Origin of the sequence: Crossiella sp. S99.2 (genome assembly GCF_023094165.1) — a bacterium.
In the GTDB taxonomy this organism is placed as follows: domain Bacteria; phylum Actinomycetota; class Actinomycetes; order Mycobacteriales; family Pseudonocardiaceae; genus Crossiella.
In genome coordinates this window covers 396,874-508,078 of sequence record NZ_JALMDK010000001.1, presented here as the reverse complement: position 1 = coordinate 508,078, position 111,205 = coordinate 396,874, and the positions used below count along the sequence as shown (strand labels likewise).

General features: G+C 71.1%; 119 protein-coding genes and 3 tRNA genes (2 of these 122 running past the window's edge). 39 read left to right on the top strand and 83 right to left on the bottom strand.

Annotated features, from left to right (window positions below):
- From MZC64_RS02480 to MZC64_RS02470, 3 genes are all read left to right on the top strand, one after another.
- On the top strand, positions 1–8 hold the 3' portion of the coding sequence (locus MZC64_RS02480; RefSeq protein ID WP_374205602.1) for a sigma-70 family RNA polymerase sigma factor. The gene continues 613 nt to the left of window position 1, outside the view; the window shows 8 of its 621 coding nt (coding positions 614–621); its start codon lies beyond the left edge, outside the window; the stop codon is at positions 6–8.
- Positions 9–110: 102 nt separating this feature from the next.
- Positions 111–1,148 (top strand): DUF5667 domain-containing protein, encoded by a 1,038-nt coding sequence (locus tag MZC64_RS02475; protein WP_247755450.1) that lies wholly within the window; start codon positions 111–113, stop codon positions 1,146–1,148.
- A gap of 66 nt (positions 1,149–1,214) precedes the next feature.
- Positions 1,215–2,111, top strand: coding sequence for an HAD-IB family hydrolase (locus MZC64_RS02470; RefSeq protein WP_247756218.1), 897 nt, complete (start codon positions 1,215–1,217; stop codon positions 2,109–2,111).
- On the opposite strand, the gene MZC64_RS02465 is transcribed toward MZC64_RS02470, so the two are convergent.
- The 22 genes from MZC64_RS02465 to MZC64_RS02360 all read right to left on the bottom strand — a co-directional run bounded on the left by MZC64_RS02465 (position 2,108) and on the right by MZC64_RS02360 (position 21,493).
- Positions 2,108–2,320, bottom strand: a complete 213-nt coding sequence (locus tag MZC64_RS02465) for a helix-turn-helix transcriptional regulator (protein WP_247755449.1) — start codon at positions 2,318–2,320, stop codon at positions 2,108–2,110. The genes MZC64_RS02470 and MZC64_RS02465 overlap by 4 nt on opposite strands.
- Positions 2,320–2,799, bottom strand: a complete 480-nt coding sequence (locus MZC64_RS02460) for a DUF2975 domain-containing protein (RefSeq protein ID WP_247755448.1) — start codon at positions 2,797–2,799, stop codon at positions 2,320–2,322. Before MZC64_RS02460 ends, MZC64_RS02465 begins: the two co-directional genes overlap by 1 nt.
- A gap of 31 nt (positions 2,800–2,830) precedes the next feature.
- Positions 2,831–3,487, bottom strand: a complete 657-nt coding sequence (locus MZC64_RS02455) for a class I SAM-dependent methyltransferase (protein WP_247755447.1) — start codon at positions 3,485–3,487, stop codon at positions 2,831–2,833.
- Positions 3,484–3,861, bottom strand: a complete 378-nt coding sequence (locus MZC64_RS02450) for a YbjQ family protein (RefSeq protein ID WP_247755446.1) — start codon at positions 3,859–3,861, stop codon at positions 3,484–3,486. The genes MZC64_RS02455 and MZC64_RS02450 overlap by 4 nt, the downstream gene beginning before the upstream one ends.
- 10 nt (positions 3,862–3,871) lie before the next feature.
- Complete coding sequence (locus MZC64_RS02445; RefSeq protein ID WP_374205634.1) at positions 3,872–4,741, bottom strand: lysophospholipid acyltransferase family protein; 870 nt, start codon at positions 4,739–4,741, stop codon at positions 3,872–3,874.
- A 103-nt stretch (positions 4,742–4,844) separates the two neighbouring features.
- Positions 4,845–5,885 (bottom strand): NAD-dependent epimerase/dehydratase family protein, encoded by a 1,041-nt coding sequence (locus MZC64_RS02440; protein WP_247755444.1) that lies wholly within the window; start codon positions 5,883–5,885, stop codon positions 4,845–4,847.
- 218 nt (positions 5,886–6,103) lie between these two features.
- Entirely contained in the window at positions 6,104–6,205 is a 102-nt protein-coding gene (locus MZC64_RS02435) for a 30S ribosomal protein bS22 (RefSeq protein ID WP_076993459.1), read from the bottom strand.
- A 131-nt stretch (positions 6,206–6,336) separates the two neighbouring features.
- Positions 6,337–6,552 carry a helix-turn-helix domain-containing protein gene (locus MZC64_RS02430; RefSeq protein WP_185000615.1) on the bottom strand — a complete coding sequence of 72 codons (216 nt, stop codon included), beginning with the start codon at positions 6,550–6,552 and terminating at the stop codon, positions 6,337–6,339.
- 142 nt (positions 6,553–6,694) lie between these two features.
- Entirely contained in the window at positions 6,695–7,504 is an 810-nt protein-coding gene (gene proC, locus MZC64_RS02425) for a pyrroline-5-carboxylate reductase (protein ID WP_247755443.1), read from the bottom strand.
- A 135-nt stretch (positions 7,505–7,639) separates the two neighbouring features.
- Positions 7,640–8,416, bottom strand: coding sequence for a thioesterase family protein (locus tag MZC64_RS02420; RefSeq protein ID WP_247756216.1), 777 nt, complete (start codon positions 8,414–8,416; stop codon positions 7,640–7,642).
- A 59-nt stretch (positions 8,417–8,475) separates the two neighbouring features.
- Complete coding sequence (locus MZC64_RS02415; protein WP_247755442.1) at positions 8,476–9,402, bottom strand: proline dehydrogenase family protein; 927 nt, start codon at positions 9,400–9,402, stop codon at positions 8,476–8,478.
- 100 nt (positions 9,403–9,502) lie between these two features.
- Entirely contained in the window at positions 9,503–10,333 is an 831-nt protein-coding gene (locus tag MZC64_RS02410) for a sugar phosphate isomerase/epimerase (protein WP_247755441.1), read from the bottom strand.
- Positions 10,330–11,418, bottom strand: coding sequence for a hypothetical protein (locus tag MZC64_RS02405; protein ID WP_247755440.1), 1,089 nt, complete (start codon positions 11,416–11,418; stop codon positions 10,330–10,332). Before MZC64_RS02405 ends, MZC64_RS02410 begins: the two co-directional genes overlap by 4 nt.
- Positions 11,415–12,467 (bottom strand): Ppx/GppA phosphatase family protein, encoded by a 1,053-nt coding sequence (locus MZC64_RS02400; protein ID WP_247755439.1) that lies wholly within the window; start codon positions 12,465–12,467, stop codon positions 11,415–11,417. Before MZC64_RS02400 ends, MZC64_RS02405 begins: the two co-directional genes overlap by 4 nt.
- A 128-nt stretch (positions 12,468–12,595) precedes the next feature.
- Positions 12,596–13,276 (bottom strand): response regulator transcription factor, encoded by a 681-nt coding sequence (locus tag MZC64_RS02395; protein ID WP_086784276.1) that lies wholly within the window; start codon positions 13,274–13,276, stop codon positions 12,596–12,598.
- On the bottom strand, positions 13,273–14,496 hold the full coding sequence (locus MZC64_RS02390) for an ATP-binding protein (protein ID WP_247755438.1): 1,224 nt from the start codon (positions 14,494–14,496) through the stop codon (positions 13,273–13,275). The genes MZC64_RS02395 and MZC64_RS02390 overlap by 4 nt, the downstream gene beginning before the upstream one ends.
- A 212-nt stretch (positions 14,497–14,708) precedes the next feature.
- Positions 14,709–15,452, bottom strand: a complete 744-nt coding sequence (locus MZC64_RS02385) for a phosphoglyceromutase (RefSeq protein WP_247755437.1) — start codon at positions 15,450–15,452, stop codon at positions 14,709–14,711.
- Positions 15,449–16,315: a helix-turn-helix transcriptional regulator gene (locus tag MZC64_RS02380; protein ID WP_247755436.1), complete on the bottom strand. Its 867-nt coding sequence runs from the start codon at positions 16,313–16,315 to the stop codon at positions 15,449–15,451. The genes MZC64_RS02385 and MZC64_RS02380 overlap by 4 nt, the downstream gene beginning before the upstream one ends.
- 122 nt (positions 16,316–16,437) lie before the next feature.
- On the bottom strand, positions 16,438–17,928 hold the full coding sequence (locus tag MZC64_RS02375) for an FGGY-family carbohydrate kinase (RefSeq protein WP_247755435.1): 1,491 nt from the start codon (positions 17,926–17,928) through the stop codon (positions 16,438–16,440).
- Positions 17,925–18,968, bottom strand: a complete 1,044-nt coding sequence (locus tag MZC64_RS02370; RefSeq protein ID WP_247755434.1) for an NAD(P)-dependent oxidoreductase — start codon at positions 18,966–18,968, stop codon at positions 17,925–17,927. Before MZC64_RS02370 ends, MZC64_RS02375 begins: the two co-directional genes overlap by 4 nt.
- A complete protein-coding gene (locus tag MZC64_RS02365; RefSeq protein ID WP_247755433.1) occupies positions 18,965–19,891 on the bottom strand; it encodes a 1-phosphofructokinase family hexose kinase in 927 nt (308 codons plus the stop codon). The genes MZC64_RS02370 and MZC64_RS02365 overlap by 4 nt, the downstream gene beginning before the upstream one ends.
- 75 nt (positions 19,892–19,966) lie before the next feature.
- Positions 19,967–21,493, bottom strand: coding sequence for an MFS transporter (locus MZC64_RS02360; RefSeq protein WP_247755432.1), 1,527 nt, complete (start codon positions 21,491–21,493; stop codon positions 19,967–19,969).
- Between the two features lie 164 nt (positions 21,494–21,657).
- Between MZC64_RS02360 and MZC64_RS02355 the strand changes: the two genes are divergently transcribed.
- The gene (locus MZC64_RS02355) at positions 21,658–22,878 is read left to right on the top strand and encodes a hypothetical protein (RefSeq protein WP_247755431.1); all 1,221 of its coding nucleotides are present in this window, start codon (positions 21,658–21,660) and stop codon (positions 22,876–22,878) included.
- Between the two features lie 36 nt (positions 22,879–22,914).
- Here MZC64_RS02355 and MZC64_RS02350 read toward each other — a convergent pair whose 3' ends face one another.
- The 8 genes from MZC64_RS02350 to MZC64_RS02315 form a co-directional block, all read right to left on the bottom strand.
- Positions 22,915–24,483, bottom strand: a complete 1,569-nt coding sequence (locus MZC64_RS02350) for an AMP-binding protein (RefSeq protein WP_247755430.1) — start codon at positions 24,481–24,483, stop codon at positions 22,915–22,917.
- A gap of 386 nt (positions 24,484–24,869) precedes the next feature.
- The gene (locus tag MZC64_RS02345; RefSeq protein ID WP_247755429.1) at positions 24,870–25,781 is read right to left on the bottom strand and encodes a DUF4349 domain-containing protein; all 912 of its coding nucleotides are present in this window, start codon (positions 25,779–25,781) and stop codon (positions 24,870–24,872) included.
- A gap of 82 nt (positions 25,782–25,863) precedes the next feature.
- Complete coding sequence (locus MZC64_RS02340; protein ID WP_247755428.1) at positions 25,864–26,373, bottom strand: YbjN domain-containing protein; 510 nt, start codon at positions 26,371–26,373, stop codon at positions 25,864–25,866.
- Positions 26,370–27,653 carry a D-inositol-3-phosphate glycosyltransferase gene (gene mshA / locus MZC64_RS02335; RefSeq protein ID WP_247755427.1) on the bottom strand — a complete coding sequence of 428 codons (1,284 nt, stop codon included), beginning with the start codon at positions 27,651–27,653 and terminating at the stop codon, positions 26,370–26,372. The genes MZC64_RS02340 and mshA overlap by 4 nt, the downstream gene beginning before the upstream one ends.
- A complete protein-coding gene (locus MZC64_RS02330) occupies positions 27,650–28,492 on the bottom strand; it encodes an alpha/beta fold hydrolase (RefSeq protein ID WP_247755426.1) in 843 nt (280 codons plus the stop codon). The genes mshA and MZC64_RS02330 overlap by 4 nt, the downstream gene beginning before the upstream one ends.
- Positions 28,489–29,619, bottom strand: coding sequence for an Ig-like domain-containing protein (locus tag MZC64_RS02325; protein ID WP_247755425.1), 1,131 nt, complete (start codon positions 29,617–29,619; stop codon positions 28,489–28,491). Before MZC64_RS02325 ends, MZC64_RS02330 begins: the two co-directional genes overlap by 4 nt.
- 187 nt (positions 29,620–29,806) lie before the next feature.
- Complete coding sequence (locus tag MZC64_RS02320; protein ID WP_247755424.1) at positions 29,807–30,802, bottom strand: S1 family peptidase; 996 nt, start codon at positions 30,800–30,802, stop codon at positions 29,807–29,809.
- Between the two features lie 116 nt (positions 30,803–30,918).
- Positions 30,919–31,992 (bottom strand): UDP-N-acetylmuramate dehydrogenase, encoded by a 1,074-nt coding sequence (locus MZC64_RS02315; RefSeq protein ID WP_247755423.1) that lies wholly within the window; start codon positions 31,990–31,992, stop codon positions 30,919–30,921.
- A 17-nt stretch (positions 31,993–32,009) separates the two neighbouring features.
- Between MZC64_RS02315 and MZC64_RS02310 the strand changes: the two genes are divergently transcribed.
- The 5 genes from MZC64_RS02310 to MZC64_RS02290 are packed head-to-tail and all read left to right on the top strand — an operon-like array spanning position 32,010 to position 36,226.
- A complete protein-coding gene (locus MZC64_RS02310) occupies positions 32,010–32,510 on the top strand; it encodes a DUF2505 domain-containing protein (protein ID WP_247755422.1) in 501 nt (166 codons plus the stop codon).
- Positions 32,507–33,337 carry a class I SAM-dependent methyltransferase gene (locus MZC64_RS02305; RefSeq protein WP_247755421.1) on the top strand — a complete coding sequence of 277 codons (831 nt, stop codon included), beginning with the start codon at positions 32,507–32,509 and terminating at the stop codon, positions 33,335–33,337. The genes MZC64_RS02310 and MZC64_RS02305 overlap by 4 nt, the downstream gene beginning before the upstream one ends.
- Positions 33,338–33,347: 10 nt before the next feature.
- Positions 33,348–34,100, top strand: coding sequence for a maleylpyruvate isomerase N-terminal domain-containing protein (locus MZC64_RS02300; protein ID WP_247755420.1), 753 nt, complete (start codon positions 33,348–33,350; stop codon positions 34,098–34,100).
- A gap of 38 nt (positions 34,101–34,138) precedes the next feature.
- Positions 34,139–35,023, top strand: a complete 885-nt coding sequence (gene purU, locus MZC64_RS02295) for a formyltetrahydrofolate deformylase (protein WP_247755419.1) — start codon at positions 34,139–34,141, stop codon at positions 35,021–35,023.
- Between the two features lie 30 nt (positions 35,024–35,053).
- Positions 35,054–36,226, top strand: coding sequence for a hypothetical protein (locus MZC64_RS02290; protein WP_247755418.1), 1,173 nt, complete (start codon positions 35,054–35,056; stop codon positions 36,224–36,226).
- 24 nt (positions 36,227–36,250) lie between these two features.
- Here MZC64_RS02290 and MZC64_RS02285 read toward each other — a convergent pair whose 3' ends face one another.
- The 7 genes from MZC64_RS02285 to MZC64_RS02255 all read right to left on the bottom strand — a co-directional run bounded on the left by MZC64_RS02285 (position 36,251) and on the right by MZC64_RS02255 (position 39,681).
- On the bottom strand, positions 36,251–36,511 hold the full coding sequence (locus MZC64_RS02285) for a Txe/YoeB family addiction module toxin (protein ID WP_247755417.1): 261 nt from the start codon (positions 36,509–36,511) through the stop codon (positions 36,251–36,253).
- Positions 36,508–36,750, bottom strand: coding sequence for a type II toxin-antitoxin system Phd/YefM family antitoxin (locus MZC64_RS02280; RefSeq protein ID WP_247756215.1), 243 nt, complete (start codon positions 36,748–36,750; stop codon positions 36,508–36,510). The genes MZC64_RS02285 and MZC64_RS02280 overlap by 4 nt, the downstream gene beginning before the upstream one ends.
- 88 nt (positions 36,751–36,838) lie before the next feature.
- Entirely contained in the window at positions 36,839–37,393 is a 555-nt protein-coding gene (locus MZC64_RS02275) for a YbaK/EbsC family protein (RefSeq protein ID WP_247755416.1), read from the bottom strand.
- A 9-nt stretch (positions 37,394–37,402) separates the two neighbouring features.
- Positions 37,403–38,209 (bottom strand): alpha/beta fold hydrolase, encoded by an 807-nt coding sequence (locus MZC64_RS02270; RefSeq protein ID WP_247755415.1) that lies wholly within the window; start codon positions 38,207–38,209, stop codon positions 37,403–37,405.
- Entirely contained in the window at positions 38,206–38,484 is a 279-nt protein-coding gene (locus tag MZC64_RS02265; RefSeq protein WP_247756213.1) for a DUF2516 family protein, read from the bottom strand. Before MZC64_RS02265 ends, MZC64_RS02270 begins: the two co-directional genes overlap by 4 nt.
- Positions 38,485–38,609: 125 nt before the next feature.
- Positions 38,610–39,266: a hypothetical protein gene (locus MZC64_RS02260; protein WP_247755414.1), complete on the bottom strand. Its 657-nt coding sequence runs from the start codon at positions 39,264–39,266 to the stop codon at positions 38,610–38,612.
- A 7-nt stretch (positions 39,267–39,273) separates the two neighbouring features.
- Entirely contained in the window at positions 39,274–39,681 is a 408-nt protein-coding gene (locus MZC64_RS02255; protein WP_247755413.1) for a helix-turn-helix domain-containing protein, read from the bottom strand.
- 124 nt (positions 39,682–39,805) lie between these two features.
- Here MZC64_RS02255 and MZC64_RS02250 point away from each other — a divergent pair, with 124 nt between their 5' ends.
- Genes MZC64_RS02250 through MZC64_RS02240 form a run of 3 tightly spaced genes read left to right on the top strand, consistent with a single transcriptional unit; the run spans position 39,806 to position 40,931 of the window.
- Complete coding sequence (locus tag MZC64_RS02250) at positions 39,806–40,156, top strand: CrcB family protein (RefSeq protein ID WP_247755412.1); 351 nt, start codon at positions 39,806–39,808, stop codon at positions 40,154–40,156.
- Positions 40,153–40,497, top strand: coding sequence for a CrcB family protein (locus tag MZC64_RS02245; protein WP_247755411.1), 345 nt, complete (start codon positions 40,153–40,155; stop codon positions 40,495–40,497). The genes MZC64_RS02250 and MZC64_RS02245 overlap by 4 nt, the downstream gene beginning before the upstream one ends.
- Positions 40,494–40,931: a zf-TFIIB domain-containing protein gene (locus MZC64_RS02240; protein WP_247755410.1), complete on the top strand. Its 438-nt coding sequence runs from the start codon at positions 40,494–40,496 to the stop codon at positions 40,929–40,931. Before MZC64_RS02245 ends, MZC64_RS02240 begins: the two co-directional genes overlap by 4 nt.
- Before the next feature lies 1 nt (position 40,932).
- Here MZC64_RS02240 and MZC64_RS02235 read toward each other — a convergent pair whose 3' ends face one another.
- From MZC64_RS02235 to MZC64_RS02210, 6 genes are all read right to left on the bottom strand, one after another.
- Positions 40,933–41,790, bottom strand: coding sequence for a helix-turn-helix transcriptional regulator (locus tag MZC64_RS02235; protein ID WP_247755409.1), 858 nt, complete (start codon positions 41,788–41,790; stop codon positions 40,933–40,935).
- Positions 41,791–41,986: 196 nt separating this feature from the next.
- Positions 41,987–42,469: a hypothetical protein gene (locus MZC64_RS02230; protein WP_247755408.1), complete on the bottom strand. Its 483-nt coding sequence runs from the start codon at positions 42,467–42,469 to the stop codon at positions 41,987–41,989.
- Positions 42,470–42,476: 7 nt separating this feature from the next.
- Positions 42,477–44,804, bottom strand: coding sequence for an ABC transporter permease (locus MZC64_RS02225; protein WP_247755407.1), 2,328 nt, complete (start codon positions 44,802–44,804; stop codon positions 42,477–42,479).
- An 8-nt stretch (positions 44,805–44,812) separates the two neighbouring features.
- Positions 44,813–47,185, bottom strand: a complete 2,373-nt coding sequence (locus tag MZC64_RS02220) for an FtsX-like permease family protein (RefSeq protein WP_247755406.1) — start codon at positions 47,183–47,185, stop codon at positions 44,813–44,815.
- 31 nt (positions 47,186–47,216) lie between these two features.
- Complete coding sequence (locus MZC64_RS02215) at positions 47,217–47,906, bottom strand: ABC transporter ATP-binding protein (protein ID WP_247755405.1); 690 nt, start codon at positions 47,904–47,906, stop codon at positions 47,217–47,219.
- The gene (locus MZC64_RS02210; protein WP_247755404.1) at positions 47,903–48,427 is read right to left on the bottom strand and encodes a PadR family transcriptional regulator; all 525 of its coding nucleotides are present in this window, start codon (positions 48,425–48,427) and stop codon (positions 47,903–47,905) included. Before MZC64_RS02210 ends, MZC64_RS02215 begins: the two co-directional genes overlap by 4 nt.
- Before the next feature lie 121 nt (positions 48,428–48,548).
- Here MZC64_RS02210 and MZC64_RS02205 point away from each other — a divergent pair, with 121 nt between their 5' ends.
- Positions 48,549–49,211, top strand: a complete 663-nt coding sequence (locus MZC64_RS02205; protein WP_247755403.1) for a D-alanyl-D-alanine carboxypeptidase family protein — start codon at positions 48,549–48,551, stop codon at positions 49,209–49,211.
- A gap of 83 nt (positions 49,212–49,294) precedes the next feature.
- On the opposite strand, the gene MZC64_RS02200 is transcribed toward MZC64_RS02205, so the two are convergent.
- Entirely contained in the window at positions 49,295–49,669 is a 375-nt protein-coding gene (locus MZC64_RS02200; protein WP_247755402.1) for a VOC family protein, read from the bottom strand.
- A 17-nt stretch (positions 49,670–49,686) separates the two neighbouring features.
- Positions 49,687–50,946 carry a DUF445 domain-containing protein gene (locus tag MZC64_RS02195; RefSeq protein WP_374205600.1) on the bottom strand — a complete coding sequence of 420 codons (1,260 nt, stop codon included), beginning with the start codon at positions 50,944–50,946 and terminating at the stop codon, positions 49,687–49,689.
- A gap of 45 nt (positions 50,947–50,991) precedes the next feature.
- Between MZC64_RS02195 and MZC64_RS02190 the strand changes: the two genes are divergently transcribed.
- A complete protein-coding gene (locus MZC64_RS02190) occupies positions 50,992–52,167 on the top strand; it encodes a pyridoxal phosphate-dependent aminotransferase (RefSeq protein ID WP_247755401.1) in 1,176 nt (391 codons plus the stop codon).
- On the opposite strand, the gene MZC64_RS47520 is transcribed toward MZC64_RS02190, so the two are convergent.
- The 3 genes from MZC64_RS47520 to MZC64_RS02175 are packed head-to-tail and all read right to left on the bottom strand — an operon-like array spanning position 52,104 to position 55,095.
- Complete coding sequence (locus MZC64_RS47520) at positions 52,104–54,182, bottom strand: CHAT domain-containing protein (RefSeq protein WP_308300947.1); 2,079 nt, start codon at positions 54,180–54,182, stop codon at positions 52,104–52,106. The two genes, MZC64_RS02190 and MZC64_RS47520, sit on opposite strands and share 64 nt — an antisense overlap.
- Positions 54,179–54,574, bottom strand: a complete 396-nt coding sequence (locus tag MZC64_RS02180; protein WP_247755400.1) for a hypothetical protein — start codon at positions 54,572–54,574, stop codon at positions 54,179–54,181. Before MZC64_RS02180 ends, MZC64_RS47520 begins: the two co-directional genes overlap by 4 nt.
- A complete protein-coding gene (locus tag MZC64_RS02175; RefSeq protein WP_247755399.1) occupies positions 54,571–55,095 on the bottom strand; it encodes an RNA polymerase sigma factor in 525 nt (174 codons plus the stop codon). The genes MZC64_RS02180 and MZC64_RS02175 overlap by 4 nt, the downstream gene beginning before the upstream one ends.
- 330 nt (positions 55,096–55,425) lie before the next feature.
- Between MZC64_RS02175 and MZC64_RS02170 the strand changes: the two genes are divergently transcribed.
- Positions 55,426–56,286 carry a hypothetical protein gene (locus MZC64_RS02170; RefSeq protein WP_247755398.1) on the top strand — a complete coding sequence of 287 codons (861 nt, stop codon included), beginning with the start codon at positions 55,426–55,428 and terminating at the stop codon, positions 56,284–56,286.
- A gap of 306 nt (positions 56,287–56,592) precedes the next feature.
- Here the strand turns inward: MZC64_RS02170 and MZC64_RS02165 are convergent, their stop codons facing one another.
- Complete coding sequence (locus MZC64_RS02165) at positions 56,593–58,038, bottom strand: PLP-dependent aminotransferase family protein (RefSeq protein ID WP_247755397.1); 1,446 nt, start codon at positions 58,036–58,038, stop codon at positions 56,593–56,595.
- Between the two features lie 62 nt (positions 58,039–58,100).
- On the opposite strand from MZC64_RS02165, the gene MZC64_RS02160 reads away from it, so the two are divergent.
- From MZC64_RS02160 to MZC64_RS02150, 3 genes are read left to right on the top strand one after another with little or no spacing between them, the layout of a single operon-like run.
- Positions 58,101–58,748 (top strand): YitT family protein, encoded by a 648-nt coding sequence (locus tag MZC64_RS02160; protein WP_247755396.1) that lies wholly within the window; start codon positions 58,101–58,103, stop codon positions 58,746–58,748.
- Positions 58,749–58,784: 36 nt separating this feature from the next.
- The gene (locus tag MZC64_RS02155; protein ID WP_247755395.1) at positions 58,785–59,633 is read left to right on the top strand and encodes a protein phosphatase 2C domain-containing protein; all 849 of its coding nucleotides are present in this window, start codon (positions 58,785–58,787) and stop codon (positions 59,631–59,633) included.
- Between the two features lie 17 nt (positions 59,634–59,650).
- Positions 59,651–60,544 (top strand): XRE family transcriptional regulator, encoded by an 894-nt coding sequence (locus tag MZC64_RS02150; RefSeq protein WP_247755394.1) that lies wholly within the window; start codon positions 59,651–59,653, stop codon positions 60,542–60,544.
- A 37-nt stretch (positions 60,545–60,581) separates the two neighbouring features.
- On the opposite strand, the gene MZC64_RS48505 is transcribed toward MZC64_RS02150, so the two are convergent.
- The 8 genes from MZC64_RS48505 to MZC64_RS02115 all read right to left on the bottom strand — a co-directional run bounded on the left by MZC64_RS48505 (position 60,582) and on the right by MZC64_RS02115 (position 64,942).
- The gene (locus tag MZC64_RS48505; protein ID WP_247756208.1) at positions 60,582–61,148 is read right to left on the bottom strand and encodes a proprotein convertase P-domain-containing protein; all 567 of its coding nucleotides are present in this window, start codon (positions 61,146–61,148) and stop codon (positions 60,582–60,584) included.
- 584 nt (positions 61,149–61,732) lie between these two features.
- Complete coding sequence (locus MZC64_RS49065; protein ID WP_374205597.1) at positions 61,733–62,227, bottom strand: alpha-lytic protease prodomain-containing protein; 495 nt, start codon at positions 62,225–62,227, stop codon at positions 61,733–61,735.
- 264 nt (positions 62,228–62,491) lie between these two features.
- Positions 62,492–62,565: transfer RNA gene (locus tag MZC64_RS02140), tRNA-Phe, on the bottom strand.
- Positions 62,566–62,600: 35 nt separating this feature from the next.
- Positions 62,601–62,674: transfer RNA gene (locus tag MZC64_RS02135), tRNA-Asp, on the bottom strand.
- Between the two features lie 20 nt (positions 62,675–62,694).
- Positions 62,695–62,767 (bottom strand) — tRNA-Glu (locus MZC64_RS02130).
- Between the two features lie 272 nt (positions 62,768–63,039).
- Positions 63,040–63,798, bottom strand: coding sequence for a hypothetical protein (locus MZC64_RS02125; RefSeq protein WP_247755393.1), 759 nt, complete (start codon positions 63,796–63,798; stop codon positions 63,040–63,042).
- 11 nt (positions 63,799–63,809) lie between these two features.
- Positions 63,810–64,439 carry a ScbR family autoregulator-binding transcription factor gene (locus tag MZC64_RS02120; protein WP_247755392.1) on the bottom strand — a complete coding sequence of 210 codons (630 nt, stop codon included), beginning with the start codon at positions 64,437–64,439 and terminating at the stop codon, positions 63,810–63,812.
- A gap of 263 nt (positions 64,440–64,702) precedes the next feature.
- On the bottom strand, positions 64,703–64,942 hold the full coding sequence (locus tag MZC64_RS02115) for a hypothetical protein (RefSeq protein WP_246492451.1): 240 nt from the start codon (positions 64,940–64,942) through the stop codon (positions 64,703–64,705).
- Positions 64,943–65,134: 192 nt separating this feature from the next.
- Here MZC64_RS02115 and MZC64_RS02110 point away from each other — a divergent pair, with 192 nt between their 5' ends.
- From MZC64_RS02110 to MZC64_RS02095, 4 genes are all read left to right on the top strand, one after another.
- Complete coding sequence (locus tag MZC64_RS02110) at positions 65,135–65,431, top strand: metal-sensitive transcriptional regulator (protein WP_185000665.1); 297 nt, start codon at positions 65,135–65,137, stop codon at positions 65,429–65,431.
- 86 nt (positions 65,432–65,517) lie between these two features.
- Complete coding sequence (locus MZC64_RS02105; RefSeq protein WP_247755391.1) at positions 65,518–65,727, top strand: heavy-metal-associated domain-containing protein; 210 nt, start codon at positions 65,518–65,520, stop codon at positions 65,725–65,727.
- A gap of 80 nt (positions 65,728–65,807) precedes the next feature.
- Complete coding sequence (locus MZC64_RS02100; RefSeq protein WP_247756206.1) at positions 65,808–68,006, top strand: heavy metal translocating P-type ATPase; 2,199 nt, start codon at positions 65,808–65,810, stop codon at positions 68,004–68,006.
- Between the two features lie 305 nt (positions 68,007–68,311).
- Entirely contained in the window at positions 68,312–68,614 is a 303-nt protein-coding gene (locus tag MZC64_RS02095; protein WP_247755390.1) for a hypothetical protein, read from the top strand.
- Positions 68,615–68,650: 36 nt separating this feature from the next.
- Here the strand turns inward: MZC64_RS02095 and MZC64_RS48500 are convergent, their stop codons facing one another.
- Positions 68,651–69,400: a response regulator transcription factor gene (locus MZC64_RS48500; RefSeq protein WP_247755389.1), complete on the bottom strand. Its 750-nt coding sequence runs from the start codon at positions 69,398–69,400 to the stop codon at positions 68,651–68,653.
- Positions 69,401–69,672: 272 nt separating this feature from the next.
- On the opposite strand from MZC64_RS48500, the gene MZC64_RS02085 reads away from it, so the two are divergent.
- On the top strand, positions 69,673–70,443 hold the full coding sequence (locus tag MZC64_RS02085; RefSeq protein ID WP_247755388.1) for a peptidoglycan recognition family protein: 771 nt from the start codon (positions 69,673–69,675) through the stop codon (positions 70,441–70,443).
- Here MZC64_RS02085 and MZC64_RS02080 read toward each other — a convergent pair.
- A complete protein-coding gene (locus tag MZC64_RS02080; RefSeq protein WP_247755387.1) occupies positions 70,440–71,096 on the bottom strand; it encodes a M15 family metallopeptidase in 657 nt (218 codons plus the stop codon). The genes MZC64_RS02085 and MZC64_RS02080 overlap by 4 nt on opposite strands.
- A 113-nt stretch (positions 71,097–71,209) precedes the next feature.
- On the opposite strand from MZC64_RS02080, the gene MZC64_RS02075 reads away from it, so the two are divergent.
- Genes MZC64_RS02075 through MZC64_RS02065 form a run of 3 tightly spaced genes read left to right on the top strand, consistent with a single transcriptional unit; the run spans position 71,210 to position 73,823 of the window.
- Positions 71,210–71,884: a response regulator transcription factor gene (locus MZC64_RS02075; protein ID WP_247755386.1), complete on the top strand. Its 675-nt coding sequence runs from the start codon at positions 71,210–71,212 to the stop codon at positions 71,882–71,884.
- Positions 71,881–73,353 (top strand): HAMP domain-containing sensor histidine kinase, encoded by a 1,473-nt coding sequence (locus MZC64_RS02070; RefSeq protein WP_247755385.1) that lies wholly within the window; start codon positions 71,881–71,883, stop codon positions 73,351–73,353. Before MZC64_RS02075 ends, MZC64_RS02070 begins: the two co-directional genes overlap by 4 nt.
- Entirely contained in the window at positions 73,347–73,823 is a 477-nt protein-coding gene (locus MZC64_RS02065) for a hypothetical protein (RefSeq protein WP_247755384.1), read from the top strand. Before MZC64_RS02070 ends, MZC64_RS02065 begins: the two co-directional genes overlap by 7 nt.
- On the opposite strand, the gene kamB is transcribed toward MZC64_RS02065, so the two are convergent.
- From kamB to MZC64_RS02035, 6 genes are read right to left on the bottom strand one after another with little or no spacing between them, the layout of a single operon-like run.
- Positions 73,820–74,467, bottom strand: a complete 648-nt coding sequence (kamB, locus tag MZC64_RS02060; RefSeq protein ID WP_247755383.1) for a 16S rRNA (adenine(1408)-N(1))-methyltransferase KamB — start codon at positions 74,465–74,467, stop codon at positions 73,820–73,822. The genes MZC64_RS02065 and kamB overlap by 4 nt on opposite strands.
- A 1-nt stretch (position 74,468) precedes the next feature.
- Positions 74,469–75,521 (bottom strand): DUF371 domain-containing protein, encoded by a 1,053-nt coding sequence (locus tag MZC64_RS02055; protein WP_247755382.1) that lies wholly within the window; start codon positions 75,519–75,521, stop codon positions 74,469–74,471.
- A 53-nt stretch (positions 75,522–75,574) separates the two neighbouring features.
- A complete protein-coding gene (locus MZC64_RS02050) occupies positions 75,575–76,423 on the bottom strand; it encodes a MaoC/PaaZ C-terminal domain-containing protein (protein WP_247755381.1) in 849 nt (282 codons plus the stop codon).
- Between the two features lie 13 nt (positions 76,424–76,436).
- Complete coding sequence (locus MZC64_RS02045) at positions 76,437–77,606, bottom strand: acyl-CoA dehydrogenase family protein (protein WP_247755380.1); 1,170 nt, start codon at positions 77,604–77,606, stop codon at positions 76,437–76,439.
- A 16-nt stretch (positions 77,607–77,622) separates the two neighbouring features.
- Positions 77,623–78,369 (bottom strand): 3-oxoacyl-ACP reductase FabG, encoded by a 747-nt coding sequence (fabG, locus tag MZC64_RS02040; protein ID WP_282104773.1) that lies wholly within the window; start codon positions 78,367–78,369, stop codon positions 77,623–77,625.
- Positions 78,370–78,392: 23 nt separating this feature from the next.
- A complete protein-coding gene (locus MZC64_RS02035) occupies positions 78,393–79,928 on the bottom strand; it encodes a long-chain fatty acid--CoA ligase (RefSeq protein WP_247755378.1) in 1,536 nt (511 codons plus the stop codon).
- A gap of 139 nt (positions 79,929–80,067) precedes the next feature.
- Here MZC64_RS02035 and MZC64_RS02030 point away from each other — a divergent pair, with 139 nt between their 5' ends.
- A complete protein-coding gene (locus MZC64_RS02030) occupies positions 80,068–80,745 on the top strand; it encodes a TetR/AcrR family transcriptional regulator (RefSeq protein WP_247755377.1) in 678 nt (225 codons plus the stop codon).
- Here MZC64_RS02030 and MZC64_RS02025 read toward each other — a convergent pair.
- The 4 genes from MZC64_RS02025 to MZC64_RS02010 all read right to left on the bottom strand — a co-directional run bounded on the left by MZC64_RS02025 (position 80,641) and on the right by MZC64_RS02010 (position 83,723).
- Positions 80,641–81,792 (bottom strand): MFS transporter, encoded by a 1,152-nt coding sequence (locus MZC64_RS02025; protein WP_247755376.1) that lies wholly within the window; start codon positions 81,790–81,792, stop codon positions 80,641–80,643. The two genes, MZC64_RS02030 and MZC64_RS02025, sit on opposite strands and share 105 nt — an antisense overlap.
- A gap of 87 nt (positions 81,793–81,879) precedes the next feature.
- On the bottom strand, positions 81,880–82,338 hold the full coding sequence (locus MZC64_RS02020) for an SRPBCC family protein (protein WP_247755375.1): 459 nt from the start codon (positions 82,336–82,338) through the stop codon (positions 81,880–81,882).
- A 66-nt stretch (positions 82,339–82,404) separates the two neighbouring features.
- Positions 82,405–82,794 carry a nuclear transport factor 2 family protein gene (locus tag MZC64_RS02015; protein WP_247755374.1) on the bottom strand — a complete coding sequence of 130 codons (390 nt, stop codon included), beginning with the start codon at positions 82,792–82,794 and terminating at the stop codon, positions 82,405–82,407.
- Positions 82,795–82,823: 29 nt separating this feature from the next.
- On the bottom strand, positions 82,824–83,723 hold the full coding sequence (locus tag MZC64_RS02010) for a ScbA/BarX family gamma-butyrolactone biosynthesis protein (RefSeq protein WP_247755373.1): 900 nt from the start codon (positions 83,721–83,723) through the stop codon (positions 82,824–82,826).
- A gap of 25 nt (positions 83,724–83,748) precedes the next feature.
- Here MZC64_RS02010 and MZC64_RS02005 point away from each other — a divergent pair, with 25 nt between their 5' ends.
- Genes MZC64_RS02005 through MZC64_RS01995 form a run of 3 tightly spaced genes read left to right on the top strand, consistent with a single transcriptional unit; the run spans position 83,749 to position 85,953 of the window.
- Entirely contained in the window at positions 83,749–84,522 is a 774-nt protein-coding gene (locus tag MZC64_RS02005) for a ScbR family autoregulator-binding transcription factor (RefSeq protein WP_247755372.1), read from the top strand.
- A gap of 44 nt (positions 84,523–84,566) precedes the next feature.
- Entirely contained in the window at positions 84,567–85,058 is a 492-nt protein-coding gene (locus MZC64_RS02000; RefSeq protein WP_247755371.1) for a sigma-70 family RNA polymerase sigma factor, read from the top strand.
- Between the two features lie 58 nt (positions 85,059–85,116).
- Entirely contained in the window at positions 85,117–85,953 is an 837-nt protein-coding gene (locus MZC64_RS01995; protein WP_247755370.1) for an MBL fold metallo-hydrolase, read from the top strand.
- Between the two features lie 47 nt (positions 85,954–86,000).
- Here the strand turns inward: MZC64_RS01995 and MZC64_RS01990 are convergent, their stop codons facing one another.
- The 3 genes from MZC64_RS01990 to MZC64_RS01980 all read right to left on the bottom strand — a co-directional run bounded on the left by MZC64_RS01990 (position 86,001) and on the right by MZC64_RS01980 (position 88,214).
- On the bottom strand, positions 86,001–86,342 hold the full coding sequence (locus MZC64_RS01990) for an Lsr2 family protein (protein WP_185000687.1): 342 nt from the start codon (positions 86,340–86,342) through the stop codon (positions 86,001–86,003).
- Positions 86,343–86,537: 195 nt separating this feature from the next.
- The gene (locus MZC64_RS01985; RefSeq protein WP_247755369.1) at positions 86,538–87,215 is read right to left on the bottom strand and encodes a CPBP family intramembrane glutamic endopeptidase; all 678 of its coding nucleotides are present in this window, start codon (positions 87,213–87,215) and stop codon (positions 86,538–86,540) included.
- A 36-nt stretch (positions 87,216–87,251) separates the two neighbouring features.
- Complete coding sequence (locus tag MZC64_RS01980; RefSeq protein WP_247797655.1) at positions 87,252–88,214, bottom strand: LysR family transcriptional regulator; 963 nt, start codon at positions 88,212–88,214, stop codon at positions 87,252–87,254.
- Positions 88,215–88,363: 149 nt separating this feature from the next.
- On the opposite strand from MZC64_RS01980, the gene MZC64_RS01975 reads away from it, so the two are divergent.
- The gene (locus tag MZC64_RS01975) at positions 88,364–90,106 is read left to right on the top strand and encodes a S8 family serine peptidase (RefSeq protein WP_247755367.1); all 1,743 of its coding nucleotides are present in this window, start codon (positions 88,364–88,366) and stop codon (positions 90,104–90,106) included.
- On the opposite strand, the gene MZC64_RS01970 is transcribed toward MZC64_RS01975, so the two are convergent.
- A complete protein-coding gene (locus MZC64_RS01970; protein WP_247755366.1) occupies positions 90,107–92,824 on the bottom strand; it encodes an NACHT domain-containing NTPase in 2,718 nt (905 codons plus the stop codon). It lies immediately after the preceding gene.
- A 92-nt stretch (positions 92,825–92,916) separates the two neighbouring features.
- Between MZC64_RS01970 and MZC64_RS01965 the strand changes: the two genes are divergently transcribed.
- On the top strand, positions 92,917–93,375 hold the full coding sequence (locus MZC64_RS01965; protein WP_247755365.1) for a hypothetical protein: 459 nt from the start codon (positions 92,917–92,919) through the stop codon (positions 93,373–93,375).
- 159 nt (positions 93,376–93,534) lie between these two features.
- Here the strand turns inward: MZC64_RS01965 and MZC64_RS01960 are convergent, their stop codons facing one another.
- From MZC64_RS01960 to MZC64_RS01950, 3 genes are all read right to left on the bottom strand, one after another.
- The gene (locus tag MZC64_RS01960) at positions 93,535–94,548 is read right to left on the bottom strand and encodes an RNA polymerase sigma factor (RefSeq protein ID WP_247755364.1); all 1,014 of its coding nucleotides are present in this window, start codon (positions 94,546–94,548) and stop codon (positions 93,535–93,537) included.
- 157 nt (positions 94,549–94,705) lie between these two features.
- Positions 94,706–95,311 (bottom strand): class F sortase, encoded by a 606-nt coding sequence (locus MZC64_RS01955; RefSeq protein ID WP_308300944.1) that lies wholly within the window; start codon positions 95,309–95,311, stop codon positions 94,706–94,708.
- A gap of 2 nt (positions 95,312–95,313) precedes the next feature.
- On the bottom strand, positions 95,314–95,964 hold the full coding sequence (locus MZC64_RS01950; RefSeq protein ID WP_247755363.1) for a hypothetical protein: 651 nt from the start codon (positions 95,962–95,964) through the stop codon (positions 95,314–95,316).
- A gap of 367 nt (positions 95,965–96,331) precedes the next feature.
- On the opposite strand from MZC64_RS01950, the gene MZC64_RS01945 reads away from it, so the two are divergent.
- Positions 96,332–96,718, top strand: a complete 387-nt coding sequence (locus MZC64_RS01945) for a hypothetical protein (protein ID WP_247755362.1) — start codon at positions 96,332–96,334, stop codon at positions 96,716–96,718.
- A 54-nt stretch (positions 96,719–96,772) separates the two neighbouring features.
- Positions 96,773–97,369 carry a phosphatase PAP2 family protein gene (locus tag MZC64_RS01940; protein ID WP_247755361.1) on the top strand — a complete coding sequence of 199 codons (597 nt, stop codon included), beginning with the start codon at positions 96,773–96,775 and terminating at the stop codon, positions 97,367–97,369.
- Here the strand turns inward: MZC64_RS01940 and MZC64_RS01935 are convergent.
- Both MZC64_RS01935 and MZC64_RS01930 read right to left on the bottom strand, forming a co-directional pair.
- Positions 97,336–97,995 (bottom strand): response regulator transcription factor, encoded by a 660-nt coding sequence (locus tag MZC64_RS01935; protein ID WP_247755360.1) that lies wholly within the window; start codon positions 97,993–97,995, stop codon positions 97,336–97,338. The two genes, MZC64_RS01940 and MZC64_RS01935, sit on opposite strands and share 34 nt — an antisense overlap.
- Entirely contained in the window at positions 97,992–99,527 is a 1,536-nt protein-coding gene (locus MZC64_RS01930; protein WP_247755359.1) for a histidine kinase, read from the bottom strand. Before MZC64_RS01930 ends, MZC64_RS01935 begins: the two co-directional genes overlap by 4 nt.
- A gap of 123 nt (positions 99,528–99,650) precedes the next feature.
- Between MZC64_RS01930 and MZC64_RS01925 the strand changes: the two genes are divergently transcribed.
- From MZC64_RS01925 to MZC64_RS01915, 3 genes are read left to right on the top strand one after another with little or no spacing between them, the layout of a single operon-like run.
- Complete coding sequence (locus MZC64_RS01925) at positions 99,651–99,998, top strand: hypothetical protein (RefSeq protein WP_247755358.1); 348 nt, start codon at positions 99,651–99,653, stop codon at positions 99,996–99,998.
- 19 nt (positions 99,999–100,017) lie between these two features.
- The gene (locus tag MZC64_RS01920; protein ID WP_247755357.1) at positions 100,018–100,470 is read left to right on the top strand and encodes a hypothetical protein; all 453 of its coding nucleotides are present in this window, start codon (positions 100,018–100,020) and stop codon (positions 100,468–100,470) included.
- A 22-nt stretch (positions 100,471–100,492) separates the two neighbouring features.
- A complete protein-coding gene (locus MZC64_RS01915) occupies positions 100,493–101,668 on the top strand; it encodes a hypothetical protein (protein WP_247755356.1) in 1,176 nt (391 codons plus the stop codon).
- Here MZC64_RS01915 and MZC64_RS01910 read toward each other — a convergent pair.
- The 3 genes from MZC64_RS01910 to MZC64_RS01900 form a co-directional block, all read right to left on the bottom strand.
- The gene (locus MZC64_RS01910) at positions 101,650–103,749 is read right to left on the bottom strand and encodes a hypothetical protein (RefSeq protein ID WP_247755355.1); all 2,100 of its coding nucleotides are present in this window, start codon (positions 103,747–103,749) and stop codon (positions 101,650–101,652) included. The genes MZC64_RS01915 and MZC64_RS01910 overlap by 19 nt on opposite strands.
- Positions 103,750–103,840: 91 nt before the next feature.
- Complete coding sequence (locus MZC64_RS01905; protein ID WP_247755354.1) at positions 103,841–104,923, bottom strand: hypothetical protein; 1,083 nt, start codon at positions 104,921–104,923, stop codon at positions 103,841–103,843.
- The gene (locus tag MZC64_RS01900; RefSeq protein WP_247756203.1) at positions 104,920–105,453 is read right to left on the bottom strand and encodes a hypothetical protein; all 534 of its coding nucleotides are present in this window, start codon (positions 105,451–105,453) and stop codon (positions 104,920–104,922) included. The genes MZC64_RS01905 and MZC64_RS01900 overlap by 4 nt, the downstream gene beginning before the upstream one ends.
- Before the next feature lie 261 nt (positions 105,454–105,714).
- Here MZC64_RS01900 and MZC64_RS01895 point away from each other — a divergent pair, with 261 nt between their 5' ends.
- The gene (locus MZC64_RS01895) at positions 105,715–107,349 is read left to right on the top strand and encodes a hypothetical protein (protein WP_247797654.1); all 1,635 of its coding nucleotides are present in this window, start codon (positions 105,715–105,717) and stop codon (positions 107,347–107,349) included.
- On the opposite strand, the gene MZC64_RS01890 is transcribed toward MZC64_RS01895, so the two are convergent.
- Together MZC64_RS01890 and MZC64_RS01885 are read right to left on the bottom strand one after the other, a co-directional pair.
- Positions 107,346–109,412, bottom strand: coding sequence for a tetratricopeptide repeat protein (locus MZC64_RS01890; RefSeq protein WP_247755351.1), 2,067 nt, complete (start codon positions 109,410–109,412; stop codon positions 107,346–107,348). The two genes, MZC64_RS01895 and MZC64_RS01890, sit on opposite strands and share 4 nt — an antisense overlap.
- Positions 109,413–109,457: 45 nt before the next feature.
- The gene (locus MZC64_RS01885) at positions 109,458–110,348 is read right to left on the bottom strand and encodes a hypothetical protein (RefSeq protein ID WP_247755350.1); all 891 of its coding nucleotides are present in this window, start codon (positions 110,346–110,348) and stop codon (positions 109,458–109,460) included.
- Between the two features lie 84 nt (positions 110,349–110,432).
- On the opposite strand from MZC64_RS01885, the gene MZC64_RS01880 reads away from it, so the two are divergent.
- Positions 110,433–111,205: the 5' end (the start) of a tetratricopeptide repeat protein gene (locus tag MZC64_RS01880; RefSeq protein WP_247797653.1), read on the top strand. Its footprint extends 1,903 nt past the window's final position; 773 of the gene's 2,676 nt are visible here — the first part of the coding sequence; the start codon lies at positions 110,433–110,435; the stop codon falls past the right edge of the window.

Genomic DNA, 111,205 nt, shown 5'->3' with positions numbered 1-111,205 from the left:
TGCGTTAACCCGTACGGACGTCCGCGTAACTCATCGGGTCACTGCTTCGTTGTTGTGCTGAGAGTGCGGGCCTGCCGGGGCCCGTGCCACCGGCCAGCCGAAGGACACACGTGAGCACGGATGAACCGCCCTCAGGGCCATCCGAAGGACCTGCGCAGTTCGCGCGCGTGCTGCCCGCGCTGGCCGCCTACGAACAACACCTCAACCCGGACGCGGCGGCCAGAGATCGGATGCGCGCCCGCCTGATGGCCGATTTCCCGGCCGCGGTGCGCGAAGCCCAGTCCCGCTCTGAACCCACGGCCAGGCGGCGGCGCTTCGCCGTCGCGCTGGCCGCCTGCGTGGCCCTGATCGCCTCGGTGACCGGGATGTCGGTGCTGCTCAGCCGGGACGCGGTGCCAGGGGACGCGCTCTACGCGGTCAAGCGCAGCGCGGAGAGCGCCGAGCTGGGCCTGATCTTCCGCGAGCATCCCAGGGCGTTCAAGCACCTGGAGTTCGCCGACTCCAGGGTGACCGAACTGGGCGCGCTGCTGGACCGGCCGGGCGCCCCGGTGGCGGATTTCGCCAGGGCGCTGGCCGATTTCGAGTCCGACGCGGCGGCCGGGTCCCGGCTGCTCACCGAACTGGGCGCGGACACCGACGACCAGCTCTTCGCCGCGCTGGCCGACTGGACCACCCGGGAGATCAGCCGGTTGCGGACCGCCTCGGTCGCGCTGCCGCCGGCCGCCCGGCAGCGGCTGGAGGTGACCATGGCGCTGCTGGAGCGGATCCGGCAGCGGGCCAGCGAGCTGCGCCAGCGCGCGGGCTGCCTGACCATCACCTCCGGCGCGGCCGACGACATCGGCGCGCTGCCGGCCACCGAACGCTGTGTGCCCGTGCCTGCCCGGGAGGTGAGCCCGCTGCCGAGCACCGGGGCGAGTGGACGGGCCGTGGTGAGTTCCCCCACGTCCACCCCCGCGGTCGCGGACACCCCGGCGCGCACGCCGTCCCGGCACACCCCGGCCCCGCCGCCGATCCCGCTGCCGCAGCCCAGCCTGCCCCAGGTCAGCACGCCGCCACCGGTGGAAGTGCCCGCGCCGCCGACCGGGTTGCTGCCCGGGCTCCTCGATCTTCTGAAACTCCCCTTCGGCCTGCTCGGTCCGAACCGGTAACGTGCGGCGATCGCTACCCTGGGGCGGGTGAACCCGCTGACGCAGGAGGACCTGGAGGGGACCGCGGTGGCCAACCGGCGGGCGAACGAGGACCGGCCCGAGCACAAGAGCAGCGCGGCCCTGGCCGGGGAGGCATCGGCCGAGGCCGCGGTGGCCGCGGCGGCGGAGTACGACGCGGCGGTGCCGCAGGACCTCACCGCGGCCGCGTTCTTCGACGTGGACAACACCATGATGATGGGCGCGTCGATCTTCCACTTCGCCCGTGGCCTGGCCGCCCGCAAGTACTTCGCCAGCTCCGACCTGCTCGGTTTCGCCTGGCAGCAGCTCAAGTTCCGGATCGGCGGCAAGGAGAGCCCGGAGGGCATCCGGTCCAGCCGGGAGCAGGCGCTCTCCTTCGTGGCCGGGCGCGAGGTCAGCGAGCTGGTCACGCTCGGCGAGGAGATCTACGACGAGCTGATGGCGGACCGGATCTGGGACGGCGCCAGGGCGCTGGCCCAGATGCACCTGGACGCCGGTCAGCGGGTCTGGCTGGTCACCGCGACCCCGGTGGAGCTGGCCACCATCATCGCCCGCAGGCTGGGCCTCACCGGCGCCCTGGGCACGGTCTCCGAGCACGTGGACGGCGTCTACACCGGCCGCCTGGTCGGCGATCTGCTGCACGGCCCGGCCAAGGCGCACGCGGTGCGCGCGCTGGCCGCCCGCGAGGGCCTGGACCTGCGCCGGTGCACCGCCTACTCGGACTCCTCCAACGACGTGCCGATGCTGTCGGTGGTGGGCACCTCGGTGGCGGTCAACCCGGACCAGCGGCTGCGCGATATCGCCAGGGCCCGTGGCTGGGAGGTGCGCGACTTCCGCACCGGCCGCAAGGCGATGAAGATCGGCATCCCGGCGCTGCTCGGCGCGGGTGCGCTGGCCGCGGCCTTCGCCGCCGGCGTGGCCTACCGGCGCAAGCGCATCGGTTAAGGCTCCTCCTCGACCCACTCCAGCAGGTCGCCGGGCTGGCATTCCAGCACCCGGCACATGGCCTCCAGGGTGCTGAACCGCACTGCCTTGGCCCGGCCGTTCTTCAGCACGGCCACGTTGGCCGGGGTGAGCCCGACCCGTTCGGCGAACTCACCGACGCTCATCTTGCGCCTGGCCAGCTCGACGTCGATGCGCACCACGATCGGCATCAGATCACCGCGTCCAGGTCCGAGCGCAGTGCGGTGGCCTGACGCAGCAGCTCGCGCAGCACGAGCACCACCAGCCCCAGCACCGCGACCCCGATGGAGAGCAGGAACAGCACCATCGGCAGCCCTGGGTCATCGGCGTTGAGCACCACCACGGCCGCGATGCTGACCAGCACCAGCCAGCCCGCGAAGATCGCCCACACAATGGCGTCCACCCACTTCAGCGACGCCGTGGTGAAGATCCGGTCGGTGCGGACCAGGGTGAGCAGCTGCCAGGTGGCCACGATCACCACCTGCACGCACAGGATCATCAGCGCCGCCACCGCGGTCAGCGGCCAGCGCAGGTACGCCTCCTCCGGCCGCACCTGCGCCATGTAGGCGAACTTGCCGGGGAAGGACAGGGTCTGGAACACCAGCAGGATCCCGAAGAACAGCACCAGGAACACCCGGAGCGGCAACACCACTCGCTGCATGGTCAACATGCGTCGAGTATCGCCAGCTACCTATCGAAAGTCAATCGGTAGCTATCGCTTCATGATCGACCTTGCGGGCCAGCAGGTATGCCTGCGGGGTCCGCTCCTCCGGATCGCGGGCCCGCCGCAGCACCGCGCGCACCTCGAACCCGGCCGCGGTCAGCAGCTCGCCGATCCGGTCCGGTTCACCACGGTGGAAGTCCAGGCCGACCTGCTTGCCCAGCGCCTCGGCCAGGTGCAGGGTGCCCTCGCCGACCTGGAAGGCCAGCTGCAGGTGCCCGCCGGGGCCCAGCACCCGGTGGAACCCGGCGAAGAGCGCGGGCAGTTCGGCAGGCGGGATGTGGATGATCGAGTACCAGGCCACGATGCCGCCGAGCGCGCCGTCGGGCAGGTCCAGCTCGGTCATGGTGCCCACCTCGAACCGCAGGCCGGGGTGCTCGCGCCGGGCGATCGCCACCATGGCCGGGGACAGGTCTATACCGAAGACGTCCACGCCGAGTCCGTGCAGGAACGCCGAGACCATGCCGGGACCGCAGCCGAGTTCGGCCACCGGGCCCTCGACCAGTTCGGCGAAGGCGGTCAGCGCGGCCCTGGCGAAGGGTTCCCTGGCCAGCGCGACCCTGGCCAGCTCGGTGTATTCGGCGGCCACCGCGTCGTAACCGGCGCGGGTGGCCGCCTGGTAGGCCGGTTCGATCACTGCTGGGGCGGCTGCTGCTGCTCGGGGACGATGAACACGGCGGTGCCGTAGGCGGCGATCTCGGTGCTGCCTGGCACCACCTCACCGCTCTCGAACCGCATCGCGATCACCGCGTTGGCGCCGCGCTGGGCGGCCTCGGCGCGCATCCGGTTGATCGCCTCCCAGCGGGAGTCGCTGAGCAGCTTGGTGTAGCCGACCTGCTCACCGCCGAACATGCCCTTGAAGCTGGCGCCGATGTCGGAGAAGGCGTTCCGGCTGCGCACGGTGAGGCCGAAGACCTCGCCGAAGACCTGGACGATCCGGTAGCCCGGGACGTCGTTCATCGTGCTGACCAGGATCGGTGGCGGCTGCTGCGGCTGCATTGGGTGTCCCACGCGGCGCAGATTAGCCGAGGAAGACGTTCCTCCGCTGGGTCAACAGGCGATACAGGGTCTGCTGGATGGTCTCCCGGACCTGGTCGGTCAGGTTGAACACCAGCATCGGGTCCTCGGCGGCCTGCTGGTCGAACCCGTCGGTGCGGATCGGCTCGCCGAACTCGATGTGCCACTTGGTCGGCAGCGGCACCAGGCCGAGCGGGCCCAGCCAGGGGAAGGTCGGGGTGAGCGGGAAGTAGGGCAGGCCGAGCAGCCGGGCCAGCGGGCGCAGATCGCCCAGCATCGGGTAGATCTCCTCGGCGCCCACGATCGAGCAAGGCACGATCGGCGCCCTGGTGCGCAGTGCGGCCGAGACGAACCCGCCGCGGCCGAAGCGCTGCAGCTTGTACCGGTCCCGGAACGGCTTGCCGATGCCCTTGAAGCCCTCCGGCCAGACGCCGACCAGCTCGCCGTTGCGCAGCAGCCGTTCCGCGTCCGGGTTGCAGGCCAGGGTGTGCCCGGCCTTGCGGGCCATGGTGCCCAGCACCGGCAGCCGGAAGACCAGGTCCGCGCCGAGCATGCGCAGGTGCCGCCGGCCGGGGTGGTGGTCGTGCACGGCCACACCGGTCATCAGCGCGTCCATCGGGAACATGGTCCCGGAGTGGTTGGCCACGATCAGCGCGCCGCCCTCGCTGGGCAGGTTGGCCAGCCCGTGGGCCTCCACCCGGAACCACTTCTCATACAGCGGGCGCAGCGGGGTCATCAGCAGGTTGTCGGTGAGGTCGGCGTCGAAGCCGAACTCGTCCACCTCGTACTCGCCGGTGAGCCTGCGGCGCAGGAAGGCCAGCGCGTCGGCCAGCCGCTGCTCGAGCACCGAGGGGTCGGCCTGGGTGACCGGGATCGGCCCCCGCGTGCTGCCGTTGTTGCCGCGCGGCTCGGCGGTCCGCTCGCGTCCGCCGCCCCTGATCGGGATCACCCGTGCCTCTGCCACCGCTTCGCTCACCTCATCCTCGCTCGCTGCGGGAGAACATCGACTTCAGTGTCCGCTCCACGCCGGTGATCATCTCTGGGTCCAGCACCGGCCGCAGACCGCGGCCGCGCACGTAATCGTCGAAGGCCTGCTGGGTGGTCCAGCGCGGCTGGAAGCCGAAGTCGGCGACCAGCCTGCCGGTGTCCACCACCCGGCCGAAGTTCAGGAAACGCATCTGCTCGGGGGAGAAGTCCACCAGCCGCGCGCCGCGCACCAGCTGACCGAAGGAGGGCACCAGCGCGCTGGGCACCGGCAGCGGCACCCGGCCCGCCCGGCGGATGGCCTGGGAGAGCATCAGCACGCCGTCCCCGCCCACGTTGTAGACCCCGGGCAGCTCGTGCATGGTGGCCCGTTCCAGCACGGCCAGCGCGTCCTCGGAGTGCAGCAGCTGCATCCTGGCGTCGTAGCCGAACACGGTCGGGATCACCGGCAGGGCGAAGTAGCGGGTCAGCACGGTGTCGATGCGCGGACCGATGAAGTTGGTGAAGCGCAGCGTGGTGACGTCCACGTCCGGGCGGCGCCTGCCGAAGCCGCGCACGTAGCCCTCGATCTCCACCGCGTCCTTGGCGTAGCCGCTGGAGGGCAGGTCCTTGGGGCCCATGTCCTCGCTGAAGACCGCGGGGTCGCGGGAGCTGGCGCCGTAGACCGCGCTGGTGGACTTGACCACCAGCTTGCGCATCGACGCCGACTTCTGGCACGCGGCCAGCAGCTGCATGGTGCCGATGACGTTCATCTCCTTCATCGCGGTGCGCCCGGTGGAGCCCGGGTTCGCGCTCACCGAGGCGTGCACCACGGTGTCCACCTTCGCGGTGGCGATGACCTTGGAGATGAGCGGGTTGCGGATGTCGGCGCGCACGAACTCGGCCCGGCCCATCCGGCGCAGCAGATCGCGCGGCGGCGGCACGGTGTCGACGCCGAGGACCCGTTCGATGGACGGATCGGCGGCGAGGCGGGCGGCGAGGTGTCCGCCGAGGAAACGGCTTACCCCGGTGACGAGGACGATGTTGGGCGCCATGCGACTCCCTGGGCACGGGCGGTGACGGAAGGCGATGCTACCCGCGCCATCGGCTCCGGCATGCCGCCTTGCGGGGCGTTCCTGGTGAAGTTCCCAGGTCAGCCCGGTAACGCGAACCGCCGCCGGTATCGAGGCTCACACCTCGGACGCGGCGGCGGTTCGTTCGGTCTCAGGCCATCATCAGCACAACGAGCGAGAAGCGACCTCAGACCCGAGGGTCACTTGCCCTGCTTGCGACGCGCGTGACGCGTCTTGCGGAGCAACTTGCGGTGCTTCTTCTTCGACATGCGCTTGCGGCGCTTCTTGATGACCGAGCCCATACGGGTTCCTCTTCACTATCGATGTTGGTGTGCTGAGCTTTCGCGTGTCGTCAGCGCGCGCTGCGGCCGCCGGCCGGGCGGCCGAATGACACGAACGGTCTACCAGGGTACCCGGGGGGTGAAACCGCCCCTCAGCCCGCGTTGTAGTACGCGTTCTCCAGGTAGGCGTGCACCTCGTTCTCGGGCACCCGGAAGGACCTCCCGACCCGGACCGCGGGCAGTTCGCCCGAGTGCACGAGCCGGTAAACCGTCATCTTGGAGACACGGATGAGCCCGGCCACTTCGGCAACCGTGAGAAACCGAACCTGACCGAGTCCAGCGTGATCCGTCTCCTTCTTCGCCGGCATGAGTCACCGTGTCTTTCGGCACGTGGCGCGCCGCCGGCTTCCCCACCGACGGAATCGACACGCACGTGCTGCCTACGAGGGTAGCCGCCCTGCCCGCACGCTGCGAGGACTCGACTTCCGATACCGTTCCGTGATAACGCGCTTACTTCTCGTGCGCCTTGCCCAGCTCGATCGAGCGGTCCCTGGCCGCCTCGATGGCCGCGATCAGGGCCGCCCGCACCCCGTGCTTCTCCAGTTCCACGATGGCCGAGATGGTGGTGCCCGCCGGCGAGGTGACGGCCTCGCGCAGGGCCACCGGGTGCTCCCCGGAGTCCCGCAGCATGGCCGCCGAGCCGACCGCGGACTGGATGATCAGATCCGCCGCCACCGCCCTGGGCAGCCCGAGCAGGATGCCCGCGTCGATCATGGCCTCGACCAGGAAGAAGAAGTAGGCCGGACCGGACCCGGACAGCGCGGTGACCGCGTCCTGCTGCGCCTCGGGCACCCGCACCACCTTGCCGACCGCGGCCAGCATGGCCTCGGCCAGCGCCAGGTGCTCCGCCTTGGCGTGCCTGCCGCCGGAGATGGCGCTCATCGCCTCGCCGACCACCATCGGGGTGTTCGGCATGACCCGGACCACCGGGACGCCCTCGGGCAGCCTGCGCTCGAACAGGGCGGTCGGCAGACCGGCGCACAGCGACACGATCAGCGTGCCCGGCCGCAGCACCGCGCCCAGCTCGTCCAGCAGCGGCTCGATGTCCTGCGGCTTGACCGCGACCACGAGCACATCGGCCAGCCCCGCCGCGGTCGGCACGTCGACGCCGCGCACGCCGTAACGCTTGGTCAGCTCGGCGCTGCGGGCCGGATAGCGCTCGGTGAACAGCAGGTCCTCCGGACTGCGGCCGGACTGGAGCAGCCCGGACAGCAGCGCCTCGCCGATCTTGCCCGCGCCAAGCACAGCGGTGGTCGTCATGCGCGAAAGCTTAGGACGGCCGCGGACAGCCCCGGAGAAGGCATGGCGCACCACCCCCGCCCACTTGGCCCAACCGGTACGCCCGGTTTGCCCAACTGGGTGTGCCAGTTGGGCCAAGTGGTGCGGGAGAGGGGGCTAGTCGAGTGGGGTCAGGGCGAGCTGGCGGGTTTGGCAGACCAGGCGGCCGGTGGAGTCGATGACGGTGGTGTCCTCGTCGAACCACTGCCCGTAGACGGCCTTGGATTCCACGGAGAGGCGCAACCAGCCCGGGGCCGGGCGGGAGCGCAGCAACGCGGTCAGTTGCACGGTGGGCGACCAGGACAGGCGGCCCAGGTTGAAGGTGACCGGCATCGAGATGTCGCCGGCGACCAGGGCGAAGAGGGGGTCCGGCTGCCCCTCGCGCGGCCGGACCCACAGGCGCAGGCGCAGTGGGCTGGTGTGGTTGTCGGTGAGGAAACCGGCGCCGTCGGGGTCCAGCATCAGTTGGCAGGCCTTGGCCACCCGGAAGACCTTGGCGGCCTGGGTGGCGCCGACCTCGATCGCCCTGGCCGGCGGTTCGGCTGGCAGTTCGGGCAGGTCGGTCCAGGCGGCGGGTTCCTCGGGCAGGCGGCCGGTGGTGACCATGGCGTGCACGCACACCCGGCCGCGCTGTTCCAGTTCGGTCTTGACCACGGTGACCGTGCGGCCGGACTTGAGCACGCTGGTGCGCAGCAGCACCGGGCCCAGTTCCGGCGGGTGCAGGAACTCAGCGCTCACGCTGAGCGGGTCGGGTGCGGCGCCGTTGCCGGTACCGCCGGTCTCCGCGGTGGTGATCGCGGCCCTGGCCAGCAGGGCCAGCAGGTAGCCGCCGTGCGGCTTGCCCGCGATGGTCCAGTCCGCGGCCAGCTCGGCGGTGAAGCTGCCATCCCCCATCGGGCGGACCGCGGTGGCCAGCCCGAACGGGGTGATGCGCAGTGGATCCGTCCGGACCCTCACCGCTTGCTTGCCAGAGCCCGCAGGAAGAACGCGGTGTTCGCCGGTCGTTCGGCCAGTCGTCGCATCAGGTATCCGTACCACTCCTGGCCGTACGGGATATAGACCCGGACGGTCTCGCCCGCCTGAGCGAGACGAAGTTGTTCTTCCGGCCGGATGCCGTAGAGCATCTGGTATTCGTACGTGCCCGGCTTGCGATCGTGCCAGCGGGCGCGCTCGTCGATGATGCCCACCAGCCGGGGGTCGTGGGTGGCGAACATCGGGTAGCCGTCGCCCTGCAGCAGCGTGTTGGCGCAGCGCACGTAGCTCAGGTCCACCTCGTGCGGGGCCTGGTAGGCCACCGACTCGGGCTCCTTGTACGCGCCCTTGCACAACCGCACCCGGGAACCGGGGCCCGCCAGTTCGCGGCAGTCGTCCAGGGTGCGGCGCAGGTATGCCTGCAGCACCGCGCCCACCCACGGCCAGCTCCGGCGCAGTTCGCCGAGCACGCGCAGGGTGGAGTCGGTGGTGGTGTGGTCCTCCATGTCCAGGGTGACCGTGGTGCCGCACTGCTCGGCGGCGGCGCAGATCCGGGAGGCGTTGTCCAGCGCGAGCCGCTCGTCCAGCGCCTGGCCGACCGCGGACAGCTTCACGCTGACCTCGGCCGAGCCGGACAGGCCCGCGGAGTGCAGCTGGTCGAGCAGCTCCAGGTAGGACTGCACGGTGACCTCGGCCAGCTCCCGGTCAGTGGTGTCCTCGCCGAGGTAGTCCAGGGTCACGGTCAGCCCGTCGTCGACCAGGGCACTGGTCGCGACGACGGCCTCCGCGGTGGACTCCCCGGCCACGAAACGGCGCACCACGTCCCTGGACACGGGAGCGGTGCCGACCAGACGCCGGATGCCGTTGTTGCCGGCGGCGGCGAGGATCAAGGCGCGCAACGGGTTCACAGGGCGGAACTGTACGTGAACCACCCGGATGGGTCAGGCCCTGAACCGGCTGTTCCCGGCTCCGATATGACCGAAGACACGTTCCGTGACATACACCGAATTACCGGCCCAGGTGCAACCGGGCGAACAGCAGTGCCTCTGCCAGGTCGGCCACCCGGTCCTCCCTGGTCCTGGCCTTGCGGGTGCTGACCTCCAGCACCACCGTGCCGGTGAACTGGTTGGCAACCAGCTCCTCGCACAACTTGGCGCAGGGCTGGTCGCCGCGGCCGGGCACCAGGTGCTCGTCCACCGGGGCGCCGGTGCCGTCGGCCAGGTGCACGTGCCGCAGGCCGGGGCCCATCCGCTTGGCCAGTTCCAGCGCGTCCATGTGCGCGGCCGAGGTGTGCGAGGTGTCCAGGGTGTAGTTGCGGTAGCCCACGTCGGTGGGGTCCGGCGACGGCCGGAAGCCGGAGACCCGGACCTGGCGTTTCCGGCCGAGCGGGCGCAGCGGGAACATGTTCTCCACCGCCACCGCGATGCCGCTGACCTCCTCCAGCTCACTCACCAGCGCGCTGAAGGTGTCGGCGTAGCGGCGTTGCCAGCGAAACGGCGGGTGCACCACCACGGTCTCCGCGCCCAGCGCGCCGGCCGCGGCCACCGAGCGGCGCAGCCGGACCTCCGGATCGGCCGACCAGACCCGCTGGGTGATCAGCAGGCAGGGCGAGTGGATGGCCAGGATGGGCACCTTGTGCGCGGCGGAGAGCTTCTCCAGCGCGCCGATGTCCTGGCTGACCGGATCGGCCCAGACCATGACCTCGACGCCGTCGTAGCCCAGTTCGGCGGCCAGCTGGAAGGCGGTGGCGGCGGGCTGCGGCCAGACCGCGGCGGTGGACAGCCCGATCGGGATCTCCGGGCGCCACTGGCCTGCCGGATGCGCGCGGGCCGGGCTCACTTGCCGACTAGCAGCAACGCGGCCGGGGACACCGTGACCACCAGGCCGACCAGCACCGCGAGCAGGATGGTCTGCAGGTCGTCCGCCTTGCGGATCTTGCGGACCAGCCAGACCATGCCGCCGATCACGGCCAGCGCGAGGAAGAGCGTGATGGACGGGATGGCCCGCCACAGCCACTGGAAGCCCAGCCACAGCCCGGCGCCGCCGATGACGCCGCCGCCCAGCTGGACGACCATCATCAGCCATTCCTTGGCCGGTGAGCGCGGTTCCTCGTCCTCGTCCTCGTCGTAGTCGTCCGGGACCTCGGCGTCCTCGTCCAGTCCGGCCGGACCGCGGGCGGGACGCGGTTGTTCGTCCTCGTCCTCGGTCTCCGGCTCCGCCTTGGGCGCGGAGGCGCGCAACGCCTGGTACTGGGTGGTGTGCTCGGCCTCGTCCTCGACGTAGGGCTCCTGGTACCCGGTGTCGGTGAACCAGTCCTCGCCCTCGCGCGGCGGCGCGTCCGGATCGGTCTGCGGCGCGTCCGCGATCACCGGGAGCACCTCGGTGACCGGGTCCGGCTGCACCCTCGGCTTGCTGCGCGGGGCCGGTTTCGGCGGCACCGGCGGCGCGTCAGGGCGCGGCAGGCGGCCGCTGGTGGCGGTGCCCGGTGCGACCGGCGGCTCGGTGATGGCCGGGTACGCGTCGGTGATCGCCGGGACCTCGGTGGTCAGCTCGGCGGCGTCCGGGGCGGCCACCGGCGGGGGTGCCGGCGGCACCGGACGGGTCGGCGTGGCGGGCCGGGCGAACCGGCCGCTGGGCGTGTCGTAACTAGGCAGGTCGCGCCGGGAGGGCGTCTCCAGATTGGCCGCGCGCGGTGGCGCGGCCGGCGGCTCCTCGACCAGCGCCTGCTCGTCCCGCAGCGCGCGCATCGTCCCCGAATCGGAGTTGATCCGGTCGATGATCTGCTGCGGTGCGGTCTCGTTCGCGTCCTCGGCACGACGACGGCGGCGCCTGGGCGCGGCGTTGCCCGACCCCTCGCCGTACTGCGCGAGGAGATCCGCAACGGTGCGCTGGCTGTCGCGCTCCGACTCGTTGTCCCGGTTCATTGATTCCACCGTGCCCCGTGCTGGCCCATCCGTCCAGTGTTGTGACCTTGCTCCTGCCCAGCGTCAGGCCCGGAGCCGTTGGTCGCAGCGGCTCCGCCAGGGTCGGACACAGTGTGGTCGTCGCCGTCCGTCTGGTCCAGCCGCCGGAGAATGACACCCTCACGGAGGGCCCACGGGCAAATCTCCAGTTGTGGGAGTGACAACGCTCGCATCGCGGCCTCGGCCACCAGCGCCCCGGCCACCAGCTGGTGCGAACGGCTGGCGCTGACGCCCTCCAGCTCGGCCAGATCGGCCGCGGACATCCGCGAGATGAACGCGGTGAGCTGGCGCAGGCCGCTGTCGGTGAGCACCCGGCTGACCCTGGGCCCGGCTGAGGAGGGCGCGGCCCCGGTGAGCCTGGCCAGGGTGCGGAAGGTCTTGGAGCTGGCCACCGCCCGGTCGGGGGCGCCGCTCTTGCGCAGCACCCTGGCCACCTCGGCCAGCTCCTCGGTCAGCCAGTCCCTGGTCGCCTTGATCTCGCGCTGGGTGGGCGGGTCGTGCCGGAACCGGGTGCGGGTGAGCCGCCCGGCGCCCAGCGGCACCGAGAAGGCCAGCTCCGGGTCCTCGTCCATGCCGGTGGCCAGCTCCAGCGAGCCGCCGCCGATGTCGACCACCAGCAGCCTGCCCGCGGACCAGCCGAACCAGCGGCGCACCGCGAGGAAGGTGTAGCGGGCCTCATCGGCGCCGGAGAGCACCTTGAGGTCGACCCCGGTCTCCTTGCGCACCCGCTGCAGCACCGCGGCGGAGTTGCCGGCCTCGCGCACCGCCGAGGTGGCGAAGGCCATCAGGTCGTCACAGCCCAGTTTGGCCGCCTCGCGCTTGGCCGCGGCCACGGTGCGGACCAGGTTGTCCGAGCCTGCCCTGGTCAGGCGGCCGTTGCGATCGAGCTGCTCGGCCAGCCGGAGCATGGTCTTGATCGAACTCATCGGGGTCGGATGGGCACCCCGATGCGCGTCCACCACAAGGAGATGGACGGTGTTCGAACCCACGTCGAGCACCCCGAGCCGCACCAGAGCACGGTACCTGGCGGGATCGGCAGGTTCACCGGCACCGGTCGGATCTGCACCGATCTCGGGAAAATGCACGGCTAGCAAGATCACTAAGCGTGCATTTTCCCATGATCATTAAGCCGAACGGCTCAGCTCTCGAACTTATAACCCAGGCCGCGCACGGTCACCAGGTGCCGAGGGGCGCCGGGGTCGGGTTCGATCTTGGAGCGCAGTCGCTTGACGTGCACGTCCAGCGTCTTGGTGTCGCCGACGTAGTCCGCACCCCAGACCCGGTCGATCAGCTGGCCGCGGGTGAGCACCCGGCCGACGTTGCGGAGCAGGTACTCCAGCAGGTCGAACTCCTTGAGCGGCAGGCTGACCTCGCCGCCGGAGACGGTCACCACGTGCCGCTCCACGTCCATCCGCACCGGGCCCGCCTCCAGCACCTGGGGCAGCAGCTCCTCGGACTCGCCGCCGCGGCGCAGCACCGCCCGGATCCGGGCGATCAGCTCGCGCGCGGAGTAGGGCTTGGTGACGTAGTCGTCGGCGCCCAGTTCCAGCCCGACCACCTTGTCGATCTCGCTGTCCCGCGCGGTCACCATGATCACCGGCACCGCGGAGCGCTGCCGCAGGGCCTTGCAGACGTCGGTGCCGCTCATGCCGGGCAGCATGAGGTCCAGCAGCACGATGTCCGCGCCGTTGCGGTCGAACTCCTCCAGCGCCTCCTGCCCGGTGGCCGCGACCGCGGTCGCGAAACCCTCCTTGCGGAGCAGGAACGCCAGCGGGTCGGCGAAGGACTCCTCGTCCTCCACGATCAGCACCCTGGTCACTGAACTCCTCCATGCTCGACGCTGCCCGCGTTGACGGGGCGCGGCTGCTCCGCGTCCCGTACGTCCACTGTGGACGGATTCGGGGTTCCGCCACCATGGTCGGCCCGGTGTGCCGGGATGCGCATGGTGAACGTGGAACCGGTGCCGGGGCGGCTCCACAGCCGCACCTCACCGGCGTGGTTGGCGGCCACGTGTTTGACGATGGCCAGCCCCAGTCCAGTGCCGCCGGTGGCCCGGGAACGCGCGGGGTCGATGCGGAAGAACCGCTCGAACACCCGGCCCTGCAACTCGGCGGGAATGCCGATCCCCCGGTCGGTGACCGAGATCTCGACGAAGTTGTCGACCAGCCGCCTGCTGATGGAGACCGGGCTGTCCGGCGGCGAGTAGGCCACCGCGTTGTCGATCAGGTTGGCCAGCGCGGTCACCAGCAGGGTCCGGTCGCCGTCCATGATCAGGCCGCTGCCCTCGTCCACCGCGATCTCGATGCCAAGGGACTCCGCGGCCAGCCGGCACCGGCCCAGCGCCTCGGTGACCACCGAGTCCAGTTCGACCGGGGTCAGCTCGGGCAGCCGTTCGGCGCCCTGCAGCCGGGACAGCGCGATCAGCTCGGTGACCAGGGTGCCCAGCCGGTTGGCCTCGTGCAGGATCTTGCTGGCGAAGCGGCGGACCTCGTCCTCGTCGTCCACCGCGTCCAGCACCGCCTCGGCCAGCAGCGCGAGCGCGCCCACCGGGGTCTTCAGCTCGTGGCTGACGTTGGCCACGAAGTCCCGCCGGATCGCTTCCAGGCGGACCGCGTCGGACTCGTCGGAGGCGTCCACCACCACGAAGCCGTCGCCGAGCAGCCTGGCCTCGCCGAGCACCGCGGCGGGCTGGCGGCTGGACAGGGTGGCGCGCTCCAGCGGGGAGAGGTCGACCTCGAGCATCTCGCCGGTCTCCAGCACCACCTCGGCGGCCTTGCGGGCGCGCGGGTCGGCCCGGCCGTCCTGCACCACGCCCAGCTCCTCCGCGCGCGGGTTGTGCAGCACCACGTCGCCGAAGCGGTTGAGCACCGCGACCGCGTTGTGCGAGGCGTGCACCACCCGTTGCATCAGCTCGGCCACGGTCAGGCCGGGCGGTTTGCGGGTGGCCCTGGCGGTGACGGAGCGGCCGAGGAAAAAGCCGAGGACCGCGGCGACGACGGCCGCGCAGATCGACAGGGCGAGCAGGCCCGTTGCGGTCACGGCCGCATGGTAAGCAGCCGAACGGCCTCCCGGCCTACTCTCGGAGGGCTATACGTGACCGTGGTGACACCAGAATGGTGTGACGTACACCGCACGTTGGGCAGGGTGTCATCCGGTGTTCATCCAAGCCACTCCAACGAGCGAAATCCGGCCCCAAATGAAGAACGCGCCCGGACCTGGTCCGAGCGCGTTCTGCCGGTTGTCGGAGGGGGTCAGCGGCCCTGGTTGGCCACGGCCTTGATGGCGTCCTCGGCCGCGGACGGGTCGAGGTACTCACCGCCGGCCTTGACCGGCTTGAGGTCCGCGTCCAGCTCGTAGCGCAGCGGGATGCCGGTGGGGATGTTCAGCCCGGCGATGTCCTCGTCGCTGATCCCGTCGAGGTGCTTGACCAGCGCGCGCAGCGAGTTGCCGTGCGCGGCGACCAGCACGGTCTGGCCCGCGCGCAGGTCGGGCACGATCTCGCCGTCCCAGTACGGGAGCACCCTGGCGAGCACGTCCTTGAGGCATTCGGTGCGCGGCAGCGCGGCGCCGATGCCCGCGTAGCGCGGGTCGCCGTCCTGGCTGTAGGTGCTGCCCAGCTCGATCTCGGGCGGCGGCGTGTCGTAGGAACGGCGCCAGAGCTTGAACTGCTCCTCGCCGTAGGTCTCCAGGGTCTGCTTCTTGTCCTTGCCCTGCAGCGCGCCGTAGTGGCGCTCGTTGAGCCGCCAGTCCCGCTTGACCGGGATCCAGTGCCGGTCGGCGGAGTCCAGCGCGAGGTTCGCGGTGGAGATCGCCCGGCGCAGCAGCGACGTGTGCAGGATGTCCGGCAGCAGTCCGGCGTCCCTGAGCAGTTCACCGCCCCGGCGCGCCTCGCCCTCCCCCTGCTCCGACAGCGGGACGTCCACCCATCCGGTGAACAGGTTCTCGGCGTTCCAGACGCTCTGGCCGTGACGGAGCAACACCAACGTGCCTGTCATGGGCCACAGCCTGCCAGATCACCGTTCGTGGTGACGTCGCCACCGACCGCCGGTTCCAGCCCGCAGGCCAGCCGCCGCAGCAGGTCACGGGACTGCTCGGCCCCCAGGCTGAGCCGCCGGAGGCTGTCCAGGACAGTCTCGTAACGATCAAGCGAACTCGGGTGTTCGAGGAACAGGCTGGCCGTCTCCAGCTCCACGTGCACCACTGGGCGGTGATCGCGGAAGGTCAGCCGGGTGAAGGCGTTCACGCTGGTCCGGGCGGCCGAGACGGCCAGCGGCAGCACCCGGATCCGGCAGCGCGCCCACTCCACCCTGCGGGCCAGCAGTTCGAGCTGGTTGCGCATCACCAGCGGGCTGCCGACCTGGGCGCGCAGCGCGGCCTCGTGGATGTAGAAGGTGGCCATGGCCAGGCTGGGCAGGATCGCCTGGCGGGCCAGCCGCGGTGTCGGGTCGGCCTCCGGGCCGAGCAGCGCCCTGGCGTAGGACTCGGTCTGCAGCAGCGGCGGCACCACCGCGAGGTCGTAGCTGGCCAGTGTGCAGGCGGTGGTCTCGTGCAGCAGCAGGGTGCGCAGGCTGTCGGCGAACCGGCCGGAATGCGGGCGGGCCCAGTAACCGGTGTCGGGTTCGCGGAGAATGCCGAGCAAGCGGTCGACCTCGTCGTTGGGCGTCCGGCAGTAACCGAGGAATCGGGTCACATCGCTTTCCGAGATTCCGCGTTTTCCGGCCTCCAGCCGGGAGAACTTACTGGCCGACCAATCGAAGTGGGCGATCAGCTCGCCCCGGGTGATCCCAGCCAGTTCCCGCTGGATCCGCAGGGCTTCCCCCAGTTCGCGCCGCTGCGCGGTGCTGTCCTCCTCCACCACGTGGGCAAGATATCCACACCGGAGCCGATTTCCGGCCAATTTCCAGAAAGAGTCACCCCATAGCGGAATTTCGATCTGTTTTATTGCCCAGCCGGTCTGAATTTTGCCATAGAAACCCCGATTTAAACGGATTTCCACCAGTCACGGAGGGATTCGACGGCCATTCGGTATTCCGCCGCGCGGGCGGTCATTCTGGCCACCCCGGCCGGGTCGGGCTGGTGTGCGCGGACCACCTCGGCGGTGGCGGCGGCCTCGGTCAGCCCGGCGAAGCGGCGCAGGCCGATACCGGCCAGCAGCGCCGCGCCGCGGGCCCCCGGTTCGGCGCCCGCGGTGACTTCCAGGGGCAGGTCGACCGCGTCGGCGAGCAGCTGGCTCCAGGCCGGGCTGCGCGCGCCGCCGCCGGCCAGCCGGGCCGCGCCGGTGATCGGGAAGGCCGAGCGCAGCGCGCTCAGGTGGGTGCGGTGGTTGAGCGCCACGCCCTCGCACAGCGCGCGCAGCAGGTCACCGCGGGTGTGCCAGCCGCGCAGGCCGAGGAATCCGGCGGAGGCGGCTGGCCCGTGCTCGACCGGCGCGCCGAACAGGAACGGCAGGTAGAGCGGCAGGTCGGGCCGGGTGCTGGCGGCGATCTCGGCCGCGACGAACTCGAACGGGTCCGCGCTGCCCGTCGCGGCCTCCGGGCAGAGGGTGCGGACGAACCACTCCAGGTTCGAGGAGGAGGCCGGGCTGGTGGACATGGCCAGCCAGTGGCCGGGTCGCAGGAAGGCGCGGGCCTGCCAGCGGTGGTCGAGCCGGATCTCGTCGGTGACCACCTGGTTGATGCTGAAGGTGCCCATCACGATCGACGCCGCGCCGGGGGTGACCGCGCCCATGCCGAGCGCGCCCGCGTCCACGTCGTGCGCGCCGGTGACCACCGGGGTGCCCGCGCGCAGCCCGGTCAGCTCGGCCGCGGTGGCGGTGACCCGGCCGGCGATCTCGGTGCTGCCCAGGATCGGCGGCTGTTTCCCGGCCAGTTCGGTCAGGCCGTACAGCTCGAAGGCCGCCGGGCTGTACCGCTGGGTGCGCACGTCGGTGAAGGAGGCGGAAGCCTCGGTGGGGTCGGTGGCCACCTCGCCGGTCAGGCCGAGCCGGAGCCAGTCCTTGCAGAAGAGCAGCCAGCGGGTCCTGGCCAGCGCCGCGGGTTCGTTGGCCAGCAGCCATGCCTGCACCGCAGCCGGGCTGGCCGCGAACGGGGACTGGCCGGTCAGCGGCAGCGCGGCGGCGGCCGCGCCGGAGTCCTGGTAGCCGCGGACCTGCTCGTGCGCGCGGGAGTCCATGGCCAGGATGGCCGGCCGGACCGGGCGCAGATCGGCGTCCACCGGGTAGCAGCCGTCGTTGTGCCCGCACAGCCCGATCGCGGCGATCCGGCCGCCGTCGACGCCGGTCAGCACCGCCCGGATGGCCCGCACGCAGCCGTCCCAGACCTGGTCCAGGTCCCGTTCCACCCAGCGCGGGTGCGGGGTGGACACCGGCACCCTGGCCTGGCCGACCGCGATCTCCCGCCCGGTGTCCGCGGCCACCAGCACCGCCTTGGTGACGGTCTGCCCGGCGTCGATACCGAGCAGCAGATCGGTCATCGCCAGCCCAGCAGATCCGCGTTGGCCGCGCTGCGCACCCGGCCGGTCTCGGCGAACTCGGCCACCGCCTCGGCGACCAGGGCGGCGGAGGTGCGGTTGGTCTGCTCGGTGTCGCCGCCGAAGTGGGTGGTCAGGGTGACGTTGTCCAGCGCTCGCCATGGCGAGTCCGCGGGCAGCGGCTCTTCGTCGAAGACGTCCAGACCGGCGCCCGCGATCCGGCCGTTGGCCAGTGCGTCGTAGAGCGCCGCGGTGTCCACCACCCGGCTGCGGGCCACGTTGACGAAGTAGGCGCCCGGCTTGAGCAGGGACAGTTCACGGGCGCCGATGAACCGGTCGGTCTCCTTGCTGTGCCTGGCCTGCACCACCACGAAGTCCGCGCCGAGCAGCAGATCGTCCAGGCTGGCGGCCCGGCGCACCCCGGATTCGGCCAGTGCCACATCCGGCGCGTAGGGATCGTAGGCGACCAGCGTGCAGCCGAACCCGCCGAGCTTGCGGGCGAAGTGGCGGCCCACGTGCCCGAAGCCGATCATGCCGACCGTGCTGCCGCCCAGTTCGACCCGGCGGCCGGGGAACTCCTTGCGCCAGCCGCCGTTCTTCACCGAGGCGTCCGCGCGGGCGATGTCCCTGGATTCGGCCAGGATCAGCCCGATCTGGAGTTCGGCCACCGCGGAGGCGTTGCGGCCGAAGACCGGCACCACGCCGATGCCGCGGGCGCCGGCGGCGTCCAGGTCCACGTTCTCCAGTCCGGTGCGGGCCACCGCGACCAGCCGCAGATCCTCGGCGGCGGCCAGCAGGTCCGGGCCGACCGGGGCGAAGTGCACGCACAGCACCTCGGCCCCCGGCACCGCGGCGAGCAGTTCGGGCGGGGCAGGCACCGCGGCCGCGCCGCGCACCTCCATCAGCTGCTGGGCCTCGTGCTGATCGGCCTTGGCCCCGGCCCAGTCCGCCACCGTGACCGGGCTGCCGGGCAGCCGGGCCTCGATCTCCTCGGCGAAGGTGCCGCCGGGAATGAAGCGATCGCCCGCGATGAGGACCTTCATCGGCGCTCCTGTAGTTCGGTGGTGGTGACCAGCTCCGGTGCGACCGGGTGGTCCGGAAGTTCGGCGGTGCCCGCGGCCAGGCAGGCGCTCGCGCCCCAGGCGACCGCGCGGGTCAGCCGGGCGGCGGCCGGGCCTTCGGCGGCCAGCCAGCCCGCCAGCAGCGCGTCCCCGGCCCCGGCGGTGTTGATCACGGTGATCGGCGGCGGCACGGCGTGCATGGCGGTGCCGTCCGGCCGGATCAGCACCGCGCCCAGTGCGCCGAGGCTGACCAGCGCGGTGCCGGGGCACAGGTCCGCGGCCACATCCGCCGCGTGATCCGGGCTGGTGACCGGTTGGCCGGCGAGTTCGGCCAGCTCCTCGGCGTTGGGTGCGACCAGGTCAGCGCCCGCGCGTACCGCCTCGGCCAGCCCGGCCCCCGAGCTGTCCACCGCGACCGCGGCCCCGGCGGCGTGCCCGGCCGCGACCAGCCGGGTGACCAGACCGGGTGGGGTGCCCGGCGGCAGCGAGCCGCAGATGGCCAGCCAGCGGGCCCGGTGCTCCCGGACGGCCTTGCCGGTGGCGGCGACGAGTTCGTCGAGTTCCCGCTCGGTCAGTTCGGGGCCGGGTTCGTTGAGCTTGGTGGTGCCCGAGCGCGAGCCGAGCACGGTGATGTTGCTGCGGATCCGCCCGGCGATGGGCACCGCGGTGAACGGCACCCGCTCGGCGGCCAGCAGCGCCCGCAACTCGGCCCCGGTCGCGCCGCCCAGCGGCAGCACCGCGGTGGAGTCGATCCCGTTGGCGCGCAGCACCCTGGTCACGTTGACGCCCTTGCCACTGGCCTCGGTGCTGCTACCGGTGGCCCGATGCACCTTGCCCGGCCGCAAGGGGCCGGGTAACCGCAGCGTGCGGTCCAGGCTGGGGTTCGGGGTGACCGTGACGATCATGGACGCACCGCCTTCCACAGGCTTGCGAATCTGCCCGCTCCGGCCCGGCTCGACAACTCGAACCCACCGGGTGGATCAACCGGGTGCGCCCGCCCTGGCCTTCGCGGGCGTCCGGCCGGGCAGCAGCAGCGCGGTGAGCACCGCGCCGAGCAGGGCGGCGGCCGCGGCCGTCCACACCGCGGCGGCCATGCCCTCGGCGAAGGCACGCACGGCGGCCTCGACCAGCTCATCACCGCGGTCCCCGGCCTGGGCGCGCACCGCCAGGGTGGCGCCGAGGGAGTCGGCCGCCTCGGCGCGCACCGCGGCGGGCAGCAGTTCGGCCGCGGGACCCAGGCCGTTGCGGTAGCCCACCGAGAGCACCGAGCCGACCAGCGCGATGCCCAGTGCCGCGCCGAGCTGCCGGACGGTGCTGTTCACCGCGGACCCGGCCGCCGCCTTGGCCGGCGGCACCACGCTCATCGCGGCCGCGGTGGCCGGGCCGAGCACACACCCGAAGGCCAGGCCGAACACACCGAAACCCAGTTCCAGCAACCAAACCGGGGTGGACGGGGTCCAGAACGCGCTACCGGCGAAGAACAGCCCGGACACGGCGAGGCCGCCGCCGACCACCACGTTCGCGCCGAAACGCTGGGCCAGCGCGGCGCTGCGGGTGGAGGCGATCACCGTGCCGACCGCGACCGGCAGGAACAGCAGACCGGTCTCCAGCGGCGAGTTGGCCCGGACCAGTTGCAGGTAGAAGACCAGTGCGAAGAAGCCGCCGGACTGCACGAAGAAGCCGATGGCCACCGCGCTGGACCCGGCGGTGAACACCGGGCTGCGGAACAGGCTCAGGTCGATGGCCGGATCCGCGATCCGCCGCTCGGCCAGCACGAACAGCACCAGCAGCAGGACCGCGCCACCCAGTGGCAGCAGCACGCCCGCGCCGAGCCAGTCCCCGGCCTCGCCGCCGTGGATGATCGCGTAGACCAGCAGGCCGATGCCGCCGATGGAGCACAGGGTGCCCAGCGGGTCGATGGCCCGGCGGCCGGGGCTGCGCGATTCCGGCACCAGCCAGGCGATCAGCGCCAGCCCGGCCAGCACCACCGGCACGTTGACCAGGAACACCGAGCCCCACCAGAAGTACTCCAGCAGCACCCCGCCGACCACCGGGCCCAGCGCCACGCCAAGCCCGGACACGCCGGACCAGATACCGATGGCCCGCGCCCGCTCCGCCGCAGGGAAGACGTGGGTGAGGATGGCCAGGCTGGTCGCGGGCATCGCGGCCGCGCCAATGCCCTTGATCGCCCGGAACAGCACCAGCTCGCCGGGGCTGCTCGCGAAGGCGCACAGCGCGGAGGCGATCCCGAAGGCGAGCAGGCCGAGCAGCAGGATCCGCTTGCGCCCGAAGGCATCGGCCAGCGCGCCGGTGGCGAACAGCAGCGCGGCGAAGACCAGCGTGTAGGCGTCCACCGCCCATTGCAGCTCGGACTGGGTGGCGCCCAGCTCGGCCTGGATCCGTTGCAGCGCGACCTGGAGGATCATGGTGTCCAGCACCGGGATGAGCAGACAGATGCTCAGCACGGCGAGAATGCCCCACCGCCGCCGGTGCGTCAGCTCGTCCATGGCTGCCAGTGGGCCAGTGCGCCCGCCGCGGCACAAGGCAGCCCTCGGACTTTTGATATGCCGCCCCAAAGGGCAGGCGGATGAGCGCCGTTCAGCCCACGCGAACCCGGCCGGCCGGGCCCTAGCGTCGAGGCAGGGGTACGTCATCGTCCACAGGGGGTTCCATGGCTGTGTCCGCGTTCACCCGCGTCTGTGCTCCGGTGCTGGCGCTGTCCCTGCTCCTACCCGCCACACCCGCCGCCGCCGCACCCGCTCCGGAGTCCATCGCCTCCTTCCAGGGCTCCGACGAGATCGGCGGCCATGAGCTGCACCGGTACGACAACGGGGCGGGCACGGTCGCGGACAGCGCCTATCCCAAGCCGCGCCAGTTCAACGGGGTGAGCACCGAGTCCCGGCTGATCGGCGCCTCGCTGGGTGGCCGCCAGTCGCTGTTCCAGGCGATGACGGCGAACCCGGACGGCACGCTCAGCCTCGCGGTCGGCGCGCCCGGCGGCACCGAGCTGCGCTCCTGGAACCAGCGCTTCGCCACCGCCGAGACCCCGTTCGACCTCACCCCGGACGCCCGCGGCGTGGTCACCACCGAGCCGGTCGGCGAGACCGAGACCGTGCTGCGCCGCTACCCGGTCGGCAGGGCGGGCGCCGGGGTCGTGCTGGCCCGGCTGCCCGAGGTGCGGCGGTACCCGGACGGGGTGGGATTCCAGTACAGCGGCAACTACAACCGGCTCACCGGCAGGCATGTCAACATCAACCTCGGTTACGGCCAGGACCGGCTCTACACCAGCCTCGGCGGCCGCCCGGCCTGGGCGCGCTACGGCGGCGCCTTCGGGCCGATCGTCACCCCGGACGGCGCCACCGCGGACCGGATCCTGTTGAGCGCCAGCGGGATCGCGGTGGTGCGCACGCCGAAGAGCTTCTGGCGGATCAGCGCGGGCCGGGTCGAGCCGCTGGCCGCCGGGATGTTCGGCGCCGACCGCGGGGAGCGAGTCCTCGGTGAGAACTTCAACGGCAACGACCACCGCTCGGCGCTCTCGATCACGGGCGACAAGATCGCCTACGCGGTGCCCCCGCCCACCCTGCCGGACTTCGAGTCCCTGGTGGTGCTGGACCTGCGCACCGGCACGCACTCCCGGTACGCCCTGCCGCCCAACGCGATGACCTTCCCGTTCATCCCCTGGATCCTGGGCTCCACCGCCTGGTCCTGGCGGGATGACTCGGTCTACCTGATGCGGCACAACCAGTGGCTGTCCCCGCACCAGCCTCGAATGCTGACCGTGCAGGCGCTGAAGATCGCCGACGGGTCGGTGCGCACGCTCTGGCCCGCCGACGGGCGCAGCGTGCCGGGCTGGCAGGGACCTCGCATCCTGGGCGCGGACGTGCACCCCTGACGGGCCGGGGCTGACCCCGGCCCGTCCAGGTCGGGATCAGCCCCGCTCGCGGGCGCGCAGGTCCTTGCGCAGGATCTTTCCGCTGGCGGACTTGGGGATCGCGGTCAGGAACTCGACCACGCGGACCTTCTTGTGCGGGGCCACCTGCCCGGCCACGAAGGTCATCACCGCGGTCTCGTCCAGCTCCTCGGCGCCCGGCTGGCGCACCACGAACGCCTTGGGCACCTCCTCGCCCTCGGCGTCCCGCACGCCGATCACCGCGGCGTCCGCGATCTGCGGGTGGGTCAGCAGCAACGCCTCCAGCTCGGCAGGGGGCACCTGGTAGCCCTTGTACTTGATCAGTTCCTTGACTCTGTCCACAATGGACACAACGCCGTTTTCGTCGATCACCGCGACATCGCCGGTGTGCAGGAAACCCTCATCGTCCACAGTGGACTTAGTGGCTTCCTCGTTGTTGAGGTAGCCCTTCATCACGTTGGGGCCCTGGCACCACAGCTCGCCGGGCTGACCGGGCAGCGACTCCTGCTCGGTGGCCGGGTCGACCAGCTTGCACACCATGTTCGGCAGGATCAGCCCGACCGTGCCCACGTTGATGTCCGGGCGGTCGCTCGGGATGGCGTGGCTGACCGGGCTCATCTCGGTCATGCCGTAGCCCTGCCGCACCGCCACACCCAGCCGCTTGGCCACCGCGTTCGCCAGTTCGGCGTCCAGTGGCGCGGCGCCGGAGAAGAGCATCTTCATCGCGGACAGGTCGTACTCGTCCACCATGGGGTGCTTGGCCAGCGCGACCGCCACCGGCGGGGCGATGTAGACGTAGCTGGTCCGGCGCTCGGCGATGATCCGCAGGAACTCGGCCAGATCGAACTTGGGCATGGTGACCACGGCCGCGCCCACCGCGAGCGCGTGGTTCATGGTCACCTGCATGCCGTAGATGTGGAAGAACGGCAGCACCGCCAGCACCCGGTCGGCCGAGTCGATGTGCACGACCTGCTTGAACTGCTCGATGTTGGCCACCAGGTTGCGGTGGGTCAGCATCACGCCCTTGGCCCGGCCGGTGGTGCCCGAGGAGTAGGGCAGCACGGCGAGATCCTCGGCCGGGTCGAACTCGATCACCGGCGGCGCGGCCTCGGTGGCCAGCAGTTCGGCCAGCGCGGGATGGCCGTCCAGACCGTCCAGGAAGATCACCTCGGCGATGCCTGCCGTCTTGGCCGCGGCCAGTGCCCGCTCGGCGAAGGCGGAGACGGTGAACAGCAGCTTCGCCCCGGCGTCGATGAGCTGGTGGGCCAGCTCTTCGGCGGTGTAGAGCGCGTTCACCGTGGTGGCCACCGCACCGGCGCGCAGCACCCCGTGGAATACCACCGCGTAGTAGGGCGTGTTCGGACTGAAGATGCCGACCACATCACCCTTGTTGATACCGCGGGCAGCCAGTCCGGCAGCGGCCTTGTCCACCAGCGCGGCCAGCTCGCCGTAGCCCAGCGTTCGTCCGCTCGGCCCATCGATCAGCGCAGGCGCGGCGGCCTGTGCCGGGCTCAGCGCCCCGAACAGCAGCTCCGGCAGCGAGACGTCCGGAACCGCGACATCGGGGTACGGACTGCGAAATGCCATGGGTGTTCCCTCCAACGGCGGACGCCAATCGGGCGATCAATCGTGACTACGCTCACAGGCCCCAGTCAAGTTGCTGTCAACAGCGGCCGACCAGACATCATCCCGTTATCCCACCGAGCTAAGTACACTCGAATGGAGCAGTGGGCCAGGCTTGTGATTGCCACATCGAATCTGCCAAGTTGACATCACTCTTTCAGATCGGCTCCCACACACTCCCCGATCCGAGAGGGTGTCCATCGCGGTTCGTATCCCCCGTCGAACCGCGTCCCGCCCGGACCCAGGGCTCCCCCCGCCCGCAGTGGTCCGACGTAGCGGGAGCTTGTGGACGCGGGGCGGCTCGAGCTCGCGACTCCCCCTCTCTCCCGGGCCGCCCCGCGCGACACCCTTCAGCCCACCGGGTTCCCGGTGGCCACCGGCTCGGCCGGGGCAGCGGCATTCCGGCGGCGGCGCAGCAGCACGATCACCAGCGCGCCCGCGATGCCCAGCACCACCAGGAACGGCAGCGAGGCGCCCAGGGCGATCAGCAGTCCGTTGACCGTGCCCAGGAAGGCCCGCCAGCCCGCGGCCAGCGCGTCCAGGAAGCCGTCCCCGCTGGGCGCGGCGGCCTGGTCCTCGCGCACCAGGGACACCGACACGGTGGCCATGGCGACCTGCTTGGACATCGACTCCAGCCTGCGCTGCAAGGACTCCAGCTCGGCCTGCCGCTTGGTCAGCTCACCCTCGACCTGCACGATCTCGCTGACCGTGTTGGCCCGTTCCAGCAGCGCGCGCACCCGGTTCACGCTGGCCCGCTGCGATTCCAGCCTGCTCTTGGTGTCCACCAGCGCGTCGGTGACGTCCTGGGAGCGCTGCTCGCGCACGATGACCTTGCCGAGGTCGTCGAGCCGGTTGAGCGCCTCGTCCAGCTTGTCCGCGGGCACCCGCACGGTCAGCGTGGCCCGCTGCTCGCGCGCGTTCTCCTCGCTGGCGAACCCGCCGAGGGCCTTGGCCTCTTCCTGGGCCTTGCGCACGGCCTCCTCGACCTTGGCCACGCTCAGCTCGATCCGCGCGGTCCTGATCAGCTGCCGGGCCTCCAGCGCGGCCGGTTCCGGGGCGCTGGCGCCCTTCTCGACCGCCGCGCCCTTCTCCATCGGCGCCTTGGCGTCGCCGGGACCGCCGCTGAAGCCCTGCTGGGCGGATCCGCCAGCCGCGGGTTCGGCGACCCCGACCGCGGTGTTGGCCCGCTCACCCGCCCCCGAGCATCCGGCCACCAGCACCAGGCTCAGCGCGCCGAGGGCGAGCAATGATCGTCCTGCCATGTCGTCCGACCCCCATCGTCGTCTGCGATACAACGATCGGACGGAGAGCGGGGTGATGGCCGTTGCCCGGCGCCGGTCACGATCAGGACTCGGCGTGCACCGGACCCTCGTGCGGGGAGGTCACCAGGTGTTTGAACGCCTGCAGGTTGGCCAGTGACTCGCCGCGGGAGACCCGCCAGTCCCACTCCCGCCGGATGGCCCCGGCGAAACCCAGTTCCAGCAACGTGTTGAAGTCCCCGTCGGCGGCTTCCAGGACCTGGCCGAGCACCCGGTCCAGCTCGTCCGCGGTGACCGCGTGCAGGCCGATCCGGCCGATCAGGTAGATGTCGCCTGCCGGGTCCACGGTGTAGTGCACGCCGTAGAGCCGGGCGTTGCGGCGCAACAGGAATCGGTAGACCTGCTCGTGGCCCTCGTCCGGGCGGCGGCACACGAACGCCTCCACCAGCAGCGACTGGCGGCCCAGGATCAGCCACAGGTTGGTCTGGAGCTTCTTCACCCCGGGCAGGCTGACGAACCACCGGCCCTGTTCGCGCTTGGTGTGCTTGAGTTCCTGACCGTCCAAAGTGGACTCGATCAGCTGGTCGAGGCTCATACCGCGATCTCCAGGGTGGTGCGCAGCGCGGCGGCCGCCTGGCCGTACACCGCGAGCAGCCGCTCGGCGGTGTGGTCCCAGGAGAACGCCGCGGCGTGCGCGGGGGCGGCGGCGGCGAACTCCCGCCACCGGGTGGGCTCCAGTGCCAGGCGCCCCAGCGCGTCCGCCCAGGAACCCGCGCGGTGGTCCGGGACGAGCAGTCCGGAGACCCCGTCGGCGACCGCGACCGGCAGCCCGCCGACCGCGGCGGCGGCCACCGGCGTGCCACAGGCCTGGGCCTCCAGCGCGACCAGGCCGAAGGACTCGGAGTGGCTGGGCACCGCGACCACGTCGGCGGCCCGGTACACCGTGGCCAGCGCGGCGCCCGGTCGCGGCGGCAGGAAGCGGACCAGTTCGGCGATGCCCAGCCGGGCGGCCAGCTCGTGCAGCACGGTTGGCCGGTCCAGTCCGGTGCCGGAGGGCCCGCCGACGATCAGCACCACCAGCCTGGCCCGCAGCCCGGGATCGCGGTTGATCATTTCGGCGGCGGCGTGCAGCAGCACGTCGGGCGCCTTGAGCGGCTGGATCCGGCCGACGAAGGCGAGCACCACGGCATCCGGGGCCAGGCCCAGCTCGGCCCGCGCGGCGGCCCGGCCGTCGGGGGTGAAGCGCTCCAGGTCGACCCCGGGCGGCACCACGGCCACCTGCTCGGGCCTGGCCTGGTACAGGTCGGTCAGCTCCTGCGCCTCGATCTCGGTGTTGACCACCAGCTTGTCCGCCTCGGCGACCACTTGCTGCTCGCCGATCACCCGGACCTGCGGTTCCGGGGCCTCCACCGCGGCCAGCGCGAGGTTCTTGACCTTGGCCAGGGTGTGCGCGGTGTGCACCAGTGGCACCCCCCAGCGGTCCCTGGCCAGCCAGCCGACCTGGCCGGAGAGCCAGTAGTGCGAGTGCACCACGTCGTAGTAGCCGGGCGCGTGGCTGGCCTCGGTGCGCAGCACGCCCGCGCTGAACGCGCAGAGCTGGGCGGGCAGGTCGTTCTTCACCAGGCCCCCGTAGGGACCGGCAGGCACATGCCGCACGGTCACCCCCGGCGCGAGTTCGACCGTGGGCGGCAGCTCGGAGGAGGTGGCCCTGGTGAAGACCTCGACGGCGGTGCCGCGCTGGGCCATCCGGACCGCGGTCTGGGCGATGTAGACGTTCATCCCACCGGCGTCGCCGGTGCCGGGCAGTTCAAGTGGGGAAGTGTGCAGGGACAGCACGGCTACTCTCCCCGCGCGACCGATGCCTCTGCGTCTCACAACCCCATTTTGCCGTGCTCCACGTGGCAGCGCGTCAGGAAGTGGGCCAGCTCAACGTCGAAGTCGGCCGGACGCTCCAGGAACGGGGCGTGCCCGCAGCCTGGGTACCAGCTGGCGGCCGCGCCGGGCACGGTGTCCGCGGCGTAGCGACCGGCCACCGGCAGCACCACCTCGTCGGAGTCCCCGTGCAGCACCAGGGTGGGCACGGTCACCGCGGTCAGCGCCTCGGCACTGCCGATGTCCCGCTTGAACACGGCCTTGCGCACCGCGGCCGGGGTGGCCAGCGCGGTGCCGAGCTGCCGGTCCTGCTCGTCCTGACTCATCGGCACGGCGGTGCCGCTCGCGATGAACTCGCGCAGCGCGGGCCGGGCCACCTCGTCGTCCGGGGAGAGCATCTCGCGCAGCCCTGCGGTCATCACCGGGCCGGTGGCGCCGCCCGGCCGGTCCGGGCCGATCTCGGTGACCGCGCCGACCAGCACGATCCCGGCCAGCCCGGCGTCACCGCACACCCGCAGGTAGTCCGCGATGACCAGTCCGCCGTAGGACCAGCCGAGCACCACCGCCGGTCCGCTGGCGTGTTCGAGCACCGCGGCCAGGTCCCCGGCCCAGGCGGCCGGGTCGTCGTAGCCGCTCTCCGGCGCTTCGGAGTCGCCGTGGCCGCGCAGGTCCGGCGCGAGCAGCCGGTACCGCTCGGTCAGGCCGGGGTCGGCCAGCAGCCGCCGCCACACCGCCGAACTCTGCGCCCAGCCGTGCAGCAGCACCAGCGCCGGCGCGCCCACCGGCCCGGCGGTGCGCAGCGCGAGCCGCGTGCCGCCGTGGCCGGTGATCGTGGTGGTCACTTCAGCGCCGACTTCGACAGCCAGGTCGGCCAGTCGATCCGCCAGTCGTAGGTGTCCGACACCGCGCCCTTGGTGCCAGCCGAGCCGGAGATGATCACCGGGTCGCCGATCAGCGCGCTGTCGAAGTACTTCTTCGCGTCCGCCTCGCTCAGGTTGATGCAGCCGTGCGAGGTGTTGCGCTTGCCCAGGTTGCCCGCGTTGTCCTGGTTCTCGTGGATGAACTCACCGCTGTTGGCGATGCGCACCGCCCACTTCTTGACGACGTCGTACTTGTACTTCTCGTTGACCATGCGCTCGGTGGCGTTGCGCTCGGAGACCATGTAGATCCCGTTCGCGGTGCGCAGGTCCGGCTTGCTCTCATCGCCGAGGCTGGCGGGCAGGTTCATCAGCTCCCGGCCGTCCCGCTTCACGATCATGCGCTTGCTGGCCACGCTGGCCTCGACGATCTGCGCCCGGCCGATGGTGAACTTGGTGCTCAGGCTGGCCCGGCCGAACACGTTCTTGCCATAGGGCACCGCGAACAGGTCCGCGGTCACCTTGACCTGGGTGTTGGCCGGCCAGAACTCCTTGGGCCGGTAGTGCACTTCCTTGGGGTTGAGCCAGGCCCAGGCCCCCTCCACCGGCACCGAGGTCTCCACCTTGAGCGCCTTCTCCACCGCGGCCCGGTCCTGCGGGGCCTCGTCGAACTCGACCTTGACCGGCATCGCGATGCCCACGGTGGCGTTGTCCACCGGGTTGATCGTGGCCCGCATCAGCTTGCCCGCGGCCTGGGTGGCGAAGCCGCCCTTGATCTCGACCTTCTTGCCGTCGGTGCCGGTGGCCGAGCCGCCGAGGGTGTAGCTCTTGCCAAACTCGAGCGCCTTGTCCGGCGCCCAGGTCTTCTTGTCCGCGGCGATCTTGCCCGCGACCGCCTTGCCGTCCGCGGTCAGCGTCACCTCGTCCAGCGAGCCCTCGGCGACCGAGACCTTGACCGGCGCGCGCGGGCTGAGGTCCTTGGCGCCGTCCCCCGGCTCCACGCTGACCTTGGCGACCGGTGGCGCATCGGCCTTGTTGGTGCCGCCGCCATCCCCGCCCTCGCCGCCGGTACAGGCGGAAAGCAGCAGCGCACCAGCGGTGAGCAACCCCATCAAGCCGAGCAGGGACCGTCCCCGTCCCCGTCGTTGAGCAACCACAGTCGACCTCCACGCATCCGGCACCCCGTCAAGGGTGCCCTCATCTCCAGGACGCCCCATGCCCGTAAGGGGGTGCCCCAAAGCGATGTGTCACTTCTCACATTGGGGTTGCGGCTGAACCGGATGATCAGGATGGGCCGTTCTAGGCCAGCACCACATCCAGCTCGTCGAGCACCCGGGTGATCGGGTTGGCGAAGCCGCTGCCGCCGCCCAGGGTGCCCGCGCAGTGCAGGCCCACCACCTGGTTGTCCGGGTCCACCAGCACCGCGCCGGAGTCGCCGCGGTCGCCGAAGATCCCCTCGGCCGCGGTGACCCGGATCTGGTCCCGCAGCCGCCGCCTGCCCAGGCTGTCGCCGTAGTCCAGGCAGAGCGTGACATCGGTGGAGACCACCACGCCCTGGGTGAGCCCGGTGGTCCGGCCGCGTTTGCGCACCAGGCTGCCCAGCAGCGCGGGCGCGCAGCCGCCCGGTCTGCCCAGCTGGGCGATCTCCCGCCGCCACGGCCGGTCCGGGGTCAGCGCGATCAGCGCCGCGTCCACACAACCGGACAGCGCCGAACTGGCCAGGCAGCCCACGATGTCGGCCGGGCAGCGGCCGCCGTCGACCCGGGACGGGTGGGTCATCGCATCGCCCACCGCCCAGGCGTCGTCCACGCAGGCGATGTGGAAGTTGGTCAGGCCGAACACCCGCCGCCGGTCCGCGCGGGCGGCCACCAGCAGGCCCAGGGTGCCCACGGTGACGTACTCGCCGGGCTCGGGGGCCTGCGGCGGGAGCATCTGGATGGACCGGCACGGGCCGACGCTGATCCCGCCGACCAGCGCGGGGTAGGACTCGCCGGAGCGTTCCGGGGCGGCGTCGGCGCGCAGCAGTGCGGGGTGCAGCAGGACGTCCTCCTCGATGACGTCCACCGGCACCCCGTCGATCTCGGCAGGCAGCAGCTGGCCGTGCGCCACCGTGACCGCGGGCCGTTTCACCCGCACCGACACCACGATGGCCGGCCGGCCGGTGCGCAGGCCACCCGTGGTCTGCGCGCCGATATCCACCGCGACGACGCCGGGCAGGTCGAGCAGGGTGTCCTCGTGTCGCCGCTTCACCGGCCGGATCGCCGCCCTGCGCCTGTTGTCCTCCGCGCTGGTCATGCGAACTCCTCGATCCGGTACTTCACCGTCCATGAAACACTCGGGGTGAGGAGCCCGTCACTTGGCGTCACTCGTTTGGCCGGTTGCCCAGCTCACACGAGTTTTGTTCCCGCAGGTCAGAGCGCGCAGCCGACGAAGACTGGTTCCGGGTGCAGATCGACCTCGAACGCGCCGCGCACGCCGTCGCGCACCTCGCGGGCCAGCGTCAGCAGGTCCTCGGTGTCGGCCTTGCCGCGGTTGGTCAGCGCCAGGGTGTGCTTGTGCGAGAGCGAGACCCGGCCGTCGGCGGCCTCGTGCCCGCGCAGGAACCCGGCCCGCTCGATCAGCCAGGCCGCGGACAGCTTCACCTTGCCCGCGCCGCCCGGGTAGCGCGGCACCTTGATCTCCTGGCCGAGCCGGGCGTGGATCAGCGAGAGCACCCTGGGCAGGTCGGCCTCGGCCACGATCGGATTGGTGAAGAAGGACCCGGCGCTCCAGGTGTCGTGATCGTCGGCGTCCAGCACCATGCCCTTGCCGGTGCGCAGCGCGAGCACCGCGTCCCGCACCTGGGCGGCGGGCACCCTGGCGCCCAGTTCCACGCCCAGGGTGTTGGCCAGTTCGGCGTAGCGGACCGGGGCGGACTGGCCGCCGGTGCGCAGCGCGAAGGAGACCCGCAGCACCACCGCGTTGTCGGTGCCCTTGAGCACGCTGGTGCGGTAACCCAGGCCCAGTTCGGCGGTGCTGACCTGACGCACCTGGCCGCTGCGCCGGTCCAGCAGGTCCACCGAGAGCAGCAGGTCGGCCACCTCGACGCCGTAGGCCCCCACGTTCTGCACCGGGGTCGCGCCGACCAGGCCGGGGATGCCGGAGAGCGCCTCCAGGCCGCCGAGGTCGTTGGCCACCGCGCCGGCGACCACGTCGTCCCAGTTCTCGCCGGCCTCCACGGTCAACCGGACCAAGCCGTCGCCGAGCGGGTCGTGCCCTCGGCCGCGGGTGGCGATGCGCACCACGGTGCCCTCGAAGCCCGCGTCGCCGATGACCAGGTTGGACCCCCCGCCCAGCACGAGCAGGGGTTCACCCGCCTGGTCGGCGGTCCGGACGGCCTCGATGACCTCGGTGGATTTCGTTGCTTCCAGGAACACCGAGGCCGGGCCGCCAAGGCGCAGGGTGGTGTAGCCAGCCAACGGCACGGGTGTGGTCACGACGTTCAACGGTAGCGTGACACCCCGTGGCAACCAGCACCGAGACCTCGCACGGCTACTCCTTCCCCGCCGCACGGGTGGCCGCGACCATGGTCGACGAGACCTATCTGCGCGACCGGCTGGCCGCGGTGGGCGGCCCGAAGGGCGAGTTGATCTCGCGCACGGCCACTGGCGCCGAGACCGTGCTCAAGCTGCGCCAGGGCATCCCGGCGGACAAGCTGCCCTCCTTCGTGCGCACCCTGATCCCCGGCGACCTGGTGATCGAGCGGGTGGAGACCTGGCGGCCCAGCGGCGAGGGCGCCACCGCCTTGGTGCACGCCACCGTGCCCGGCGCGCCCGCGACCATCGAGTGCTCGATCGCGATCAGCGCCGCGGGTGCGGGCTGCCGGGTGGCCGGGCGATTGCAGGTGTCGGTCTCGCTGCCCTTCGTCGGCGGCAAGGTGGAGCGGGCGGTCATCGAGCAGGTGTCCAGGCTGCTGGACACCGAGCACGAGTTCACCCAGCGCTGGCTGTCCGAACGCTCGTGAACCAGGTCCGCAAACGGGCGCCGCGCTACGCCGCCGGCCGGGCGCGCACGCTCGGCCTGCCCACCAGGGGCACCACCAACCCGAACCGGCTGCGCAAGGTGGACCGGTGGATCGCGAGCACCCCGCTCACCGCGGACGCGCTGCGCGCCGCGGCGGATCCGCTGGTCATCGACCTGGGCTACGGGTCATCGCCGATCACCGCGGTGGAGCTGGCCGACCGGCTGGGCGGGCTGCGGCCGGATCTGCGGGTGCTCGGCCTGGAGATCGACCAGGAGCGGGTGGACGCGGCCAAACCGGCCGAGCGGCCGGGACTGGAGTTCCGCCGCGGCGGGTTCGAGCTGGCCGGGCGGCGGCCCGCGCTGGTGCGCGCGTTCAACGTGCTGCGCCAGTACGAGGAGGCCGCGGCCGCGGAGGCGTGGGCCACCATGCAGTCCCGGCTGGCCCCCGGCGGGCTGCTGGTGGAGGGCACCTGCGATGAGATCGGCCGCCGCTGCTGCTGGGTCACCCTGGACGCCGATCGCCCGCTGACCTTCACCCTGGCCTGCCTGCCCTCGGACCTGGAGCAGCCCTCCGATCTGGCCGAACGACTGCCCAAATCGCTGATCCACCACAACGTGCCCGGTGAGCGGGTGCACGCGCTGCTGACCGAACTGGACGCCTGCTGGGCCAGCGCGGCCCCGTTCGCGCCCTACGGCCCGCGGGCCCGCTGGGTGGAGGCGGTGCGGTTGCTCGCCGAACGGGACTGGCCGGTGCTCGATCGCCGGAACCGGTGGCGGCTGGGCGAGGTCACGCTGAATGCGGACGCGGTCTACGGCCCGCGTCCGTAGGCTCTGTGGGGTGGAGCACACCGACTTCCTCGAGCAGATCCGAGTTCATTCCGAGGCCATGCGGGCAGCCGCGCTCAAGGCCGGTCCCGAGGCGCAGGTCCCGACCTGTCCTGACTGGACCGTGCAGAAGCTGACCGCGCACCAGGCCCGTGCGCAGGCCTGGGCGGCGGACAACCTGACCGCGGGACTCGTGGACGTGCGGCCGGAGTTCCCGCCCGCGCCCCAGGACTGGGCCGAACTGCACGCCTGGTGGGTGGCCGAGCAGGAACGGCTGATCGGCCTGCTCACCGAGAAGGGCCGCACGGCGCCTGCCTGGACCTTCGGCATGCCCCTGCCCGAGCCCGGCGCGATGTGGGCCCGGCGGATGGCGCACGAGGTGGCCATCCACCGGCTGGACGCCGAGCACGCGCTGCACGAAGTGGCCGGTGGCGTGGACCCGGCCAGGGAACTGCGGTTCGAGCCCGCCTTCGCCGCGGACGGCATCGAGGAGGCGCTGGTCATGGCGCAGTTGTTCCGCAAGCACGAGGAACGCACCGAGCAGGGCACCATCCTCTTCCACGCCGCCGACGCGGGTCTGGCCGTGGTGCTCACCCTGACCCCGGGGCAGGTCGCCAAGGTGGGCCCGGTGCAGGGCAGCGGCATCGACACCGACACGGTGGTCGCGGGCACCGCGGACGCGATCTACCGGCGGCTGTGGAACCGGCCGAACACCGCCGTGGTGACCGGGAACTCTGAGTTGCTCGACCAGCTGGGCACCCCCTGACCAGGTGAACGCGGCCGCGAAGGGCAGACTGACCAGCCATGTCCGCCCGTGAACGACGCTATGTGATCACCCTGGGCTGCCCGGACCGCACCGGCATCGTGGCCCGGATCTCCACCTTCCTCGCCGAGCAGGGCGGCTGGATCGTGGAAGCGGCCTACCACACCGACACCGACACCAACTGGTTCTTCACCCGCCAGGAGGTGCGTGCGGACTCGCTGCCCTTCGACGTGGCCGAGCTGCGGCACCGGTTCGCCGCGGTGGCCAGGGAACTGGGTGTGCAGAGCGACTGGCGGGTCACCGACACCGGCCAGAAGCGCCGGGTGGTGATCCTGGTGTCCAAGGCCGGGCACTGCCTCTACGACATCCTGGGCCGGGTGGCCTCCGGCGAGCTGGACGTGGACGTGCGCGCGGTGATCGGCAACCATGCCGACCTGGCCGGGATCACCAGGGCGCACGGCATCCCGTTCCACCACGTGCCGTTCCCGGTGGCAGGCAAGGACCCCGAGGGCAAGCAGGCGGCCTTCGCCCAGATCCGCCAGCTGGTGGACTCCCAGCGCCCGGACGCGGTGGTGCTGGCCCGGTTCATGCAGGTGCTGCCGCACGAGCTGTGCGCGGCCTGGTCCGGCAAGGCGCTCAACATCCACCACAGCTTCCTGCCCTCGTTCATGGGCGCCCGGCCGTACCACCAGGCGTATGCCCGCGGCGTGAAACTGGTCGGCGCGACCTGTCACTACGTCACCGCGGACCTGGACGCCGGGCCGATCATCGAGCAGGAGGTGGGCCGGGTGGACCACACCGACTCGGTGGCCGACATGGTGCGCAAGGGCACCGACATCGAGAAGGTGGTGCTGGCCAGGGGACTGCGCTGGCACGTGGAGGACCGGGTGCTGGTGCACGGCAACAGAACTGTGGTTTTCCACTAGCCGGAGCCGTCCGGGCCTACCCTTGGCCGGGTGCGGATCGAGATCGGTGAGCTGGAAGTACTGCGGGAGCACCGGGCAGCCGGGCGGGACCTGCGGCACACGGTGCTGGTCGGGCTGGACCTGACCGGCGCGGCGGAGAACGAGTTGCTGCGCACCAGCCTGGACGGCGCCCTGCTGCTGGGCTGCCGGCTGGCCCCCACGGCCCGCGACCGCGCCGAGGCCAGCGGCGCCCTGGTGTTCCCGGACATCCCGGAACTGCCCTACCGCGCCTACCGCTCCACGCTGTACACCGTCGCCGAGCTGTTCACCGGCCTGGACCCGCGCCACCCGGAGACCTACCGGGACACCCCCGACGCCCGGGTCTACCGGCACAGCAGGTCGATCGGCGGCAGCACCGGCCACCACCCGGACCCGTTGCACGCCCTGGCCGAACGCCTGCACGACCACGCCATCACCGAGGCCCTGGAAGACCTGCTGGCCGCCTGCGCGGTGGCCGGCCGGGCCAACCCGGTCGCGGTGATGGGCGGCCACGCCTTCCGCCGGGACAGCCCCGAGTACCGCCAGGCCGCCGAACTGGGCCGCGCCATCGGCCGCAGTCCGGCGAGGTTCACCGTGCTCACCGGCGGCGGCCCCGGCGCCATGGAAGCCATCCCACTGGGCGTACGACTGTCCACAATGGACGACGACCAACTCACCAAAGCCTTGTCAGAACTGGCCGCAGCCCCCGCCTTCCACGCCACCAATTCGTCCACAGTGGACGATGCCACCATCGGCCGCTGGGTGCACGCCGGCCTGTCCCTCGACCTACCGGAACCGGAATCCCTGCCCCGCACCATCGGCATCCCGACCTGGTTCTACGGCCACGAACCGCCCAACCCCCTGTGCGAACTGCACGCCAAGTACTTCGCCAACTCCGTCCGCGAGGATGGCCTGCTCACCGTGGCCACCGGCGGCGTCCTGTACACCCCAGGCCGCGCGGGCACCGTCCAGGAAATCTTCCAGGACCTGACCCAGAACTACTACGAGAGCGTCGGCCCCGCCGCGCCCATGGTGTTCCTGGGCAAGCGATTCTGGACCGAGGAGATGCCGGTGGCGGACCTGCTGCACCGACTGGCCAAGGGGCGGGCGGCGGAGCGCTGGATCCTGATCACGGACGATCCGGCGGAGGCGGTCGCGCTGCTGGAGGACTACGCGGGCAACTGAACCGGCAGCAGCGTGCCGCTACCCCTACTTGCCGTAGTGGTAGCGGCACGCCGCAATCCGGATCTCATCTCCGGCGATCTTGTAGACCAGTCGGTGCTCATCGGTGACCCGACGCGACCAGTACCCCTGGAAGCCGTGTTTCAGCGGCTCCGGTTTGCCGATGCCCTCGTTGCCATTGCGGACGATGTCCTTGATCAGGTCGTTGATCCGCTTGACGACCTTGCGATCCTCGGTCTGCCACCAGAGATAGTCATCCCAGGAGTGCTCATCCCAGATCAGCTTCATTCCACGAGTTCGTGCTGTGTTCCACCGCCGGACTCCAGCCGCTCGATGGACGTGATCAGTCGTCGCGCGTTCTCCGGGCTACGCAGCAGGTAGGCCGTTTCTTTGAGCGACTGGTAGTCGGCAAGCGACACGATCACGACGGGCTCGTGCCCGGCGCGGGTGATCACGACCTCTTCGCGGTCGTTGACCACCGAGTCGAGGGTCTCCGCATACTTCGCGCGAGACTCGGAGTAGCTCATGGTCTTCACTAGCACCCTCCCTTCGACGTACAAGATACTGTACGTCCGCGGAGAGCCCTCGGGCAATGGCAAACCGGTGGGCGGCTGGTCACACTGCCACCGGCTGAGCCAGCCCCGGCAGGACCTCGGCGTTGGGCAGCTTGGCCAGCAGCGCCCCCGGCACCAGCAGCTTGCTGTGCCGGACCCCGCTGCCGATCACCAGTTCCGGTGCCTCGGCGACCTCCGCCGACAGCAGGATCGGCCAGTCCGCTGGCAGCCCGATCGGCGTGATCCCGCCGTAGGCCATCCCGGTGCGGCTGACCGCCTCCTCCATCGGCGCGAAACTCGCCTTGCGCGCGTCCAGCCGCTTGCGGACCACGCCGTTCACATCCGCCCGGGTGGACGCCAGCACCAGGCAGGCCGCGTAGCGCACCACGTCGCCGCGGCGGCCGGCGACGACCACGCAGTTGGCCGAGGCGGACAGTGGGGAGCCGTATTCGGCGCAGAAGGCCGCGGTGTCGGCCAGGTCCGGGTTGATCTCGGCGACGCCGCAGCGCTCGGCGTCCAGGGTTCGGAGCAGGGTGGTCACCGGGGCGGCAAGCAGGTCGAGGCGGTCCAGGGCGGGGTGCACGGCGAGGGTGCCTGCGATGGTCCAGCCGGTCATGGTCGCAGGCTAGCTTGCCCAGTCGGCGAGCAGCGCGCGCAGCTCGCGGCGGTGGGTGACCAGGGGGATCAGCGAGGGCAGCACTTCCAGCCGGGACAGCGCCAGTGCGGCGGCCACCGACTTGGCCACGTGTTCGGGGTGCAGCGGGTCGCCGGTGGCCGAGACCACCAGCACCCGGGCGGTCACCTCGGCCAGCGTCCGCACGTCGGGGACCGGGACCTGGGCGGGCAGGCTGGTCAGCGCCTCGCGCAGGCGCAGCAGCGCGGCCACCCGCTTGTCCACGTAGTCGGCGAAGTCCTGGCCGGGTGGCAACTCGCCCGCGACCACGGCCTGCAGACGGCTGTTGTCGCCGGTGCTCAGCGCGTGTTCGGTGGCCTCGGACATCCGGGCCAGCGGGTCGGCGCCGGCTTCGGAGACCTGCTCGCTCAGGGTCGACCGTGACACAGCACGCGGCTGGTCGAGCACCGCGGGGATCAGCAGGGCCAGGCGCTCAAAGCGGGTGGGGTGAGCCGCGGCGATGGCAAGCAGGGCGCTGGCGCCGAGGGAGGTGCCGATGGCGGCGGTCGCGCCGACCTCGTCGGCCACCGCGAGCACGTCGGCGGCGATGGTCTGGTAGCGGAAGTAGCCGGGTGGCGCGTCCGGGGACTCGCCGTGGCTGGGCAGGGTCAGCACCACCCTGGTGCCTGCCAGGCCGACCGCGGGCAGCCGGGCCTCGCCGGGGGTGGCGCCCAGGCCGGGGATGAGCAGGGTGACCGGGCCGCCGGTGCCGTGCGCGCTCCAGCGCACGCCGTTGGCCTCGGCCTGGGCCAGACTCACCAGCGCGGACCGCGCTGGGCGTCACTCACCCGGGGCCGGACGTCGACCAGGTAGACCAGCACCGCCACCATGCCGGCCATCCAGAACAGCGAGCCCGGACCGCCGAAAGCGAACAGGGCCAGCGCGGCGGTGCCGCCACCGGTGATGCCGAGCCAGGCCGGCTTGCTGAGCTTCTCCGCCGCGGCGAAGGCGTCCGCGCGTTGCATCAGGGCGTGCACGAACGCGAACAGGCCGACCGGGATGGCGGCGAAATGGATGATCGTCATGATCCACATTGCTGGCGCGAGCACACCACCAGGGTACGGCGAAGCGCGGGCGGCGCGGAGCGGGTCGGAAACGAAAGCCACCGCCGACCAGTTCGGGGCAGGTCGGCGGTGGCAGGTTGTGCGGTTGCGCCAGGTCAGCTCGTGGTCTTGCGCGAGCCGGTGGTGCTGGGGCCGGTGGTCTTGCGGGCGCCGGTGGCGGGCTTGGCGGCCGGCTTGCGGGTGGCGGTCTTGGTGGCGGCAGCCACGTTCGCGCCTGCCTCCTCGACCTGCACCGCGACGTCCTCGATCTTCTCAGCGGCCTTCTCCGCGGCGGCGGCGGTCTTCTCACCGGCCACGCGGGTCCGGCGGGTGACCTTGCCGAGCACGTCGTCGGCCAGCTCGCGAACCTCGGCCGCGGCCTCCTCGACCCGGTGCTGGGCGGTCTGCACCTGCGGGTTGCTGCGCAGCTTGTCCAGGGTGGCCTCGCCGCGCTCGGCCAGGTAGCCGTAGAGCTGCTGGGCGGCCTGGGTGTAGGCGTCCACGATCTTGCGGAACTCGGCCGGGTCCAGCTTGTTGCGCAGCTCGCCCAGCTCGGCGGGCAGGTCGTTCACCGCGGTGGTGGCCTTCTCGGCGCGCTCGCCGACGGTCTCGCGGGCCTTGGTCAGCGCGTCCACGACGGCCTTGGCGGCCAGGTCACCGGCGCCGAGGGCGGCCAGCAGCGGGGTGCGGGCCTGCTCGATGGCGGTGTTGAACACGATCGCGGCCTGTTCGGTGGCCTTGCGGACGTCTTCGGCGGTGGGCAGTGCGGGCATTACTGGATCACTCCTCGGTGGGTGAATCGGCTGGCGGGGTCGCGGCGGCGTTCTCCCGCCGGAACGACTCGTAGACGTCGAGCAGCACCTGCTTCTGCCGCTCGTTCAGGTCAAGGTCGGCGAGCACGGCGTCGATGACGGGCCCACCTGGGCGCTCCTCCAGGATTCCGGCCTGGACGTAGAGCGCTTCGGCGGAGATCCGCAGCCCCTTGGCGATCTGCTGCAGGATCTCGGCGCTCGGTTTGCGCAACCCGCGCTCGATCTGACTGAGGTACGGGTTGGACACACCGGCGAGCTTGGCCAGCTGGCGCAACGAGATCTGCGCGTTCGCCCGCTGGGTGCGGATGTAGTCACCGATATCACGGCCGAGATCAGCGACCACCTGGTTGACCGACTTGTTGTTGTCCTCGCCCATGGGGGTCACCTCCTCTCGCCTGTCTTCGACCGTACGCAAGAGTGCTAGCTGTTGCAAGCGGCCTGCTACCAGTTCCCCGGTGGCCTCGCACACACCCGATCGGGCCAGCGCCTACCGTGGTCGGATGCCGGTTCTGCTGCTCATCTCCGCCGGTGGCGCCCTCGGCGCCCTGGCGCGCCACGCCATCGGGCTGACCCTCCCCGGCCCCTGGCCGACGGTCGGCGTGAACGTCCTGGGCTGCTTGCTGATCGGCCTGCTGATGAGCCGGACCGCCGCGGATTCCACGTTGCGCCCGTTCCTGGGCACCGGGGTGCTCGGCGGCTTCACCACCTTCTCCGCCTACGCCGTGGACGCCGTCCGGCTGGTGCACGAGGGCCGCGCCGCCGAGGCCGCCGCCTACCTGGCGATCACCCTGCTCGCCGCGCTGGCCGCGGTCTGGGCCGGGCACCTGCTCGGCGAGCGGATCGGCAGGTGACCGCGCTGCTGGTGGTGCTGGGCGCGGCCCTCGGCGCCCCGCTGCGCTACCTGGTCACCCAGTGGGCCACCCGGCGCTTCCCCGGTCTGCCCTGGGGCACCTTCGCGGTGAACACCGCGGGTTCGCTGCTGCTCGGCTGGCTGGCCGGGGCCATGGTGGCCGCACCGGCGATGGCATTGCTGGGCACCGGTTTCTGCGGCGCGCTGACCACCTACTCGACCTTCGCGCACGAAACCCGGCTGCTGCCCAGGGGCAAGGCGGCGCTCACCGTGGCGGGCAGCGTGGCCGCCGGAGTTCTGGCCGCCACCACCGGCTTCCTGCTGGGTACCCTGGTCTGGTGATCTGCCCGAAGTGCCAGGACATCATGCAGACCGTGGACCGCACCGGTGTGCACATCGACGTGTGCCAGGACTGCAAGGGCATCTTCCTGGACCGCGGTGAGCTGGAACGCCTCGTCGACGCGGCGCTGATCTACCGCCAGGCCGCCGAGGCCCGCGAGCGCGAGGAGGCCGCCGCCGCGAGCACCGCCACCAGCGGCGCGCACCCGGTGCCGGTGGACCAGCCGGTCGCCGCCCAGCCCCCGCCGTACCAGCCGGAACCGGGCTATCCGGCACCGCCGCCCGCCTACGGGCAGCCGCCGGGTTACGCCCCGCCGCCGGTGCCGCCGGGCTACGGCCAGCCCGCGCCGTACGGCCACGACCCGTACGCGCACGACCCGTACTACCGGCGGCGCAAGAAGAAGAAAGACATTCTCTCCGAGCTGTTCGACCTGTGACTCAGACGAGTTCGTCGGCGATCTTGGCGATCAGCGCGACCGAGTCCTTCTGACTCATCGCGGCCATCGTCAGGTGGTCCATGGCCAGCTTGTACCGGCGCACCTCGGCCGCCTTCTTCATGCCCTGCCAGCCAGCGGAGTTCTCCAGGAACACCACCGGCGGGTCCACCGGGTCGGGAAACTCCAGCAGCGCCACGTTGTCCCCGATCAGCGGGTGCGCGCCGGCCGCGTTGGGCAGCACCTGCACGGTCACGTTGGCCCGGTAGGCCAGGTGCAGCAGATGCCGGAGCTGCTGGCGCATCGCGTCGGCGGGCACCACCAGCCTGCGCAGCGCGGCCTCCTCCACCACCGCCCACAGGCTGAGCGGGTTGACCCCGGTCAGCCGCTCCTGCCTGGCCAGCCGCAGCGCCAGGCTGCTCTCCACGTCGGTGCGCTCCACCGGGGACCAGGCGTTGAGCAGCTCGTAGGCGTACTCCTTGGTCTGCAGCAGGCCAGGGATCAGGCCGCTGCTGAAGGTGCGCAGCGAACTGGCCGCGGCCTCCAGGCCCAGGAAGGTGTCGAAGCCGGGCGGCACCGCGCCGGTGCCGTAAGACTGCCACCAGCCCTTCTGCTTGGAGTCCTTGGCCAGGCCCAGCAGGATCTCGACCCGGTCCTCGGCCGCGCCGTACAGCTCGGCCATGGCCCGGACCTCCAGGGTCCGCACCGGGACCCGGCCGGTCTCGATCTTGGAGATCTTGCCCTGGGAGCAGTCCAGCGCCTCGGCGACCTGGACGTGGGTCAGCCCCGCCGCCTCGCGGAGCTGACGTAGTTCGGTGCCGAGTCGACGGCGCCCCACGGTCGGGCTTTGCACCTGGGCCACGCGTCAGCTCCCCTGTTCGGCTCTACTGCTGGCCGCAGTGTCGCGCGATCGGGGACCAACCCTCAACAGGGCTCACCGTAGGTCACGAAAACGACCCGCATTCGGCGCATCGCCGCGCTGAATATTCTCATCTAGCGTCGAGGTGGCCGGGCGGTGCGCGCGCCCGCACCGCCCGGTCACCTGGAATATGTGCGGCTCAGAAGCCCCAGTCCACGCTCCCGAGCAGGTTGCCGCCGCTGGCCAGCACGCAGAACCGGGCCACCCGGCCGATCAGCGCGGCGGGCAGCAGCACCTTCAGCGGCAGCCGCCCGGCCCCGGCCACCACGACCAGGATCGTGTACGGCGGGATGCCCACCGAGGCGCTGAGCAGCACCACGAAGAAGCTCCACCACGGCCGGTGCGCGCAGGTGTCCTGGAAGTGCCGGAACCAGGTGGCGAAGCGCCCGTTGGAGGCGTTGATCCGCCGGGTGATCCAGGGCAGGTTGAGCACTCCGCGCGCGGCGTAGTAGTGCACCATCTTGCCCAGCACGTGCCCGACGCCGGTGACCAGACCGGCGGCGAACCAGTGCAGATCCGGCCGGACCGCGGACAGTCCGACCAGGTACAGCTCGACGCTGAAGATCGGCAGGATGCCACTGCCGACAGCCGCGCCGAACAGGGTGAGCAACGGCCAGCTCATGCCAGGGTCACTCGAAACGCAAACCGCTGGGCCGGACCGCGGAACGCAGGGCCGGCAAGGTTGACAGGGTCACCAGGAAGATCAGCGCGGCACCCGCGCCCAGAATCATGGCCACGTCTCCCCAGTTCACCACAATCTGGCGGACCCGGGAGCCGCTGCCGCTTATGACCCGCAACACCAGCGCGGCCAGTCCCACCCCGGCCGGCGCGGCCAGCGCCAGTCCGATCGCGGTCGGCACCGCGTTCTGCCAGAGCGTGGCCCAGCCCAGGGTGCGCCGCGGCACGCCACTGGCCGCCAGCACCGAGTACTGCCTGCGCCGCTCCTGCAGCTGATCCACCGCGGCCACCACCAGGCTCAGCACCGCGAGCAGCACCACCACCACGGTCCCGGCCAGCACCCCGCCGCGCACGCTCTGGAAGGCGACCACGGTCGAGTTCCGGGTCATCGGCAGGTCCAGGGCCCGGATGGCCAGATCCACCCTGGCCGCCGCGGTCAGCACCTTCTCACCCAGCTGCGGATCGTCGGCGGGCCCGCGGACCCAGATGTAGCTCACCGGCATCGTGTCCAGCCGCGGGTCGGCTCCGGAGGCTACCAGTGTCGAGGCCAGGTTGCGGCCCAGCCAGCCGTTGCCGTTCTCGGCCCGTTCCACCGCGGGCACCCGCCAGTCGAAGGCGGCCCCGTTGCCGGTGGGGCGCAGCCGGACCACGGTGCCGGGCCGGAACTGCTCCCGTGAGTTGCTCGCCTGGTAGACCTTGCCGGGCCGGCAGTCGGTCACCTCGAAGAGCTGCCGGATGGTGGCGCAGTCGGTGACCTGGAGCGCGCGGTTGTCCTCGGTGTAGGCCGGGCGCAGCTCGCCGGTCTGGGTCACTCCCGGCACCTTGCCGACCTCGGCGCGCACCCGGGCCGGATCGGGTTTGCCCTCGGCCCCGTAGAGCATGACCTCGCCCGGCGTGGTGTTCGGGAAGTAGCCGGACGAGAACTCGGTGCGGGCGATGGTGGTCAGCAGCACCTGCAGCGCGATCGCGCCGATCAGCACGGTGACCACGCCGGCGGCCACCCTGGTGGTGGCGTACTCGAAGCGCAGCCGCCGCACCGCGAGCAGCGCGGCCACCCACGGCGGCCGCCAGTTCTCCGCCACCCGCTCCACCAGCCAGGGCAGCAGCGCGGCGGCCCCGGCCAGCACCAGCGCGATGCCGATGGCGAGCAGGGTGCCGCGCCAGTCCTCGGCAACGCGGTCGAAGCCGCGCAGCGGGATGTTGGCGGCCAGCACCAGCACCCCCAGCCCGGCCAGGGCCAGCCGCCAGTTCAGCCTGCGCGCAGGCGGATCGGCCCGGCGGACCACGCCGAGCGGCCCGATCTCCAACCGCCGCAACGCGAACAGCGCCGCAGCCACCGCGGTGGCAGGCACCCCGAAGACCAGCAGCGTGGTGATCGGCGCGCTGGGCACCACATCGGCGGGATGGAAGCCGATCTGGTCGATCTCCACCACCGCGGCCAGCGAGCGGGCCAGCAGGAACAGCCCGGCGCCCACGCCGAGGCCGAGCACCGCGGCGGCCAGCGACTCCCCGGCCGCGATCCGCCGGGCCTGGCCCGGATCGGCGCCGACCAGCCGGATCGAGGCCAGCCGCTGCTCCCTGGCGCCCGCGCCGATCTGGGTGGCGACCAGCACGAACACCCCGATCGGCACCAGCAGCGCGGCGGCGGCCGCGGTGAGCAGCAGCTGGAACAGCTCGTCCATCGGCTGGGTGTCCACGGTGCTGCCGATCCGCAGCACCGGGGAGGCTTGCGCGCGCAGCTGCTCGGGCAGCCCGGTGTAGAAGAACAGCTCGCCGGGCCGGTCCAGCCCGGCGTCGCCGATCCGGCCGACCTCCTTGCTGGGCAGGCGATCCCGCAACAGCTCGTGGCCGGGTTCGGCGAGCAGCCGGGACAGCGCGGGCGAGGCCACGATCTCCCCCGGCCCCGGCAGCCGGTCCAGCCCTGGCGGCAGCCGCGGCACCTCGCCGTCAGCGCCCAGTTCGACCCCGGCGATGTACTGGCCACGCCAGTACTGGCCGACGTCCCTGGACAGCAGGTGGGTCGGGTTCCCGGCGCCGACCTTGCCCGGCTCGCCCTTGGTCAGTTCGCGGGCGGCGATCCGGTCGGCCTTGCCCTGCTGCGCATTGCCCACCGAGGCGGCCAGCAGCAGCACCATCACGCCCAGCCCGATGCCGACCGCGGAGAGCATCAGCCGGGCCCAGGCCGCGCGGCCGCCGGTGAGCGCGAGCCGGGCGCCGAGCAGCAGCTCACCCAGCCACTGCCCGATCCGGACCTCATCCGCAGGCGACCGCTGCCTCATGCCAGTGCTCATTCCGCTCGTAGGCCCTCCGGCCGCATGGCTCGCAGCACCGACGGTAGCGTCAGCAGGCTCACCACGAGCGCCGCCAGCACCGCCGCGCCCGCGGACACCCCGACCGAGGTCCAGTCCAGCAGCAGCGGCCTGCGCACGGTGCGCAGCAACAGCGCGCCGAGCCCGATCCCGGCGCCGGCGGAGACCACCGCGGCCAGCAGCACCGGCACCGCGTTCTGCCACAGCACCGAACCGGCCAGGGTGCGCCGCGGCACCCCGTTGGCCGAGAGCACCGCCAGCGGCCTGCGTCGTTCCCGCACCTGCTCGAAGCCGATCACCAGCAGGCTGGCCGCGGCCAGCAGCAACGCGACCAGCACGCCGATGAGCACCCCTCGGCGCACGGTGGCGTAGCTCTGCGCGCGCTCCCGGTTGTAGGAGTTGTCGTTGTACTGCGGGTGCACCGAGGCCCGCCAGTTGAACGGGCCCAGCACGTTGCGCACATGCTCGGCGGCGTCCGGCTGGGCCGGGTCGACCCGCAGGTAGGCCGACAGGTAGAGCTGCTTGGTCAGCTCCGGGGACAGGCCGCCGGTCGGCAGCAGGATGCCGGTGCCCAGCGAGTAGTCGCTGCCCGCACGTGCCTTGGCCGGGATGAGCTTGGCGGGCACGGTCCAGTTGGGCTGCCACGCCGGGCCCCTGCCGCTCCCGTCGACATCGATCATCAGCTGCTGGCCGGGGGCAGGCGGCGGGGCCGGGTCGGTGCTGCCGGGATTCGGCGCCACCAGCCAGGCCTTGCCCGGACGGCAGTCGGTGATGTCGGTCTGCCTGCTCAGTTCCGCGCAATCGGCCAGCACGACCGAGTAGAAGTCGTTGTTGCCCGGCCCACGCGCCAGCGTGCTCGCGATGCCGGTGGCCGAGAGCAGGCCGGGGGTGCGGCGCAACTGCCCGAGCACCGCCTGCGGATCGACGGCGCCCGACCGCACGCTCACCATCAGCCTGGTCGCGTCCGTGGGCCGTTCCGCGGGCGGGAAGTCCCGCTCGGCGGTCATCAGCACGGTCTGCAGCGCGATGCCACCGGCCAGCACCACCGCGAGCCCGCCGATCACCCTGGCCGAGGTGCCGCTGTCCAGCTGCATCCGGCGCACCGCGAGCTGCCAGGCCGGGCGGCCGCCGTGGAAGAGGCCGACCAGCTTCTCGATCGCCCACGGCAGCAGCAGCGGAATGCTCAGCAGCAGCAACATCACCCCGGTCGCGATCAGCACGACGGCCCGGGTGGAGCCGGAGCCCGCACCGCTCGAGGTGTTGATCAGACCGCCTGCCTGCACGGCCAGCAGCCCGGCGCCGAGCACCAGCGGAACCAGCCGCCAGGCGAGCTTGCGGGTGACCGGTTTGGCCTGCCGGACCGAGCCGAGCGGGTCGACCAGGGTGTTGCGCAGCGCGGCCATGGACACCACCACCGCGAGCGCGGGCACGCCGAGCGCGATCAGCGCGACCAGCCACAGCGAGGGCCGCACGTCCGCGGCGAAGATGCTGGTGCCCCACAGCTCGACCAGTTCCACCAGCTGCCTGCCGAGCAGGAACACCGCCCCGCCCAGCAGCACTCCGAGCACCGCGCCGATCAGCGTCTCGCCCGCGGCCACCCGCCGGGTCTGCGCCGCGTCCGCGCCGACCAGCCGCAGCGCGGCCAGCCTGCGGTCGCGGGCGGCGGCGGCCAGCCGGGTGCTGGTGGCGATGAAGACCACCACCGGGATCAGCATGGTGCTGGCCCCGACCAGCACCAGCAGCAACAGCAGCGGTTCCAGCGGCTCGGGCTTGTGCGTCTCGCCGAAGGCGTAGACCGCCCTGGCATCGCCCGCCCAGCTCAGGTCGGCCACCCCGGCATAGAAGAACAGCTCGTGCGGGCCGACCAGGCCGTCGCTGTCGATCAGCCGCCGGGGCCCGTCGAAGCGGGGCCGCAGCAACTCGCCCTCGGCCGAGTCGAGCAGCTTGGCCAGCGCGGGCGAGACCAGGTACTCACCGGCCTTGGGCAGCACGCTGACCCCGGGCGGCAGCGCGGTCTTCGCGCCCTGGGGCTGGACCAGCACGCCCTGCACGCTCTGCCCGCGGAACTCGGTGCTGGTCCGCGCGGCCGGCAACGGGTCGAGTCCGGGCACCGGCTGCTGCGCCGCCGAGGGCACCACCCGGCCGTACCGGCGGTCGTCGTGATCGTTCTTGATGTTGAAGAAGGAGGCCGCGAGCAGCAGCACGGCCACCCCGACGCCGATGCCGACCGCGGTGAGGGTGAGCCTCGCCCAGGAGTTCCTGCTGCCCCCGACAGCCAGCCGGACCCCCAGGGCGAGGTCGTCGACCCAGCGGCGAACAGCCGTCCGCGTGTCCCTTTCGCCCTTACCCATCACGCGCGACTCCCAAACCCGGGCCCGCGCATCAGCCGACCAGCTCGACGTCGCGGGTCCGCCCGTCGCGGACGACGACCTCGCGGTCGGAGTAGGCGGCCACCCTGGCCTCGTGCGTCACCAGCACCACCGCGGCGCCGGTGTCCTTGGCCGCGGTGACCAGCAGCCGCATCACCCGCTCGCCGTTGAGCGAGTCGAGTGCGCCGGTGGGCTCGTCCGCGAAGATCACTCGCGGGCCGGTGACCAGCGCGCGGGCCACCGCGACCCGCTGTCCCTGGCCGCCGGAGGTCTCGCCGGGCCGCTTGTCCCGCACATCGGCGACCTCCAGCCGCTCCAGCCACTCGGTGGCCCGGCGCTCGGCCTCCTTGCGCTTGACCCCGCCCAGCCGCAGCGGCAGCGCCACGTTCTCCACCGAGGTCAGCTCCGGCACCAGCTGGCCGAACTGGAAGACGAAGCCGAACTCGGTGCGCCGCAACGCACTGCGCTCGGACTCGCCCATCGCCGACATCTCCCGGTCGCGGTAGCTGACCCGGCCCGAGTCCGGCACCAGGATCCCGGCCAGGCAGTGCAGCAGGGTGGACTTGCCCGAGCCGGAGGGCCCCATCACGGCCACCACCTCACCCGGGCTGACCTGCATACCCGCGCCGGCCAGCGCCGGGGTGGGGCCGAAGGTCTTGTGCAGGTCGAATCCGGCCAGCAACGGCCCGTTCACGTTGGTCATGCCCCGACTTCCTTGGCTAGCTGGTCCAGACGGGCGGCGGTCAGCTCCAGCCACCGCAGATCGGCTTCCAGGTGGAACAGCGCGTGATCGCAGATGAGCTGGTCGGCGAGGTCGCCCGCGCTCTTGCGCTGGGTCAGCTCACGCATCAGCCGCAGGTGCTCGGCGCGCTGGGTGTCCAGTAGGTCGGCGGCACTGCGACCGGACAGCAGCGCGAGCACGACCTTGGTGTACAGCGTGTTCTGCAGGTACGGCTCGGGCTTCTCCGGCGTGGCCAGCCAGGCCCCGACATCGGTGATCCCGGCGCCGGTGATGGCGTAGCGCTTGCGCTCCGGCCCCTCGCCCTGCTCGACGCCCTCGACCTGCACCAGTCCGTTGCGGAGCAGCCGGGACAGCGTCGAGTAGACCTGCCCGTAGTGCAGTGGGCGGTCGTGCCCGAAGCGCTCGTCATAGGCGCGTTTGAGGTCGTAGCCGTGCCGGGGACCGCCTTCCAGCAGTCCGAGCAGCGTGTGCCCGATTGACATGGGAGCAACTCTACACGGGGGGTATACACACGGTCTATACATGGCCTGAATAGGACATTCGGGCCAACGTGCAACCCGCCACCCGGCTGCCCGCGTATCAGCGGCAGAGAGGAGGTCGCGCGTGCGACGGAAGATCATCGGCCTGACCCTGGCGATCGGCCTGACCGGGGCGCTGATCGGCGTGCTGGGCACCACCGGGGTGTGGCAGAACGCGGCCGAGTGGGCCGGTCTGGACGCCGCGGCGAGCCCGACCACCAGCGGCGCCAGCCCGCCGGCGCAGACCTCGGTGGAGGTGGTGGCGGTGCCGACCAACCCGGCCCGCCCGCCGAACACCCCCGGCCCGCAACCCGAGCCCCAGCTGGACAAGAACGGCAAGCCGGTCTGCGCGGTGGACCCGAGCTACTTCGACAAGAAGGTGGACGGGCTCAAGGACGCCGCCGAGGCGGCCTGGAAGCAGGTCCGGCAGGTGGCCTGGGAGGCCGGCCTGACCCTGTGCGTGCACGACGGCAAGCGCAGCGCCGCGGCCCAGCAGGCCGAGTTCGACGCGGCGGTGGCCCTGCACGGCAGTGTGGCCAAGGCCCGGCAGTTCGTGCTGCCGCCCGGCAGATCCCTGCATGTGCAGGGGCTGGCGGTGGACGTGCAGCCCCGTCCCTCGGCAGCATGGCTGGAGCGGACCAAGGGCGAGTTCGGCTGGTGCCGCCGCTACGCCAACGAGCCCTGGCACTTCGAGTTCGACGCCAAGTACAAGACCCAGGGCTGCCCGGAGCTGTTGCCGCACCCGTGAGCTGCCGTCAGCGTGTTCGCCCCCCGACATGCGGGCGGCACGGCTGGACCGCCCGGACCCTGCGTCCGGGCGGTCCGCCTCGCTCAGTCCGCGATCAGGCAGAACGGGTGCCCGGCCGGGTCGGCGTAGACCCGCCAGCCCTCCTTGGAGGTGCCCTGCACCTCGCCGAGGACCACCGCCCCGCAGGCCAGCGTGCGCTCGTGCTCGGCGTCCAGGTCGTCCACCCGCAGGTCCAGGTGCAGCATCTGCGGGCGCTCACCCGTCGGCCAGGTCGGCGGCTGGTAGTCCTGGACGCGCTGGAAGCCGAGCCGGGCCACCCCGTCGTCGTCATACAGGGCCAGGAAGTCCTCCCGGCCCTTGATGGTCTGCCAGCCGAGCAACCTGGCGTAGAACCCGGCCAGCTCCCTCGGGTTCGGGCAGTCGATCGCGGTCAGTTCGATGCGGACGCCGGAAGCCATCTGCCTGTTCACCTCTCCTAGAACAGCAACTGGGACACAGTGTGAATACCCAGTCCGGCCAGCGCGCCCACCACGGTGCCGTTGATCCGGATGAACTGCAGATCCCGGCCGACCTGCAGTTCCACCTTGCGCGCGGTCTGCTCGCCGTCCCAGCGGTCCACCGTGTCGGTGATCAGCGTGACGATCTCGGCCTGGTAGTTGGTGACCAGGTAGACCGCGGCGCCCTCCAGCCAGCCGTCCACCTTGGCCCGCAGCTCCGGCTCGGCGCCGAGCTTGCCGCCCAGTGTGCGCAGGCCGTCGCGGACCCGGACCCGGAACTCGCTGGAGGGGTCCTCGGCGGCGGCCAGGATCATCTTCTTCGCGGTGCCCCAGGCCGAACCGACCAGGTTCTGCACGTCCGGGTGGTCCACCACCTGCTGTTTGACCGCCTCGGCCTTGGCCATGGTGTCCGGGTCGTGCTGCAGGTCGTCGGCGAACTCGGCCAGGAACTTGTCCACCGCCAGCCGCACCGGGTGCGCGGGCTCGGTCTTGACCGCCCAGGCGAAGGCCAGCAGCTCGTTGTAGACCTTGTCCGCGACCAGGCCCTCCACGAACTTCGGCGACCAGGACGGGGCGCGGTCGGAGACCAGCGATTTGAGCGTGTCCTCGTTGGTCAGCACGTAGTCGTAGGCGCGGTCGAAGAGCAGGTCGACCAGCTTGTGGTGGGCGCCGTCGGCGAAGGTCTGGCCGAGCAGCCTGCCCAGCGGCGGTCCCCACGGCCGGTCCACCAGCTTGCGCACCACGGCCTGTTCGAGCACCGCCTGCACGTCCTCGTCGCGCAGCACGGTGACCGCGCCGCGCACCGCGGTGGCCAGCTCCTCGGTGACCCGCTCGGCGTGCCCTGGCGCGGCCAGCCACTGGCCGAGCCGCCCGGCGACGCCGACCCGGCTGAGCTTGTCCCGGACCACCTCGGTGGAGAGGAAGTTGGCGCCGACGAAGTCGCCGAGGCTGGTGCCCAGTTCCTTCTTGCGGGTCGGGATGATCGCGGTGTGCGGGATCGGCAGGCCCAGCGGCCGCCGGAACAGCGCGGTCACCGCGAACCAGTCCGCGAGCGCGCCGACCATGCCGGCCTCGGCCGCGGCCCGGACGAAGCCCACCCAGGCCGGCGCGCCCGCCGACTCCTGCCAGCGCGCGAAGACGTAGATGACCACCGCCCCGAGCAGGAACGAGGTGGCCACGGCCTTCATCTTGCGCAGTTCGGCGCGCTTGACGATCTCGGCGGGTGTCAGCGTTTCCACACCTGCGATTGTGGCCCAGCCCGGTGAAGTTGCAGGATCTCTGACGTGACCATTCCCGCTCTCGTCTCCCGGCTCCAGCCGTTCACCTCGACGATCTTCGCTGAGATGACGGCGTTGGCGCAGCGCACCGGCGCGGTCAACCTGGGTCAGGGTTTCCCGGACACCGACGGCCCCGCCTCGATGCTCGCCGCCGCCCAGCAGGCGATCGCGGACGGGATCAACCAGTACCCGCCCGGCCCCGGCCGCCCCGAACTGCGCGCGGCCATCGCCGAGCACCGCGCAGGCCAGTACGGCCAGCAGTTCGACCAGGACACCGAGATCCTGGTCACCGTCGGCGCCACCGAAGCCATCGCGGCCAGCCTGATCGCCCTGGTCGAACCGGGCGACGAGGTCATCCTGATCGAGCCCTACTACGACTCCTACGCCGCCTCGGTGGCCATGGCCGGCGGCGTGCGCCGCGCGGTCGCGCTGCGCCCCGACCCGGACACCGGCCGCTTCACCCTGGACGTCGAGGCCCTGCGCGCCGCCGCCGGCCCCAAGACCAAGGCGCTGCTGCTCAACACCCCGCACAACCCCACCGGCACCGTGCTCACCGACGCCGAACTGGCCGAGATCGCCGAACTGGCCCAGCGGCACGACTTCCTGGTGATCTCCGACGAGGTCTACGAGCACCTGCTCTACGACGGCAGGCAGCACCACCCCATCGGCACCCTCCCCGGCATGGCCGAACGCACCCTGACCATCTCCAGCTGCGGCAAGACCTTCAACGCCACCGGCTGGAAGATCGGCTGGGTGTGCGGCCCGAAGGAGCTGATCGCCGCGGTCCGGGCGGCCAAGCAGTTCATCACCTTCGTCGGCGGCGCCCCGTTCCAGCCCGCGGTCGCGCACGCGCTGCGCACCGAGCTGCCCTGGGTGGAATCCCTCCGCCAGGACCTGCAGCGCAAACGCGATCGGCTGGCCGAGGGCCTGGCAGGCGCCGGTTTCAAGGTCCTGCCCAGCGAAGGCACCTACTTCATCTGCACCGACGTCCGCCCGCTGGGCTTCGAGGACGGCGCCACCCTCTGCCGCGAACTGCCCGAACGCATCGGCGTGGCCGCGATCCCGGTCCAGGTCTTCTGCGACGACCCGGCCACCGCCCGCCACCTGGTCCGCTTCGCCTACTGCAAACGGGACGAGGTACTCGACGAGGCCCTGCTCCGCCTGGGCAAACTGACCGCCTGACCAACACAGACGAACCCCCGGTGCCCGTGCACCCGCTGCACCGCGGCCAGCGCGGCCGCCGGGGGTTCCCGCCGCAACCGCTCGTGCAGCGCCAGCATCATCGCCCCGGTCCCGGCGTCGGCGACCTCCAGCACACTCGCCACCACCACCCCGCGCGCCCACCCCAGCGCCCGCCCGACCCCGCAGGCCGACAACACCACCGTCCCCGCGGCCCGCGGCAGCAACTCGGCCACCCGCACCCGCCCATCGGCCAACTCCAGCCACCCACCCTGCCGCCCATGCGCCGCCACATGCACCAGCCCGGCCCCCGCCACGGCCCGCACCGTCCGTACCACGGTCGCCTGAGCCCCGGCCAGCAACCGCCCGCCAAACCGCCGGTGCAACGCCCGGACCTCGGCCACCGCCCCCGGCAATCCCGGCCCCGCCACCCACACCGGCGCCCCCGCCGCACCCTCGACCGGCTGCCACCCGGGTGGCAGCACCGAGACCGCCCGCCCTGCCAGCGACGGCAGCCCGTTCCACGGCACCCCGGCCAACTCCACCGGCGCGAGCACCCGGACCGGCCCGGTCCCCGCCGCAGGCAACAACAACCGTTCCAGCCGCTCGACCGACCCACCGCCCAACCGCAGCCCGGCCACCTCCTGCCGCACCTCCGCCACCTCGGCCAACCGGTGCACCCGCCCCCGGTACCCGACCCAGACCCGGTTCTCGTGCACGAAGTACTCCAGCACACCGGGCCCGGCCAGCTCATCGCCCCGGCACCGCCGCGCCCAGCGCAGCACCGTCGCCGCATCCCCACCGGCCAAGGCAGCCCCCAGCCCGACCTCGGCCAGTTCCTGATCCCACCGCGCGGTCAAGCCGCGCCGACACACCCGGAGCACCTCCCCACCCTTGGCGAGTTCCGCCCGCGCCCGCCATCGGGTAGCCCGTCCGTGGATCTGCCCCAACAGCCTGCGCCCCAAAGCTTCCCGACCGTCCTGCAGCGCGATCCGGCCAGCCACCAGCCGCAGCTCGTCGGCCTCCATCGGCCACCCGGCTCGGGCGCACCGGTCGGCGCACCGGCCTGCCTCCCCCGGGCTTCCGCCAGTGCCGCTCAGCAGTGTGGCGTGCAGCCCCAGTGCCCTCGCCAAGGCCGCCCAGCCCGGCCGCCGCTGCCGCCGGAACAACTCCACCGCCTCCCGAGCCGCATCCGCCGCCGCGCCAAACTCCTTGCCCCGCAACGAACATCGCGCCAGCGCCACCATCGCCTCGGCCAGCTTCCGCTCCTTCCCCGCCGCCCGGAGCAACACGATCGCCCGCCGCAACACCGGCGCCGCCTCCGCCGGCGCCAACGCCTCCGCCCGGTCCAGCAGCATCTCCGGATGCCGCAACGGATCCGCCCCCGCCCGCTCCGCCGCGTCGAACAACCGCAGCGCCGCAACGGAATCCCCACTCCGCAAGGCCGCGAACCCCTGGTTGTGCACACACACCGCGGCCCGCTCGCGCAGCCCGAGCCCCGCCAGAATCCCTTCCGCAGCGGCAAAATCAGCCCGCCCACGCGCTGCCTGCCCTCGATAACAGGCATCCGCGCCCCGCACGATCAACGCGTTCGCCAGCCACCTCGGCTGCTCGGCCAATCCGGCCACCGCGGCGTTCAGCTCAGCCGCCGCCGGTTCCCGCAACGCGAAGTACGCCGCGCCACGCAGGCACCGGGCCTTCGCCAGCTCCACCCCGGCAAGCCCACGAGCCCGGTCCAGCTCGGCCAGTGCCGCCCGCGGCCGTCCCCGGTCCACCGCGAGCCAGGCCCTGACCAGCCGCACCGACCCCGCCAAGCCACTGAGCCCAGCCCGTTCCGCCGCGGCCAGGGCCAGGTGGGCATGCCGGGCCGCCGGTGCGGGCTCGCCGAGTTCGACGTGCGCCAGCGCGGCCGCCAGCCGCAGTGTCACCCGCTCCGCGCCCCTGGCACTCGCCAGCGCGGCCACCGCCTCGCGCAGGACCGCCTCCGGTTCCGTGGCGGCTCGATCAACCAGGCTCACCACGTCATCCACCCCCCGACCAGCAGCGCCGCGCCGTGCACCCGCAGGCTCACCGGCCCCCTCGGCAGCCCCTCGACGGTGAACCGGCCCGCCGGGTCGATCTCGGCGAACCAGGAACCACCCGGAGTGCGCAGCTCGACCACGCCACCTGTTCCGGTGACGACGCCGGTCACCGCCTCGCCCAGTTCCACCCGGACCGTGACGCCGTAGGCGCACAACATGATCAGGTCGTCGCCGCGCATGCCCGGCGCGGGATCGACCTCGTGCAGCCGGATCCCGCGCGGCGCGGTCACCGCACCCGCCGCGGCAGCCGCGGCCAGCACCGGCGGCGGCAACGGATCCGTGCTCGCCACGACCTCGGTCAGCTCCGCGAACAGCTCGTCGTCGGTCATCCCGCCGCCCCCAGTTCGCCGACCAGCCGACGGCGCAACGCGGCCAGGCACCTGCCCCTGGTCGGGCCGATGCTGCCGACCGGCATGCCCAGCAACTCGGCGACCCGGACGTAGCTGAGGTCCGGCGCGTAGGCCGCGATCCACAGCAACTGCCTGCACCGCAACGGCATCCGGGCGAAGGCCCGCCACAGCCTGCCCGCCCGATCGCCCGCGATGACCAGGTCCGCGGGGTCCGGCGCGCGGAAGCGGTCCAGGTGCGCGACCCGGCCCAGCGTCTCCAGGTCCAGGCAGCGCTCGCGCCTGCGGGCGGCCAGCGCCCGCAGGGATTCCCGGCGGGCGGTGGTGACCAGCCAGGCCTGCACGCGGTGCGGGAGTGTCAGCTCGCCCCGGCGTTCGGCCAGTTTCAGCCAGGTGGTCTGGCTGACGTCAGCCGCCTCCTGGTCGGTGAGCCGGTGCGAGCGGGCCACCGCCCACACCAGCCGCGCGTAGCGGCCGACCAGCCGTTGCCATTCCTCGTCCATCTGCGCTCCCCTGCCTCCGGCGACCCGTCGGCAGTTGGAAGCGGCTGGAGCTGTGGCGGATCCGTCAGCCGCCCGAAGGCGTGACAACGCTCACCCGCCTGAACGACCCTCGCCGAGTGTGACCTCGCCCCAGTTCACCAGCCGAGGAAACCGCTTCCCCACCTGGAATTATCGACGCAGGGTGATCGTTTCGCGCACGTCCGGAGCAACACGACCCACCTCCGGGTGGAAACCCGCCAGTACGCTCGCGCATCCCGCCAAACGGGCCAACCATGGTTGACGCACGTGTCTTTCGTTCAGTCATCCGGTGATCGGTAGGTGGTGGTGACGGTGACCAGCGCCGGGGCGGTGCGCAGCTGGGGAGAGAGGCTGCGCCCCGCTGCCGTCCGGCTGGCCATTGCCGGTGGCCTGGCTGCGGCCGCCTGGCTGGCCGGAGCTGTCGCCGCCAATGCCGACGAGTCACCGGCCCGCGTGGACGTTCTGAGCCCGTCGACCGATTCGGAGTTCCAGGAGCCGGCCAAGACGGATGCCGTCGCGCGGGCCGGTGGCCTCGGCGCACGCATCACCGAACGGCTCAACGCCAAACTGGGCCGCCCGTCCACCGCGCTGACCACGCTGGTCGCCGAGGACGACGGCCTGGACGCCAAGGGCGGCAGCCTGGCCACCACCGGCTCCGCCGAGGTCCAGCCGATACCCGAGGACGAGGGCGCGGCCCCGGCGTCGATCAGGACGATCCGCACGCCGAAGTCCGCCGAGGGCACGGCCAGCGCGTTCCGCCAGCCAAAACCGGTCCCGCCGCCGGCCGAGCTGCCCGCGCCGCCACCGGTGGTCGAGCCCGAAGTGGCACCGCCCCCGGCCGAACCTGCGCCCACCGTGGCCGCCCGCACCGTGACCACGGTGCGGCAGGCCATCGGCAAGGTCGTGCCGCAGCCGAGCACCGACCGGGCCGAGCACCAGGACTTCCCGGACCTGCCCACCGGTCCGGATCATCGCCAGCCGACCCCGCACGCGCCGTCCTCGGCCTCGCTGGGTGGCACGGCCTCGGACAACGGTGGCGCCCGTGGCGCCACCGCGCTGATCACCGCTCCGCTGCCGCAACTGCCCAAGCCGAGCCTGGTGACCGTCGAGCGCCCGCGCACCGCGGGTTCGCCGCACAACACCCCGGGCCTGCCGCCCACCTCGCCCGACTGACCGAGGTCGGTCTTACGCCATCGGTGTGCGTGCACAGCCTGTGACGGCTTGCGCCATCCGAGCGGCATTCCCGGCGCGGCTTTTCCGCCGCACCTGCGTTGAGCAGGAACAACCTCCCGCGTGATCCAGTGATCGGCCATTCGTCGCCGCGGTTGCCGGACTTTCCGAGCAACGCCGACCGAGTCGGCCAGCGTCCTGTGGACACGCCCCTGAACTCCCAACCGGCCGACCGCGCCCGGCCGTGTTGGGTGCGCAGCCCCGGTACCGCGTTGCCCCCGCGGTACCGGGGCTCCTTATTTGTCCAGGTCAGGTCACTGCGACCAGGTCAGCGCCGGTCCCGGTGAGGGTGGCCGCGGCCCGGGTCAGCCGGTGCACCGCCTCGGTCAGCACCGCCGGGTCCTGGGCGAAGGACAGCCGCAGCCACCGCTCCAGCCCGCCGTGCACGCCGAAGCGGGAGCCCGGCACCAGGTGCAGTCCGTGGTTGACCGCGGCGGCGGCCAGCCGGGTACTGATCGGCCCGTCCAGCCCGCACCACAGGCTCAGCCCGCCACCCGGCCTGCGGATCCGCCAGGCGGGCAGCTGCTCACTCAACGCGGCGATCATGGTGTCCCTGGCCGCGGCGAACTGGGCACGGCGGCGGGCCAGCAGCGGTTCCGGATCGGTGAGCAGCTCGGTCAGCACCAGCTGGTCCAGCACCGAGGAGCCGAGGTCGATCGAGGCCCGCACCCCGGCGAGTTGCTGGGCCAGTTCGACCGGCGCCCGCAGCCAGCCCAGGCGCAGCCCGCCCCAGAGCATTTTCGAGGCCGAGCCCGCGGTGATCACCTGCTGCTCGGCGAAGGCGGCCAGCGGCGGTGGCCCGGTCAGCGGGTCGCCGTCCAGGTCCAGCTCGGCCAGGGTCTCATCGACCAGCGCCAGCGTCCGGGTCCGGCGCAACGTGGCGGCCAGCTGCTCCCGGCCCTCGGCGTCCAGCCGCAGACCGGTCGGGTTCTGGAAGTCCGGCATCAGGTAGGCCAGCCGGGGCGCGCCCTGGCGCAGGGTGGCCTCGATGCCGGGCAGGTCCCAGCCATCGGGGGCCAGCGCGACCGGCACCGGCTGGGCGTGCGCGGCCCGGATGGCGTCCACCGCGTTGGGATAGGTCGGGTTCTCCACCAGCACCCGCTGTCCCGGCATGACCAGCAGCCGCAGGGTCAGCGCGAGCGCGTGCTGCGCGCCGCTGGTGATCATGACCTGGTCCGGGCCGGTGGGCAGGCCGCGCCGGGTGTAGCGCTCGGCGATGCGTTCGCGCAGCGGCAACAGGCCCATTGGCGCGTACCCGGGTCCGCTCAGGTATTCGGGCAGCCGCAGCCGGGCCGCGTCCACCGCGGCGGCCAGCTCGGCGGGCGCGGCCGGGGTGGCCTGGGCCAGGTTGATCGCCTCGGCTTCCGGCAGCGGGCAGAATCCCTCCCGCGCCACCGGCCGGCCGGGCAGGGTGATCCAGGAGCCGGCGCCCCGGCGGCTGGCGATCAGGTCCTGTTCGCGCAGCCGGTCCAGCATCGCGGTGACCGTGGTGCGGCTGAGGTCGAGCGCCTGGGCCAGTTCGCGTTCCGCGGGCAGCCGGGTGCCCACCGGCAGCCGCCCCTCCAGCACCAGCAACCGCAGTGCGGCGGCCAGATCGGCGGACTGGGCGCGGTGCGGACCGTTGCGCCAGCAGCCGAGCAGATCGGCGAGGTGCGGCGCGGAGATCCGGCCACCGGCGGGCAATGCCTGACTCATGTGGGCCAATTTTTCCACTTTGGCCCTCGAAGTAAAGGCCAATCCCCGCACAGGATGGCGGCATGGCGTCCCCGACAGTCCCCCTGCACCCGCTCCCGGTCCGCTTGCGGCCGCTCCGGCGGCTCACCCAGCTGCTGGCCGGGCTGCTGCTCTACGGCGCGAGCATGGCGCTGATGATCAGGTCCGGGCTCGGCCTTGACCCGTGGGACGTGCTGCACGAGGGCCTGACCCGGCACATCCCGCTCAGCTTCGGCACCATCACCGCGATCACCGGGGTGATCGTGCTGCTGGGCTGGATCCCGCTGCGGCAGCGGCCGGGCATCGGCACGGTGGCCAACGTGGTGCTGATCGCGGTCGCGGTGGACGCCACCCTGTTCCTGCTGCCCGCGGCCGGTTCCTGGTGGCTGCGCGGGATCTTCCTGGTGACCGCGATCGTGCTCAACGGCCTGGCCACCGCCGCCTACATCGGCGCCCGCCTCGGTCCCGGCCCACGCGATGGGCTGATGACCGGCCTGTGCGCGCGGACCGGCTGGTCAATCCGCCTGGTGCGCACCGGGATCGAGATCGCGGTACTGGTGCTGGGCTTCTTCCTGGGTGGCACGATCGGCATCGGCACCCTGCTGTACGCGATCACCATTGGGCCACTTGCCCAGTTCTTTGTGCCGTTCGTGGCACTGCGTACTCCGGCTGAGTGGAAAACGGCCCAGTAGCAGGCTTTCCCGGGTTTTCGCATTACTGTCCCGATCGTGCCGGCGATCGAGATGGCGGAGCGAGCAGGGGTCCACCTCACCGGCGGTTTCGCCGAGAGCGAGGACCGCATCGTGGTCCTGCCGAACGCGGTGGTGCTCCTGGACGGCGCGACCCGGCTGGAGCCGGGACGGCACACCGGCGGCTGGTACGCCGAGCGGCTCGGCGACCGGCTGCGCAGGCAGCTCACCGCCCAGCCCGACATCGACCTGGTGGAGCTGCTGGCCGCCTGCATCAGTCAGGTGGCCACCGACCACGACCTGGAACCGGGCAAGGCGCCCTCCAGCACGGTGGCCCTGCTGCGCTGGGACGAGGAGCGAGTGGACGCCCTGGTGCTGGCGGACAGCCCGGTGGTGGCCTTCACCGTCGGCGATGTGCACGTGCTCAACGACACCCGGCTGGCGAACCTGTCCGTGCCCCGGCGCACCGGCTACCGCGAACAGCTCCGTGACGGCGCCGGCTTCTCCGGCGCGCACGTGGACGCACTGCGCGAATCGGCCACCGAGGTGGGCCAGTGGCGCAACCGCGAGGGCGGTTTCTGGGTGGCCGAGGCCGATCCGGTCGCGGCCAAGCAGGCGATGCGCGCGCACTGGATGCGGGACCAGGTGCAGGCGGTGGTGATGGCCAGCGACGGCGTGTCCTGCGGGGTGGAGGACTACGGCGTGTTCACCGACTGGACCGCGCTCTACGACCAGGCGGTGCAGGACGGCCTGCACACGGTGCTGGACGCGGTGCGCAAGGCCGAGGAGTCCGATCCGGACGGCCGCAAGTGGCCGCGCCCGAAGCGCCACGACGACCAGAGCCTGGTCGTGGTGCATTTCGACGACGACTGGTTCCCCCGCTTCTGAGGTCCTACCCTCCGACCATGCCGCCGGAGCCGACCCCGGACCCGTTCGCCACCGCCCTGCGCGCGGCCATCGCCCGCCGCGGCCTTGGCCTGCACCGCATCCGCGAACACCTGCGCACCAGAGGCGTCACCATCTCCGCGGCCACCCTGAGCTACTGGCAGTCCGGCCGCAGCCGCCCAGAACGCCACGAGTCCCTGACCGCCCTGCACCACCTGGAAGAGGTCCTGGCCGTCCCCCCAGGAGCCCTGACCGCCCTGCTCGGCCCGCCACGCCCCCGCGGCCTGCACCGAGTCCCCGAACTCCCCGAGATCGGCGCCTTCTGGCCGGCCCCCACCGAGGTCGAGGAAGCAGTCAGCGACATCGACACCACCTGGGACGCCCGCCTGACCCGCCTGAGCCAGCACGACACCATCCACATCGGCCCCCACCGCGAAGAACTCTCCTTCATCTCCCGCCAGGTCCTCAAAGCCAACGCCGACGGCCCCGACCGCTGGGTGGTCATCCTCCACCTGGACGAACACAACCACCCCCTCCCCGAAGTGAAACCCCTCCGCCACTGCACCCTGGGCAGACAAACCACCAACCCCAAGAACGGCCTGCTCGCAGCCGAACTCCTCTTCCCCAAACCCTTGCAACGCAACGAAACCATCATCACCGAACACGAACTGACCAACCACGCCCCGCACCCCACCGCCACCAACTACGAACGCAAATTCCGCCTACCAGTACGCGAATACGTCCTGGAAATCCGCTTCCACCCCAGCTGCCCCCCAGCCACCATCACCCGCCACACCACCACCAAAACCACCCACCACACCGAACAGGTCCACCTGGACGAACTCTCCTCAATCCACGGCGTGGCAACAGATTTCGGCCCCGGCACCTACGGCTTCCACTGGACCTGGCCATAAAAAAGTGGGGCGCCCCAACCGGAACGCCCCACCCAACTCACACAGTCACAGACCAACTGTTCAACGTGCCCACATCCCCAGGCCCGTTGTCCCCAATCCGCAGCGTCCAGTTCCCCCCAGCCAACTCACTGGTCCGCACCGTGAAGGTCCGGCTCCCGGGGAACGCGTGGCACTCAAAGCCCCCAGAACGCTGCAACGAGTAGTACCGCCCAGACGGCCCCACCAGATTGATGTTCAGATCCTCCTGGCAGCTGTGCACCGCATCCACCACCACAGTCACCGGCACAACCGCACTCCCCGAAGCAGTGGACCGCACCGGACTCACCGCCACCGCAAAGTCCCGAATCGCAAAAGCGTTGCCATTGCTGAAGGTCCGAGCCCCCGCATCCCCCTTCGCGGTACGAGCCGTCACCACCGCACTGGCCCCAGACCGGTTCCCGGCAGCATCCCGAGCCCGCACCACAAACGAGTACTCCGTATCAGCGGCCAACCCGCCAACACTCACCGAAGTCCCCGCGGAACTGGCCACAACCTCCTCCCCCCGGTACACGTCGTACCCAGTCACCCCAACGTTGTCAGTGGCCGCATCCCACCCCAACGCCACCGAAGCGGCAGTGACCCCGGTAGCCCGCGGGTTCCCCGGCACCGAGGGCGCCTCGGTGTCCCCACCCGGATCCCCGGTCACCAACGTCAGCCCCCACTTCTTCAACGCCTCACCCACCGGCTGAAAGATCGACTGGTTGTCCGCTCCCCCCGGCTCACAAGACGACTGCCCACCCGAGTGCAACCCCACAGCCTTGTCCCCAACCAGCCACCCCCCACCAGAGTCCCCACCCTTGGAGCAGGCAGTGGTCGTGGCCAACCCCTCAATAACCACGTTCCCATAGTTAATCGTCTGATTAACCGCAGTAACCCGCCCACACTGCCACTTGGAAGTATTCCCCGAGTGACAAGTACTCTGCCCCACCACCGGCTCAACAAACCCAGCCACCGTCACAGCAGCCCCACCCCAGGTATTAACCGAGGCAGAAAGCCCCCACCCGGCCTCCGTAACCGCAACAACCCCCATGTCCCCTTCACGCGCATTAACGCTACGGGACCCACCAACGTTCGACGTACCAACCCGATTCTGCTGCCCAGACTGCCCAAAAGCAGCCTGATTAGCATCGTTCGTGCAGTGCCCAGCGGTCAGGAAATGCTTGCCCCACTGGCATCAGCAGCTCCGAACCCCACCGAGCAGTTGCTCTCACTCCCCGGCCACCACGGGTTCCCCGTCCGAACCTCCCCACCCTGCTGCACAGGCGCGGACGCATCCACCACAACCCGCACAGCCTCCCCAAACCCCCGGATCCGCGCCACCACATCAGCGCTAGCCGCAGCCACAGTCCGAACCACCACCTGCGCACTAACCGGATCAATCCCCCAAGAGGTAACCCCGGTCGGCCCAGCAGCAATCGAACCAACCCGCTGAACAATCCCATCCAGCTCAGCCCGACTACGCGAAACAACCTGAACCCGAGCCCCAGTCTGCCGAACCCGCTCAGCAGCCCCCTCCCCATAAACAGAAGTAACCAGCTGCCCAGACCCCGGATCAATCCACTTCCCAACAACATCACCAGCCTCAGCAGAAGCACTGGCAGGAAATACCAACGAAAGTAGTACCGCAGGAATAAACGCCTTCATCAGGTTCCTTCCAAAGCAGGGAACCCAAAGCTAGAACGTGACACCCAACGCAAGGGAGGGTTAACAGTTAACCAACCCCAGTTAAGCGTTAACACCTGTGGACAACCTGTGGATAACCCCACAACACACCGCCACCCACGCAACCACGCTGGTTCAGAGCCAACCGCCACGTGGGGGTCCGGGGGGCTCGGCCCCCCGGGTCGGATGCCACCGAAAAAAGCGAAATCCCCCAGCTCGGGGATGAGCAGGGGGATCCCATTTCGGTGGCCAGGGGCGGGGTCGAACCGCCGACCTACCGCTTTTCAGGCGGTCGCTCGTACCAACTGAGCTACCTGGCCGAAAGGGGCCCGCTCCACGGAGCGAACCCCTTTTGCGACCCAGACGGGACTCGAACCCGCGACCTTCGCCGTGACAGGGCGACGCGCTAACCAACTGCGCCACTGGGCCTTGCATCGTGCTGTACTGCGTACCCCCAACGGGATTCGAACCCGCGCTACCGCCTTGAAAGGGCGGCGTCCTAGGCCACTAGACGATGGGGGCCGGATGTTTCTGACTCCAGTGAATCAGAAGTTCTCCTGCACCCTCAACGGCTTTCCGTTGGGAGCATGGATAGCTTAGGGCACGGGGGGCCGAAGTTCCAAAACGGGGGTCCAGAAAGCTCGCCACCAGGGAAAACGCTCACCGAGCCAGCGCATCCGGCGATCAAGACGCCCCCGCCCGACCTGCCGAAGTCACCCATCCGAGCCCACTTACCCGGATGGAGCAGCGGCAGCCGAACCCCTGTGAGTTCCGCCACTGCCCCATCCGCCCGGTCATGGGGTCGGCAGTGCCCGCATCAGCTCGCAGAACTCGACCAGCTCCGCCTCGGACAGCGTGTCGGCCAGGGTCCGGCCCATCGCGTTGTCGGTCAGCTCCTCGGCCTGGCGCCAGCGGCGGGGCAGGTCGGGGTTGGCCTCGGTGCGCGCGATCAGCGCGTCGGCCTCCTCCTCCTGCCAGGCCAGCCTGGTCATGATCTGCTTGCCGCTCTCCGGGTTGACCGCCAGCGCCTCGGCGATGCCGATGCCGCAGGCACGCAGCGCACCGAAGTGCAGGCCGCCGCGGTACTCGCGCACCAGGTTGAGCGCGTGCGCCAGCCGGGCCGGGGTGTCCTCGGGGCGCGGGGCCTCCCGCCAGCCGGCGAACAACGGCAGGTTGCCGGCGTCCGCGCCGTCGCTGATCTGGAACAGCAGTTCGGCGGTGCGGGCGGCGTCCGGGACCTCGGCCAGCGCCTCGCGGCCCCACTCCCAGCAGGCCGCGGAGAACTCGGCCACCGCGGCCGTGGCCGGCAGCAGCTGGGTGACCTGCGGGATCACCGCGTGCATCAGCCACTTCGGGAAGATGCCGTACAGCTCGGCGACCACGGTGGAGGACGGATCGCCCAGCACCGCGGACCGGCCGCGGAAGTACAGACCGCCCCTGGGCAGTTCAAGGGCCTTGGTGTGCGCGTTCATCTGGGGCGAGGTCATGAACACTCCGCCCAGCTTCACCAGCGGTTTCCGGGTCGCCTCGGCGACCTCGACCGGACTGGTCACGTGTTGCCTCCTCAGCCGCCTCCCGCGGAGGCGGTTCGCCATTGGGTCAGCCACTCATCAGTGGCGATACCAGGCAGCAGCACCCGCCACGCCTGGTCCATCCGGGCGACGTAGTCCGCGTACCCGGTCAGGGCCGCGGCGATCTCCCGGTTCCCAGCGAACACGGCGTTGAGCACCCGCGCCACCTCCACCGGATCGACACCGGGGCGGAGCAGTCCCTCGTCCTTGGCCCGTTCGGCCAGCACGGTCAGCAGGGATTCCCAGTTCAGGTACTGCGGGCGCAGTCCGGAAGCGTGCACTTCGGGGTCGGTGGAGAGGCGGACTCCCGCGCGCACAATGGGGTCGCCGGAGATCATCTCGACCGCCTGGGTGGTGGAGCCGATCAGCGTGCGCAGGGCGTCCAGGCCGCGTTCGTCCCAGCGGCGGGTCAGCTCCGGCCACAGTGCCTGTTCGGACTCCATGATGGCCGCGGCCAGGGCGATCTTGGACGGGAAGTGGAAGTAGAAGGCCCCCTTGGACACGCCGCAGCGTTCCAGGATGAGGCTGAGCGAGACGGCGGCATAGCCGAGCCGGTCGAACTCCGACGCGGCGGCGACCATGATCGACTCTCGGGTGACCTGGGCTCTTGGCTGCGTGGGCATGGCGGCTCCGTGATCACTGGCGGCACCGCAAGTTACCTCTTCAACGGGATTCCGCACAGCGGTCCTACCACCGGGTGAAAGGCCATCACCCTGTGCTGTCCGCGACACCATGAAACTGATTCATTGCCGGACCAGCCGACCGCTCGGTATGTTTTGCCGCGGCAGCCCGAGGCGGGCGCCGGGGGGTGTGCGTCTCGGGGGTGCGGGGCGTGGCTTCCGCGGCCACGTCCCGCACCGGCCCAATCGTTTGTCGCGCCCAGGCGCTACCGCCGCACCGGCGGGATGCCGTCCTCCTCACTGGGCACCAGTCCCAGCATGTCAAGCAGCATGCGGCAGTCCTCGGCGTCTAAAGCGCCACGCGCCACGGCCATGCGCGCCCTGTGCACCTGTTCCGCGGAGATCCGGGATGGCTCTCCGTTCCGCGGCAGCGGCACTCCACTGCCCTTGGCAACCGTGTCGTCCTGTTCCCACAGGTACTTCCGCACCTCGAGCGACCCGTGCATGGCGCCTCCCCGACGTTGGCTTCGCAGGCAGGCTAGCCACTGGTTTCCTCGCTCACAGCCCCCCGCCGAGTGATTCATCAAGAACCCTGTGTAATCAACGGTTGGCAATCTGTCTCTTGACAGGACAAGCGTTCTGTGAGCCAGGCCACCTCTCTGGCATTTACCCCTACCCCCTAGGGGTATGCTCACAGCATGGCCGAGGAGCACAGCCACCCGTACAGCAAACGCAAGGACGCCCACCTGCGCCGACTCCGTCGAGTCGAGGGGCAGGTCCGCGGACTGCAGCGGATGGTCGACGACGACACCTACTGCATCGACGTGCTGACCCAGGTCTCGGCCGCGACCAGGGCACTACAGGCCTTCGCCCTCGAACTGCTCGAGGAGCACATGGCCGGCTGTGTCGTGGAGGCCGCGCGCACCAGTGACGAGGCGGCCCAGGCCAAGGTCCGCGAGGCCGCTGAGGCGATCGCGCGCCTGGTCAAGTCCTGACCGCACGTCCTGTCCGAACGCCCTGCTGCCGGGATCCGTAGTCGTGAGCGGGTCCCGTTTCCCCTGAACCTGAACGAGGAGCACTCATGTCCGTCAGCGCCACCTACACCGTCACCGGCATGACCTGCCAGCACTGCGTCAGCTCGGTCACCGAGGAGCTGTCCGAGGTCACCGGGGTCACCGGCGTCGCGGTGGACCTGCCCACCGGCGCGGTGACCGTGACCAGCGAGCGCGAGCTGAGCGCGGAGGAGGTCAAGGCCGCGGTGACCGAGGCCGGTTACCAGCTCACCAGCTGACCAACTTGCAGGCGAGGCGGAGGGGAGCGGTTGTGACGACCACGGAGGCCGGCCGGCGGATCGAGCTGGCCATCGGCGGGATGACCTGTGCGGCCTGTGCCGGGCGGGTCGAACGCAAGCTGAACAAGCTCGACGGCGTGACCGCCACGGTCAACTTCGCCACCGAGCGGGCCACCGTGTCCTACCCGGACGGCCTGGACGTCGGCACGCTGGTGTCGGCGGTGGAGACCGCCGGGTACACCGCGACCCCGCCGCAACCGGCCAAACAGTCCATTGTGGACGATGAAGACACCGACGAGCGAGCCGAGGATCTCAAGGCGCGCTTCGTGATCGCCGCGCTGCTCGGCCTGCCGGTCATCCTGCTTTCGATGATTCCGGCGTTGCAGTTCCCGTTCTGGCAGTGGGTCGCGCTGGCGCTGTCCTCGCCGGTGGTGCTGGTGTGCGGCTGGCCGTTCCACCGCACCGCCGCGGTGAACCTGCGGCACGGCGCGACCACGATGGACACCCTGGTCTCGATGGGTGTCGCGGTGGCCTACCTGTGGTCGGTGTACGCGCTGATCTGGGGCGGGGCCGGGATGCCGGGCATGGTGCACGAGTTCAGCCTGCTGCCACGGGAGTCCAGCACCGCGGACATCTACCTTGAGGTCGCCGCGGGCGTGACCATGTTCCTGCTGCTGGGCCGCTGGCTGGAGGCCCGCTCCAAACGGCGCAGCGGCGCGGCGCGGCGGGCGCTGCTTGCCTTGGGCGCCAAGGATGTCGCGGTGCTGGCGGACGGCAGGGAGCGGCGGATCCCGGTGGACGCGCTGACCGTGGGCACGCTCTTCGTGGTGCGGCCGGGCGAGAAGGTGGCCACCGACGGCGTGGTCGAGGAGGGCACCTCGGCGCTGGACCGGTCGATGCTGACCGGGGAGTCGGTGCCCGAGGAGGTCGGGCCGGGCACGGCGGTGGCCGGTGGCACGGTGAACGCGGGCGGGCGGCTGATTGTCCGGGCCAGCCGGGTCGGCGCGGACACCCAGCTCGCCCAGATGGCCCGGCTGGTCGAAGCGGCCCAGGCGGGCAAGGCGCAGGTGCAGCGGCTGGCCGACCGGGTCTCCGCGGTGTTCGTGCCGGTGGTGCTGGTGATCGCGGCGGCCACGCTGGCCTTCTGGTTGTTGTGGGGCGCCACCACTTCCTTCGCGCTGACCGCGGCGGTGGCCGTGCTGGTGATCGCCTGCCCGTGCGCGCTAGGGCTGGCCACACCGACCGCGCTGCTGGTCGGCACCGGGCGGGGCGCGCAGCTCGGCATCCTGGTCAAGGGGCCGGAGGTGCTGGAGTCCACCCGCCGGGTCGACACCATCGTGCTGGACAAGACCGGCACGGTGACCACCGGCGTGATGACGCTGGCCGGGGTGGTCCCGGCCGAGGGCGTGGATCGGGCCGAGCTGTTGCGGCTGGCCGGGGCGGTGGAAGCGGCCTCGGAGCACCCGATCGCACGGGCCATCGCCGACGGCGCGGCTAAGGAGGTGGGCGAGCTGCCCGCGGTGGCCGAATTCGGCAACAACGAAGGCCTCGGTGTGCAGGGAACGGTGTCCGGGCGGGCAGTCGTGGTCGGTCGGCCGCGGTTGCTGGCCGAGCGCGGGGTCGAGCTGACCGCGGAGCTGGCCGAGGCGGTGCGGGTGGCCGAGGGGTCCGGGCGCACGGTGGTCGCGGCCGCGGTGGACGGGGTGGCCGCCGGGCTGCTGATGGTCTCGGACACGGTGAAGCCGACCAGTGCCGAGGCGGTGCGCCGGTTGCGTCAGCTCGGGCTGCGGCCGGTGCTGTTGACCGGGGACAACGCCACGGTGGCCGCCGCGGTGGCCGCGGAGGTGGGCATCCCGGCGGCGGATGTGATCGCCGAGGTCATGCCGGCGGACAAGGTGGCCGCGGTGCGCAGGCTGCAGGGCGAGGGCCGGGTGGTGGCCATGGTCGGCGACGGGGTGAACGACGCGCCCGCGCTGGCAGCCGCCGACCTGGGGCTGTCCTTGGGCACCGGCACCGATGTGGCCATCGAGGCCGGCGATCTGACCCTGGTGCGCGGGGACCTGCGGGTGGCCGCGGACGCGATCCGGCTGTCCCGGCGCACCCTCGGCACCATCAAGGGCAATCTCTTCTGGGCCTTCGCCTACAACGTGGCAGGTTTGCCGCTGGCCGCGGCCGGGGTACTCAACCCAATGCTGGCCGGTGCGGCCATGGCGTTCTCTAGTGTGTTCGTGGTCACAAACAGCTTGCGCTTGCGCCGATTCCGGTCTTGGGCCGAGTGAGATCGGTTTTAATCCACACTGTGCACAAACTCGGTCACCCGATGTTCATAACGTCGTTTTGGTGAATAAGTACAGGACTTAAACAAAAAAGTTCCACGACATCCCTGGGCACCGACGAGTGAGCATGCAACAATCACTTTGCTGACACACCCCCGGTCAGCGCCTGTGGAGATCCCCTCCGGCCCCCGTGCTCCTCCCCCTGGCGCGGGGGCCTCTCCATGTCAATAGCCCGTTCGCGGTGTTACACACTGACGTGTAGGTCACAGGTCTCGTATCCTCGACACCGGTTCGTTACCGTGTCTGCCGTGCTTCTCAGTCGATCGAAGAACGGCCGTCATCGCCCGGCTCCGGCAGCCGAGACCGAACTGCTCGCTCCCGACGCGGAGCTCGACAACTACCTCGCCGCGCTGGCCCCCGAGGCCGACGTCGAGACCACGGCCACCGGCCGCCGCTTCGGCAACGCCGAGGTGCACCAGCTCCGCCTGAGCCTGATCGCCAACGAGCAGCTCCGCGAACTGGCCGCGCAGCGCCAGACCTCCCCGATGGCCCTGGCCCAGGAGTGGGTCATGCAGCGCCTCGACTGGGAGTTCCGCCAGCAGGCGCACTGAACCCAGCTCAGCAGGGCGCGCTGAGCATCCCGAGCCTCAGCGCGCCGCGACCGCCCTGGTCACCGGCATCAACCGCACCACCTCATCGGCCGCGGCCGCTTCCCCGAGCAGCCCGGCCTGGTAAGCCAGCGCCACCGCGTGCGCCCGGTCCCGCGCGTCGAGCTTGCGCAGCATCCGCCGGACATGGGTCTTCACCGTCTCCTCGGAGACCTCCAGGCGATGCGCGATGTTCTTCGCGGTCAGCCCGTCCGCGATCAGCCGCAGCACCTCGAACTCCCGCTTGGACAGCGCAGGCCCGGAGCCGCGTTGCGCGCCGATGACCCGGCCGGGGGTGAGCAGCGCGGTCAGCGCGGGGTCCACGTACAGCCCCAGCTCCACCGCCTGGCAGATCGCCTCCGGGAGCCGGGCCGGGTCCAGTTCGCGCGGCAGGAAGCCTTTGGCGCCCGCGCGGCGGGCGATCTCCACCTCGCCCGCGGCCCGCTGGCCGGGGCGGAACAGGGTCATCACCACCAGACTGGGCTGCATGCCGGTCAGCATCCGGCACAGGTGCGCGCCGGGGTCCAGTTCGCAGTCGATCAGCAACACGTTCGGTTGGGCGGCGCGGCAGAGCTGCACCGCGCTGCCGGGGGAACTGGCCGCGCCGACCCACTGCACCCGCGGGTCGCGGCCGAGCACCGCGGCGACCCCGTGCTGGAAGAGCGGAACGGCATCGATCTGGGCGACCCGGTAAGCGCCGACTCGTGCGCGCACCCCGGCGGCTCGTGCACGCAGTGTCACTGGATCCACGGCGGTCCCCTTTCGACGTCTTGCCTTCTTGGAGTCGCCTCACACTCGATCGTGACGCCACCTATGAAGGTAGTCGCGTTCCGCCGGGGATTCTGACGTTGGAACCTGCACTTCCCGCCGATCGTCGTCACTCGTTTGGAGGACAAAACCGACCCATCGGTCTACTTGTCTCCAGGCGAACGATCGGCGCAGCGTTGCTAGATCATTCGGCCTAGTTTGTGCCCTATTTCGCTGCGTGGTCAACTAATTACGCTGCGATTCAGGAGGTGGCCATGACTACGCGCCGTGCACTACTGACGGGCCTGGCGGGGGTGGCCGGGGCGGTGCTCACCGGCGCCGGTCCGGCCTGGGCCGGGAGCAGGCAACCGCCTGCCGAACTCGCCGCGCCGGGACGGCCGGAGCTGGCCGTGCGGCTGCGCACCAGGGTGGAGTGGGGCGCGGACGAGAAGCTGCGCTTCGGCCAGCAGGGCGAGGTCTGGCCGGCCACGTTCAGCCCGGTGCAGTGCCTGACCGTGCACCACTCGGCGATCGGCGTCGGCGCGGACCGGGCCGCGGCGGTGCGCTCGATCTACCACGGCCACACCGTGGCCAAGGGCTGGGGCGATATCGGCTACCACCTGGTGATCGACCCCGAGGGCACGCTCTACCAGGGCAGGCACACCGGCGGACCGGCGGTGTTCCGGCAGCCGCCGGTCAATGGCAGCGCGGAGACGGTGACCGCGGGGCACGTGCGCGGCCACAACCCGGGCAACATCGGGATCTGCCTGCTCGGCGACTTCACCGGCGGGCAGCCCGATCCGCGCGCGGTGGGCACCCTGACCAGGACGCTGGCCGCGCTGAGCCTGCTCTGCGGGCTGGACCCGCTGGCCCGGCTGAACTACCACAACGTGGAGGACGGGCAGCGCTACGACGGTCCGGTGCTGGCCAGGCACCGGGACTGGGTGGCCACCCAGTGCCCCGGCAATGCCTTCGCGGGCAGCGGCTTCGAGCCGGTGCGGCAGGAGGTGGCCAGGCTGGTCCGCGGTCAGGGTCGCCGGGCCTAGCGCGGGGCCGGGCAGCTCTTGCCCACCCAGTCCTGGTCGTACTCGAAGTGCCACCACTCGCGGTCGATGGTGCGGCACAGGCCCCACTGGTTGCCGTTCTGCTCCAGCCACTTCGCGCCGGACTGCGGCTTCACGTCCACCGCGGTGCCCTTGACGTGCGCGGACTCCTCCGGCGGCAGCACCCACTTGCGGGCCTCCGCCTCCGAGCCGCGGTTCTTGATCTCCTGCCGGTACAGCCTGCGCTGCTCGGCCGCGGTGCGCTTGGCCGATTTGACCAGGATCTCCACCCCGTCCTGTTTGGCCGCGCAGCGGGCCTGCTGGAAGGCGTCCCGCATCTTCGGCTGCAGCCGGTCCGGCTCCAGCTCGCTGGGCACCTCCAGGCGTTCGGCCTGCTGCGGCGGGAAGGTGCAGGACGGGCCGGTGGTCCCGCCGGCCCGGGTGTTCGCGCTCGTGCCGCCGGTGAGGCCGCCGAAGAGCTGGCCGCCGGGGTTCTCCGGCGAGGGCAGGCCGTAGATGACGAAGCCGGTGACCAGCAGCAGGGTCAGGCTGAGCCCAGCCACTCCGCTCCAGGCCCGGAACCGGCGACGTGGCTTGGTTCCGGGCACCTGGATCGGTGTGGTGGGCGCGTCCAGGTAAGGGGTCTGGTTGCGCATGCCACTAACGGTCGGCCGCGGATGTCCACGGCTGGTCCGCGCCTTGTCATGGTTCTGCTACAGCCAGCCCGCCAGGTCGGCGGGCAGGGTCGGCGACCTCGATAATCGGTGCCATGCCGAGGGTGCTGTTGATCGAGGACGACCATGCCGTGCGCGAGGGCCTGCAACTGGCCCTGCGGCGGCAGGGCTACACCGTGGACGCGGCGGCCACCGGCGAGCTGGGCCTGGACGCGTGGCGCGCGCAGGCCCCGGACATCGTGGTGCTGGACCTGATGCTGCCCGGCATCGACGGGTTCGAGGTGTGCCGCCGGATCAGGGCGGGCGGCGAGGTGCCGATCATCATGCTGACCGCGCGCAGCGATGACATGGACATCGTCGGCGGGCTGGAGGCCGGGGCCGACGACTACGTGGTCAAGCCGGTGCAGCCGCGGGTGCTGGACGCGCGGATCCGGGCGGTGCTGCGGCGCGGGGCGAGCGAGCAGATCGCCAAGGAGCGGCACGGAGCGCTGGAGATCGACCGGCAGGCGCTGGTGGTGGCCAAGGACAGCCGGCAGGTCGGGCTGACCCCGACCGAGCTGCGGCTGCTGCTGGAACTGTCCGCCTCGCCGGGGCAGGTGTTCAGCCGCCAGCAGCTGCTGCAGGCGGTCTGGGAGCACGACTACCTGGGTGACTCGCGGCTGGTGGACGCGTGCGTGCAGCGGTTGCGGGCCAAGATCGAGGACCGGCCGGCCAGCCCGGTGTACGTGCAGACCGTGCGCGGTTTCGGCTACCGGTTCGGCCCGGTATGAGCAGGCTGCTGGACTCGCTGCCGGTATGGGCCCGCGGGCTGCGCGCCCGGCTGGTGTTCGCCTTCCTGGCCATCGCCGCACTCGGCGCGGCCGCCGCGGCCGGGGCCAGTTACGTCTCGGCCCGCACCACCGTGCTCAGCTACGCCCAGAACCAGATCATGGACAACGCCAGGACCGCGGTGAACCAGCTCGCGCCGGAGATCAGCTTCCCGCCGACCCAGACCACCCTGGACCAGATCTCCACCAGGCTGCCCGGCGGCGCCGTGGTGGTGACCTACCAGAACATGACCTCCCGCCCGCAGGGGTACCGGCTGGCGGACTTCCCCGGCGAGTTGCGGGCCGCGGTGCGGGACCGGGGCATCGTGATGTTCCAGCGCGGCCAGACCCCCGGCGGCAACGGCACGGTGTTCTTCGTGGGCATGCCGGTGATGACCAAGAAGGCGGGCGAGGAACCAAGCCCGACCGGCATGGAGATCTACCTGCTCCGGGACCTGTCCGGGCCCGCGCAGCAGATCAGCGCGCTGGCCAACAGCGCGTGGCAGACCAGTCTGCTGGCGCTGCCGCTGGCCGCGCTGCTGGCGCTGCTGGCCGCGCGCGGGGTGCTGCGGCCGGTGCGCGAGCTGCGCGGGGCCACCCGGCGGCTGGCCGGTGGCGACCTGGGCGCGCGGCTGGAGGTCAAGGGCTCGGACGAGCTGGCCGATCTCGCGCACACCTTCAACGACACCGCGGCCGCGCTGGACCGCACGGTGACCGGGTTGCAGCGGATGGAGGCGGACGCGCGCCGGTTCGTCGCCGATGTCTCGCACGAGCTGCGCACCCCGCTGGCCGCGATGACCGCGGTGACCGATGTGCTGGACGAGGAGTCGGCGAACCTGCCGGGGGACGCCCAGATCGCGGCCCGGCTGGTCGGGCAGGAGACCCGCAAGCTGGCCCGGCTGGTGGAGGATCTGATCGAGATCTCCCGGTTCGACGCGGGCGCGGCCAGGCTGGTGCTGACTGAGGTGGACGTGGCCGAGGCGGTGCGCAACACGCTGCGCGCCCGCGGCTGGATCGACTCGGTGCGCACCGAGCTGCCCGAGGGCGTGCTGACCAAGCTGGACGCGCGCAGGCTGGACGTGATCGTGGCCAACCTGGTGGGCAACGCGCTGCGGCACGGTCAGCCGCCGGTGGTGGCCACGCTGACCGCGAGTCCACAGTGGATCGAGTTCAGCGTGACCGACCACGGGCCAGGACTGCCGGAAGCGGTGCTGCCGCAGGTGTTCGCCCGCTTCTACAAGGCCGACTCGGCGCGGGCCCGCTCCGAGGGCAGCGGCCTTGGGCTGGCGATCGCCTGGGAGAACGCGCAACTGCACTACGGCACGATCGAGGCGGCCAACGCGCCGCACGGCGGGGCCCGGTTCACCCTGCGGCTGCCCAGGCTGGCCAGGGGGATCGAGGCGCAGGCGTTCGAGGAGGGTGGTCCGTGGTGAAGCGGCTGACCGCGGTGCTGGCGGCGCTGGCGCTGCTGGCCGGGTGCGGGGTGCGGCCGACCCCGCCGTTGAGCGGCGGCGACGGTCCGCGCGGGCTCGCCGAGGGACCGACGCTGTACTTCCTGCAGGGCAACCGGCCGACCCCGGTGGTCCGCAAGATCGGCAAGCTGGGCGACTACAACACCGCGTTGCGCGAGCTGTTCAACGGGATCACCGAGGACGATCCGCGCGGCCTGTCCACCGCGCTGCCGGGCAACGGGGTCGGCGAGCTGAGCGCCACGGTGACCGAGCGCAACACGGTCGAGGTGGAGGTGCACGGCGCCGACGGCTCTCTGCTGCCGCTGAACTCGTGGGCGGTCAACCAGATCGTGTGCACGGTCGCGGCCCGGCACCTGGCCACCGGCGGGATCTACGGGGTGGGCACGGTGCTGGTGAACCGGACCTCGGTGCGCTGTCCGGTGTCCGTTTAGGCGATCTTGCCGCGCAGCGCGAGCACGTCGAGCTGGTCGCGGGAGGAGTTGAGCCTGCGGGTCCAGGAGGTGGCCAGCCCGGCGATCTCCTCCGGGGTGAGGTACTTGGCGGCTTCGAGCTGCCAGCCCGCGGTGGCGTAGGCCTTGGCCAGCACCTCGGTGGCCGATTCCGGGGTGGGCTCGGCGGTCTCGCCGACCTCGGGCACCGGCGGGCGCCAGGCGTGCAGGTTCAGCGTGACCAGGAAGTCCGCGCCGGGGCGGCAGCAGGCGGCCAGCTGCCGCAGCAGCGCGCCCTCGGTGTCCAGCACGCCGCGCAGCAGGCTGCCCCAGGGCATCAGCACGTGCAGTTCGTCGATATCCCGCAGTTCGGGCGGCAGCGCCTCGGCGGCGTGCCAGAGGTAGACCAGGTTGGCCAGCCCGCCCTTGGCCGGTTTGGCCGCGGCCTTGCCCGCGGTCTTGCGGAAGTTGTCCGGCGCCGCGTCCAGGCCGATGACCAGCTGGTCCGGGTGCTTGCGGGCCAGGTGCAGCGGATGTTTGCCGTCGCCGGTGCCGACGTCGAGCAGGACCGAGGTGTACTGGGCGCGGAGTTCGGTGAACTGCTCCGCGGTCAGGTCGACGACCTGCTTGCCGGTTACGCGACGCACCTCAGGAGCCTATGTCCTTGAGCTGCTGGACGGCGTCGTAGGCGGTGCGGCGGGTGAAGCCGGGCAGGTCGGCCAGGCTCTGCGCGACGCTGCGGGCCGGCACGCCCTGCGCGAGCAGGCCGGTGACCAGCTTGTGCAGCAGCGGGTCCAGGCCCTGGGTGGCGGCCGGGTCGAGGCAGAGCCAGAACTCGCCGCGGTCGGGCAGGGCCAGGGCGCCGATCTCGCCCCAGCGCGGGCGCTCGCTCTCCGCGTAGGGCTCGGTGGCCACGGCCAGGGTGCGGGCGCCGCGGTCGCGGGCGGCGGCGAGCACCTTGTCCGCGTGTTCGGCGGCCAGGCGGAGCACGACCTTGGCGTCCAGGGGGGCACCGCGCAGGGCGTCGGCGGGTTTGCGGGCCGGTTCGGTCAGGAAGATCCCGGCGGGCGAGGGTGAGGCGGCCGCGGCGGCCAGGCCAGGGGGCAGGCCGATGACCTCGGTGCGGTCGCCGAGCAGGTGCCGGACGGTGCGGCCGGGCAGGTCCTCGGTGGCCACCACCAGGGTCCGGCCGCCTTCGCCGGTGGAGCGGCCGACGAGCGCGCGGGCGCCCGCGTCCTCGGCGATCACCGTGTCGGCGGCGGCGAGTTCGGCGCGCAGGCGAGGGCTGGAACCGTTGGCGTGGAACAGGACCAGCGTGCCGGGGTCCTCCACCGCGGCCACCTCGACGGTGATGGCGACGGCCGGGTCGGTGAGCTGAGCGGCCAGGTCGCGGGGCAGGTCGGCGGCGGACAGGTCCGCGTCGGTGGCCAGGGTGTTGGGCAGCCGGACCGAGCTGCGCCGGATGACGGCCGGGCCGCCGGGAACCCAGTTCGGGTTGCCGACGGCCCGCACCAGCACGCTGTGCTCGCCCACGCTGATCCGCAGCTGCACCGGACCGGCCAGCGGGCCGCCCTCGGCCACCGCGCGCACGCCGAGCACGCAGGTGGCCCGTGCGGTCAGCTCGGCATCCGGGGTCAGTTCCCACGTTTTGTTGTGGGTGGCTCTGATCTCGGGGTGGCCGTGGGCTCGGATCGTCGTCATTTCCCGAAGACCTGCTTGCCAGGGTCGAGCATCATGACAGCCAGTGTGCCTGGTCAGGCGAAGGTGAACGCGCCCCGGTCCAGGGTGACGCCGCCTTCCTTGGTCTCGGTGCGGAAGGCGACCTCGGTGCCCTCGGCCCAGGCTTGCACGATGAGTTCCTGACCGGGCAGCACCGGGGCGGTGAACCGGCCGTAGATCCGGCGCACCCGGTTGACGTCGCCGCCGCAGAAGTGGCCGATGAGCAGCCGGGCGGTGATGCCGTAGGTGCACAGGCCGTGCAGGATCGGGCGAGGGAATCCGCCTCGTCCGGCGAAGGCCGGGTCGGAGTGCAGCGGGTTGTGGTCCCGGCCGCCCAGCCGGTACAGCAGGGCCTGGCTGGGCGTGGTCTGGAAGGTGAGCACCGCGTCCGGCTCGCGCTCCGGCGGCGCCCAGTCCACCGACGGCCCGCGTTCGCCGCCGAAGCCGCCCTGGCCGCGGACGAAGACCGAGGACATGGTGGACAGCAGCGGTTCGCCGTTGATCGTGCTGCCCTCGGTCTTGGCCACGACCAGGGCGCCCTTGCCCTTGTCAAAGACGTCGGTGACCGTGCGGCGCAGGCTCATCCGGCCCTCGGCAGGCAGTGGCCGGTGCAGCACCAGCTCCTGCTCGGCGTGCACCAGCAGCGCCGGGTCGAAGTCGCCGAAGTCCACCCCAGGCCCGCTGAACTGGGCCAGCACCACGCCGAAGGTGGGCAGCACCTGCTGGTCCACCTCGGCGGTGTTCTCGGTGGTGTAGGCCAGTTCGGCCAGCGGATCCTCGGCGCCCGCGCCCACGCCGAGGGCGTAGAGCAGGGCCTCCTCCGGTGTCCAGCTGCGTTCCCACGGGCCTACCGTGCGGCCCACCGCGGACAGGTCGATCGGCACCTTGTGGCTCCCCTCAGCCGAGCGTGCCACGCACCGTGGCGTGGCCCTTCAACAGGTTCCGGGCGATGGTGCGGCGCTGGATCTCGTCGGTGCCCTCGTAGATGCGCAGCAGGCGCAGCTCGCGGTACCAGCGCTCCAGCGGCAGTTCCTTGGTGTAGCCCATGCCGCCGTGGATCTGCAGCATGCGGTCGACGATCTCGTTGGCCTTGACCCCGCCGTAGAGCTTGGCCATCGACTGGCCCTGCCGGGAGTCCAGGCCGGCGTCGACCTGCCAGGCGGAGGAGAGCACCAGCCAGCGCAGCGCCTCGATCTCCACCGCGGAGTCGGCCAGCATCCACTGGATCGCCTGCCGCTCGGCCAGCAGCTCGCCGAAGGTCTCCCTGGTGCGGGCGTAGTCCAGGCCGAACTCGACCAGCCGGACGCAGGCGCCCAGCGCGCGGGCGGGCAGCAGGTAGCGGCCGCGGCCGATCCAGCTCATCGCCAGCGCGAAGCCCTGGCCGACCTCGCCGAGGATGTTGGCCTCGGGCACCCGGACGTTGTCGAAGACCAGCGCGGCCGGTCCCCACTGCCCCATGGTGTCGATCGGCTCGGACTTCCAGCCCATGTCCCGGTCGACCAGGAAGCAGGTGACGCCGCCGTTGGCGCCCTTGTCCTTGTCGGTGACCGCGAAGACCATCACGAAGTCGGCGTCGTTGCCCTTGGTGATGAAGGTCTTCTCGCCGTTGATGACCCACTCGTCGCCGTCCTTGACGGCACTGGTGCGGATCGCCTTGGCGTCGGATCCGGCGCCCGGCTCGGTGATGGCGAAGCAGGAGATGCGGTCGCCGGCGATGGTGGGCAGCAGGTAGCGCTGCTTCTGCTCCTCGTTGCCGGCGTAGAGGATGTTGTCGGCCTCGCCGCCGAAGTAGAAGGGCACGAAGGTGTAGCCCAGCTCGCCCTCCACCAGCGCGGTCATCACCGCGCCCAGACCCATGCCGCCGAAGGCCTCCGGGGTCTGGATGCCCCAGAACCCGGCCTCCTTGGCCTTGAGCTGGAGTTCGCGCACCTCCGCCTTTGTGATGCCGGGCTGACCGGCGCGCTCCCGGCGCAGCAGCTCCGGCTCCAGCGGGATGAGTTCCTTGCGGACGAAGTTGCGGACCCAGTCGCGGATGTCGCGTTCGGTGTCGTTGAGGGAGAAGTCCATTGCGCTGCTTGCCTTTCTAGCGGCCACCGTCGACGTAGAGGATCTGACCGGTGATGAAGGAGGAGTCCTCGCTGACCAGGAAGGCCACCGTGTTCGCGATGTCCTCCGGTTTCCCGGTGCGGCGCACCGAGATCTGCTCGGCGGCGGCCTTCTTGAACAGCTCGAAGTCCACGCCGACCCTGGCCGCGGTGGCCGCGGTCATGTCGGTCTCGATGAAGCCGGGGGCGATGGCGTTGACGTTGACGCCGAACGGGCCCAGCTCGATGGCCAGGGTCTTGGTGAAGCCCTGCAGACCGGCCTTGGCCGCGGCGTAGTTGGCCTGGCCGCGGTTGCCCAGCGCGGAGGTGCTGGACAGGTTGACGATCTTGCCGAACTGCTGCTGCACCATGTGCTTCTGCGCGATCTGACTGCACAGGAAGGCGCCGCGCAGGTGCACCGCCATGACCGTGTCCCAGTCCTCGTCGGTCATCTTGAAGAGCAGGTTGTCCCTGGTCACCCCGGCGTTGTTGACCAGGATGTGCAGCCCGCCCAGCTCAGCGACCACCCGGTCGAACGCGGCGGTGACCTGCTCGCGGCTGGTCACGTCGCAGCCGATGCCCACGGCCCGGCCGCCGGCGTCGGTGATCGCCTTGACGGTCTCGGCGGTGGCCGCCTCGTCCAGGTCGATCACCGCGACCGCGGCCCCGCGTTCGGCCAGCGTGCGGGCGGCGGCCGCGCCGATCCCGCGCGCCGAGCCGGTCACCACCGCGACGCGTCCATCCAGAGTTCCCACGAGTTTCCCTTTCCTCACTTGACTTTGCCCTGCGCGACCCAGGCCCGCAGCTCGCGTTTGAGCACCTTGTGGCTGGGTCCGAGCGGAAGTTCGTCGACCACGACGACCCGTCGCGGGTACTTGTGCCCGCCCAGGCGCTCCCTGGCCCAGGCGATCACCTCGGCCGAATCGGCCTGCGCGCCGGGTTTGAGCACCAGCACGGCGCAGACCTCCTCGCCGCTGCGCTCGTCCGGCAGGCCGATCACCGAGACCTGGGCGACCGCGGGGTGCCGGATCAGCATCTCCTCGACCTCGCGCGGGTACACGTTGAAGCCGCTGCGGATGATCAGGTCCTTCTTGCGGTCCACGATGGAGATGTACCCGTCGGCGTCCTTGCTGCCGATGTCGCCGGTGCGGAACCAGCCGTCCACCATGGCCGCCTCGGTGGCCTCCGGGTTGTCGAGGTAACCGGCGAAGACGTTGTGGCCACGGATGATGATCTCTCCGGCCTCGCCCGCGGGCAGGAAGTCGTTGCGCTCGTCCACGGCCGGGTCCACCACCTCGACCTCCACCCCCCAGACCGGGTGGCCAACGGTGCCCGCGCGGGCGCCGAAGACCGGCTGGTTGCAGGTGGCGGTCGGCGAGGTCTCGGACAGGCCGTAGCCCTCCAGGATCTGGGTGCCGAAGCGGGCCTCGAACGCCTCCAGCACGGCCACCGGCAGCGGCGCGCCGCCGGAGGTGCAGCCACGCAGCTGGGGCAGGTCGGACTCGCCCTCGCTGACCTCCAGCAGCCGCAGGTACATGGTGGGCACGCCGAGGAAGAGCACGACCCGGTGCCGCCGCATGATCTCCAGCGCCTCCGCGCCGTCGAAGCGTGGTTGCAGCACCAGGGTGGCCCCGGCCCGGAAGCAGGAGTTCATCGCGCTGGACTGGCCGAAGATGTGGAACAGCGGCAGGCAGCCCAGCATCACCTCGCCCGGTTCGATCCGGTCCACGTCGAAGGCGGCCACGGTGGCGTTCATGACCAGGTTGAGGTGGGTGAGCACGGCGCCCTTGGGGCGGCCGGTGGTGCCGGAGGTGTAGAAGACCACCGCCGGGTCTTCCGGCGCCCTGGTGACGAAGCGGTCCACCGGTTCGCTGGCCGCGGCCAGCTCGGACAGCGAGGGGTGCTCGGGAGTGGCCGGCCCGAGGGTGTGCAGTTCGACCCCGGCGGCCTGGGCCGCGGGTGCGCCCAGTGGCAGCTGGGAGACGTGGCAGAGCACCAGCTTGGCCTTGGCGTGCGAGATCAGGTAGGTGGCTTCCTCCGGCACCAGCAGCAGCGGGATCGGCACCACCACCGCGCCCGCGGCCAGCACGCCGAAGTAGGACTCGGCGAAGGCGATCACGTTGGGCGCGATGATCGCGACCCGGTCGCCCTCGCGGATGCCCAGCTCACGCAGGGCCGCGGCATGCCGCCGGGCCCGCTCCCACAGCTCCGGGTAGCTGAGCTGCTGATCGCCCTGGATGAGCGCGATCCGCTCCCGGTGCAGCCGCGCCGACTCGGCGAGGACCATCGCCAGCGAGAGAGTCATCCGGCCTCCGTGACTTCATCGTCTTGGGTGCTGCCCCGGAAAACTAACCGTGTTAGTTTTCATCGAGGCTAGGACTGCGGAGAGCCCACGGCAAGACGTCGGCACGAAGTCGGGCGAGACTCATCCACGAGGAGTAACGGTGCCAAGACCGCCAGCCCCGCTGCTATCGGTCGACCGGATACGCACGGTCGCGCTGGAGATCATCGACCAGCACGGGCTGGAAGCGCTGACCATGCGCAGGCTGGCGCACCGGCTCGGCGTGCAGGCCGCCTCGCTGTACAACCACGTGCAGACCAAGGAGCAGCTGCTGCACGATGTGGCCAACGAGCTGGCCACCGAGGTGGACACCTCGGCGTTCGGCAGGCTGGACTGGCGCGAGGCGCTGACCATCTACCTGCGCTCCTACCGGGCCGCGCTGGCCAGTCACCCCAACATCGTGCCGCTGCTCTCGGCCGGGCCGGGCAATCGCGAGTCCGGGCTCAAACTGGCCGACGCCGTGCACGGCGGCCTGGTGTCGGCGGGCTGGCCGCCCAAGTACGCCACCATGATCGGCGCGGCCACCAAGTACCTGGTCTTCGGCGCCGCGATGGGTTCCTTCTCGCACGGCTTCATCGACGACGAGCAGCTCTACGCCGAGCGCTACCCGAACCTGACCCAGGCGCACCTGCTGCGGGCCAGGGCCGAGATCGACACCGAGTCCTTCGAGCTGGCCTTACGCGTGATGCTGGACGGGCTGACGAACCTGTGGGAGCGCCTGGAGCGCCCCGAGCGCCAGCACCGCGACGACTCCGCCGGCGACCAGGGCCACCGAGACTGAACTCGCGTCCACCACCACCCCGCCGAGCAGCGCCCCGGCCGAGAGGGTGGCCTGGAACGAGGCGGTGAACAGCACGGTCGCCGCCTCCGGCGCGTGCGGTGCGGAGTGCGCCAGCCAGGTCTGCGCGCAGGCGGGCACCGCCCCGTAACCCAGTCCCCACACCACCAGCAGCGCGGGCGCCCAGTCCCCGAACACCGGCAGCAGCAGCGTGGCCAGCGCGATCAACCCCGCCGCCACCGCGAACGTCTCCCGCGTCCTGGTTCCTGCCCAGCGACCGGCGAGGAAGTTCCCCGCCACCCCGGCCAGCCCGTAGACCAGCAGGTACGGCGTGGGACTGGCTTCGGTGAGCTGGCGCAGGTACGTGGTCAGGTAGGTGTAGGTGCCGAAGTGCGCGAGCACCACCAGGAAGGTCACCGTCAGCCCGGCCCGGACACTCGGACGCCGCAGCAGGTCTCCCAGGAGCCGCAGGCTGGTCGCCCGCTCCGGCGGCAACGGCGGCAGGAACACCAGCAGGGCCAGGAAAACCCCGACGGTCAGCACCCCCATGACCACGAACACCGCCCGCCACCCGGCCAGCCCGCCGAGCCAGGTCCCGGCGGGCACCCCGAGCACCGAGCCGAGCGGCACCGCCGCGAAGATCACCGCGGTGGCCAGGCCGACCCGCAGCGCGGGCACCAGCCGTGGGGCCAGCCCCGCGCCGACGGACCAGAACCCGCCGATGACCACGCCGACGAGCACCCGGGAGATCAGCATCAGCCAGTAGCCGGGGGCCAGCGCGGCGAGGAAGTTCGCCAGTGCCAGCACCAGGATCAGCGCGCCGAGCAGCCGCCGGCGGTCCAGCCGGGCGGTGGCCGAGGTGACCAGCGGGGCGGCCAGGGCGGCGAGGAAGCCGGGCATGGTCATCATCAGGCCCGCGGTGCCGGGGGAGATGCCGAAGGTGGCGCCGATCGGAGTGAGCAGGCCGATGGGCAGGATCTCGGTGGTGACGATGACGAAGATGCCCAGCATCACCGAAACGACGGCGGGCCAACGGGTGTGAGCTGACATGAGGACCAGCCCAGCAGCCGGAGGCCGGGCTGGGCTGGCGGAATCACGACGGGGCAGTGCGGCGCCACCACCAGGTCGGATTCCGGCTCAGGCTTCGGCCAGCTCCTTGAGGTTGACCAGGGTCGCGTCCATGTTGCGCTGGTTGCGCTCCAGCCGGTCCTTGATGCCGACGATCCGGTTGAACAGCCACTTGATCACCGGGTGCCGCAGGTCGGTGAAGGATTCGGTGACCCGGCAGCCGGTCTCGGTGGGCTCGATGGTCCAGCCCCAGTCGGCGACCTGGATGGGGCCGGAGCCGACCCGGTAACCGAAGGCGCGGCCGGGCTCGGCCTTGGTGACCGTGCAGACGGTGGACCACTTGGCCTTGCCAGCCTGGTTGTGGCCGCGGAAGCGGGCGCCCACCGTGGGGCCGGTGGCCGGCGGCAGCCAGGCCGCGGACCGGCATTCCCTGGTGAACCGGTGCTGGTTCGGGATGTCGGTGACCAGGGCGTAGACGGCCTCCGGGGTGGTGGCGATCTCGATGGTGCTGCTGACCTGATCGGTCATCTCGGGCTCCGCTCACAGGGTGGGGTGGCCGGGGCCGCGCGTCGCGGCGGCCCCGGCCAGCGGCCCTCAGTAAATCGGATAGGCCCGGCCGAGTGCCATGGAGATGGCCAGGGTGTCCTCGACCACCCGGTACTCCTGAATCAGCCCAGCCCGCACGGAAAGGCTCACGGCGAAATCCTGGGCAAACACCCTGCCTGTTCCGGTGGCGCGGTATCGGCCGCCGCCGAACACCACCGCGTCATCGCCGTCAACCAGTACCTTTCGTACCGTCACCGCGTGGAACTCAAGCCGGTGGAACAGCGCCAGGAAGAACGCCTCGATTTCCCGGCGACCTTGTGAGCGAACCGGCCACGGATCCCCGGGGATCTCCGAGGAGTGGCATTGGGCGTCCTGGTGGAATAGCTGCGCGATACCGGCGGCGTCCTGCGCGCCGAATCGGGTCAGTAGTCGCTGCACCATTTCCAGGGTGGACGGAGCCCGATTCGTCATGACACCGGTCCGGATTGGCCGGAGCCGGTGTCAACCCGCCAGACCGCGGTCGCCGCCCTGGCGCCGTCCTGTTCCACCGCGGTCCAGTACAGCCCGCCGGCGGCACGCAGCACGCTCACCTCGGCCGGGCGGTCCAGCTCGACGAACTTGCTGGTGCGCGCCTGACAGGAGGCCAGGTGTCCGGGACCCACGACGGCCCGGACCGCCTGGCGCATGGCCGCGAAGACCACCATGCCCGGCACGTGGTCCACCGGGTGGTCGAACAGCGCCGGGTGCGTGGCATCCACCAGCAACCCCCAGCGATTGGACTTGTTCACGCTGGTCAACAACACATCCCTGACATCCTGACGTCCCACCAGCCCGGGTGCGACCGGTTGCGGACGCTCTTCCACCATCTGCCTGGGCACCCGCGGCGGCCGCAGCCGGGCGTACACCGCCGGCGGCAGCGCGCCCAGCGAACCGCTGCCCTGACCGCACCGGTTGCCGTCCCGGTACAACTCGACCTCCACCGCCAGGGTCGAGGCGTGCCCGGGGCGCACCCTGGGGTCTCTGGTGCGCACCAGCAGCTGGAGCTCCACCGGCCGGTCGCGCATCCGCAAAGCCGAAGAATCTACGGCGAAACTCATCCCCCGCATCACAAACCGATGGTCAAGTGGTATGTCCCAGCCGGTGTGCGCCACCAGCAACCCGGCCTGCCGAATGGTCTCCAGCACCAGCAGCGGATCCGCCCGGCCCTGTTCGGGCTGGTAGAAGGCGTGCGCCCGGGGTAGCTGGGCACACATCCAGAAGTCGCCGGTGCGCCGCCGCGTCCATCTGGTCAGCAGCACCTCGGCCACAGACTCGCGGTGTACCAGCCTGCGCGGTACGGTCGTGTCGAATCCCTCCTCTCCACTCATTTCGAGTGCAACGAATAGTGAGTCTTTGCTCTTCGGCACCTGGTCGTTGCCCAAACGCAACATGTCGGCCAACATACCGGTACAGATTAGTTTCGACGGCAAGAACACCTGGATGGCGGAGCAGTCGATGTTCAAGCGTGAACAATCGAGCAACACCAAGCAAAGCCTGCTGCTGGCGGCAGCGAACACTTTCGACCGGAAGGGCTTTCTCGGTACCAATCTCACCGACGTGTGCGCAAGTGCGGGCGTCACAAAGGGGGCACTCTACTGCCACTTTCCCTCGAAGGAAGCACTGGCCGTAGCATTGATCGAGAGCCAGTTACGTCTCTGGCACGAAGTCCACCACCATTTGGCCCAGCAACCACTGAGCCCGATGCAGTCGCTCATCGATCTCTCGCACGAGTTCGGCAACCGGTTGCGCACCGATGTCCGGGCCAGAGTGGGGGTCCGGCTGCTGTTCGAGGCCGACCTGTTCGACCGCGAGGCCGGCGGTCAGTTCCACGGCTGGGTCACCATGGTGCGCGAGTTGCTGCTGCTGGCCGACGCGGCCGGGCAGCTGCGGCCGGAGGTGCACCCCAGGGAGGCGGCGGAGTCCTTGGTGGCCGCCTTCACCGGCACCCAGTTGCTCTCCAGGGCGACCAGCGGGCATGACGACCTGGAGGCCAGGTTCACCGCGTTGTGGCGGCTCTGGCTGCCCGCGCTGGTGGTGCCGACGGAGCTGGCCGCGCTGCGGGTCGGCCCACCCTCGGCCGAGCCCGATCTCTTTGTGCCAGTTCAACAAACCGCCGGTATCACCTGATCTGATCCGGCCACGGCGGCGGCGGGCGCGGCAGGGTGAGGACCATGCGCGAGAAGCGGTCCCGCCCGGCAGGCTCCGCCGTCGACTGGCAGGAGTGCCTGCGCCTTCGGCCCGCGCTGCTGCGGCTGGCCCGGCAGCGCTGCCCGGCCGGCGCCGAACCCGAGGACCTGGTGCACGAGGCGCTCACCCAGGCCGCCGAACTCGGCCGGGTGCCACCGGACCGGCTGGCCGCGTTCCTGGCCCTGGTGGTACGCAGGCTGTGCGCGGAGGAACACCGGCGGCAGCACGAGGACGCGGAACTGTTCGACCACCCGCGGCTGCGGCCGGGCACGCCGGAGGATCCGACCGAGCGGGTCAACGACCGGCTGGAGGGGCGCTGGTTCCGGCAGCGGCTGCGCGAGTTCTCCACCCGCGACCGCAACCTGTTGCTGCTCTTCGCCGACGGCCTGCCGCACACCGAGATCGCCAGGGAGCTGCGCACCACCGTGGGCGCGACCCAGTCCGCACTGCACCGGATCCGCGAACGGTTGCGTTAGGTAACGATCCGAGGCCCGGCCCAACGACCGGGTGAACCTGCCTGCTAGATGTACGGACATGCGCGTCCACCACCTCAACTGCGCCAGCATGGCCCCGCTCGGCGGCAGGCTGATCAACGGCGACGCCCCGCCGCACCGGGCGGCCACGCTGGTCGCGCACTGCCTGCTGATCGAGACCGGGCAGGGCCTGGTGCTGGTGGACACCGGACTGGGTGTGGACGACGTGCGCACGCCGGGCAGGCTGGGCGCCCTGTTCCGGTTTTCCTGCCGGCCGAAGCTGGTCGAGGCCGAGACCGCGGTGCGGCAGATCGCCCGGCTGGGTTATTCACCGGCCGACGTCCGGCACATCGTGCTGACCCACCTCGACCTGGACCACGCCGGCGGGCTGGCGGATTTCCCGCAGGCCAAGGTGCATGTGCATGCTGATGAATACGCCGCGGCAATGGCCAGGCGGTCGCTGGGGGAACGTTCGCGCTATGTGCCCGCGCAATGGGCGCATCACCCGGACTGGGCCACATACAGCACGCGCGAGGGCGAGCGCTGGTTCGGCTTCGAGGCCGTGCGGCAACTCGACGGACTACCGCCGGAGATCCTGCTGATTCCACTGGCCGGACACACCCACGGCCATAGCGGAGTCGCGGTGGCCGCGCCAGGGGACCGCTGGCTCTTGCACGCGGGAGACGCCTACTTCTTCCACGGCGAGGTCAATGCGCAACCGTCTCGCGGCACACCAGGGCTGGACCTATTCCAAACCGTGGTGGCGGTCAACCGGACAAAACGTCTGGACAACCAGCGCCGCCTGCACGCGCTCGCGGCGGCCGAACCGCAACGGATTCAGGTCTTTTCCGCACATGATCCGCTGGAGTTCGAACGCTGCCGCGAAGGCGCTGCCTGACCCGTCCAGACAGGCTTCGCCTTCGCGGCAGCGCGAAGAACCGCGAGTCAGGAAGCGTGTGCTTCCTGGAACTTCACGACCAGTTCCTGCGGGATACGGCCGCGCTCGGACACCTGGTGGCCCTGGGTGCGAGCCCACTGCCGAATTTCCTGGTTGCGGTCGCGCTCGCCGGCGGCCTTGGCGCCGCCGCCGCGGGTGGCCCGCTGCTTGCGACCGCCGGTACGCCGGGCTGCCCCGACATACGACGCGACCGCGTCGCGAAGAGCCGCCGCATTGTCCGCGGACAGGTCGATGACGTAGTCGACACCGTCAAGCCCGAAGGAGACACTCTCCTCGGCCTTGGACCCGTCGAGGTCGTCCACCAGCTCGACCGTGACTTTCTCCGCCATTTGCACTCCCCGTTTGGATAGGTGGCTCGTGGCAGTAAATATCCGAACGGGCGTGAAGTCAAATTTCCGGGTGGAGCGGCAACCAAGATGTGACCGGGTCGTGTGATGGGGCAACCGGAATGATAAGGACTTCGGAGACCTGCTGGCCAGGGTCGACAGTGATTTGGAGACCTGCTGGCCAGGGTCGACAGCGATTCAGCGGACGGCCGCGCCGTGGTAGAAGAAATCTCCGAAGCCGATGGTGAAGACCAGCAGGCCATAGAGCCCGTGCTCGACCCAGGCGGCGAACAGCGAGCGGGTGCGGCGGTATCGGTTGCTGAAGATCCAGCCGCCGATGACCGTGAGTACCACGCTCAACACGTTCCCGAAGATGATGTGCACGAAACCGAAGGCAGCGGCACTCGCGGCGACCATTCCCAGCCCGTTGCCGAACACCGGGGCGTACCGGTGGAACAGGAACGCCCGGAAGATGAGTTCCTGCGGGTAGACCGACAGCAGCGGGTAGAACAGCATGACGAACAGCCACACCGTCGGGTTGTTCCGCGGCAGCTCGAACAGGCGTTCCGGACTGAACAGCCACAGCGAGACCAGGCCGAGCACGGCGGTGGCGCCCCACAGCAGCAGCATCCGCGGCAGCACCGGCCACAGCGCCCTGGCCCGCCAGAAGTTCGCCCGGTCGAAGTCGGGCTGGCGGCGCAGGTAGACAACCGCGACCACGCCGAGCACGACGAGCAGTGGAATGGGTCCGCCGGGAATGCGGAAGACGGTGTAGATCGTCACCGCCCCGAAGAACAGCAGGAGGAACTCGGCGGCGAGGTAGTTGCGGCGACTCCGGCCGACACCGGGTTCGACCGCGTCGGCGGTGGTCGTCATGTCCGCCGACCTTACCCAGCACAACTGAGGATCTCTTCAGTTTTCCCTCGGCCAGTGCCCGCCGCGGAGCAGTTCCTCCTGTTTCGCCCGTGACCAGTAGTCACCGGCCCGGTCGGCCAACTGGGCGTAATGCGCACAGACCGCGCCGAGCGCGCTGGCCACCACCTCGGCCGGCAATCGGCGCAGCCAGGCCGCCCACACCGGGCGGTGAATGGGCGGGTCCACCGGCAGCACCACCACGTTGTCATCCGGCCAGGCCCCGGCCAGCGGGGTGGCCAGGCTGACCGCCTGCCCGGAGGAGACGAGGTTGCGCACCGTGTTCGAGGAATCAGCCACGTGTAGCACGTGTGGGCGAATTCCGGCGGAGGCGAACACAGCGTTGCACACCTGGGCGAGCACGGTGTCCGGCGGCGGTGCGACCCAGCGGTCCACGGCCAGTTCGGCCAGGTGCACCGAATCCGCCCCGGCGCACCGATGGGCAGCCGAAAGGGCCACGTAAATCGGTTCATGCAACAGAATTTCGGCTTGGGCACCCGGCGGTAACGAGGGTTGCGTCCCTGGCGGGCCATAGCCGAGCGCGAGATCGGCTTCCCCGCGTTCCAGTGCCTGCACGGCCAGGTCGGGGGTGGTGGTCAGGGTGGCCACCTGGACCTCGGGCAGGGCCTGGGTGAGCCGGGCGGTCAGCTCGGAAACGCCGATCGGGTAGGTGGCCAGCCGGAGCTGCACCTGCCCCTGACCAGCGGCGGCGACATCGGCCCTGAGCTGCTCGGCGAGTTCCTCGGCGCGCCGGGCGTGGCTGTAGAGGGCGTGCCCGGCGGGGGTGAGCGCGACCGCGCGGGTGCTGCGCCGCAGCAGGCTGGCGCCCAGGCTGCGCTCCAGCCGCTGCACCTGGCGGGACAGACCGGACTGCGGAACACCCAGACGTGCCGCGGCGCGGGTGAAGTTCAGCTCCTCGGCGAGCACCCGGAAAGCCTTAAGATGCCGGAACTCGATATCCATGCCCACCCTGCATCAATCTTGGTCACCCGTTGGTATTTCCGCTTGTCCGTCGGCCGCTGTTGCAATGCGCGCGGCGCATAACCGCAGTTCGTTCCGTGAGCGTGCCGCTTGGACACGGAGGTGTCCAGCCGGGCCACGTCGAGGAGGCAATGAACGTGAAGGTCAAGAAAATCCTGACAGCCGGGCTGGCTGTGCCGGTCGTGGCAGGTTCCCTGCTGCTGGCCGGTGGCCCGGCGGGTGCCGCGGGCACGGCATCCCAGCAGGCCCAGTCCGACTACACCGTGCTGGTCGCCGACGGCGCCAGCCGGGAAGCCGCGATCCGCGCGGTGCAGGATGCCGGCGGCACCGTGACCAAGGAGAACGCCGCCATCGGCGCCCTGGTCGTGCGGGCCCCGCAGCAGGGCTTCATCACCCAGGTCGCCGGCAACAAGGACGTGGGCGGCGCGACCAGGGCCCGGCCGGTCGGCCAGGCGCCCAAGCAGAAGCTGGAGAAGGCCAAGCGGGACGCGGTGGAGAAGGAGTCCGCGGGCAAGCAGGCTCCCGAGGAGAAGAAGGCCCCGGCCGCCGTCGGCATGGACCCGATGGACGAGGCGCTGTGGGGCCTGAAGATGCTCCGCTCCGACCTCGCCCGGTCCAAGCAGCCCGGCAGCAAGAAGGTCGCCGTCGGCATCCTGGACACCGGGGTCGACGGCAGCCACCCGGACATCGCGCCGAACTTCTCCAAGGAGCTGTCCCGCAACTTCACCACGGACCTCCCCTATGACGAGAACGGCGCCGTGGTCGACGGCGAGTGCGAGTACCGCGGCTGCGTGGACCCCAACGACCACGACGACAGCGGCCACGGCACGCACGTCGCGGGCACCATCGGCGCGGCGGTCAACGGCTTCGGCGTCTCCGGCGTCGCGCCCGGCGTGACCCTGGTGAACATCCGCGGCGGGCAGGACAGCGGCTTCTTCTTCCTGCAGCCGGTGGTGGACGCGCTGACCTACGGCGCGGACGCGGGCCTGGACGTGATCAACATGTCCTTCTACGTCGACCCGTGGGCGTTCAACTGCGTGGCCAACCCGGCCGACACCCCCGAGCAGCAGCTCGAGCAGCGCACCACGATCAAGACGATCAACCGCGCGCTGAACTACGCGCACAACAAGGGCGTCACGCTGGTCGGCGCGCTCGGCAACAACCACGAGGACCTCGGCAAGCCGCGGACCGACAAGTCGAGCCCGAACTTCCCGGCCGGGAACACCCACGAGCGCCCGATCGACAACGCGAGCTGCTTCGACCTGCCGGTCGAGGGCGCGCACACGATCGGCGTGTCCAGCCTCGGCCCGTCCGGCAAGAAGTCGGACTTCTCCAACTACGGCCTGGAGCAGATCTCGGTGGCCGCCCCCGGCGGTTACACCCGCGACTACTTCGGCACCCCGTGGTTCAACGCCAACGAGAACCGCATCCTGTCCTCCTACCCGAAGAACGTCCTGCAGGCGGAGAACCTGGTGGACGCGGCGGGCAACATCACGCCGGAGGGCGTGAAGGCCGGGGTGCAGAAGTACGTGCAGGGCGACAAGGTCGGCTACTACCACTACCTGCAGGGGACCTCGATGGCCTCCCCGCACGCGGCCGGTGTGGCGGCGCTGATCGTGAGCCAGTACGGCAAGAACGACAAGAAGCACCCCGGCACCCTGACCCTGGCGCCGGACAAGGTGGAGAAGGTGCTCTACGGCACCGCGCAGAAGCGCCCCTGCCCGACCCTGCGCACGGTGGACTACCTGAAGGAGGGCCGGAGCGCGGAGTTCACGGCCACCTGTGAGGGCGACACCAAGTTCAACGGGTTCTACGGGCACGGGATCGTGGACGCGTGGAACGCGGTGACCCGCGGCGCGGAGTTCGCCAAGTAGTCACTGGTTTTTTCGGTCGCCCCGCGGATCTTTCTGGTCCGCGGGGCGATCGTCGTTTCGAGGCCGCCAGATGACCTGCAGCTCGGCGCGGTCGTACAGCGGGCCGCCGAGGACAGTGGAATCCGCACAGGTGATCTCCAAGCGGCGCAGGGTCTTCATCGCCAGGATCGAGGTGACGTCAAGATTCACCGGGCTTCCGTTCGGATCGATGCAGAGATGCTCAAGCCGAGGCGCGGATCTGAGTGCGGACAGATCGCTGATGTCCTCGATGCGGCTCAGGCGGAGCATTCGCAGCTTGGGCAATGCGGGCAGCGTGCTCAGGTCTGTCGGCCCGGTCACGACGAGTTCGCGCACCCCAGGCGGGACATATCGCAGGTCGCCGCCCTTGGAAACGTACAGGCGCCGGAGCCCGCGCAGATGACGCAATGCCGGATCGACGTCCTGCACCAGCAGCACAGTCTGGTGTTCAGCGAGCACGACCCGCGCGTACTCGTCCCGGTCGAACCGGTCCCACACCGCCAGTAGTTCGCGCCGGGCTGTTCCCTGCACCCCGGCGAACCTGGCCAGTAGCGGTATCGCCTCGGGCAGCCCGGTCTCCGCCAGTGCTCTGATGGTCGCCACCATTTCCTTGTCCGTGCCGGGATTGACGTTCGCAAGCAGGTCGAGGGCGAAAGCTCCGACGGAGGCGAATACCCGGGCCTGGGTGCGGGACTTCGGCGGCATCAGGTCGGCGGCCTGGCGCTGGATTTCGGCTCGTAGTTCCGAGTTGAGGTCCGGGGCGGTTTCCAGGCAGGCGAGGGCGAGTAACTGAAGATTGCGTTTGCCCTTGGTCGCGGTGAGGCCGGCGAGCAGGGCCTCGCGCTGGCGGCTTGAGGCGTGGCCGACGGCCAGTACAAAGACTTCGTGCCAGCTCGACGCGTTCTTGAGCAGCAGGTCGACATCGTCAAAATCCTGCATGGCGGCGCGGGCGGCCAGGTACTCCTGGAAGGTCCGGTGCACGAAATCGACCCGGCCTTCCACCGGTTCGCGAAGCAGGCCGGAGCGGACGAGCAGATGCCGGTAGACCTCTTCCGGCTCGGCCTGGACCTGGGCCATCGAACGCAGTCTGCGACCCAGGTGCTCGATGGCGCGGTCGGTTTCGATGTCGCTGCGTTCGTTGCGGATCAGCCAATAGGCGAGATCGCCCAGCAGCAGGGTTTTCTCGGTGCGGTTGAGGCCGGCCGGGGTGGGAATGCGGCGTTCGGCGTCGCGGCGTTCCAGCAGCATGTGCAGGGCGACCTCGTACAGCTCCATCCGGTTGTCCGGCAGCGCGGCCCGGCGGTCCTTGTGCAGCGCGCATAACAGGGCGCACAGCAGTGGGTAGCCCGCGAGGCGGCGGAGGTGGTTGCGGGTGTCCAACTGGGTGCGCAGGTTCTGGTGGTAGGACTCGATTTCCGCCTTGGCCTCGTCGTCCGCGCACATCGACTGCATGGCAGCGTGCCAGCGCTGCACGAAAGTGCGGACATCAGCGGGCGTCATCGGCTGGAGGTCCAGGCTGAGGAAACCGTCGGTGGCCAGCCAGTCCGGTTGAGCCGCGCCGGGGCGGGAGGTGATCACCCAGCGGGCTTCGGGGAAGGTCAGGGTCAGGTAGCGGAGCCAGTCGCGGGCCTCTTCGCGGCGGTGCGGGGCCAACTCGTCCACGCCGTCGATCAGGACCACCGCGTGGCCGCCGCGGAGGTGTTGCTGCACCCAGCCCTTGGGCATCTCGTCGGCGATGTGCCTGCCGACCTCGTCCAGGAACCGTTCCGGGGTGGGCAGTTCGCGGTCGGCGTAGCGGCGCAGGGGGACGAAGAACGGGATGGTGTTGTTCCAGGCGGCCAGGGTTTCCGGGAAGTCGCGGCGGGCACTGCGGACGGCGATCCAGTGCAGCAGGGTGGTTTTGCCCAGGCCGGCCTCGCCGCGGATGAAGAGTTTGCTGCTCCTGGCCAGTAGTTCCTCGACCCGGGCCGCTCTGCCGTCCTCGGTGTCGGCGGTGAGGCTGATGTAGGCGACGCTGAGCGGATAGCGCCTGCTGGCGTCGTCCAGGGTGACGCCGAAGAGTTCGACGTAGTCGAGTTTGCGGGCCACCTGCTGGCGGTAGTCGTAGTCGAAACCGGCGCCGCGGTCGCGCTGGGGCAGGCGGGCCAGCACCTCGCGGATGCCGTTGATGATCTCGGTGTCCCGCTTGAGCAACTCGGTCAGCGCGGCGGTGCTGAAGGTGGGCAGGCCGCGGGCGATCTCGATGACGTAGCCGCAGGACTCGCGCAGCAGCAGCGCGTAGAGGGCCTTGGCGTCGGTGGCCAGCAGGGTGTCGTGGCCGGGAGCCTGGCGGCGCAGCGCGCGGTCGAGGTGGCGGGCGTCCAGGTCGGCGGCGAAGAGGTCCTTGTCCACCAGGGCGGCCTGGGTGAAGGTGTCCTGGACCGCGAGCACCGTGGCGGTCCGCTCATGCTCGGGCAGGGTGGCGAACTCGGTGTCGATGATGGGTTCGAGCCGGTCCACCACGGCTTCGGCGAAGGTCTCCAGCATCCGGGCGAAGCGGCGCTTGTCCCGCTGGCTGCCGAACCGCTCGGACACCAGGTCCACCGCGCTGGCGCCCACCTCGGCGGCGATTTTGTCGTCGGCCAGCCACAGTTTGGCGGCGGTGCGCACGGCGGCGGTGCCCAGCTTGAGCAGGGCGGCTTCGACCAACACCTGGCCCATTCAACACCTGAGCAGGCACGCTAGTCATCCGACAAGGTCCATTGTGGACTTTCGAATGGCGATCTGGCCAGTTGTTGGTTCTGGTTCAGGTTATGAACAAGAACCTGCCGGTGTTCCAGACCCGGTTCCTCCGAGTTGTCATGGCGCTGCTGGTGGCCTTCGGGGCACTGGCGGTTGCTCCGGTCGCGGCCGCCTCGACCGCCGAGTCCGGTTCGACAGTGGTCGAGCAGCAGGGCAAGAAGAAGGCCAAGGTCAAGACCAAGGCGAAGAAGCAGAACAAGGTCAAGAAGGGCGAGGAGTTCACCATCGAGGGCTCGATGGAGGACCTGACCGGCGAGCGCTCCGCCGCCCTGTTCGGCTCGGTGATCCTGCAGTCCCAGACCAGTGCGGGGCTGTGGGTGAACCTGGGCAGCCCGAGCCCCTGCCGCCCCAACGGCACGTTCACGCTGTCCCTGCGCGTGCAGACCTCGTTGACGCTGCGGGTGTTCGCGCCGGAGACCGATGTCTACGTGGCGGCCTCGTCCTCGGTGTTCGCGGTCATCGCCATCTAGTCCGGTGTGGGGAGGCCACGGTGGAGTCGGGATCGGGGCCCTGACACCGACCCCACCGTGACCTCACACCGGAATCCGCCTGGCCAGGGGCAGCGCGTGAGCCTCGGCCAGGAGGCGTCCGGTGCTGGTGGGCACGTCCGCGCGTGCTGGCGCGGATGGTCAGTTCCGGGACCCACCACTAGGTTGTCGCCCGGGACCGCCGCGTCCCGCAAAAAAATCTTCCCGGCTTTTCGCCGACTGCCCTGACTTGTGCTGTGACCAGCCGAAACTCCGGAATTGTGCCCCACCACGAGCGGTGAACTTGCCCTTGCCCACCAGCGGCTTGGCCTTGTCCTTGCCGTGTGCGGGCGGGGTGGCCTTGTCCTTGCCGCCGCCGCGTGGCGGGGCCGCGGAGTCCGGTGGCCGGCCGGGAGTGGACCGAGCGGGATCAGACTGGGTGGTGTTGGGCTGGGCCGGCGTGACCGGTGCGGTGCCAGCGACCGGGCCCGGGTCGGGTGAGATCGGCTTCGGCAGTTCGACCAGCGCCAGCGGGGGTGGTTCCGGGGTGGGGCCGGTGCCCGGCAGGCTGGGCAGCACGGCCAGCGAGCCCAGGGCCAGCGGGACCGTGACCGCGGTCAGCGCGACCTTGACCCCGGCCGCCTTCCCTGCGCCCAGCCAGCGCCAGAGTCCGCCGAAGGCCAGGCAGGCGGGCAGCACCGCGGCGGCGGCCAGCCTGCGCAGCAGCCGACGGGCGCGGGTCAGGTGGGATTCGACCGAGCGGGCGCTCAGGCCCAGCTCAGTGGCGATCTGCTCGGGCGGCATACCGGCGCCCGCGCGCTGGACCACCTCGCGGGTGGTGCTGGGCAGCTCGTCCAGTGCCGCTGCCATCCAGCGGGCCTGGTCCCGGTCGGCGATGGCCTCGGACGGGTCGCTGCCGGTGATCCGGGTCTGCGCGTCGCTGCGGGCCAGCGCGGTCTGCTCACGTCTGCGGCGGCGCAGCTGATCGACGAAACGTCGGCGGGAGACCGTGGTCAGCCAGGCCTCCGGCCGTTCGACCGGCGTGCGGTGCGCCCCGGCCAGCAGGTCGACCACCGCGTCCTGGACGCAGTCCTCGGCCTGTTCCTTGCTGGCGCCGGCGGCGCGGATGCGAACCACTGCCTGTTGGGTGGCGGCGGCAAGTCGCTCCTGGTCCATGCACTGCCCCCAGGTCGGCGCGTTTTCGGAGCACGATCGTGACACATGGCCGCGCGGACCAGCCAGCGTCGTTATATGGCCTTAGTGATGATTTCTTCCAGTACGCAGTTGCGGGCCTGGTGCGGAACTCCGCACCAGGCCCGCCACGCGGGACAGCTCAGGCGACCAGCTTGGCCGAGATGATCACGTTGTCCTGGTAGCTGTGCGCCGCCTTGTCGAAGGCGCCGCCGCAGGTGATCAACCGCAGGATCGGGTCGGGGCTGTCGCCGTAGACCGCCTCGGTCGGGAACTCGTTCTTGGGCTTCTGTTCCTTGGTGGTCACGACGAACTTCACCTCCTTGCCGTCACTGCGCTTGACGAAGACCTCGTCACCGGCGGCCAGCTCGTGCAGCTTGTAGAAGATGCCGGGCTGCTTGTTGCCGTCGACGTGGCCGAGGATGATCGCCGGGCCCTTGTCGCCGGGCACCGGGCTCATCCGGTACCAGGCGGCCTGCATCGGCTTGTCCGCCTTGGGCACCTCAAGCGACCCGTCCGGGTTGATCGCGGTGCTGATCAGCGAGGACTGCGCGTTGAGCTTGGGAATGCGCACATCCGTCGGCTTGAGCTTGGCGCCTGCTTCGGCCGCGGCCGGGGTGCTGGTCTGCGACGCGGAGGTCTGCGGGGTGGCGGGTTCGCCACCGCCGCACGCGCTCACCAGCAACGCGGTGGCCAGCAGGACGGTGGCCGCGAGCCCGCGGCCACCGGTCAGCTTGGTCATCTGCATGCTCAGGCGGTGCCGCCGAAACCGGTCTCCACGCCGCCGCGCGGGGTGAAGCCGATCTGCGAGTTCTTCTTGCCCTTGCCCGGCTTGCCGAGCACCGGGGTCTTGCCGCCACCCGGGGTCTCCTCGCCGATCACGCGGAAGGAGAAGCTCAGGGTCTTGGCGCCGCACTTGGCGGTGATCTGGTACTCGCCCAGCTCGACCCCGGCCTTGAGCTTGGCCAGCGCGACGTAGACGCGCGGGTCGACCTCGCTCTGGATGGCCTCGTCGATGGTCAGCGCGACCGAGCTGATGTCGGTCGGCTTGGCTGCGGCGCAGCCGATCACGATCGCGGCCTGGGTCGGGTCGTTCGGGTTGCTGACCAGGCCGAAGATCTGGTCCTGCCACGGCTTGCCACCCGGGTCCGGCTTCTCGCTGGTCGAGGTGGTCGGCCGGGTCGAGGAGGTCGACGTCGACGTGGTCGGCTTGGGGCTGGAGGTGCTGCTGGTCACCGGGCTGGTGCTGGACGGCGAGGTCGTCGGCACCGCGCTGGAGGTGGTGGTGGCCGCCGCCGAAGAGGTGGTGGCGGGCGGAGTGGTCGGAGTGCTGGTCTGCGCGAGCGCCATCGGCGCGGCGATGACAGCCAGCACGGCCGCGCCGGCGACGGCACGGGTCAACAGGCCCAAAGGCTTCTTCAAGGTATTCCCCACATTTGTGTACGCGCCCCCAGGCGCGATCCCAGTCCCCCCGGGAAGTCCGGTTGGGATGGGGCGAGCTTGCCCGAAGAGGCAGCTCAACGTGTAACCGGAATGGGGTGAGAAAAAGCACCGGAAAGTGACGTAACGATCCACATCGGACAACCGATACACACTGTCGCAGACGTCGCCCGGCGTAAAATGGTCCGGCCGCGGTGTCCTCACTCACCGCGACCGGCGATGATCACTCTAGGCGCGGCTCCTGAGCGTGCGCTGAAGATACGCGTAGAACCCCGGCGAGGGGGTACCCGAGACCATGAGATCCGGTGCGGCGCAACAAGTTCCCACGGTGAGCGCGCGCGTCGGCCGCCGGGTCGGGCGGACCCGCGGCCGGATCGGGCGCGCCTGGGCCTTCGCCTATTTCCTGCTCGGCCTCCAGGTTTTCACCCTCGCCCTGGGCACCCACGGTGACGCGGCCCTGCAGTACCTGGCACTGCTCGCGTTCAGCCTGTTCCTCTACGTGCTGCGGCATGAGCCGAACGTGGCCAAGGTGGCCGGGGTGGTGGTGTTCTTCGCCGGGGCCCGGATGCTGGCCCTGGACGAGAGCCACGCGGGCTGGCTGGTCGGGCTCGCCGCGCTGGCCGGACTCACCGTGGCGCTGGTGCCGAACTGGCCGCAACCCACCCCCTGGGCAAGATCCGCTGACGCCCGCGGACCTGACGAAAGTCAGGGGTAACCGTTGCCGATCGCGCACTGTGGACAGTGGGGTGCGCTGCCTAACTTTCGGTGAGTGTCCCTGATACCCGACGTGAGCATTGACCTCTACCGCGCAGTCACCGGTTTCGCCGCAGACACCCCGGAATGGGTGCGCACGGCAGTCGAATTCGGCACCGACGGCGGCCTTCTCGTTTTTGGCGCCTTCTTCCTGATCCTGTTCTGGCGGGCCCGCGACCGCGCGCCAGCGGCGCTGGCCACCGCGCTCGCGGTGCCGCTGGCGGTGGCGGGCAGTTACCTGCTCTCCGAGGTGCTCAAGCTGATCCTGCAGGAGGAACGGCCCTGCCGGGCGGTCGCCGGCGCCGCGGTGCTGACGCACTGCCCGCCGGTGGGCGACTGGTCATTCCCCAGCAATCACGCCACCCTGGCCGCCGCCTCGGCCGCCGCGCTGGCCTACGTGTGGCGGCGCACCGCGCTGTGGTTGCTGCCGCTGGCGGTGCTGATGGCCTACTCCCGGGTGTTCCTGGGCGTGCACTACCCGCACGATGTGGTCGCCGGGTTCCTGCTCGGCGTGCTGCTCGCGCCCGCGCTGGCCTTCCTGGCCGTCCGGCTGCTGGAGCCGGTGCTGGCGCGATGGGTTCAGTCCAGGCCGCGGACCAGTCCGGCCTCGTAGGCCAGGATCGCCGCCTGCACCCGGTTACGGACGCCGAGCCTGCTCAGGATGGTGCTGACGTAGGCCTTCACGGTGCCCTCGACCAGGTGCAGGCGGCGGGCGATCTCCGCGTTGGACAGGCCGCCGCCGAGGAAGGCCAGCACCTCCCGCTCGCGTTCGGTGAGCCGGCCGGTCTGTTCCCTGGCCGCCGCGCCGCGGGCCATCAGGCCGCCGCTGAGTTCGGTGAGCACCCGGTGCGCCACCTTGGGCGAGAGGTAGGCCGCGCCCTCGGCCACCGCGCGCACCCCGGCGATCAGCTCCCGTGGATCGCCTGCCTTGAGCAGGAAGCCGCTGGCCCCGTCGCCGAGCGCACGGGCGATGTAGGCGTCCTCGGAGAAGGTGGTGAGCATGACCACCGCGGTCGCCGGGACCAGGCGGCGGATCTCGGCGCAGGCGGCCAGTCCGTCCAGCTTGGGCATCCGGATGTCCAGCAGCACCACGTCCGGCCGCAGCTCGCGCACCCGCTCGACGGCTGCCTGTCCGTCCGCGGCCTCGCCGACCACCTCGATCCCGGGGTCCACGGCCAGGATGGCCCGGACCCCGGCCCGGATCACCGCCTCGTCGTCGGCCAGCACCACTCGGATCACCGCAGCCCCCGTGGGATCACGTACTTGAGGATCAACGTCTCGCCCGCGAAGCAGAGCTGGTGCACGTCGACCTGGTTGAACACACCGGTCGAGGAACGGTAGTACGCGCAGCGCACCCCCGCCTCCGGCTGCACCCCGCGTTCCGAGGGCGGGTCGGCCATCTCGTAGCGCGGCAGCACCCCGGCCAGTTCCGCCCGGCTCTGGCCGGTCCGCAGCTCGGCGAACGGACCGGGTTTGAGCACCGAGTTGGCCGTGATGAACAGGTAGACCGCGAGCACGCCCAGCACCAGCACGATGCCCGCGCCGACCGGGATGAACACCGCGGCGAGCAGTCCGCGCCAGACCCGGCGCTGGGCGGTGGCCAGCTGACTGGCCGACTCCGAACGTTCGGGCGGATCCGCTTGCGGGGCAACGGATCTGCTCCGGTGCGGCAGCCGAGCGGCCACCCGGAACCCGCGCTGGTGCGGACCGGCGTCCAGGCTGCCGCCGAGCAGCCGGACCCGTTCCCGCAGCCCGAGCAGGCCGCGCTGCCCGGAGGCCAGTCCGGTGCCGGGCTGCCGCGGCTGCTCGTTGACCACGGTCACCGCGGTCTCGTCGTCGCCGTGCTCGATCCGCACGGTGACCAGCGCGCCGGGGGCGTGTTTGGTGGCGTTGGTCAGCGCCTCCTGCACCACCCGGTAGAGCGCGCGGTCCACCATCGGCGGCAGCGTCGCCGCGCCGGTGCTCATCAGCTCGATGGCCATGCCGGAGGCGCGGGCGCGTTCGACCAGCTCGCCGACCTGCTCGCCGACCGGTTCCAGCGGCACCGGATCGGTCTCGTCGCGCAGCACGCCGATGATGTCCCGCAGGGATTCGGTGGCCGCGGTGGCGGTGGCGCGCAGTTCCCCGGCCGCGGTGCGCTGCCGCTCACCCAGGTCGGGCGCGATCTCCAGGGCCCCGGCGCGCAGGGCGATCAGGCTCAGTTCGTGGCCGAGCGAATCGTGCATGTCCTGGGCGATCCGGGCCCGCTCCCGCAGCCGGGCCCGGTCGGCCAGGATGCGCTGCTGGCTCTCCAGCTGCTCGGCCCGCCGCCAGCCCGCGGAGACCAGGTCCTGGTAGAGCCGCCAGCACCGGCCGACCAGCACCGGGAAGATCACCGCGAACAGCAGCACGTAGACACCGGTGAACAGCTCGCCGACCGGCTGGGTGGCCAGGGTCAGCGCGAGCGCGCCGAGGGTGACCGCACCGGCCAGCCAGAGCAGCGGCGGTGGTCCGCGGTGCGGGCGGCGGCCGGCCAGGAAGCTGAGCGCGGTGAGCGGGAAGACGAAGTAGAGCAGCCAGGCGGTGCCCAGCAGGGCCAGGGCCAGCCCGAGGGCCGGGCTGATCCGGCTGACGAACACGGCCACCCCGGCCAGCAGCACGATGCCGGCTACGATCGGCCAGAACCACGGACTGGTCCGCGGAAGCTGCAGGCCACCGACGGTGATCAGGCTGAACGCCAGCCACAGCGACAGGTCGAGCAGCAGCGTCGACCGGGTCCAGCGAGAGCGCACGAGCGCGAGGCTACGCAGCCGGCTCTGGGCCGGGTACTGCCGAAAGTCAAGGAGCGGCTGGCCTCGCGGACACCCGCTGTGCCAGCATCGACACACAGCGCGACCGCCAGCCTTGGGAGAGCCATGCCGGAACCAGTCCTCGCCGACGTCGCCGCCGCGCTGGCCACCGGCGGTTATGCCGGACTGTACGAGCTGGTCAAGGTGCGCTTCGAGGTCGACCGGAAGGCGCAGCGGGCACTGACCGCGGCCAAGGGCGCCGCCGAGGACTCGCCGCGGGTGCTCGAACTGACCGCCACGCTGGCCAGGATCGTCGCGGCGGATCCGGAGTTCCGGAAGAAGCTGCACGGGGAGTGGGCCAAGGTGGACGTGTCCCAGCACGCCGAGACCGGCGGGGTGGTGAACCACATCTCCGGCAAGGTGACCGGGAACGTGGTGCAGGCCAGGGACATCCACGGCGACATCCGGTTCTGAGGCCGTAAGATCGCCGCTCGTGGCTGCGCAGCGGTGGGTGAAGGTGCCGATCGGGCCGCACAGTCCACAGTGGACCACGGTGCGGGCTGGGCGGACCGTGCTCGCGGTGGTGCACAACCTGACCGCCGCCACCCGCCTGCTGGACGTGCTGCCCCTGGTCGCCGACGATCCCCGGGTGCAGGTGGTGTTCACCTGTCCGGGCTCCTCGCCGTTTTCCGGGCGGACCGAGGAATGGCTGCACGAGCAGGGCATGGCGGTCATTCCGTGGAGCCAGGCGATCCAGGTCTCCTTCGACCTGGTGATAGCGGCCAGCTATGGCGGTGACCTGCGGGATCTGTTGGGCCCCTTGGTGGTTCTCCCCCACGGAATGGGCTACAATAAATACTCGCCCGGAAATCGGAAATCGGAAATCGGAAATCGGAAATCGGAAATCGGTTTTCGGTCTTTCGCCGCGCTGGCTGCTTTCCGATGATGAGCTGGTCCCGTCCCTGATCGTGCTCTCGCACGAGGAACAACTCACCCGCCTGACCCAGGCCGTGCCCCAGACCGCGGGCCACACCCTGGTCGCCGGTGACCCCTGCTTCGACCGCCTGCTCGCGGGCGCACCACTACGCCCCAGCTACCGCGCCACCCTGGGCACCACCGACACCCAGCGCCTGCTCCTGGTCACCTCCACCTGGGGCCCGGATTCCTTGTACGGCAACGATCCCCTGCTGATCCGCCGCCTGCTCGAAGCCCTCCCCCTGGACGACTACCGGATCGCGGTCGCCCTGCATCCCGCGGTCTGGGACGCCCATTCCCGCTGGCAGCTCAAGCGCTGGCTGGCCGACTGCACCCGAGCGGGCGCGATCGTGCTGCCACCAGAGGAAGGCTGGCGCGCCGCCACCATCGCCGCCGACCTGATCATCGGCGACCATTCCAGCCTCTCCTTCTACGCCGCCGCCCTCGGCCGCCCGGTCCTACTGGCCACCGCCCCCGCCAACGCCGTCGACCCGGACTCGGCAGTCGGCAAATTCCTGGCCATAGCCCCAAAACTCGCCCCCGATGCCGATCTCCGCAGCACGATCGACCACACCATCACCACCCACGACCCGGCAACTACCAGGTCCGTCACCAGCCTCGCCACCTCAGCCCCCGGCCAGTCAGCCTCGTTGCTGCGCAAGGCTTTCTACGACCTCCTGGCCCTCCCAGAGCCCACCACCCCGGCCCACCTGGCCGCCCCACCCCTACCCCCAGCAGCCCCGGAACCCGTTGCCGCCCAACTGGTCCAGGTCGACCTGGACCTCCCCAAGGCCACCATCACCCGCCACCCGGCCGAACTCCTCCGCCAGCACGCCACCATGCCCGCAGACGCCCACCTGGCCACCAACACCACCGAGCCCTACCGCGCCTGGCTCGACCTGGCCGAGGTGGTCCTGCACACCCACACCCCGATCACGCCCGAGTGGATCACCGCCACCCTGGCCGCCTTGCCGTCGTGCCAGGTCGCGGCCGGTCCGGTGGACGCGGACAGCTGGCTCGCGGGCACCCGGGACGGCCGGTTCTTCCGCTACCAGGCCGGCGTGTTGGCGGGGCAGCTGGTGGCTTCGGTGTTGTGCGTGGCGGGTGAGTTGCCGCCGGAACTGACCATCGAGGTCGGCGGCCGTACCGTTCAGGCGGTCCGCAGGTAGGCCACTGCCCGCTGGACCTGGCGCACCAGGCCCTGCCCGGCGTAGATGTCCGCCGCGGTCCGGTAATGCCGCTCCGCCAACTTCACCTCACCCTGCGCGGCCGCGAGTCCGGCCAGGGCCTCCTGCACCTCGCCACGATCGAAGTCGCGGTTCAGCCTGGTCATCGTGTCCAGCGCGGCGGCGAGCGGCGCGCCCGCCGCCGCCAGACGTTGGGCCTCGATGAGCTTCTTTCCCTGCCAGAGCTGGACTTTCGCCCCGTTGTACTCGTCATCCAGGTCGCTGAAGGTGGTGGCGGCGGCTTCAAACAGTTCGAGTGACCGAACCGGTTCCTCAGGCTTGGCGCAGTGGAACGCGGCGAGCGCGGTCCGGCGCTCGTCCTCGATCACCCGCGCACCGGCCAGGTTCTCCCGCAGCAACTCCAGTGCGGCCGGAACCAGACCCTGATCGAGGCGCATGAGACCAAGCCCCTCAATCGCGGTCAACCTCGCTTCCAGGTCCCCGGCCTCCCTGGCCAGTGCGATCCCGGCCTCGAAGGCGCGCTGACCGGCGTCGAACTCCTCGCAGTGCCGGTGCACGTACCCGATCTGGGTCAGCAACACGCTCTCCACCAGCGGCAATCCCAGCACCCGGGCGGAATCGGCCGCCGCCTCGAACACCGCCAGCGCCTCCTGGTGCCGCTTCAGCACCAGGAACAGCGACCACAGCACAATGCCGAACCGGACGACCTTGTGGTGCTCACCCGCCGCCTTGGCCAGTTCCATGATCGGCTGGAGGTTTGGCGCCTCGACGAGCAGCCACTTCTGGGCCCTCTCCTGCTTGACTCCCGCGCTCGTCCGCAGATCCGCGAACATCCTCCTGCGCCACGGGCGCCGCGGGCACAGCGTCTCGTCGACTTCCGCGCAGAGGACCAGGTAGCAGTCGACCGCCCTGGCCAGGACCAGGTCGTCGTTGTCCGCTGGGAACCGCCGCACCAGTTGCGTGGCATGCGACCGGATCCAGGGGTGCATGGCGTACCGGTCCGCCTTCGGTGGCTGCACCAGACTTCGCCGCTGGAGTTCCCGCATTCCTTGGCGCACCGCAGTTTCCGTCAGTCCGGTGGCCTCGGCCACCACCCCGACGGACAGCGCGGCGAATCCCGGGTGCAGGCCATAGCAGCGATAGCAGGCCGCGGCCTCGAACCCGAGTTTGCCGACCACCATGTCAAAAATCGCGTCCACCGGCTCGCCACCGGAGGTCAGCATCGTGGTCATGCCGTGCCCCGCCGCGCCCAGTTCGTCAAGCAGGTCCTGGAAACCGAGGCCACGGGTCTCCAGCAGCATCGCGCGCACCGCGTCCAGTAGCACCGGCACGCCATGGCAGAGGTCAATCACGGCCTTCATCTCGGCGGCCTGTGCTGTCATCAGCGGTATCAGCCGAGGCGCGAGCCTGAGGAACAGCTCGGCCATCTCCGGTTCCAGCGGCTCAAGCTCGATCGGCCGCGCGCCGTGCGCCTCCAGCGCGGCCAGATTGTCCGCGCCGATGGCCAGCACCACCGAGCGGCCCCGCCCCGGCAGCAACCTGGTCACCTGGTTGGCCGCGACGATGTCATCGAGCACCAGCAGGTACGCCTTGCCCCTGGTCAGCTCACGGAGCAGGCTGGACATCGCACCGAAGTCGGTCGGCTGCCCGGCTCTGGCACATCCCAGCTGCTCCAGCACGTCGGCGAGCACCTCGGCAGCACCACGTGGACGGTCGGTCCAGGCGCCGAAGCTGGCGTAGATCAGGCCGTCCGGGAATTCCTGTTCCCGCAGGTTCCCCCAGTACAGGCACAGCGCGGTCTTGCCGAAGCCCCGGCCGGCGGAGATCGTCGCGACGATCGGTTCGTGCTCATCCGGCCGGTCCGGCAACAACGCGTCGAGCGCGCCCAACGGGCCGACCTGGTTGACCAAGGTCTGCGGTCCGCTCGGCAGGCTCGGCTTCCGCATCGCGGAAAGCGAACCGTTGTAGTTGACGTGCACACCACCGTGCACCACACCGACCTGGACCAGGTCGCCCATCATCTGCTCGACCTTGTTGTGAATCTCCGGCTGTCCGTCCCGCATCGCCCGCTCCCCCGTCATCGACGAGGCCAGGCTACTCACAGGGTCACTGAGCCCGCACGATTTGTGACGAGCGGGCGAGGCGGAACAGTCCTTAGCGGACGGTGTGCCTGATCTGCGGCACCAGGTCGCCCTGCCGCCCCACACCGACCGCCCACACCGCGTTCGACCCGGGCACCGTGCTCACCGCCCTGGTCACGATCCCCGGATCGGACAGCCGCTCCCAGCTGTTCGCGGTGGGATTCCACCGCAGCAGCACCGAAACGGCCACCTTGCCACCCGCGGCCAGCAACTCACCACTGGCCGTCCGGCCGATCGAGCGCAGCCGACCGTCCGGAATGGACGGAACCTGGGTGCTCGCCCAGGTCGAGCCGTTCCAGCGCAGGGCGAGGGGTTGTTCCACGCCGTTGATCGTGGTCGCGCCGACGGCCCAGGCCTCGGTGGGGCTGAGGCTGGTGACGGCGCTGAGCCAGCTGTGTCCGGTGACGGTGGGGGCTGGTTCGGTGCGCCACTGGCCGTTGGTCAGGCGCAGGATCAGTGGGCGCTGGGGCTGGTCCGGGGTGGCGAACTGGGCGCCGACGGCGAGGGCCTGGCCGGCGCCGAGGGAGACGACGCCGTTGAGTTCGCCCTTGCCCAGGGCGGGCAGGGGCTGGCGGCGCCAGGCCGTGCCGTCCCAGCGTTGTACCGCGGGGGTGGCGTTCTTGATCGAGCCGGGGACCGCCTTGCCCGCCAGCCAGACGGCGTTGTTCTCCGCCAGGGCAAGGGATTCCGGGGTCATCGTGCCCCCGGGGTCACTGGCCGGGGCGCGGCGGACCCAGCTGGAGCCGGTCCACTGGGCGGTGCCGGCGCCCGCGGCCCACATGTCGGTGGCGGAGCGGACCGCCAGTGTTTGCGGGAAGCTCTCCGCGGGCAGGGTGGAGTGCTGGGTCCAGCTCCGGCCGTCCCAGCGCAGGGCCAGTGCGTCCACCGCGGTGTTGCTGCGCAGGCGATAGCCCACCGCGTAGGCCTGGGTGTCGCCGAGCGCGGCCACCGCGGTGAGATCGCCCTTGGTCACCGGCGCGGGCAGCGCCCGCCAGTCCTGGGCCACCGCGTTGGAGGTGGGCGCGGCCAGGATGCCCAGCGCGCACAGCGCGGTCATGGTCGTCGCGGCCCAGCGCGACACGGTCCGCCCGCTCATCGCACGCTCCGCTTCACCACGAAGTCGAACCGTCCGCCGTAGGCGTTGGAACCGTTGGCGTTCAACAGGATCGTGCAGGACCGGTTGATCAGCGCGTCCTGTGCGTTGAGCGCGGCGAAGTCCCGTCCGTAGGCCACGGTGTTGTCCGGGAAGTACAGCTGCGTCACCAGCACCGGTCCGCCCGGCGCCTGGACCTGGGTGTGGATGTGCGGGGCCCGGCGGCCCCAGCGGCCGTAGTAGTCCCGCGGGATGATCGTCTCCAGCCGGTAACCGCCATCGGCCCCGGTGCGCTGGTGCCCGCGCAGCGAGAACCCGCTGACGTCGTAATCGCCGTGCTGGTCGCACTGCCAGAACTCCAGCAGCGCACCGGGAATCGGCTTGCAGGCAGGGTCGTAGACCACCCCGCGCAAGGACAGGAACACCCCGGTGATGGACGGGGTGCGCAAATCGGTCCGCTCCGGCGACTCGGGCCGGAACAACGGACCCTCCATCGCCGCCGGGGTCTCATGCCCGGAACAGGCGGGTGTCACCGGCAACGGCGAACCGTCGCCTGGCGGCCGAACCGGTTGCCCCACCGCCGCCACCGCGGGCTGACCACTGGCAGTGACCCCGCCGGCCACCAACGCCGCCGCGGTCACCCCCAGCGCACCGGATCGGATGAACTGTCGTCGGGAACTTGCCTGCGTTGGTGCGTCATCGCGCCACATGATTCAAAGTTAAACTAGAGTGACCGAGTCAGGGGTCCCCCAGAGGACGGATGGCCACCAGACTTTCGTGGTTAAGGTCTGGATATGTCGACGCGCCAGGACACCCGCCAGGTGCTCTTCGTCGTGCACACGGTGGCCTCCGCCAACCGCCTGCTGGACCTGGTGCCGATATTCGACTCTGACCTCCGCGTCGAACTGCTGTTCACCTGCCCGGACGCCTCGGCCATTCCCACCGGAGTCGACCACTGCTTCGCCCAGCTCGGCATCCTGCCGATTCCCTGGCCCCAGGCGCTGGAGCGCAAGTTCGACCTCGCCATCACCGCGAATCACCGGGGCGACCTGCGCAAACTCAGCGCGCCTTTGATGATTGTCTCGCACGGAGTCGGCTATACTAAGAATTCAGCCCGGAAAACGGAAAACGGAAAACGGAAAACGGAAAACGGAAACACGGTCTACGGTCTGACCCGGGACTGGCTGTTGCACGACGGCGAAGTCATTCCGGACGCCCTCGTCCTTTCCCATCGCGAGCAGTGGCACCGCCTGGCCCGTGACGTGCCGGAAGCGCTCGGCACCGCCGTGCTCGCCGGCGACCCGTGCCTGGACCGCCTGCGCGCCAGCGCCTTCCTGCGCGAGCGCTACCGGGAACGCCTCGGCGTGCGCCCGCACCAGCAGCTGGTGGTGATCTCCTCGACCTGGTTCAGCCGCTCGGTCTTCGGCTCGTGGCCGGACCTGTTTCGCCAGCTCATCGCCGAATTGCCGGTCGACGAGTACCGGGTGGCGGCGATCCTGCACCCGCACGTGTGGTTCGGCCACAGCCCGCACCAGCTGCGCCTGTGGCTGGCCGATTGCCTGCGCGCCGGTCTGCTGCTGGTGCCGCCGGTGGAGGGCTGGGGCGCGACGCTGGTGGCCGCGGACGCGGTGGTCGGCGACCACGGTGCGGTGACCACTTACGGGGCCGCGCTGGACCACCCGGTGCTGCTGGCCGCGTTCCCGGAAGCCGATGTGGCGCCGGGGACCTGCGTGCACGAGCTGGGTAGGCGGGCGCCACTGCTGGACCGCGACCGCCCGCTGCGCCCGCAGCTCGACCAGGTCATCGCCGAGTTCCGCCCCGGTCAGCATCGCGCCGTCGCCGACCTGGTCACGGACCTGCCGGGGGAGGCCGCGGCCCGGCATCGCGCGCTCGCCTACGAACTGCTGGGCCTGGCCGAACCAGCGGAGCCGGTGCTGACACCCCCGCTCGATCCGGACCGGCTGCTCCCCGGCACCCACGGAAAACCCGGTTCCGCCTTGGCTTTCCGGGTCACCGGCGAGGTCAGGGCGGATGGCGTGGTCACCCTGCGGCGGCATCCGGCGGATGTGTTCCGGGCCCGGCCGCTGGCCGCGCCCCGGCTGACCGACCAGCACCTGGTGGTGCACACCGAGCATCCCGACCCGGCACTGCGGCAGGCCGCGGAGATCGTCTTCTGCCACCCGGCGGAACTGGGCGGCGGCCCGGAAATCCTGTTGGCGGCCAACCCGTTCTGCACCCTGCTGGCCGAACTGACCGCCGACGGCTGCGTGCTGCACCACCGCGACGGCACCCGAACCCGGCTGACTCCCGAAGCCGCCGTCGACCCGCTGGTGCTCGCCTCCGCCGCGTTCCTGCACGAGGAGCTGCCGGAACGGTTCGTCGTGGCGATCGCGGCACAGCAGGTGGGTGTCCGGGTGACGCCCGGTTAGTCCGCGATGCCGAGTCGCGCGTTGATCTCCCGGATCTGTTGCCGGTACTGCTCGTCTCCGGTGAGGTCGACCAGCAGGCGCAGCACGGTCAGCATGCTGCGCACCGAGTCGTCCGCGGTGAAGATCGTCAGCGCTTGGCGCAACAGCTCGGCCGCGCCGGGATCGGCCAGCCCGGCCAGCGCCTCGCCGTTGACCTGCAACACCTTCGCCCGGTTGTCCGATTCGCCCGCGGTGTCGAAGAAGCCCGCGATCTCGGGCTCGGCCAGCTCGCGCACCGCGTCCGCGAACCGCCGTTCCGCGACGAACAGCCGGGCGCGCTGCAGCCGGAGCAGGGCCAGCATCCGCGGGCGTTCCGCGGCGGGCGCCTCGAACGCGGCCGCCCAGGACCGCTCGTAGTACCCCAGCGCGCCCTCGGCATCGCCCAGCCTGGCCCGGATCTTGCCCAGCCACTCGTGGCTGCTCTGCACCTGGATCAAGCCGACCTCGCCACCGAGTGCCCCGGCGACCTCCAGCGCCTCCTGGAACTCCGCGGCGGCCCGCTCGTACTCACGCACGGCGAAGTGCGCGGATCCGAGCTGGGAGAGCATCCGCATGATCGCCGCCGGGTTCGCCGCCCGGCGCGCGGCGGCGAGGCCGGCCCGGTGCGTGGCCAGCCAGTCCTCGTAGTGCCCGTGCACGTGCAGCAGGCCCCACAGCGCCTCGCAGAGCTGCCAGGTCAGGTCGTCGAGCAGGTACTCCTCGGCCTGGAAGACGGCCAGCCGCAACATCTCGCGCTGCTGTTCGAGCTGGGCGAGCAGGCCGGCCCGCTGCACCCGGTCGGCCAGTGCCACCGAGAGGTAGGGCTGGTACAGCAGGTTGATCCGCGGTCGCCGGGACAGCCGCGCGTCTTTGTCCACAGTGGACTTCAGACACCGGGTGAGGATCTCCTCGACGGTGCTCCGGCGCTCTGGTTCAGGCAGCTCGGCTTTGACCTGGGCCCGCGCGTGCCACCACACCGGCCGATCGAGCCGGATCTGCTCGCCGTCCTCGGTGACCAGGTTGGCCCGCACCAGCTGGTCCAGCGCCCGCCGGGCCGACCGCTCGGGCAGTCCGGTCAGGTCCAGCACGTCGGCGACCCCGGCCACCGGGGCCGGGTGCAGGCCGAGCAGCCGGAAGAGCCCGGCCGCGTCCGTCTCCAGCCGCCCGCAGGCGAGCCGGAGGCCCTTGGCAACCAGCTCCTGGTCCTCGGGGTCCAGCGCGTCCAGCCCCAGCTCGACGAACTCCCGCAGGTTGATCTCGGTCCGCCGCGGTTCCCGGTGGAACAGCCCGGCCAGGATCTTGATCAGCTGCGGACTGCCGTGGCAACCGGCCAGCGCGGCGGTCACCAGCTTCGGATCGGCCTGGTCGAACCGGTCCCCGGTCAGCCTGCGGAGCAGTTCGGCGTCGTGCGGCTCGGTCATCCCGGCCACCTCCAGCAGGGTGAATGCCTCCTGGTCGACCCAGCGCTCCTGCTCGTCCGCGATCACCACCAGCGCGGATCCCGGTGAGTGCACCAGGAACGGCTCGATCTCGGCCCGGCCGCGCACGTCGGTGAGCACGATCAGCAGCCGCCGCGGGGCCATCAGGGTGCGCAGCCGCGCGGCCTGCTCGGCGAGACCGGCCGGGATCTCCGCCCTGGGCAGCCCGAGCGCGGCCAGCGCCTCGCGCAGGGTGGCCGCGGGGCCGAGCCGGTCATCGCGTTCCGCGCTGGACAACGAGATGTACAGCGTCCCGTCCGGGAACAGCTGCTCGTGGTCCAGGCCCGCCTTGGCCACCACGCTGCGCCGACCACTGCCGATCCGGCCGGTGAGCGCGATCCGGGCCAGGCGCAACTCGGTCCAGGCGGCCTGGAACTCCCGCTCCAGCGCGGTCAGCAGCTCGTGCTGGTTGGTGAACCGCGGATCAGGGGCCAGCAACTGCCGGGGGATGTCCACCCGTGCAACGTTGTTGATGGTCAGCGAGCCGATATCCCTGGCCAGGACCGCGTTGCCGGAGACATCGCCCCTGATCGAGTTCTCGGTCCCGTCCCCCTGCTGCTTCGCCACGCCATCCGACCCTACACACGCTGGTCACCAGCAGTGCGCGTTCCGTCACACCGGGCGCAGAACCTGCCCGACCGGGCGACCCGTCTCGGCCTGCCGCAGGTAGGCGCCCGCGGCGTGCGGCTCGGCGCCGTTGTCCACCAGCACGTGCGGCTCGACCACGTCCGCGGCGCCGGGGAAGAGCCGGTCCAGGTCGGGCCGGGCGGCGATCAGGTCGTCCGGGTCCAGGATGTTGACCCAGCGGGCCAGCCCCGGTGGCACCCGGGCCGGTTGCGGACGCAGGCGCTCGTAGATGACCGTACGCAGGCCCAGTGGCGAGCCGAGGGTGATCAGCAGTGGCAGTGGCCGCCCGAGCTGGTGCAGCGCCTCGTAGGCGACCACCGTGCCAAGCGAGTGCGCGATGACCACCCTGGTGTCCGCGCCGATCAGCCCGGCCACCCGCGCGCGCACGGCGGTCCGGATCCGCTCGTCGGTGAAGTACTGGGTGACCTGCCACAACGGCATCCGGACGAACCGTTCGGCAACACTGAACCCGTGCCTGCTGAAGGTGCTGACCCTGGTGATCGCGTTGAGCAGCGGGCGGACCAGTGCCCTCGGTCCCTGCGCGCCCGCGCAGTCGGCATCGGCCTGACGCAGCGCGCGTTCGGCCTGCCGCCGGTCGGCCGGTTCCGGGCCGCGTTCGGCAGCGTGCCGGAGCAGGTCGACGAGCAGCTTCCCGAACAGTGCTTCCTGTTCCGGGGTGCCCGCCTCGATCCCACCGCCCTGGCCGCCGGGGCGGCTGAACAGGTCGGCGTAGTAGGCCAGCCGGGCGGTCGCGGTCAGCGGCGGGTGGCCCGCGGCGGCCAGGCCCGCCGCCAGCGCGCTCACCATGGCCGTCTCCAGCTCGGCCTGGTCCTTGTTCTCCTGCCCGATCCCATGGACGAGCACGATCTCGGCCACTCCCGCCCCCTTCCGCGCACACCTGCGGGTGCACGGTAACCGGGACGCTTGCCCCCGGCCCTGGCCGTAGGGGATCTTGACCTGGTGGGTGGGCGACTGGTGCTGGTGATCGGGTCTCAGACCGACGGCGGAGCGCGGCTGGAGGTGCTGCCCGGGGCGGCGCACAACCTCGCCGAGGTGCTCACCCATCCCGATCTCGGCCGCTGCCGACCCGCGTTGCCCGCCGGGCCGACCGTGCTCGATCCGACCTACCGGGAGCTGGACGCGGCCCTGCACGAGGCATTCCGGCAGGCCCACGACCAGCGCGCCACGTTGATCATCGCCTTCATCGGGCACGGCGACTTCACTGACGACGACTACTACCTGATGGCCAGGGACAGCACCGGCCCGGACTCCCAGGACGCGCTGCTGGTCGGCCAGCGGATCAAGGAGCTGCTGCGCCGCTACCCCGACCTGGACGGCCTGGTGCTGCTGATCGACGCCTGCCACGCGGCACTCGGTCTGGAGGCGGTGGCCAGGGACTGCCTGGCGCCGATCCGCCGCTCGCTCAGCCGGTTCGAGGTGCTCACCGCGGCCGATGAGGGCAAGGCGTACAACGCGTGCATGTCCCGGTCGCTGGCCGAGCTGGCGCGAACCGGGCACCGCGGCTACGGCGAGCACCTGCGGGCCCAGGACATCCGGGAACGGCTGCTCAGCTCCTGCGGGTACCAGCTTGCCCTGCACCTGTCCTTCAACGGCACCGACGAGGTGCCCGGCAGCGACCGCGGCCTGTGGCTGCTGGCCAACCGCGGCAGCCACTGGCAGGGCTCACCGCTGGCCGGCACCGCGTTCGTGCCGGTGGCCGAGGGTCTGCGCAC

Coding starts and splice junctions, on each gene's coding strand:
- MZC64_RS02465 (WP_247755449.1), bottom strand. CDS start 2,320: ATGCCGATCGTGGTGCGCATCGACGTCGAGCTGGCCAGGCGCAAGATG.
- MZC64_RS02460 (WP_247755448.1), bottom strand. CDS start 2,799: ATGTTGACCATGCAGCGAGTGGTGTTGCCGCTCCGGGTGTTCCTGGTG.
- MZC64_RS02440 (WP_247755444.1), bottom strand. CDS start 5,885: ATGGCGCCCAACATCGTCCTCGTCACCGGGGTAAGCCGTTTCCTCGGC.
- MZC64_RS02435 (WP_076993459.1), bottom strand. CDS start 6,205: ATGGGCTCGGTCATCAAGAAGCGCCGCAAGCGCATGTCGAAGAAGAAG.
- MZC64_RS02430 (WP_185000615.1), bottom strand. CDS start 6,552: ATGCCGGCGAAGAAGGAGACGGATCACGCTGGACTCGGTCAGGTTCGG.
- proC (WP_247755443.1), bottom strand. CDS start 7,504: ATGACGACCACCGCTGTGCTTGGCGCGGGCAAGATCGGCGAGGCGCTG.
- MZC64_RS02420 (WP_247756216.1), bottom strand. CDS start 8,416: ATGGGGGATGGCAGCTTCACCGCCGAGCTGGCCGCGGACTGGACCATC.
- MZC64_RS02405 (WP_247755440.1), bottom strand. CDS start 11,418: ATGAACCGGGACAACGAGTCGGAGCGCGACAGCCAGCGCACCGTTGCG.
- MZC64_RS02385 (WP_247755437.1), bottom strand. CDS start 15,452: ATGACAGGCACGTTGGTGTTGCTCCGTCACGGCCAGAGCGTCTGGAAC.
- MZC64_RS02375 (WP_247755435.1), bottom strand. CDS start 17,928: ATGACCGATCTGCTGCTCGGTATCGACGCCGGGCAGACCGTCACCAAG.
- MZC64_RS02370 (WP_247755434.1), bottom strand. CDS start 18,968: ATGAAGGTCCTCATCGCGGGCGATCGCTTCATTCCCGGCGGCACCTTC.
- MZC64_RS02365 (WP_247755433.1), bottom strand. CDS start 19,891: ATGATCGTCACGGTCACCCCGAACCCCAGCCTGGACCGCACGCTGCGG.
- MZC64_RS02360 (WP_247755432.1), bottom strand. CDS start 21,493: ATGGACGAGCTGACGCACCGGCGGCGGTGGGGCATTCTCGCCGTGCTG.
- MZC64_RS02355 (WP_247755431.1), top strand. CDS start 21,658: ATGGCTGTGTCCGCGTTCACCCGCGTCTGTGCTCCGGTGCTGGCGCTG.
- MZC64_RS02350 (WP_247755430.1), bottom strand. CDS start 24,483: ATGGCATTTCGCAGTCCGTACCCCGATGTCGCGGTTCCGGACGTCTCG.
- MZC64_RS02345 (WP_247755429.1), bottom strand. CDS start 25,781: ATGGCAGGACGATCATTGCTCGCCCTCGGCGCGCTGAGCCTGGTGCTG.
- MZC64_RS02340 (WP_247755428.1), bottom strand. CDS start 26,373: ATGAGCCTCGACCAGCTGATCGAGTCCACTTTGGACGGTCAGGAACTC.
- MZC64_RS02325 (WP_247755425.1), bottom strand. CDS start 29,619: ATGGGGTTGCTCACCGCTGGTGCGCTGCTGCTTTCCGCCTGTACCGGC.
- MZC64_RS02320 (WP_247755424.1), bottom strand. CDS start 30,802: ATGACCAGCGCGGAGGACAACAGGCGCAGGGCGGCGATCCGGCCGGTG.
- purU (WP_247755419.1), top strand. CDS start 34,139: ATGTCCGCCCGTGAACGACGCTATGTGATCACCCTGGGCTGCCCGGAC.
- MZC64_RS02285 (WP_247755417.1), bottom strand. CDS start 36,511: ATGAAGCTGATCTGGGATGAGCACTCCTGGGATGACTATCTCTGGTGG.
- MZC64_RS02280 (WP_247756215.1), bottom strand. CDS start 36,750: ATGAGCTACTCCGAGTCTCGCGCGAAGTATGCGGAGACCCTCGACTCG.
- MZC64_RS02275 (WP_247755416.1), bottom strand. CDS start 37,393: ATGACCGGCTGGACCATCGCAGGCACCCTCGCCGTGCACCCCGCCCTG.
- MZC64_RS02265 (WP_247756213.1), bottom strand. CDS start 38,484: ATGTGGATCATGACGATCATCCATTTCGCCGCCATCCCGGTCGGCCTG.
- MZC64_RS02260 (WP_247755414.1), bottom strand. CDS start 39,266: ATGCCCGCACTGCCCACCGCCGAAGACGTCCGCAAGGCCACCGAACAG.
- MZC64_RS02255 (WP_247755413.1), bottom strand. CDS start 39,681: ATGGGCGAGGACAACAACAAGTCGGTCAACCAGGTGGTCGCTGATCTC.
- MZC64_RS02250 (WP_247755412.1), top strand. CDS start 39,806: ATGCCGGTTCTGCTGCTCATCTCCGCCGGTGGCGCCCTCGGCGCCCTG.
- MZC64_RS02230 (WP_247755408.1), bottom strand. CDS start 42,469: ATGAGCTGGCCGTTGCTCACCCTGTTCGGCGCGGCTGTCGGCAGTGGC.
- MZC64_RS02225 (WP_247755407.1), bottom strand. CDS start 44,804: ATGAGGCAGCGGTCGCCTGCGGATGAGGTCCGGATCGGGCAGTGGCTG.
- MZC64_RS02220 (WP_247755406.1), bottom strand. CDS start 47,185: ATGGGTAAGGGCGAAAGGGACACGCGGACGGCTGTTCGCCGCTGGGTC.
- MZC64_RS02215 (WP_247755405.1), bottom strand. CDS start 47,906: ATGACCAACGTGAACGGGCCGTTGCTGGCCGGATTCGACCTGCACAAG.
- MZC64_RS02210 (WP_247755404.1), bottom strand. CDS start 48,427: ATGTCAATCGGGCACACGCTGCTCGGACTGCTGGAAGGCGGTCCCCGG.
- MZC64_RS02200 (WP_247755402.1), bottom strand. CDS start 49,669: ATGGCTTCCGGCGTCCGCATCGAACTGACCGCGATCGACTGCCCGAAC.
- MZC64_RS02180 (WP_247755400.1), bottom strand. CDS start 54,574: ATGACCGACGACGAGCTGTTCGCGGAGCTGACCGAGGTCGTGGCGAGC.
- MZC64_RS02175 (WP_247755399.1), bottom strand. CDS start 55,095: ATGGACGAGGAATGGCAACGGCTGGTCGGCCGCTACGCGCGGCTGGTG.
- MZC64_RS02165 (WP_247755397.1), bottom strand. CDS start 58,038: ATGAGTCAGGCATTGCCCGCCGGTGGCCGGATCTCCGCGCCGCACCTC.
- MZC64_RS02160 (WP_247755396.1), top strand. CDS start 58,101: ATGGCGTCCCCGACAGTCCCCCTGCACCCGCTCCCGGTCCGCTTGCGG.
- MZC64_RS02150 (WP_247755394.1), top strand. CDS start 59,651: ATGCCGCCGGAGCCGACCCCGGACCCGTTCGCCACCGCCCTGCGCGCG.
- MZC64_RS49065 (WP_374205597.1), bottom strand. CDS start 62,227: ATGAAGGCGTTTATTCCTGCGGTACTACTTTCGTTGGTATTTCCTGCC.
- MZC64_RS02120 (WP_247755392.1), bottom strand. CDS start 64,439: ATGCCCACGCAGCCAAGAGCCCAGGTCACCCGAGAGTCGATCATGGTC.
- MZC64_RS02115 (WP_246492451.1), bottom strand. CDS start 64,942: ATGCACGGGTCGCTCGAGGTGCGGAAGTACCTGTGGGAACAGGACGAC.
- MZC64_RS02110 (WP_185000665.1), top strand. CDS start 65,135: ATGGCCGAGGAGCACAGCCACCCGTACAGCAAACGCAAGGACGCCCAC.
- MZC64_RS02105 (WP_247755391.1), top strand. CDS start 65,518: ATGTCCGTCAGCGCCACCTACACCGTCACCGGCATGACCTGCCAGCAC.
- MZC64_RS02100 (WP_247756206.1), top strand. CDS start 65,808: ATGACCTGTGCGGCCTGTGCCGGGCGGGTCGAACGCAAGCTGAACAAG.
- MZC64_RS02085 (WP_247755388.1), top strand. CDS start 69,673: ATGACTACGCGCCGTGCACTACTGACGGGCCTGGCGGGGGTGGCCGGG.
- MZC64_RS02080 (WP_247755387.1), bottom strand. CDS start 71,096: ATGCGCAACCAGACCCCTTACCTGGACGCGCCCACCACACCGATCCAG.
- MZC64_RS02075 (WP_247755386.1), top strand. CDS start 71,210: ATGCCGAGGGTGCTGTTGATCGAGGACGACCATGCCGTGCGCGAGGGC.
- MZC64_RS02070 (WP_247755385.1), top strand. CDS start 71,881: ATGAGCAGGCTGCTGGACTCGCTGCCGGTATGGGCCCGCGGGCTGCGC.
- MZC64_RS02055 (WP_247755382.1), bottom strand. CDS start 75,521: ATGACGACGATCCGAGCCCACGGCCACCCCGAGATCAGAGCCACCCAC.
- MZC64_RS02045 (WP_247755380.1), bottom strand. CDS start 77,606: ATGGACTTCTCCCTCAACGACACCGAACGCGACATCCGCGACTGGGTC.
- MZC64_RS02035 (WP_247755378.1), bottom strand. CDS start 79,928: ATGACTCTCTCGCTGGCGATGGTCCTCGCCGAGTCGGCGCGGCTGCAC.
- MZC64_RS02025 (WP_247755376.1), bottom strand. CDS start 81,792: ATGTCAGCTCACACCCGTTGGCCCGCCGTCGTTTCGGTGATGCTGGGC.
- MZC64_RS02020 (WP_247755375.1), bottom strand. CDS start 82,338: ATGACCGATCAGGTCAGCAGCACCATCGAGATCGCCACCACCCCGGAG.
- MZC64_RS02010 (WP_247755373.1), bottom strand. CDS start 83,723: ATGAGTGGAGAGGAGGGATTCGACACGACCGTACCGCGCAGGCTGGTA.
- MZC64_RS02000 (WP_247755371.1), top strand. CDS start 84,567: ATGCGCGAGAAGCGGTCCCGCCCGGCAGGCTCCGCCGTCGACTGGCAG.
- MZC64_RS01995 (WP_247755370.1), top strand. CDS start 85,117: ATGCGCGTCCACCACCTCAACTGCGCCAGCATGGCCCCGCTCGGCGGC.
- MZC64_RS01990 (WP_185000687.1), bottom strand. CDS start 86,342: ATGGCGGAGAAAGTCACGGTCGAGCTGGTGGACGACCTCGACGGGTCC.
- MZC64_RS01985 (WP_247755369.1), bottom strand. CDS start 87,215: ATGACGACCACCGCCGACGCGGTCGAACCCGGTGTCGGCCGGAGTCGC.
- MZC64_RS01980 (WP_247797655.1), bottom strand. CDS start 88,214: ATGGATATCGAGTTCCGGCATCTTAAGGCTTTCCGGGTGCTCGCCGAG.
- MZC64_RS01975 (WP_247755367.1), top strand. CDS start 88,364: ATGAACGTGAAGGTCAAGAAAATCCTGACAGCCGGGCTGGCTGTGCCG.
- MZC64_RS01970 (WP_247755366.1), bottom strand. CDS start 92,824: ATGGGCCAGGTGTTGGTCGAAGCCGCCCTGCTCAAGCTGGGCACCGCC.
- MZC64_RS01965 (WP_247755365.1), top strand. CDS start 92,917: ATGAACAAGAACCTGCCGGTGTTCCAGACCCGGTTCCTCCGAGTTGTC.
- MZC64_RS01960 (WP_247755364.1), bottom strand. CDS start 94,548: ATGGACCAGGAGCGACTTGCCGCCGCCACCCAACAGGCAGTGGTTCGC.
- MZC64_RS01955 (WP_308300944.1), bottom strand. CDS start 95,311: ATGCAGATGACCAAGCTGACCGGTGGCCGCGGGCTCGCGGCCACCGTC.
- MZC64_RS01925 (WP_247755358.1), top strand. CDS start 99,651: ATGCCGGAACCAGTCCTCGCCGACGTCGCCGCCGCGCTGGCCACCGGC.
- MZC64_RS01910 (WP_247755355.1), bottom strand. CDS start 103,749: ATGCGGGACGGACAGCCGGAGATTCACAACAAGGTCGAGCAGATGATG.
- MZC64_RS01905 (WP_247755354.1), bottom strand. CDS start 104,923: ATGAGCGGGCGGACCGTGTCGCGCTGGGCCGCGACGACCATGACCGCG.
- MZC64_RS01895 (WP_247797654.1), top strand. CDS start 105,715: ATGTCGACGCGCCAGGACACCCGCCAGGTGCTCTTCGTCGTGCACACG.